We start from the raw sequence: 115,343 nt of genomic DNA on the forward strand, positions 1-115,343 counted from the left end.
TTCATTCTGCTGGTGGACAAGAAGATCTCGAACATCCGCGAACTGCTGCCGCTGCTGGAAAGCGTTGCGAAGGCCGGCAAGCCGCTGATGCTGATCGCCGAAGACATCGAGGGCGAAGCCCTGGCGACGCTGGTGGTCAACAACATGCGCGGTATTGTGAAAGTGGCCGCCGTGAAGGCGCCTGGCTTTGGGGATCGCCGCAAGGAAATGCTGCAGGACATCGCGATCCTGACCGGCGGCACCGTGATCTCCGAAGAAGTCGGTCTGACTCTCGAGAACACCACAATTGATGATCTGGGCACCGCCAAGCGGGTCAACATCACCAAGGAAGACACCACGATCATCAACGGTAACGGTGCCCAGGCGGACATCGAAGCGCGTGTTGAGCAGATCCGTAAGCAGATCGAAGACAGCAGCTCCGACTACGACAAAGAGAAGCTGCAGGAGCGCGTTGCCAAGCTGGCAGGCGGTGTGGCCGTCGTCCGGGTCGGCGCCGGTTCTGAAGTGGAAATGAAAGAGAAGAAGGCCCGTGTCGAAGACGCGCTGCACTCCACCCGTGCGGCAGTCGAAGAAGGCATTGTGGCCGGTGGCGGTGTGACGCTGCTGCGGGCTCTGAAAGGCCTGGAGTCGCTGGAAGCGGCGAATGAAGAGCAGAAGGCTGGTATCAGCATTCTGCGCCGCGCTCTGGAAGCGCCGCTGCGTCAGATCGTTCAGAACGCCGGTGGCGAGCCGTCCGTGGTTGTCGCGAATGTACGCGAAGGCAAGGACAGCTATGGCTACAACGCGTCCACCGAGCAGTACGGTGACATGATCGAGATGGGCATCCTGGACCCGGCCAAGGTCACGCGCTCCTCGCTGCAGGCCGCCGCGTCCGTGGCCAGCCTCATGATCACCACCGAAGCGATGGTGGCCGACGAGCCGGAAGAAGAAGGCGCCGGTGCCGGCGGTGGTATGCCGGACATGGGCGGCATGGGTGGAATGGGAGGCATGGGCGGCATGATGTAACGCCCGCTGTCCCTAACCGGAGCCATCGGCTCTGGTGAGCACCTGAAAAACCCGCGCTCCGGCGCGGGTTTTTTGTGGGCGGACTCGCGGATTGGCCAATCCGGCCCGCATGCGCCTCATGGTTTTCATGCAGTTGCAAGATTCGTTTGGTAGACTTCTCTGGATAACAATCAAGGACCGTCACCGTCCAGACACTCACCCGATGGAACAGACACCCCACCATGGCTGACGAGCCAGTCAAACCCTTCCTGCGCCCCGGCAAGTTGATTCTCCTGATCCTACTGGGTCTGCTGGTATACGCCGGTGCCGTCGTGGCGACCGTGCCCGCCGGGTGGGTCTGGTACTGGGCGGAAAAGCAGTTGGCGTTGCCCGAGGTTGTCCGGGTGGAAGGCGTCACCGGTCAGCTCTGGGATGGTGGTGCCCAGCTTCGCCTGATGAACCGGTCGGTACAGGTGTTCTGGCATCTGGAATCGCTGGGTACGGGGCCGGGGTGGGCGACGTTGGGCTGGCGGCTCAAGAGTCGTTCCTCGCAACTCCAGGGGGATTTCACGGTCCTCGGGGAGAACAGCGCGCAACTACAGATGACCGGGAACGTGCATGTGCCCGAGTTTCATGGGCAGATCCGCCGAAGCGGTGGTGCGATGATTAACGGCGATGTCACGATCCAGAACCTGAGGCTAAAAATGGCGCAGAACCGTGTGGTCGCCGCGAATGGTCTGGCGACATGGCCCGGAGGGCCGGTCCGCTGGCCGGTCGGCCAGCGGATGCAGAGTGCCGAGATTCCTGCGATGGAAATGCGGCTGTCCGATCAGGGTGGGACGCCTATGCTGACGCTCAACGAAGCCGGTAAGCAGGCCTCCGTTGCCGATGCCATGATTCTGTCCAACGGCAACGCGCGCATCCGGGTCTACCGGCGCATGGTGGATCTGGTCGACCAGCCCTGGTCCGGCAATCAGGGGCCGGGAGCCGTGATTTTTCAGGTCACCCAGCCATTACTGATGGGGGCCGGGTGAGCCGACTATGACGAGTCTCGTGACACGGATCAATCAGGGCCCCTTGCCACGCTGGGCCGCCAACCTTCTGTTGCTGGTTCTGGTCATTCAGTTTGCGCTCTGGCTCGCCCGGCTGACGTGGATCATGGCCTGGACACCATCGCCTCTGCCGGGGTTTGAAGCCGCAGGGGGCGAGTCGCTGGTTCAGGGGAGCGGAACGTCGCTGGCGGCCTTCCATCTGTTCGGTCGGCCGCCTGCGGGGCAACCCGTATCGGAGACGGTCAGCCAGCGGGCGCCGGAGACCAACCTCCAGCTTCGCCTGGAGGGGGTTCTGATGGCAGGAAACCGGGAGCAGTCCGGCGCCATCGTCTCCGGTGGCGGCAAACCAGCGAGTTGGTACCGGATCGGGGATACCCTGCCGGGCAATGCCGAACTGGTCGAAGTGGAACCGCGGCGAATCCTGATTCGCCGCAACGGTGAAGTGGAGGCCCTGACATTCGAGGAGCCGGAATCAAGCGGCATGGTGACTGAGGCGGAAACGCCCGACGTGGACCTGTCCTCCCCTGATGCGTTCGTGGCGGATGCGCGACAGCAATTGCAGCAGGAGGGCGCGGCGGCACTTGCCCGATTCGGCTTGCGCCCGGTATCGTCAGGAGCCGCGAGTGGTTACGTCTTTGACGGCTCCAACCCCATGCTGTCATCGCTCAACCTGCAGGAAGGCGATGTTGTGACGGCCATCAATGGTCACCGACTGGGCGATCCGGCGCAGGACGCTGAGTTGCTGGAGCAGTGGAAGAATGCGGGGCAGATCACGGTACAGGTACAGCGTGATGGCTCCCAGTTCACGGTGAACTACGCACTGCCGAACTAGAATGGATAACAATGTGAACCTGCGGTCCCCGAACGGGCCGCCCAAACGGGAAACAGAGACGGAATGAAGACTTTCAGCGCCGCACGGATTCGGGTGTTCCTCCTGCTGCTGTTGCTACCGGTGATGGCAGTGGCGCAGGAACAGACCTGGAAACTGAACCTCAAGGACGCGGACATCCGGGCATTTGTGACCCAGGTGGCGGACATTACCGGATACAGTTTCGTGGTGGACCCCCGTGTGAAGGGGAAGGTCACGGTTCTTTCGTCGGCACCCATGAACAAGGAAGAGATCTACGATCTGTTCCTGTCGGTGCTGCAAGTGCATGGTTTTACCGCCATTTCGGGCGAGGAAGTCATCAAGATCGTTCAGCAGGTGGACGCCAAACAATCCGCCGAGTCTCTGGATCGCTTCCAGAAGATCCCCTCCGAACAGCTCATTACCCGTGTCATTCCGGTTGAAAATGGCAATGCGCTGGAACTGGTGCCCATCCTTCGGCCGCTGGTGGCGAAGTATGGGCATCTCGCTGGCGTGGCCGCGGCCAATGCGCTGATCGTCAGCGACCACTCCTCGAACATTCGTCGGATCGAGGAAATTGTCCGCCGTCTGGACAAACCCGCCAATCTGGAAGTGGAAGTCATCCAGCTTGATGAGGCCTGGGTGGGGGACATGGTCAAGCTCCTGAAGGAGCTGGCGCCGGCCCAGCTCGGGCAGCAGGGCGGTGGCTCCGGCCAGTCCGGCAAGCAGTTCAGTGTGACGGCGGACGAGCGTAGTAACCGGCTGATCATCCGGGGCGATGATGCCTTCCGCACGAAAATCCGCGGCTTGATTGAGCAACTGGATCAGCCCTCCGCCAGCGGCGGAACGACGAAGGTCATTCGCCTGAACCACGCCAAAGCGAAAGATCTGGCAGAGCTGGTGAAAGGGGTCATGGGGCAGGTGGTCAAGGAGAATCAGCAGAGCCAGGGCGGCGGTTCGGCCGGCGGCTCCCAACAGAATCAGGGCTTTGCCGTGTTTGCGGACGAGGGCACAAACTCACTCGTTGTTCGCGGCGAACCATCCGTGATGCAGGAAGTCGATGCCATTGTCTCCTCATTGGACGTGCGTCGCGCTCAGGTCATGATTGAGGCGGCCATTGTGGAAGTCAGTGATGAAGTGGGACGGGATCTGGGCGTCCAACTGGCTGCCGGCGACCAGTCGGGTGAGTCGGTGCCCATCTTTGGAACCAATTTCAGTAACGTCGGACGAAGCATCGCCGACGTCATTGGCGCCATCGCCACCGACGAGCTGATCTCACCGGCGAGTGGGGGGATCTCGATCGGCGCCGGTCGGGAGGACAGCAATGGCGTGACCTGGGGGGTTCTGTTGCAGGCGCTCTCGACGTCCACTTCGGCGAATCTGCTGTCCACACCAAGCATCATCACACTCGATAATCAGGAATCGGAAATCGTGGTGGGCCAGAACGTGCCGTTCGTCACCGGCCAGACCACCAATACCAGCGCGGGGCTGAACAACCCGTTCCAGACCATCGAGCGCAAGGACGTTGGTCTGACGCTCAAGGTCACGCCGTCGATCAACAAAGACGAGCTGGTGCGGCTGAAAGTGGAGCAGACCACCGAGTCCATTGCCGACAGCATCGACTCAGCCTCAGACATTGTGACCAACAAGCGTGAGATCAAGACGACGGTACTGGCCGATGACGGTGAGACCATCGCCCTCGGTGGGTTGATTCGCGAAGACTACACCTTACAGGAGAGCAAGGTGCCGCTGCTTGGCGACATTCCGCTTCTGGGTGAGCTGTTCTCTTCTGAGTCCCGACGCAAGATCAAGCGTAATCTGCTGGTGTTCCTCCGGCCGACGATCTTGCTGGAAAAAGGCGACTCCGTCGCCGCAACACAGCGCAAGTACGACAGCCTCTGGGACGTGAACCTGACCGGTGAGCGCGAAGAGGGCGAGTCGACCGAACAGCCGGACATCAACACCCTGTTCGAGAGCAATGAGTTGCGTCGGGGATCCGAAGACTAGGTTGGCCACGGAAACCACGGAAAGCGCCCTTCGGGCGCGAAAGCACAGAGTGTTGGAAAGCCGGAGCCGGACTCATGCAGAGGGGGCGTCAAAGGATTGATCGCGGTGGACTGAATGGTCAGCCCGTTGTTTTTCTGTGTTCTTCCGTGGTTTCCGTGGCGAACCCATTTCCACTCCGTCTACCCCTCATCAATCCGCACGGGCAGCGGCGGCATCGGGCAGTCCAGCTGATCCGCCACCAGCCGGATGAGTTCATATTCGCGCTGTTCCACCCGGTCATCCCGGAGAACGCAGTGCTGGCAGGCGTCCAGTACCGGGGGCTTGAGCAGGGGCGACAATCCCCGGAGGGCCTTGAGTGCTGCCATGAGCTGTTTCAGTGTCACCCGCTCCTGAAGGGGAGGCAGGTCCTTCCCCGTTCCAAATCCGGCCATTGCCTCGGTGTAACAGGCCCGCGCTTCGTCCATCGTGGGGGTGGCGGCCCGGGCGATCAGGCTTAGTAAGACCGCCAGACGGTCCTGTACGGCCGCATACCGGCGAAAACGCACGGGAGCCTCCCGCTGTCCGGCCTCCGTCAAATGGCGCTGTATGAAGCTGACAAGTGCCAGCTCGAATAACGACACCCGGCCATCGTCCCGAATCAGGGTGTGCAGCTGTTGCGTCAGAGCGGCCCGCTCCTCCGGGTCCAGGCGTCGAAGCGCGGGCATGGCCATTTCCAGCAGCGGAAAGCGAATGGCCGGGCCGAGCGCGTCCAGAACCGAGAGAAACGCGTGGACCTGATCCGGATCTGGCTTCAGCGAAGGCGCATCGGGGGTGAGGTCGTCGAGCGCTGGTCGGGGGGTGTCAGGTGGTTTCTCGCCCTGGACTGCCAGGGCATGACAGAGCTGGACCGCGCCCGTGCGCGTACGCGCCAGGGTTCGGACATTGTCGGGCAGACGCCGGAGCAGGTCCTTGGCATAGCGCCCGTTGGCGGGGGAAACGGCCCCGGCGCTGTCGGACAGGCGCGTTTGGCTGATGAACGCGGCGGACCCACCCTGAACAGGCGCCGTGACAGCCGCAAAGAAGCCCCCGCCGGCTTCGGGGGAGTCGATTTCGGCCGCCGTTTCGGGTTTGAGCTGGTCCCGCTCCCGGTTGCGAAGGCGCGCCGGAAGGGCGGGGTCAATGGCGCGAATCCGTTCCTCCAATGGCGGGTGAGAGGCGAGCCAGCCGGCCAGACGCATCCGGACGGTTTCGGTAAAGCACATGTGGTTCACGTCGCTGCCGTGGTGGCTGGCCTGGAAATAGCCGGAGTGCTGGCCGATGCGGTGCAGGGCACGCCCCAGCGCTTCGGGGTTTCGGGTGAACTGCACCGATGAGGCGTCTGCGAGCGATTCCCGTTGTCTCGAGATGGCCGACTGGATCAGGCGACCGAAGAATAGCCCGATGTAGCCAATGGCCATCAGGGCAAGGCCGGCAGCCAGGTGGATGCCACGATTGCTATGTCGTGAGCGGCTGTAGGAGGATCGGTACGTGCTGCCCGTCAGGAGAAACTGACCGATCTGTCCAATCATGAGAATCCCCGCCAGCAGCGCGATGAGCCGGACGTTGATGCCCATGTCCCCGTTCAGGATATGGCTGAACTCGTGCCCCACGACCCCCTGAAGCTCGTCCCGCGAAAGATGGGTGAGCGCCCCGTGGGTAACAACCATCACTGCCTCTGATGGGACTTGGCCGGCAACGAAGGCGTTGATGCCGGGTTCATTGTCCATGATGTACAGGTCCGGTACCGGCACGCCACTGGCGATCGACATTTCCTCAACGATGTTTCGCAGGCGCTGTTCGTCGCTATCCTGGCCGGATGGATCCAGCAGCCGGGCACCGACCATTCGGGCGACCCGGTCACCTCCTCCCGATAGATCGACCCACCGGACCATCGAGCCGGTTGCAATCACACCGACCACGGCACCAGACGTCAGCAGCCCCTGTTCGCTGAGCAGCCAGGCACCGAAATGGGGGATCGGGGTGAGCTGGCGTGTGAGCAAATAACCGACCAGGTCGACTGCCAGAGTGATCAGCAAAACAGCGGACAGGAACAACAGCACGAGAACGGCCGTGTTCCGACGGGCCAGCGTCTGGCGTTCGAAAAAACTCTGTCGTGCCATGGGCGGTCAGGCTCTCAGAAGCTGACGTTGGGCGCCTGACGGGCTTCCGGGTTTTCCAGCTGAAGCTGTTCCGAGGCGCGAAAGGCGAACAGGCCGGCGAGGATGTTGTGCGGAAACTTTTCACGGTAGGTGTTGTAGTGCATGACCTCGTCATTGAACGCCTGGCGGGCGAAGGCGACCCGGTTTTCTGTGCTCGAAAGGTCTTCCATGAGTTGCTGGATCGTCTCGTTGGCTTTCAGGTCCGGGTAATCCTCGGCAACGGCGTACAGGCCACCAAGCGCTTTTGTCAGCATGTTTTCGGCAGAGGACAGCTTTTTAATGCGTTGGCCATCGGTCGGGTCACTGGCGGCGTCCTGCTGCGCCGCCACAGCACCGTTTCGCGCCTGCATGACCTCTTCCAGAGTGTTGCGCTCATGACTCAGGTACGCCTTGGCCGCTTCCACTAGATTGGGAATCAGGTCATGCCGGCGTTGAAGCTGGACATCGATCTGGGCAAAGCCGTTACGGAACCGGTTTCTCAGCGCCACCAGACGGTTGTAGACCATAATGGGATAGCCGACGATGACGGCGATTACGATCAGTCCGATTAGCGTGTTGCCCATGGTTGGTTCCGTCCTTCTCAGGTGTCGTTGGTCGGGTTGACGCTGGCAGAGGCTACGGCTTTATGGTGGAAGCTGGCGTAGAAGCGTACGAAGTCATCGGCCGGCAGTGGCTTGGCAAAGTAGTACCCCTGTGCCATCTGACATCCCCGGCTATGAAGATAAAACTCCTGTTCCTCGGTTTCCACCCCTTCGGCGATGACGTCCAGGTTGAGGCTGCGCCCCAGATCAATGATGGTATTGGCAATGCGCGTGTCGTCGTCGTTGATAAGCAGGTCCTGGACGAACTGCTTGTCGATCTTCAGGTGCTGGACGGGCAGTCGCTTGAGGTAGGTCAGTGACGAGTAGCCGGTGCCGAAGTCGTCCACTGCCACGTTGACGCCTTCGCGCTTGAGTTGATTCAGCTTCTCGACGGCGCTGTCGAGATTTTCCATGAAGCTGGTCTCCGTGACCTCCAGCTCGAGTCGTCCCGGTGGAATGTCATAGGCCTTCAGGACGTTGAGGATGGTCTCCACGATGTCTCCCTGGCGAAGCTGAACGGCTGACAGGTTGATCGCAATGTGCAGAGGCATCTCCGCCGCCGCCCATTCGGCCGCCTGTCGGCATGCTTCCTCCAGTACCCAGCGCCCGATTTCCACGATGGAGCCATTGAGTTCCGCCAGCGGAATAAACCGATCCGGTGGGACCATGCCAAGGGTCGGATGGGTCCATCGCAGCAGTGCCTCGGCGCCGACGATCCGGCGTGAGCCAAGATTGATCTGCGGCTGGTAGACCAGGTGGAGCTGATTGTCCGGCAGTGCCCGCATCAGGTCCTTCTCCAGTCGCTTCCGCTCACGGATTTCTTCGTCCACCTGGGCCACGTAGAACTGGTAGTGATTGCGACCCGCCGTCTTGGCGAGTGTCATCGTCTGTTCGGCCCGCTGCAGGAGCTGTTCAGTATGCTCGGCATCGTCCGGGTAGAGTGCGATGCCAACTGTTGCGGACACGCCCACTTCCATGTCACCGAGGCGCACCGGACGGGAGATCTGGTAGAGCAGCCAGTCGCAGGTGGACGCACACTGGTAGCCGTCGCGCAGGTTCTGTTCCACAACGACAAACTGGTCGCTGCCCAGCCGGGCCGCCAGTACTGGTCCATGGGCGCTGTCCTGGGAGATCCGCTCCGCGAGCACCTGGAGTAGTCCATCGCCGATGTGGTAGCCATACTGCTCGTTGATGGATTTGAAATCATCAATGCCGCAGCAGTAGATGGCCACGTGCTGCCCCGCGCGGCGGTGTTCGTGAATGGCATTGCGTAGCATGCCCATCAGCATTTCGCGGTTGGGTAGCCCGGTCAGTTTGTCGTAGCGGGACAGCCGGTTGATGCGCTCTTTCGCTTCGGCATGCCGCTCCTGACTTTCGGTGATGGAAGTCAGCAGGTTGTTTGTGGCGTTGACCCAGACGCCCAGTTCGTCATCCCGATGGCCCTGAGGCTTGTCCAGAAGGTGGTCGCCGGGCGCTTCGGGGTCCACATCGGAGACTGAACGGATGATGCGCAGCAGCGGCCGGGTGAGGAGCAGGTGGAAAACCAGAAACAGCACCAGCGCGAGCACCAGAGCCCGGGCAAGCCCGGTCAGCAACGTCAGTGTGGCTCGTTCGAGCCAGTCCCTGGCGGCGTAGGCGGTATCGTAGTGAATGTTCAGGTATCCGTATATCGTGCGGTCACCACCGGCGCGCTGGAGGGGGATGCGGTACTCGCGTTGGGCCTCGAAGATCGGGTCCGTGATGGACCGGTAGGACGAGGGGCGCAGTTCGCCGCTTTTTTCGGCGAGAACGGTGCCGTCGGGATGTTCGATGCTGGCGCCGTGCATGGCGCGTTGCTCGAATAACCCCTCAATGACCTGGCGGCCCAAGTCATCGTCAATGCTGTAGATCGCCTGTGTGGCCGCGTCCCGGACCAGGGCCAGCGTCTGCTTTGCCTGCTGGTCGAGCCCGTCAGACACGCGCCGGGCATCCACCACGATCTGGCCCGCACTCAGCGCGATACCGCTGAGCAACGCGATGGCCAGAACCCAGCGCAGTATTCGATAGCCGAGTCGGCGTTTGGGGTTGAAACGTTGATTCATTATCCCGCTTTACTATCGCACGCCCGTTTTTTCGACCCGGGGCCTATTCTAGACATTTTTTTGTCAGGTCTGCCCTTCTTGATAGACCCTAGCGGTGCCGACGTCCAGTGGTCGAGTGTCCCGCCTGGGGAGTCATTTGTCCAAAAAAAACGCCCGTCGCGGATGACGGGCGTTCCATTCCGGCCCATCAGGGACCGGCTGGCGACGAGGGCGTTTCGGTGAACGACCCGGTTGCCGCTTACTCTGAGAAGTTCTGGTTCACGAAATCCCAGTTCACCAGCTTCCAGAATGCCGCGAAATAATCCGGCCGTGAGTTCCGGTAATCGATGTAATAGGCGTGCTCCCACACATCGACCGTCATTAGCGGTTTGTCGTCAGTGGTCAGCGGTGTCTGGGCATCGTCCGTGTTCACGATGTCGACGCTGCCGTCGGTCTTCTTGACAAGCCAGGTCCAGCCAGAACCGAAGTTGCCGGCCGCCAGGCCGTTGAACTTCTCCTTGAAGTCCTCGAATGAGCCAAAGGCCTTGTTGATCGCTTCCGCGATCGGGCCCGTCGGCTCGCCGCCGCCGTTCGGGCTCATGCAGTTCCAGTAGAATGTGTGGTTCCAAACCTGGGCGGCGTTGTTGAACAGCGGGCCTTTGTCAGCGCTGCGGATGATTTCGACGAGGGACTTGTTCTCGTTCTCGGTCCCTTCAACCATGCCATTCAGCTTGGTGACGTAGGTGTTGTGGTGCTTGCCGTAATGGTATTCCAGCGTTTCCTTGGAGATGTGCGGTTCCAGGGCGTCTTTTGCGTAGGGCAGTTCCGGAAGTTCAAATGCCATGGATTGAGTCTCCCTCATCATTACTTTGATTGTGACGAAGCGGGTCAGGGGCCGACAGCCACGCCGACCCTCGCTCCGAGGCTTATGAGCTTAACACCTTGATCTGGTTGATACCACAAGCCCTGCTAACAAAGGGGCTCAGCCGCCTCAGCGGCGCCGGGTCAGCGAGCAGTGGAAATCCGGTGAGCCAGGAAGGAAACTGGCCGTGTTGCGCACGCGCCACACCAGCTCTTCGTAACTGTCCGCCTCCACGTTGATGTGCCCGAGCTTACGGCCGGGGCGGGCCTGCTTGTCGTACAAGTGGAGGTGGGTGTAAGGCAATCTGAGGAGGTCCGTGGCATCGCCGTGCTGACCAATAATATTGACCATGCAGTGCACACCGCGGGCGCTGGTGTCCCCCAGTGGCAGCCCCGAGACCGCGCGGATGTGGTTCTCGAACTGGCTTGTGGTGGCGCCGTTCATGGACCAGTGCCCCGAATTGTGAACGCGGGGTGCCATCTCGTTGGCCACGAGCCCTTGCTCGGTCTCGAACATTTCCAGCGCCAGCACGCCCACGTAGCCCAGCTCATTCATCAGTAGCCGGATGTAGCGTTCGGCGTCCTCGTGAACCGTCTTCGAGAGTTGCGGGGCCGGGGCAATGGAGTAGCGGAGAATGCCTTCGCTGTGGACATTCTCGGCCATCGGGTAAAACGCCAGCTCGCCGTCCTCACCGCGCGCCGCAATGATTGACAGCTCACGTCGGAAGGGCACGAACGATTCCACGATCAGCCGTGGATGGCCAATGCCGTCCCAGGCCTCCTCGGCCTCGTCCGGGTCGTGGAGAACGGCCTGCCCCTTGCCGTCGTACCCCTCGGTGGTGGACTTCACCACCACCGGACAGCCGAGCGCTTCGGCCGCCTCGTGGAGCTGTGTGGGGGTTTCCGCGATGCGCCACTGAGGAGTGGGAATACCCAGTTCCCCGAACAGCGACTTTTCGTATTCCCGGTTCTGGCACACCGCCAGTGCCCTGGGAAGGGGATGCACCGGTTTGTGCTGTGCCATGGTCTCGGCAACAGACACTGGGAGGTGTTCGAACTCGTAGGTGACCCGGTCAACGCGCGACAGGAAATCATCCAGATACTCGTTCCCGGGATCGATCATGACTTCGCCCAGCCCGGCGCTCGGATTCCCGGACATGTCATAGAAGACAAACTGATGGGCGAGGGGGTATCCGTCCAGTGCCAGCATCCGGCCCAGCTGGCCGGCTCCGAGTACTCCAATTCGCATCTGGGGTGCTCCCGTGCGTTAGTCCTGGTGGTCTTGGGGGTCCGGGTTGTTGAGCACATCCTGGGTCTGCTGCGCCCGAAAACGGGCCACGGCGTCGGCCACGCTGCGGTCTGTCAGTGCCAGAATCTGACTGGCCAGCAGGCCCGCGTTCTTGGCGCCGGCCTTGCCGATCGCGAGGGTGCCAACGGCCACGCCGCCGGGCATCTGGGCAATCGACAGCAGCGAGTCCAGGCCATTGAGTGTGCGGGACTGGACGGGCACGCCGAGCACCGGTAGGGCGGTCTGGGAGGCGACCATGCCTGGCAGGTGGGCAGCGCCCCCGGCCCCGGCAATGATCACTTTCAGGCCCCGGTCGGCCGCCTGCCTGGCATAATCAAACAGAAGATCGGGCGTGCGATGGGCGGAGACAACGCGGGTCTCGTAGGCGACACCGAGGGCGTCCAGCATGGTCGCCGCGTGCTCCATTGTCGGCCAGTCCGACTTTGAACCCATGATGAGGCCAACTTGTGGTTCCATAATCCGGATCCCGGTCGTTAAAAAGAAAGCCGACCATTTTATGGCTGGCGTCGTGTCGCTGCAACCGTCTTGGTCTTGAGGGTCGCCTTTTGGCGCGCCGGCGTCGACACGATATGATCGTCATCCAACCAGTACAGAGCAGTCAGGGGCTTATGGAACCAATTCGACCGGAGCACGATGAACTCAGGGCAGAGCGACGGCCTGAAGAGCCGGCACCGAAAAAGCGCCGCAAAGTGAAGCAGTCATCGCCGAAAGGCGGTGGCGGTGGCCGTGACGGCGTCTCTACCGGCGTGCTCAGTGTTCTGCTGATCATCGTCACCACAGCGGCCGGCGTTGGCTGGTATCACCTCACGGGACGTCTTCAGGCGCTGGAGTCGGAGGTGACGGAAGCCGACCAGTGGGTCCGGCAGAGTAAGCTGGCCCTGGCCCGTTTTGAAGGGCAACTGAGTGAGACCGGGGAAAACCTGCAACAGAAGGGCTCGTCCCTGAGCGATCGGATCGCCCGTCTTGAGGAGCGGGCCGATACGGCGGACAGCGAGATCCGCAAGCTCTGGGGGGTGGCCTACGACCGGAACCGGGAGGCGATCAAGGCGCTTGAGGCGAACCTGGGTGAGGCGGAGGAAGGGCTGTCGTCGGTCCGTGATGCGCTCGCGGGGCTCAGGGAAGACGGGCAAGCCCGGTCAGGCCGTTTGGATGCCCAGTCGGACCAGTTGGCGGCCATTGAGCAGGATGCCGGTAAGCTGTCGAACGCCGTCAGCGATCTGGAGGCGCGGCTTCCGGAGTTGGAGAAAACGGTGACCGATCGGATCGATGGGCTGCGTCAGGAAGCCCGGCTTGCGCGGCAGGAGCTGTCGGCGCGAGTGGACCGGGTGGCTTCCAACGCCAGTGACAGCGGTGAACTGGCTTCTGTCCGGCAGCGCCTTGGCGAGGTTGAGGAAGCCATTGACGCCATCGACGCCGCCCGGGCTCAGCTTAACTCCCGCCTGATCCGGATCCAGAATGAGCTGGATAGCCTCAAAAGCGGTGCCTGAATGTTACGGATTGTGTCCAACACTTGAGCCAGCTCTCAGAATGGTCGGCCATGCGGTTGGTAGCATCGGGACAGATCATTCCATCCAGAGGGCGAATCACCATGGCAGGGTTCTTTGTCCGCCTGACAGGCGGGCTGCTGTCGTTGATGCTGGCGACTGGCTGCACGGTATACCAATCCATTGGCAAAAGTACCGGGTCGTTCCTGCACCCGGTTTCCGGCCACGATTTTGTGCACATTCAGGACAGCGACTGGAACAGTCAGGACAATGCACTGATCTATTTCTACCGGACGCATTCGCGATGGGCATCGGAGGAAATCGAAGCCCCCAGCGTTTATGTGGACGACCACCACTATTTCAATCTCCGCAACAACAGTTTTACCTGGCTGGAGGTGGCGCCGGGCGAGCGTCACATCGAAATCCGCCGCCCGTTGCTGGGGCTGGAGGGGCTGAACGACTTTTCGCTCAGCAAGATTGCAGACGCCATGCTCCCCGTGGAAGCCGGCGAAATCTACTATCTGCGTTACAAGGAACTTGAGCCACCGGAAGACAACCCGGACTTCCTGCCCGAGGACCACCCTTTGTCCTCTGGCACCCTTCAGCTTGTGACCCGTGATTACGCGATGACGGCGAACGAAATCGTCTCCACCCAGTTTCTCAATAGCGACCTGCTCGCTCCGAATCACGCGGCGACTTCCATCGTTGAAGCGACGGAGGCGGCGTCGTTCGAGCGTCGCATGACCGAACTTGAGAAAAAGCGGCGAGAGCAGATCGCCGATATGAAGAAAAGCGGACGCTATCAGGCGGCGCCCTGGTACTGGCCGTTTGGTGGCGGGCCGACGGAAACCCCGCCGGCTGAAAAGCAGATGGAGGTGCTCCAGGAAGAGCGTCAGGCCCGTTTGGCGAAGCGTGAGGAGGAAGAAGACGGCTGGTGGATTTTCTGAGGCACTGAGGCGTGCCTGCTGCTGCGTGAAGCTTGTCACATAATGGACATCTCTTCGTCTATAATCGATGGACGTGGGTTGTTGTTGGAACCGTCCGGGCCAGTGGTGCGTCCGAAGGAGCAAACCGCCCAGTTGGGTGACGGATTCAACAGGGTTGACCCACCGGAGCCGTGGGCCGCCAGACAGCAACGGGAGAGACCGCCATGTCATGGAAACAGACCATCCACGTCTATTGGACCCGAGCCGCGGAGCGGCTGGACCGGATCAATCGTGCGTTGGCCAATCAGTCGGTGCCCAACGAACGGCGCGACCGGGTTGGCGCGCTGGCTCTTCGCCATAAGGCGACTGCGGCTGGCCAGAAGCTACGATCCATGTAACGCCCTGCGACCTCCTGAGCCGGCCATCACTCTGGTTCTGACCGCTCTCTCTGCGACGAATCGATTGTGTCCCGCCGGTCGTGTTGGCAGGCTTGCTGACGAACCTCTCAAAAAACCGCCCAATGGGTTTGACAAGGCCGCGCAAATGCTTAAAATGCGCGTCTCATCTGGACAGCAGCCGCTGGTCAGATGGTGATCGGAACCGGCTCCGCCGGGTCCCATGTGGGTGGTTAGCTCAGCTGGGAGAGCATCGGCCTTACAAGCCGAGGGTCAGTGGTTCGATCCCACTACCACCCACCATTTAAAGCGCTGGAGCGGTAGTTCAGCTGGTTAGAATGCCGGCCTGTCACGCCGGAGGTCGCGGGTTCGAGTCCCGTCCGCTCCGCCATCTTATGGGTGGTTAGCTCAGCTGGGAGAGCATCGGCCTTACAAGCCGAGGGTCGGAGGTTCGAACCCTCCACCACCCACCAGATTCAGAAAAACCCGCTGAAGGTTGCCTTCAGCGGGTTTTTTTTTGTCGCAACGGCATCGGACAGGCCCGCGCCCGACGGTTGACGCCGGTCCCGCGGGGAGGGCGGTTGCCCCGCCATAGCAGGGCAACCCGGTTGAGGCGGTTACTTGCCAATCAGCGACTGACCGCAGACGCGCACAACGTTGCCGGTCACGCCGGAAGACTGCGGGTTGCAGTACCAGGCGATCGTTTCCGCCACGTCGACCGGCAGGCCACCCTGTGAGAGGCTGTTCATGCGCCGGCCCGCTTCGCGGATCGTCAGCGGCATGGCCGCGGTCATCTGGGTCTCAATGAAGCCGGGTGCCACTGCGTTGATGGTGATGCCGTTTTTCAGTGACCGACTCATGTGCTCGACGTAGCCGATGACGCCACTCTTGGAGGCGGCGTAGTTGGTCTGCCCGAAGTTGCCCGCAATGCCGGCAATGGACGAGACGCAGACGATCCGCCCGTTGTCTTTGATGAGCTTGCGCTCGAGCAGCTCTTCATCGATCCGCTCCTCGGCGGTGAGATTCACGGCGATCGCCATGTCCCAGAAATGCTCCGGCATGTTGCCCAGTGTCTTGTCCCGGGTCACACCCGCGTTGTGGACGATGAAATCCAGCCCGTTGCCCAGATCCTCGATGTACTCGGCAATCAGTTTCGGAGCGTTCTCCTCCGTGATATCACAGGCTAGTGGCTTGCCGCCAATGCGCTTGGCAACGGTTTCCAGATCGGTCATCGCCGGTGGAATATCCAGCACAATCACAGTGGCGCCATCTCGGGCGAAGGTTTCGGCGATGGCGGCGCCAATGCCCCGGGACGCGCCGGTGACCAGAGCCGTCTTGCCGGCCAGCGGTGTCGCCGGGTTGGTTTTGTCTGCATCCGCGTCGGACTTGCCAATCCGGACGACCTGTCCGGAGACATAGGCCGAGCGGGGCGACAGGAAGAAGCGCACAGAGGACTCGATCCGTTCCTCGGCGTTTGGAGCAATCCAGATCAGATTTGCTGTGGCGCCTTTTTTGCCCACTTCCTTGCCGATGCTGCGGGTGAAGCCTTCCAGCGCCTGCTGTGACGCCGCATTGGCGGCCTTGCGGCAGGTCTTCGGGTCCTGGCCGATGATCAGCACCCGGCTGTTGGGGCCCAGTTTGCGGATGACCGGGTGGAAGAAGTCATACAGCGCCCGTAGTTCCGCCGTGTCCCGGATGCCGCTGGCGTCGAACACCAGGGCCGAGAACGTGTGTTCGATGTCCGAGCTGAGATCGAGGCCACGGCTCTTGGCACCGACCTTGGCAGAGTCGGCCAGCGTGTCCGGGCCCGCTGCGTGGAAGACGTTGGCCGGGCTGGTGCGCAGGATGTTGGTAACGGTCTCGATGGCACGTGGGTTTGCGGCGGCGCCGACCAGAACCTGGCCTTCGATGAACGGCTGGTCACTGCGCTCCCAGCGCTTGAGGTTGACCGGCGTCGGCAGGCCTAGTGACTGGGCGACGGACTTGCCCGCCGGTGTGTTGACGATCTTGAGGTATTGGTCGGCCATACGAAGGTTTCCTTGTTCAAGTGAGCTGTCAGCGAAAACGTGGGGATCGTATTCGGGATCCCTCCAAAGGCGTAAAGATGTGCCCATCTTAGGCAAACGATGTGGTTTTGGATTGACTCAACACCCTTGGCGGTTTGTCATGATTGCCAATGAGCCAGAATGGTAGAGCGCTAGACTCCACGGCAACTTCCGAAAAAACGAATTCGGACCCCCTCAGACACTCCAGGAGAGACAGGATAACGCGATGGCTGCGACAAACAATTCCACACGGAAAAAGACACGGAGCACGGCTGCCAAAACCCGACGGGTGGCGATCATCGGTGGTAACCGGGTGCCGTTTGCCCGCTCCAATACCGCGTACAGCAAGCTCAGTAACCAGGAACTGCTGACCGCCGCATTGCGGGGTCTGGTCGATCGCTACAATCTGCAGGGGCAGCGCCTGGGCGAAGTTGCCGCCGGCGCCGTCATCAAGCATTCACGGGACTTCAACCTGACGCGCGAATCCGTGCTCAGTTCCGGTCTGGCGCCGGAAACGCCGGCCTATGACATTCAACAGGCCTGCGGGACCGGTCTGGAAGCGACCATCCTCGTGGCGAACAAAATCGCCCTGGGGCAGATTGACGCGGGGATTGCCGGCGGTACCGACACGACGTCTGATGCGCCAATTGGCGTCGGCGAGGGGCTGCGGGAGATTCTGCTGGACCTGAACCGCGCCAAGACCAACAAGGAGCGTCTGAAGATTGTTGGGCGGTTCCGCCCGAGCCATCTGGTTCCTGAAATTCCGGAAAACGGCGAGCCGCGCACGGGCATGTCCATGGGCGAGCACTGCCAGATCACCGCTCACGAGTGGAATATCCCGCGAGAGGAACAGGACCAGCTGGCCTACGACAGTCACCAGAAACTGGCGAAGGCCTATGACGAGGGCTTCTTCGACGATCTGATGACGCCGCTGTCGGGCCTGGAAAAGGACAACGTTCTGCGTCCGGACACTAAGATGGAAAAACTCGCCTCGCTCAAGCCCGCCTTTGATCGTGAGAACGGCACCATGACCGCCGCCAACAGCACGGCGCTGACAGACGGCGCCTCCTGTGTGCTGCTGACCAGCGAGGAGTACGCGAAAGAACACGACCTGGACGTGCAGGCTTACCTGAGTTTCACCGAGGTGGCCGCCGTTGATTTCGTGGACAAGAAGGAAGGGCTGCTGATGGCGCCGGCTTACGCGGTGCCGCGTCTGCTGGACCGGGCGGGTCTGAGCCTGCAGGATTTCGACATCTACGAAATCCACGAGGCGTTCGCCGCCCAGGTGCTCTCCACGCTCAAGGCCTGGGAAGATGCCGACTACTGCCGGAAGCGCCTGGGGCTGGACAAGCCGCTCGGCGCCATCGACCGCAGCAAGCTCAATCCGAAGGGCAGCAGCCTGGCCACCGGCCACCCATTCGCCGCGACGGGTGCGCGGATCGTTGCCACCATGGCCAAGCAACTGGCCGAGAAGGGGAGCGGCCGTGGTCTTGTGTCCATCTGTGCCGCGGGTGGTCAGGGTGTGACCGCGATCATCGAGCGCTGATCGCTAGTTCACACCAGAACGGGAGCCCGGTCACGGGTTCCCGTTTTTTTGTGTTATAGGGCGTCCCGCCAGCGTTTGACCGCGACCTGGTGCTTGACGGCTTCGAGGATTTCGTTGATCACGTCAATCAGTTGTTGCTGCGCCTCGGGGGCGGGTCTCTGGCCTGAGGTGTCCTGGAGGAAGGTGGCGACAATGTCCTCTATGAAGTCGTGATTTCGCGAGGATGCCAGGTCGTCCAGAATCTGGTGAATGACGTGAGCGACAATATCACCCACCGCATCATCCAGGGTCTGACTGATCTGGTTCCCCAGCACCGGGACGAGGCGCAGCCGGCGGAGTTCGACGTTCTGGGCAAGGGCTTCGTCGACGCAGCCTTCCAGATAGTGCCGCAGCGCCCCCCGATTTGGCAGGTAGCCGGTCTGGGCGGCCTGTGCGACCCGATCCGACAGCCAGTTGGTCACCAGATCACGGCGGGGCAGAAGAATCTCGTTCTGGACCTTGTGGAACAGCGGTGAGCCCTCGTTAATCTCCTCCTGCGCCCCGGAGAGGACCTTGATGACAATGCGGTCCGTCAACTCTTCAAGAAACGCCTCGTAGTAGAACTGCAGGAACTGGAAGAGCCGGGTCGAGGTGATGTCGATGATGTTGTACTTCTGCAGCCGGTAGATGATGGAGATCACCCGCAGCACCCGGAGGAAACGGTAGCCGCCGGCCGGGATGCAGCCGAGCAGGTCATACCAGTGGAGAAAGGGGTAGAAGTACCAGCGTGCGTACGCCTTTGTTGCCACCGCGTATATCCAGCGAACGGTGAACTCGGTCAGGAATATGCCGACGAAAATCAGATCGTAGAAGAAGAAATTTCGGTGAATCGGCCGATAGGCCTCCGCCATGGTCGTGACATGGGTCAGGAGCAGGTCACGGATGGCATCGATCGCATACAGCCCATCCAGGATGATCCAGGTCAGGTTGATGATCAGCAGGCCCAGCATCAGGAAATCCACCACGAACCAGATCAGTTGATGACTCTTGCGGAGGTTTTCCCGATTAATGGTGAACATGTGGCCTCGTTGGCTGGAGCGAGTGGGTAGGTTGGGCCGACGCAGGAAGCCCAACAACCGTTGGTGATTGGCTTCGATCCGAATTGTTGGGCTTCCTGCGTCTACAGTCTCGCGTTAATCCGGCAAGGCTGGCTGACAGCCCGATTTCCCGCGCAGTCTAGCCGATCACCGGCCTGAAAACGAAGGCCGGTCATCAACACGCCTACTTCAGCTCCTTTGAACTTTTGCCAAGCAGCCGCCGGGCAATGATCAGCAACTGGATCTGCTGGGTCCCCTCGAAGATATCGAGAATCTTCGAATCCCGGGCCCATTTCTCGAGCAGCTCGGTCTCCCCGTAGCCCAGCCCGCTGCACAGTTCAACGCAGCGCAGCGTGACTTCGTTCCCGACGCGGCCCGCCTTGGCTTTGGCCATGGAGGCGGCCACTGAGTTGGGCTGGCCATTGTCGGCCATCCAGGCCGCGCGGATGGTGAGCAGCCGGGCAGCTTCCCATTCGGCTTCCAGGCGCTGCAGCTCCCTTTGGGCGGCGCTCTGGTTCCAGGGCTGGCTGGCGTAGGTCAACGGCTCGCCCGCCTGCTCGAGCAATTCCCGTGTGCGGTCCAGGGCGGCTTTGGCGATGCCGACGGCCATCCCGGCGACCACCGGGCGCGTGTTGTCGAACGTCTGCATGGCGCCGGCGAACCCTTTGTCCACGCTGATTTCGGGGTCGCCCAGCAGGTTGGCGGCCGGTACCCGGCAGTTGTCGAAGCGGATGGCAGCGGTGTCGGACGAGCGGATACCCAGCTTTTTCTCCAGGCGCTCAACCGTCATTCCCGGAGTCCCTTTTTCCACCACGAACGACTTGATGGCGGAGCGTCCGAGGGAACGGTCCAGGGAAGCCCAGACCACCACCGCGTCGGCGCGTTCACCGGCGGTGACGTAGATTTTCTCGCCGTTGATGATGTAGTCGTCGCCGTCCTTCTCGGCGGTGGTCCGGATGGCGGCGCTGTCCGAACCGGCGCCCGGTTCCGTAATGGCCATTGCGGCCCAGGTGTCCCCGAGGCGTTCCAGCTGTTCGTCATTGGCAACCGCGGCAATGGCTGAGTTGCCCAGACCCTGGCGGGGGATCGACAGGGCCAGGCCCACATCCCCCCAGCACAATTCGGTCAGCCCGAGCACGGTCTTCATGTTGGTGCCGTTGCGGTTGCCGTCACCATTGCCGCCATCCGCCCGGGCAAGGCGACCCGCGCCGGCGCCGCCGTCCTCGGCGCCATCGTTCATGCCGTCCATGATGGAGGCGAACATGTCCAGCTCCTTCGGCTGGGTGTGTTCCGCCCGGTCATACTTTCTCGAAATGGGGCGGAAGACTTCCGAGGCCACCTGCTGTGCCTGATGGACGAGGGGGCCAAACTTGCGTGGAATCTCAAGATGCATCGTCTGTTCTCCTGTCAGGCGTGAGCGCCGCCGAATTGCGTGGCGATGGAGCGAAGGTCGCGATACCAGCGCTCGACCGGGTGCTCCTTGACGAAGCCGTGGCCACCGAGAAGCTGAACGCCATTGGTGCCGATCTCCATGGCCTTGTCATTGCAGAGCAGCCGTGCGAGCCGGGCTTCGCGGGAGAAAGGGCCGCCCGCTTCGGCCCGGCTGGCCGCCCGCCAGGTCATCAGGCGCATGCTGTCGGTTTCTATCGCCATGTTGGCAATCATGAAGGCGACGGACTGCCGGTGGCTGATGGGCTCGCCGAAGGCTTCCCGTTCATTGCAGTAGGGAATGACGTAATCCTGCACCGCGCGCGCTGTGCCAACGGCCAGGCCGCAGCGCAGGATGCTGGCATAGTCCAGAAAGGCGTCGAAATCGAAGTCGTCGTCGCCCAGCAGCGCATCGGACGGCACCTGCACCTGTTTCAGCCGCAGCCGCGCGGTCTGGGCGGCTCGCAGCCCCATGGCCGGATCGTCCTGATAACTAAGCCCCTCAGTACCACGGGGCACCAGGAACAGTCGCGGCTTACCGTCGTCGAGTCGTGCAGAGACCAGGAACAGGTCGCTGGACGCGGCCATGATGACGCCAGTTTTCTCACCGGTCAGCACATAACCGTCGCCCTGTCGGCGGGCTGTCGTCGCCGGCTTCGCCGGATCGAACAGTGGCTGTGCTTCGTCCAGGGCAATCGTGGCCATCGGTGGCTCGTCGTCACAGAAGGCGGGAAGATAGGTGGATTGCTGCTCGGCGCTGCCCCAGCGGGTGATTGACTGAGCAACACTGAATGGCGCCAGTAGGGCGGCGGCAATGGCCAGATCGCCGCGCGCAAGCTCTTCGGCCACCAGCGCGCTGGTCACCGGCGACCGGGTTTCGGCCACACCCCCGAATTCGGCGGGAACGGCATACAGGGTCAGGCCCAGTTCCATCGCCTGCGTGCGGATGGACTCGGGCAACTGCCCCTTCTCGTCCGCGTCGCCAGCGGCGGGCCGGATGACGTCGTCGGCGAACCCCGCCAGGGTGTCGACGATCATGCGCTGGTCATCATCCAGCGTCAGATCGAACAGGTCAGGCGGGCGTTTCGCGGGCAGGCGTTGACGGGGCAGTACATTGCGGGCGCGTTTGAACTGTTTCCCGGCCACGGACAGCGTGCGGAATCCGGTGCGAGTGCCACTGTAGGCAAGCCACTCGACGGACCGACGGATACCGAGGCGGTCCAGCCAGCTGCTGCCGGCAAGCCGGTTCATGGAGTTCAGTGCCAGGCCGATAGGGTCGCGGGTCATGGCGTCTCCTTATTCGGGTTGTTGTTGGGTGTCCCGTTCGGGGCATTCGTTGGGCTATTGAACGCATCGATTGCCGCGTGGCGTTGGGACACAACTCAGCATGTTCCGGTCGGCGTGACAGGCCATTGGCGATAGTGGCGGGGTGACGGGGCAATCGGGTCAAGAACGGGGTTGGCGGGGCGATTGAAAAATCAGGACAGCACCCTAATAATAGCGCACAGCTGTTCGGTGAAAATGATTGATGTTTCAGCTGTTCCGGGTCAATCCATCAAAACGGAGGTGTCGTGTCGACGCAAGCTCAAACGAATGATTATCCCGTCATCGAGGAGCTGATCAACTGGCTGACCCACGGTATTGCCGCCCTGTGCAGCGTGGCCGGCATGGTAGTGCTGATCGTCCTGGCGAGCCAGGAGGCCAATCCCTGGAAGATCGTCAGTTTCAGCATCTATGGCACGTCCATGACCCTGCTGTTCCTGGCCTCCACGCTTTACCACGCGGCACGCAAGCCGCGGGCGCGCCGTCTGTTCAAAATGTTCGATCATTGTGCGATCTTTCTGCTGATCGCCGGAACCTACACACCGTTCCTGTTGGTGAACCTGCGTGGTGCCGTGGGCTGGACGCTGTTCGGTATCATCTGGACGCTGGCCCTCGGTGGCATTCTCCTGAAGTTGATTTACGGGCACCGTCACAAGGCCCTGCAGGTCACCGTCTATCTGCTGATGGGGTGGCTGATTGTCTTCGCCTCGGCAGAGCTGGCCGCGTCGGTGAACAGCACGGGACTGTGGCTGGTAGTGGCCGGCGGCATCACCTATACGCTGGGGGTCGTCTTCTACGTGACCCATGCGATACCGTTCAACCATGCCATCTGGCACCTGTTTGTGATTGGCGGGGCCGCCTGTCATTTCTTCGCCGTCTTCTTTGGTGTGCTGGCCTGACCCTGGCGTGCTGAGTCAGGCATGATCCGGGGATGGTTGAATCCGTCAGCCTGCCTGGGCGTCCGCGGCATCGATCGGTACGGACGCTGTCGTTTCCAGATGGATCAGAATCGGACGGACCAGTTTGCCCGCCAACGTGTTACCGCCCCGAACCCAAACAGGACGTTTCCCGTTGAGCCGGACGGCCATCATGGTCTGTATCGGGTTGCTTTGCGGGCTACTGGCGGTGTCGGCCATGGCAGCCGGGCAGGTTCGCGTGAAGGTTAACGGTGATCACCCGGCGCTGGAACGCAATGCCAACACCTACCTGGGCGAGGTCACTGGCCGATCCGCTGACAATCTACGGCGCTACGCCAGTCACGCCGCGGATGAGGTGGCGCGAGCAGTGCGTGCGCTCGGGTACTACCAGCCTGATATCTCCTGGCGGGTCGAGAGCAACGGCCTGGCTCAACTGATCCTGACGGTCGACCCCGGCCCGACGGTGATCATCCAGGAAAGCCGCGTTGAGATCCGAGGGCCGGCATCGTCGGACCCGGGGTGGCCCGCCATCGATACCAGCGCCATTGGCGAAGGTCAGACACTGCATCACGGTGACTACAATCAGGTTCGGGATTCGATCCGCTCCCAGGGGCGCCGACTTGGGTACTTTGACGGTCAATTGACCGAGCACCGCATGATCGTGAACCCGGAGGCCGGCACCGCCCGGTTGACGCTAATCTATGAGAGCGGGCCGCGGTATCGGTTTGGGACCGTGTCGTTCCAGGGCGGTCACGAGTTCGACGATGACCTGCTGTCCGGCTATGTCCCGTTCAAGCGGGGTGACCCGTACGACGCCGATGTGGTCGCCGATCTCAACAGCCACCTGTCGAACAGTGGCTATTTTTCACGTGTGATCGTTGATCCCCGCCCGCAGATCTCCGCAGACCAGTCTGTGCCGGTGGTGGTGAACCTGCGGGCTCGCGATCCCCGGTCGGTGTCGGCGGGGGTGGGCTTCTCAACAGACGTTGGCCCGCGCTTCCGGGGTGACTGGACGGAACACTGGATCAACCAGTGGGGTCACAAACGCGGTGTCGAGACTGAGATTTCCCAGCCCCGGCAGAGTCTCAGTACCTGGTATGAGCTGCCGCTGGATCCGCCGATGACCGACTCCATCCGGCTCAATGCGGGCTATCAGCGCGAGGACATTGAGGATGTCGCCTCCGATCGCCTGGTGCTGGGGCAGCAGTGGCAGCATGAGCTGTCGTCCGGCTGGCAGCAGGTCCTTTCACTGAAATGGCAGGGCGAGCGCTATCGGATTGGTCAGCGCCGGGAGAATCGGAGCACTCTGCTGCTGCCCGGGATCAGCTATTCGAAACTGAATGCGGATAATCCCATCGATCCGTCCCGGGGCTTTCGCCTGGTGCTGGATGTCGCCGGGTCGCATCGCGCTGTCCTGTCGGATGCGGACATTCTGCATGTGCGTGGGCTGGCGCGTGGGCTGATCACGCTGGCGGACAGGCATCGGTTTCTGGCTCGGGTTGAGGCCGGCGCCGTCGCGACGAATGATTTCGAAGACGTGCCGCCTTCGTTGCGTTTCTTCGCCGGCGGTGACCAGAGCGTTCGCGGTTACGGCTACGAGACGCTGGCTCCGGAAGGCGCTGATGGCGAGACCGAAGGCGGGCGGTACCTTCTGGCCACAAGCGTGGAGTATCAATACGAGTTCAGCCCGGCCTGGCGGGTGGCGACCTTTTACGACGAGGGCAACGCGGTGAACTCACTGAATGATCGACTGGCCAGCGGTTATGGCGTGGGTCTGCGCTGGGTCAGTCCGGTTGGGCCGATCCGGCTGGATGTGGCCCGCGGCCTGGATCCGTCACTGGGCGGTGGGTGGCGTCTGCATTTCTCGATGGGGCCGGAGCTGTGATGCGCCTCGTATTGAAAGGCCTGATCGCGCTGTTGCTGGCTCTGATGGTCGGGATCGCCGCGCTGGTACTGACCCTGCGCTCTGACGCGGGCACGCGCTGGGTGCTGGAGCAGATTCCCGGCCTGACGATCACGGCGGGCGAGGGCACGTTGCTGGGCCGATGGCAGGCCGAGGTACTGGCCTGGCATGGCTTTGGTGTTCGGGCCCATGTCGAGACGCCACTCCTGGACTGGTCGCCTTCTTGCCTGTTTACGGCCGAGCTGTGTGTGGAGGAACTCAGTCTGTCCCGGGCCGATGTCCGGGTCGATAACGGCCAGTCGTCATCGGACACCGCGCCGCTGACCCCGCCGAACATTGAGCTGCCCATTGCCGTGACGATCCGGCAGGTCGATCTGGGGCCGGTGTCGGTGAATGATACCGTTCTCTGGGATCAACTGCGTCTGATTGCCTCCGCCGGGGGCAGTCAGATGCATGTGTCATCACTGAACGCCCGACGTGGGCATCTGACGGTCGATGGGGCGCTGCGAGTCACCACCAGAAGCGACTGGCCGGTGGATGGCGATCTCTCGATTGAGCTGCCCGAACCGGACGGGACCGAAGACTGGCGACTCAACGTGACAGTGGCTGGCAGCGTCCGGGACCTGCGACTGGAAGGAACCAGCCGTGGGTACCTCTCTGCCGCGTTTTCCGGTGAGCTGGCGCCGCTTGAACCCACGCTGCCGGTACGGCTGTCGCTGAGCGAGGCGCGGCTGCAGGCCCTGCCATCATTACCCGACACGCTCACCCTGACGCAGGGGAGCGCGAATCTTGAGGGCAACCTGGAGAGTGGGTACAACACCCGGGCGGCGCTGGTGTTGCCGTCCACAACCGGCGACATGCCGGCCCGTGTCACGGGAACACTGATGACCACGGGCGTCCGTGGGATGTCGCTGCGACTTCAGACCGATCAGCCCGACCGGGAAGCCCGTGTGACCGGCTCACTGAACTGGGCGGAGGGTTTCATGGCGCAGGGGGAGCTGGCGATGGGGCGGTTCCCGTGGTTTGGGTTGCTTCCGGACATCGGCGCGCCCCCGGTCACCGTGACGTCGCTTCATGGCCCGTTTGAGTACAAGGGTGGGGGCTATCAGGCGGAGCTCACCGGTCGGGCGGAAAGCCCTGCCGGCCCGCTTGGTTTCGAACTGAACGGTGCCGGGGATGATCAGCAGGTGACGCTCTCGACGCTGAGCCTGACGGCGCGGGACGGAACCCTCTCCGGGCAGGGGCAGATCGGTTTCGCCGACACGTTGTCCTGGCAGGGGGATTTGAGGCTTTCGGCGTTCAACCCGGCGTTCTGGCGGCCGTCCCTGTCGTCGGAGCTCAGCGGACGGGTCCACACTGAGGGGCAAATGGCCGCTACCGGCCCCAAAGGCACGGCTCGTTGGCAGCTGGAGGGCCAGTGGCGCCAGAATCCGGCAACGTTGAATGGCGAGCTCGCGGTCTCGAATGGTCTTATTCGTGTTCCGTCTCTGGAGGCACGCATTGGTGACAATCGGCTGACGGGTTCCGGTGAGTGGCAGACGCAGCTACAGGCGGAGTTTGACGGCCAGCTGCGGGCGTTGAATCAGATCTGGCCGGGGCTGGAAGGTCAGTTCCGCGCATCGGGTCGCCTGGGGGGCACACTGACTGAGCCCGGTGGCGATGTGTCGTTTCAGGGCGAGGCGCTGTCCTGGCAGGACAGGCACCTTGGTTCCCTGTCCGGGCAGGCCCGGGCCGAGGCCGGGCGCGACGTGGCAATCACGGTTGAGGCCCGGGAGATCCGTGCTGCCGGCCAGGTCGTGGATCGGGTCCGGGCCCGCCTGACGGGAGACCCCGACCGGCATCGCCTTGTGGTTACGCTTGAGCGCCCGGATATGCGATCACGTGTCACGCTGGCCGGCGGGGTAGAAGGCCGTGGCTGGCAGGGGCAGATGGCGTCAGGTCGTGTCTCGGTGGCTGAACAGGACTGGCGTCTGGCCTCGCCAGCCGCCCTTCGCTATCGCGAGGACGGCACGTTAACCCTCGGGGCCCACTGCTGGCGGTGGGAGAACAGCTCCCTGTGTGCCGGGTCACAGCAGTTGCTGCCGTCGCCGGTTCTCAACTATGCCCTGAACCGATTTCCGGCCCGCGCCCTGGCGCCCTGGCTGCCGGAAGCGGTGAGGTGGCGGACAACCATCAATGGTGACATGGCTCTGGATCTGTCCGGCGCCGGTCCGAACGGCCGATTGTCTCTCAACGCCGGTCCGGGCGACATCGGGTTGCTGCACGAAGGAGACTGGCAACGGGTGGACTACGACCGCCTCAGTGCCGATGTGTTACTCAGGCCGGAAGCGGCGGATGTGGATCTGCGACTGGCCGGTTCGGACCTGGGCGAGCTGTCCGTCCATTTTTCCGTCGCGCCGAATGAACCCGGACGGCCGGTCGACGGCCGCTACCGGGTTAAAGCGCTCAATATGGCACCTCTGGGCCCACTTGTGGGATTGACGGAAGCGTCGGGACGGGTGAATGGTGCTGGTCAGCTTTCCGGCCCGCTTATGAACCCGGTGGTGGGAGGGGCCCTTCATCTGAGTGACGGACAGGTGGCCCACCCGCAGTTGCCGATCCCGATTGAGGACCTGTTTGTCAGCCTCCGTTTCAAGGGCCGCCAGGCCGACCTGTCCGGGCGTTGGAGCAGCAGTGAGCGTAGCGAAGCCCGGTTGGACGGTGAGGTGGACTGGCGTGATGAGCAATCCCGACTCCGGCTGACGCTGACAGGCGACCGGCTGCCCTTCCAGTACGAGCCCTGGGCGCGGGTGGAACTGTCACCGGATCTGACCCTGCGACTGGTAGGCCGTCAACTGTCGGTCTCCGGGCGCGTCGATGTACCGCGTGGTTCCATTACGGTCCGTCAGTTGCCGGAGCAGGCCGTGTCGGTGTCGGATGACGAGGTCATTGAAGGTCGGGAACAGGCTTCGTCGTCGCTGACGGGCGTGTCGATGGATGTCACGGTGAATGTCGGCTCTGACCGTGTGGACTTCAACGGGTTTGACGTGATCGGTCTGCTTGAGGGGCAGATCCAGATCGGCGACAACCTGGACGCCAACGGCACCCTGAGCCTTGTCGATGGGCACTATGAGGCGTATGGGCAGGATCTCACGTTGCGCCGGGCGCGGCTGGTTTTCGTCGGATCGCTGACCCGCCCGTACGTGGACATTGAGGCGATCCGGACCGTCGACACCGTCGTCGCCGGCCTGCGACTGTCCGGCCCGGTGACGCAACCGACCACCACGATCTTCTCCGAACCCCCCATGTCCCAGTCCGAGGCGCTGGCCTACCTGATCCTCGGTCGTCCCCTGAACAGTCGGGGCGACCAGACCCGGGTCAGTCAGGCCGCACTGTCACTGGGCCTTGCGCAGACGGCGGGCGTCACCCGCAATATCGGGGAGAAAGTGGGTATTGAGGATCTGACACTCGAAACCGAGGGCAAGGGGGACGAAGCCAGCGTCGTTGCCAGCGGACGAATCACCGACGACCTCTCCGTGCGCTACGGCATGCGCATGTTCGAGCCGGTCACCGTCATGGCGCTGCGCTATGATCTGGGCGAGTATTTCTATCTGGAGGCAGCCAGCGGCATCGCCGCATCGCTCGACCTGTTCTATACGCGGGATTTCTGACCTCAAACCAACAGAGATGAGGTGCCACAGAAACACACGGAAAGCACGGACAAAAGAGCGGCATCGAGTCTCATTCCAGTGCACTCTGGTCGGGAGTTCACTCACGTCCGACATTCTTCTTTTTTGCGCTCACAGGGCGCTTTCCGTGTCCGTCCGTGTTTTTCCGTGGCAAATCCTGCCTTGTCAGTTCTGCTAGAAAGTCGGCCCTTCCGCGTGCCCGAGCCGTTTGAGTTTGCGTTCCCGCACCGTTTCCACAAAGCGCTCGAAGATGCGCCGGTGGCGTGAGTGATACAGCAGGTACTCCGGGTGCCACTGGACGCCCAGAATCCACTGCCGGTCAGTGCTTTCAATCGCCTGGACGAAGAAATCATGGTCCAGCGCGGTGACCTTCAGGTCGTCGCCCAGACGGCTGATGGTCTGGCTATGAATGCGGTTCGCACCCAGCACCTGCGTTTCCAGAATGCGGGCCAGGCGGGTGTCCCGGACCACCCGGACGGTCTGGAGTGGTAGTAACAGCGGACGATGCCGGGTGTGACGGCGCAGGGGCGTGATGTCCTGATACAGGGTGCCATTCCGGAAGACGTTGATCAGTTGCGCACCCCGACAGATACCGAGTACCGGCATGCTGTAATGCCGGGCCTGGAGGAGCAGGTGCCAGTCCGTGTCGTCGCGGATGATGTCGTAGCGGGCCCGGACGAGGGGTTTTTGGGAGTAACGACCGGGGTGAACGTGCGTCCCGCCGGACAGCACAAGGCCATCCAGCACGCCCACATCAATGTGAGCGCCCGGTCGGATATAGACCGTGTTCGCGCCAGCCAGCGCGAGCGCAATCCGGATCAGGCGCTGGGCCGGGCGCTGACGTGTCGGGCCACTGACGCCGATGGTCAGGCCGGGTTTTGGATCAGCCATTCGTGACAGCGCTCTTTCCAACTGGTCGCCAGATTACGGAAACGGATTTTCCGGCTGTCCCGGAACTCCTCGGTGAGGGCGGTCAGCCGACGGGCATCGCAGGCCAGATTATCCAGCACGACCCAGTCATTCCACACCCTGGAGAAGTGCCACTCCGGGTTGTCGATGTCGCAGTCCGGCAGCCGGTAGTGCAGTGTGGGGCGAGCCTTGATTCGAGCGTCCTGAACGTGGCGGGTCACCTTGTCCCGGTCCAGGTATGCGAACAGAGGTAGCAGATCCAGTGCCCGGTTTCTCGTTGGGTTGTACCAGAGGTAATCCTCCATCAGTCGGTCGAGGTCCGGCGCGTAATCTTCGCTCATCAGCAGGTCGATGTAGTCGTGGTGCCAGGGCTCGATGTATGGCGTGAACTTGCGGCTGATGTCGAGCTGATGACGGGACTTCAGCCAGTCATAGAGCAGCGCGAACGCCCGCAGGTAGTTGACCAGGGTATCCGCGTCCGTTGACGGTAGCTCCGGATTCAGTTGCAGGCCGAACGCATAGATCAGTGCCTCGCGGCTGCCCAGCGCTCCGGATGCCCGTAGTCCATCGCACAACGACTCAACCATGTCCAGCTTCGAGAAGGGCAGGGGCGGGCTGATCAGTTCCAGCGGGACAATGCGTTCAGCGGCGTAATCGATCAGATCCATGGCGTGGCCACCCAGTTCCTGGATGGATTCGGGTAAGCGGTCGTCCTGAAGGTCCAGATCCTTGATCGGGTCTGAATCCAACTCGACCGTGAACGTGCCGAGTGATGTCTCGACTTGGCTGACATACCGTCCGGTTGCATGGGCGCTGCCGCCAAGCAACTCAGCGGCCCGTTTGACCAGCACCTCATAGTCCAGGCCGGACAGTTCGATCTCGACGCCGACGCGCCGTTCCTCTCCGTCACGCGTGTTGGTGGCCGAGGGCTGACGGCAGCGGTGGTCTCTGTTCACGCCGTTCACGGAAGCTCCTTGCGTTGTCTGGCTCGCGGTACTCAGGCTACCGCACTTTGACAGAGATTGAGTGGTTTCTCGATGACCGGATTGACGGAGCGCGGAACGGGCCGGTCACGGTTTGTTACGATGGAACAAAATCTCCGGTTTGCCCCATGAAGGAGGACAACGCATGGAAGAGCAAAGCATCCGGGCCCTGGTATCCGGTCGGGTTCAGGGCGTTTTCTTTCGGGCCAGTACGCGGGAGCAGGCGCGACGCAACGGCCTCACCGGCTACGCCAGGAATTTGCCGGATGGGCGTGTTGAGGTCGTTGCCCAGGGTCACCGCGAAGGCGTGGACGAGCTGGTGTCGTGGCTTCACAAAGGCCCGGCTGCCGCCCGCGTCGACCAGGTGGATGTGGAGGCGATCGAGGCGCAGGCGTTCGACCAGTTTGACACGCGGTGATCACCTGCCGGCCCGATGGGGCAGGGGTCGCCGGCCAGACTACTGTATGGCTTTACAGTGGATAAAAGACTGTATATAGTCAGTGCTACTGTATAAAAAGACAGGTAGCACGCAATGAAGCTCACGCCCAGACAGTCTGAAGTTCTGGCCATTATCCGCCAGCACGTCGAAGACACCGGCTACCCGCCGACCCGTGCCGAAATCGCCCATCAACTGGGATTCCGTTCGGCCAATGCGGCGGAGGAGCACCTCAAGGCACTGGCCCGCAAGGGCGCTATCGAAATGGTGCCGGGGGCCAGTCGCGGCATTCGTCTGCCGGAAGCCGAGGCAGACCCGGGGCTGCCGATTGTCGGTCAGGTGGCGGCGGGCAACCCGATTCTGGCGGAAGAGCACATCGACGATTACTGCACGCTTCAACCCGAATTCTTCTCGCCATCCGCTGATTATCTGCTTCGGGTCCGCGGCATGAGTATGCGGGACATTGGCATTCTTGATGGCGACCTGCTCGCGGTGCACGGCACCCAGGACATTCACAACGGCCAGATTGTCGTAGCGCGAGTGGGTGAGGAAGTGACTGTCAAACGATTCCGGCGGCAGGACACCACGACAGTCCTGCTGCTCCCCGAGAACGATGAATTTGAACCCATTGAAGTGGACCTGACGGACCAGGAACTTGTCATCGAGGGATTGGGAGTGGGTGTGATCCGGCGCTCGGATCTGCACTGAAACGACACCACGGCGATTGGCACCTTATCCGGAGGCAGTCATGGAACAGCTCAGTCTGGAACACGCAATGAACGCCACGCCAGCGAGGCCGGAGTGGGGCAGCAGTGATCGCCTGGCCCCGATAACGCCCGCGCACGACACCGTATCGGGCGGGCGCGGCGTTCGGTCGCTGCGGCGCGCTCAGACACCGTCGGAGTCCTCGGCGGACATCGGCAATGTGACGGAGATCATCATGCCGGCGGGGCAGGTGGAAAACATGCAGTTGCTGTTGCCCATGCTGACACAGCTGAACCAGGAGCGGCGCTGGCTGGCCTGGATCGATCCACCCCAGGCGATGATCACCCGTTGGCAGCAGACTCATGGCATCGTGGCGAGTGAAATCCTGGTGCTGCACTCTTCTGAGCAGCATGATGCGCTGTCATTGGCGGAGAAAGCGTTAGAGGCAGGCACCTGCCATGCCGTCGTTATGTGGACGGAGGGAAGTGCGGGAGAATCCGCCTTTCAGCGGCTACAGACGGCATCTGTGGTAGGGGACAGTCACGGTGTCATTCTGCGGCGTCGGTAACTTACGAAGGCCTTTCTGGACGAAGGGCGCGCCCCTGTCATGCGCGCCCTGCCGGCCAGTGGCTACGATCAGTGCAGTGTCCGGGGCTGGTCGGGCGCGCTGTCTGTATCGGCGTCGCCGTCCTCAATATCGAACCCTTCAGTCACCTGACCAACCGCCTGAATGCCGGCTGTGATCATGGCCTTGGCGACGGTCAGCTCCTGATCTTCCATCATTTCCCGCGCTTCTCCGGAGAATGAAATCCGCACCAGCGGCGCTTCCTCGTCTTCAGAGCGGCGCAGCGCGTAATCGCCATCGGGCAGTTCAACGATTTCCAGAACGGATGTGGACATAGTGTACGACTCCAGAGCCTGATTGCATGGGCTCATGATGGATTGGGTGCGTAATGTTGGGGATGTGGATGCCATAATCCAACCCCCCTTTGGTGATCGACCGCGGCCTGTCACCATTCAGCATGGCGTTCAACCAGGGTTTCCAGATACGACAGCATGGCCTCGGCCGTGTCCTTGAGTGCCGTGACGGAACGGTCGGGTTCGGACGCGGCGGACACCGCGATCATGTTCTCCCGGTCGGCTAAGGGCCGACGTCTCGCGATGGGTCTCTGGTCCCGCACGGACAGTTGACCTATATGGTGCCACCAGGAGCCGACGTCGGCTTCCAGGCGTGCCAGTTCCTCCGTCTCCGGACTGGGTTGCTGAAGGCATTCGGCCAGTTCAGCGGCGCTCTGCGGTTGCTGATCCGGTTTCTGATAGAAGTCGGCAATCAGTGTGAGCAGCCCGCGCTGCGCATCTCGCAGGAGTGCAACAGCGCCCTGAAGGCCAGCTTCCTGGCGGACGGTGACGTCCTGCTCGTCGGCCATGTCGATCAGGGCGCTGGCTAGCGTCACCTTTTGCCGTACGAATGAGGGCCATTCAGACGCCATAGACGGCTCGTTCCTGTTTCCAAGTGATGCCACATGATACCAGAATTGAGGGTAGACTGGTGTGGGCCGTCAAAGAGACGCGAGAGCCCAAGGCGGCCAGGAACGAATCGTAGGCAGAGGCCCTGCAGCGGAGGAGACGCCCGTGAGCAACGAAGTCAACGACCTCAGGAACCTGATAGAGCGCTTTGAAACGGCCCGGGCGCAGGGCGATAAGGAGGCGCTGGATGCCCTGAATGACGAGGTGCGCCCCTGTGTGAATGCGGCCATGACAGCTGTCCGGGAGGGGCGGCTCGATGCGGCTCCGGTCCGGGATGCCACTGAACGCCTGCAGTCGCTGGCTGGGGCCATTGCGGTCGACGCGGAGGCGGAACGGGACGCGGTCGCTCAGGAGTTGAAGGGGGTTCGTCGGAACCAGAGTGCGGTGAAAGCCTATGGGACGGTTGAGCGTAAATGACTCGTGAAATCATGTGTCATAAAATTGACTCTCACCCGGTTAAGGGCTTAAATACGCGTCAGAAATTGGACTCGCCCGTGGACCATCCGGAGACAGCGACTGAATGGCTCGTGACAACAACAATATCCTGGTGATCAGCCAGGACGGGGAGCGCGCTCGTGACCTGACCACCATTCTGGAATTCCTTGGTGAGGAGTGCGAAACCGCCAATGGCAACACCGTCCCGGATGCTGACCGACTCTCGGAGATCGCGGCAGTGATCCTCAACGGCGCCGATGACGGACTCGAGAACCGTCTGCAGTCACTGTACGAGGCGGATCGCGGCATGCCCGTGTTGATTCTGGGCGATCCTGAGTTATCCGGCCTGGATGAGGATGTGACGAATCGGGTGATTGCCCGGATGGACTGGCCGCTCAACTACACCAAGTTTGTCGATTCGCTCTATCGGGCCCAGGTATTCCGGGACCAGTACACCCGCTCACGCGAACGGGGGCAGCAGCGGGGCGTTCAGCTGTTTCGCAGTCTGGTGGGGACAAGTCGCACGGTTCAGCATGTCCGGGAGCTGATGAGCCAGGTGGCGGACAAGGAAGTGAGTGTGCTGATTACCGGCGAGTCTGGAACGGGGAAGGAGGTGGTGGCCCGTAACCTCCACTACCATTCACCACGGCGCGAGAAACCGTTCGTACCGGTCAACTGCGGCGCCATCCCCGGCGAATTGCTGGAAAGCGAGCTGTTTGGGCACGAAAAGGGCGCGTTTACCGGTGCGATCACTGCGCGCCAGGGCCGGTTTGAGTTGGCCGAGGGTGGCACGCTGTTCCTGGATGAAATCGGTGACATGCCGCTCAATATGCAGGTCAAGATTCTCCGCGTGCTGCAGGAGAAGACCTTCGAGCGTGTCGGCAGTAATCGGACTCATAGTGCCGACGTGCGGGTGATCGCGGCCACGCACAAAAACCTGGAAGATATGATTGATGCTGGCGACTTCCGGGAGGATCTTTACTACCGCCTTAACGTGTTCCCCATCGAAATGCCGGCCCTGCGGGATCGGGTGGAAGATATCCCTCTGCTGATCAACGAGTTGATTGCTCGAATGGAGAAGGAGAAACGCGGCTCCATTCGACTCAACTCGGCAGCGATTATGAGCCTCTGCCGCCATGACTGGCCGGGCAATGTCCGGGAACTGGCCAACCTGGTGGAGCGCCTGGCCATCATGCACCCCTACGGTGTGGTGGGCGTGCAGGAGCTACCCAAGAAATTCCGCTACGTGGATGACCTGGACGAAAACCGCCCGACCGACGATGTGGGGATGCCGGTCGAGGGCGCCGGGTTGGTGGGGTTGGATTCACCGGCATTGCTGCCAGTCAATGGCATTGACCTCAAGGACTACCTTGGCAACCTTGAACGGCAGCTTATCCAGCAGGCTTTGGATGAAGCCGGAGGCGTCGTGGCCCGGGCGGCTGACAAGCTCCGGATTCGCCGGACCACGCTGGTCGAGAAAGTCCGTAAATACGGCCTGCGCGACGACTCTGCCGAAACGGCGCGTTAGAAAGTCGCACCGCTGCGACCGCCCCACTGCGGTCTCTTTTGAGCGTTCATTGTCGTTACATAGAACCATTATGCGCCTCTAATGACCGTCAAAATGGCCTCGCAGTGGGACGATCTCGCCTGGCACGATGTCGACCGCGCACACGCCTGGCGGTGACTCCGCGGTCCGAGCGCCTGCTCTGAGCGGGCGTCAGTTTTTCGTTTTCGATTCGGGATGCCCTCTTTCTGGACCGACGGGTTTTTGTCGTCGCCTCTCTCTTTTGTTTTCTAGTTATCTGATTAATATCATAAAAATGACCCTGGCACGGTAATCGCTAGCTCTTGGCCAAACGTTGTCCCAAGGAGCGCTGCCGCATCGGTGGCGTGCTGTCAGAGGTCAGACAATGAGTCAGTTACAGATACCGGATGACACGGCCCAGCAGGTCCGGGATGCCAATGCGGCGGCGGATGAGAACCAGAAGGTGACGTCCCTGTTTCCCGAAACCGGTTCGGACGAGGCGGTGGATACGGCGCTGGATCTGTTCAATCGCATGTCCCGCCAGATTACCGACTCCTACCGGACGCTCGAATCCCGGGTGAATCAACTGTCCGGAGAGCTGAGTGCGGAATCCGTGCAGCGCCAGCGGGAGCTGGAGGAGAAAGAGCGTCTGGCCGACCGTCTGACGACGCTTCTGGATGCCCTGCCGGCCGGTGTCGTGGTGCTGGACAATCGCGGTATTGTCGGCCAGTGCAACCCGGCCGCTGTGGCGTTGCTGGGGGAGCCACTGGAAGGTGAGCGCTGGCTGGACATCATCCACCGTTGTTTCGCGCCCCGGCAGGACGACGGCCATGAAGTGTCTTTGAAAGACGGTCGCCGGGTCAGCATTGAAATTCGCTCAATGGAAAACGAGCCGGGGCAGTTGATCCTGCTGACCGACCTGACCGAAACACGTCAGCTTCAGGCGCAACTCTCCCATGCCCAGCGTCTGACTGCGATGGGCAAAATGGTGGCGTCCCTCGCTCATCAGATCCGTACGCCACTGTCTGCGGCCATTCTCTATGGCGGCCACCTTTCCCGTCCCGATCTTGACGAAGCCATGCGCGAACGTTGCGCGGATCGTCTGATGTCCCGTCTGACTCACCTCGAACAACAGGTTCGGGACATGCTGATTTTTGCTCGGGGAGAAACCCGGCTGGCTGAGCGTCTGTCGACGGACGAGCTGCATGCGGCACTGCAGTCGGCGGCGGAGAGCCTCCGGCCGCGCGAGCGTCAGGCTATTGATTGGTCCGAGCCGGGCGGTCAGGGCATGGTGGCCTGTAACCGGGACGCACTGGTGGGAGCCTGTATGAATCTAATCTCGAACAGTTTTGAGGCGGGCGCTCAACAGGTGGCCGTCGGTGTTTTCGCGGATGAGGATGGGATGCGGGTGACGGTCTCGGATGACGGGCCCGGATTTTCCGAATCCGATAAGGAGCAGATTCAGGAGGCCTTCTACACCACCAAGTCCCACGGCACGGGGCTCGGGCTGGCCGTTGTGCAGGCGGTGGTCAAGGCGCATAACGGCTGGTTTGATCTGACGTCCCCCGGGGATAGGGGGGCCCGGGCCCGGCTGACACTTCCTCTGGCCGGCGGCGATGATCGCTCCGGCGAGACCGCAAACCTGTAACCGGAGGCGGCAATGGCCAAGGCGACTGTACTGATCGTTGAGGACGACCTGGAGCTGCGCGAGGCGCTGGTCACCACGCTCGAGCTGGATCGTTTCAGGGTGCGTGAGGCGGATTCCGCCGAACAGGCGCTGGAGCGCCTGGCCGAAGGGCCCGTCGATATGGTGGTGAGCGACGTCAACATGCCGGGCAAATCCGGCCATGAACTGCTGGCGGACGTCCAGCGGCTGTATCCTGGCCTGCCGGTGATGCTGATTACGGCGTACGGACAGATCAGTCAAGCGGTTGAGGCCATGCAGGCCGGGGCGATCGATTACCTGGTCAAGCCCTTCGAGCCAGGCACATTGGTGGAGACTGTCTCGCGGGTCGTCGGTGGTGAGGGGCGCTCGTCCTCGAGTGAGCCGGTCGCAGAAGATCCCGCCAGCCAGCGCCTGTTCCAGCTTGCGCGGAAAGTGGCAGCCAGCGAGTCGACCGTCATGATTTCGGGGGAGAGCGGTACGGGTAAGGAAGTCCTCGCCCGTTTCATTCACGACCATTCATCACGGGCGGGTGCGCCGTTCGTTGCGATCAACTGCGCAGCCATTCCCGAGAACATGCTGGAAGCGATTCTGTTCGGTCATGAGAAAGGCGCGTTTACGGGGGCCCACGCCTCCTCGCCCGGTAAGTTCGAGCAGGCCAACGGCGGTACGATTCTACTGGACGAGATATCAGAAATGGATCCCGGTCTGCAGTCCAAGCTTCTGCGCGTCCTTCAGGAGCGGGAAGTCGAGCGCGTCGGCGGTCGCAAACCGATTCAGCTGGATGTGCGGGTACTGGCGACCACCAACCGTAATCTGGCGGAGTACGTTCAGGAAGGGCAGTTCCGTGAAGACCTGTTCTATCGGTTGAGTGTCTTCCCGATGGAGTGGCAGCCGCTGCGGAACCGACCGCGGGATATCCTGCCGTTGGCCCGTCACCTGTTGAAACAGCACGGGCGCAAGATGAAATGCACGGGCGTCCGGTTTGCCCGGGACGCCGAGCAGGCCCTGATGAATCATCCCTGGCCGGGGAACGTGCGTGAGCTGGATAACGCCATCCAGCGGGCCCTGGTGCTGCACCAGGGGCAGACGATTGTCGCGGACGACCTGTGCCTGGACATGACCATGGCGGGCCAGACCCTGACCGCGTCGGTGGCCACGACGGCTGCGCCCCCGGAGACCGACAGTCCGGAAGCGGAGGCTGCGCAACCCACCGCATCACCAGAGGAGTCCGCCGGTGCCGGACTCGGGGACGACCTGCGTCAGCGTGAGTTCCGGATCATTATCGATACGCTTCGTCAGGAGCGGGGCCGGCGCAATCGTGCGGCTGAAAAACTCGGTATCAGCCCCCGCACGTTGCGTTACAAGCTGGCCCAAATGCGTGACGCCGGCGTGGATCTGGATTCGGAACTGGCTATGGCCTGAGCCTCTGACGGTTTCAAGTCCCTTGTTCCACGAGAAGCCTCGACTTCGGCACCTGCGGGTGCCGTTTTTTTGCGCCGGTTTTCAGCATCATAGCCTGCCATTGTTGATGCCGCTAACCATAGAAAGGGGGTTGCAGAGCCAACGTAGCCGACCATTTATGTTCGGAGCGGCCTGCAAGGCCGCCGATCACATGCGCCTGGACGGGTGTTTTGGGAGCCTCGCGGCTCCTCCGAACAGAAATGGCCGGCGACGATACAGACGGCGAGGCCGTTCACACGACCCTCTGATTGGCCGCTTCGCCCACTCCCGTCAAAAACCCGACGCGCGACATGGGGTAGGCTCGAATGTGAGCTATAACTGTCTGTTTAATCGATTAATTTAATGTCTGGCCCGGGTTTTGCTGACTTGCTGGCAGTACGAATCAACGCGGGCGCCGGCCCGCCACGGGAGAGCCAGATCATGGTGGAACGAGCCGACATCAACAGCGTGCTTTCCGAAATCCGGTCCATGCGCAGCCAGATGATGCAGAACCAGCAGGTTGAGCAGGCGCAGAATCTCAAGGGCCAGATGGATCGGGTCAGCGAGACTGGTAAGACCGAAAAGACGCCGGGTTTTGGTGACATGCTTCACCAGGCCGTCAACAATGTGAATGAATTGCAGCAGCAGTCCGGCGACCTTAAGACAGCCTACCAGCAGGGCGATCCGAACGTGGACATCACTCGGGTCATGGTGGCTTCCCAGAAGGCCTCCGTTTCCTTTGACGCCCTGATGCAGGTCCGCAACCGCGTCGTCCAGGCGTACGAAGACGTCAAGAACATGCCGATTTGATAGCGGAGCAACCCCATGGCCAGTGTTCCGGCTCAAGCAGCCACTGATAACACCGCAGACGAGTCTGGTAATGAGGGCGGTCTGGAGCAGCGCAGCAACCTGCTGTTTGGCTTTAACCGCCTGTCTCTGTTGCGTCAGATTGGCCTGATGGTCGGCCTGGCGGCCAGCGTCGCGCTGGGCGTCGCCGTTGTGCTGTGGGCCCAGGAACCGAATTACCAGCCGGTGATTGGGGACCTGTCGAGTTACAACCCCCAGCAGGTCACACAGATCCTTGACCAGGCCAATATTCCCTACAAGATGGAGCCGCGCAGCGGGGCACTACTCGTCTCCCAGCAGCATGTCTACGACGCGCGCCTGAAGCTGGCCTCCGCAGGCGTCACCGATTCCAAGACGGTGGGGTACGAGATCCTTGACCGGGATCAGGGCCTGGGAACCTCCCAGTTTATGGAAAGCATCACCTACCGTCGTGGTCTGGAGGGGGAACTGGCGCGCACCATGGCCAGCCTGAGCAACGTGACCGGTGCCCGTGTCCATCTGGCGATTCCCGAGCAGTCTGTGTTTGTGCGCGACCGCCGCGATCCCTCGGCCTCTGTCTTCCTGGATGTCCTTGGCGGACAGCGCGTTTCGAGTGAGCAGGTGTCCTCGATCGTCAACCTGGTTGCCGGAAGCGTACCGGAAATGAACCGTGAAAACGTCACGGTGGTAGACCAGAGCGGCAATCTGCTCAGTGATCGTGGCGGCGATTCGGAAGGTCAGCAGATGGAGGACCAGTATGCCTATGGACAGCGTGTCGAGGAGAAGCTGACCAAGCGAGTGGCCAGCATTGTCGGGCCGATCGTGGGCGATGGACGCTATCGGGCGGAAGTCTCCGCAGACCTGGATTTTTCCTCGGTGGAACGGGCGGAAGAATTGTACAACCCGGAACAGCAGGCCGTGCGGAGTGAGAGCAGCCAGACGACGCGACAAGTGGATGGCGCCGGCCCGGCCGGCGTCCCCGGCGCATTGTCGAACCAGCCGCCGGCTGAGACGGAAGTGCCAGAGCAGGCGGGCGGTAATCCGCAGGGGCAACAGAATCAGGGCAATGAGGATGGCGAGCAGACCCCGTCCGAGCCGATGACCGTTCGGGAGCAGTCCACCCGGAACTACGAGCTGGACAGGACCGTCAGCTATGTCCGTCAGGAGCAGGGCAAGGTGGAGCGCCTGACGGTCGCGGTGGCGGTCGATGACCGAAAGGTGGTCGACCCGCAGACGGGAGAGGTCAGCTACGAGCCCTGGACCGAAGCCCAGCTCCAGCGGCTGGCAACGCTGGTACGGGACGCGGTCGGATACTCCGCCGCGCGTGGCGACAGCGTCACCGTCATGAATACCGCGTTTGCGCCGACCGAAGAGGTACAGTTTGAGCAGCCGGCGTTCTGGGAACAGCCCTGGTTCTGGGATCTGATGAAGCAGGTTCTGGCCGGATTGGTGATCCTGATCCTGGTGCTGGGCCTGTTGCGCCCGACGCTTAAAAGTCTCTCCGGGGAAGGTCGCCGCGGTCGCGAAGGGGATGAACTGGACGGCGGTTATGGCGGCGCGCTGGAGTCGGCCGGTGGTGATGATGCGCTGAGTCAGGCGATGGAAAGCAGCGACGACCTGCTTTTGCCGGGAGCCACTGACGGTTATGATAAACAATTGAATGCCCTGAAAGGGCTGATTGCTGAAGATCCGGCCCGAGTGGCTCAGGTTATGCGTCAGTGGGTGAACGTGGATGAGTGACGACAACGAACAGCAAGGCGGCTCAAAACAGCAACGCAAGCTGAGCCGTGTCGAGCAGGCTGCGGTACTGCTGATGTCGCTGGGCGAAGCCGACGCGGCCCAGATTCTCAAGCACATGGGGCCCAAGGAGGTTCAGCGGGTTGGCGTTGCGATGTCGAACATGACCGACGTCAGCAAAGGCGAGGTGCAGAGTTCGCTCGATGAGTTCGTGGATGCGGTGGGGACTCAGACCGGACTTGGCGTTGGCAATGACGACTATATCCGTGGCGTTCTGACGCAAGCACTTGGGGACGATAAGGCATCCAGCCTGATCGACCGGATTATCGTCGGAGGCAACACGACAGGCCTGGATACCCTCAAGTGGATGGAGCCACGTGCCGTGGCTGACATGATTCGGCATGAGCACCCCCAGATCCAGGCCATCGTCGTGTCCTACCTTGATCCGGACCAATCCGCAGAGATTCTGAATGTGCTGGACGACAAGGTTCGGCTGGATGTTGTCATGCGGGTGGCATCACTGGAAAGTATCCAGCCCCAGGCGTTGCAGGAGCTGAATGACATCCTCGAGAAGCAGTTCTCAGGGGGGGCCGGCACCCAGACCAGTCGCATCGGGGGCGTCAAGCGCGCTGCCGACATCATGAACTTCATGGATCGTGGCGTGGAGGGCAGTCTGATGGATTCGATCAAGGATCAGAACCCCGATCTGGCCACAACCATCGAGGATCTGATGTTCGTTTTCGACAACCTCAAGGACGTGGATGATCGTGGCATCCAGTCGTTGCTGCGTGAAGTTTCCTCGGACGTGCTGGTGGTGGCTCTGAAAGGCGCGGACGAAGAGGTCAAGGACAAGATTTTCCGCAACATGTCGAAGCGCGCGGGCGAGCTGCTGGCGGACGACCTGGAAGCCAAAGGGCCGGTTAAAGTCAGCGAGGTGGAATCGGCTCAGAAAGACATCATCACCATAGCCCGCCGCATGGCGGAAGCCGGTGAGATTACTCTGGGTGGCGCTGGCGAAGAAATGATGTGATGGGATTCAAACGCGACCGGGATCGTATACCCGCTGATCAACTGACCGCTTACGAGCGCTGGGAGTTGCCGCTGCTTGATGAGAACGGCAACGAGGTTCCGTATTCGCGCGAGGAAGATCGCAGCGTCAAGCCGCTGACGGCGGCTGACATGGAGGCGATCCGGCAGGAAGCGCGAGAGGATGGCTTTCGGGAGGGCCGGGAGGCCGGTTATCAGCAAGGGTTTGATGAGGGAAAGCAGGCAGGGCGCGAGGCGGGCCACGCTGAAGGATTCCAGACGGGGCAGGAGGAAGGTCGCTCTCAGGCACAGGAACAGACCCATCAGGAAGTCAGTGAGCGTCTAACCCGGCTGGAACAGGTGATGGAGGCGTTGGTCGATCCGATCCGGCGCCATGAGGATGAGGTGGAAACGGCGCTGTTCAACGTGGCGACAGTGCTGGCCCGGGCCGTGGTATTCCGGGAGTTGCAGATGGATTCGAGCCAGATCCGGGCCGTGGTGCGAGACGCGCTTGAGAGCCTGCCTTCCACTCGCGACAATGTCCGCATCGCCGTACACCCGGACGACGTCGCCTGGACCCGTGAGGTTGCCGAACGGTTTGAGATGGACAGCCGGGTGATTGAAGACGATCAGATTCTCCCCGGCGGTTGCCGTGTGCAGACCCGCCACAGCCTGGTGGATTTCACGATCGAGAAACGCTTCCAGAAAGCCGTCCAGCGAATGCTGGATCAGCAGCTCACCAGTGAGGAGCCCGGGGACGGTGCAGAGCTGGATGCGATGATGGACGACCTGACGGATTTCCATCGCGACGTCCTGCAACAGGATGACGACACGTCCGGAGCGTCCGACGACGATGCCCCGCCGGCGCCCGACGCGGAGGAGGGCGATGATGAGCAGCAGCCTGGCTGACCGCCTGAACCGCCTGCCGGAGTCTCTGCCCGATTCGCTCGAACCGGAACTTTCCGGTCGTCTGACCCGCATGGTTGGCCTCACGCTGGAGTGCGTCGGGTGCCCGATGGTGGTTGGCGACCGGTGCCAGATCGAAACCGAGGGAGAGATCCGGATTGAGGCTGAAGTGGTGGGCTTCGAGGACGACCGTGTTTACCTGATGCCCTTGACGGCGGTGGATCACCTGCGACCCGGCGCCCGCGTCGTGCCGCTGTCATCCGCCAGCCGAGTGCCCGTCGGCCCGGAACTGCTCGGGCGTGTGGTCAACGGCTCCGGCGAGCCGCTCGATGGTCGCGGTCCGCTGGGTGCCAGCGCCCAGGCCGGACTGACTGCAGACATCATCAACCCGCTGAATCGGGCTCCCATCCGTCAGTCCCTTGATACCGGCATCCGTGCCATCAATGCCCTGATGACGGTGGGGCAGGGCCAGCGTCTCGGCCTGTTTGCCGGCAGTGGTGTGGGTAAGAGTGTGCTATTGGGCATGATGACCCGCTTCACGAACGCGGACATCACCATCGTGGGGCTCATCGGCGAGCGGGGGCGTGAGGTTCAGGAGTTTATCGAAGACATTCTTGGCGAGGAAGGCCTGGCCCGCTCCGTCGTCGTCGCGGCGCCAGCCGACGATTCGCCGCTCATGCGTCTGCGTGCCGCCATGCTCACCACGCGGATCGCCGAGTACTTCCGGGATCAGGGCAAGCGCGTGCTGCTGCTGATGGATTCCCTGACGCGCTACGCCCAGGCCCAGCGGGAAATCGCGCTGGCCGTAGGGGAGCCGCCCGCCACCAAGGGTTATCCACCGTCCGTTTTTGCCAAGCTGCCGCAGCTGGTGGAGCGGACCGGCAATGGTCGCCCTGGCGGCGGGTCCATTACGGCGTTCTACACGGTGCTCACTGAGGGCGATGATCAGCAGGATCCGATTGCTGATGCCGCCCGCGCCATTCTCGATGGCCACTTCGTGCTCTCCCGGGCGCTGGCTGAGGAAGGTCAGTACCCGGCGATTGATGTCGAAGCGTCGGTCAGCCGGGTCATGCCCCAGGTAACCGATCCCGACCATCTGCGGCGGGCGCAGGCATTCAAGCAGGTGTACTCCCGTTACCAGCAGGCTCGGGACCTGATTAGCGTGGGCGCTTACGTCAAAGGATCGGACCCGGAGACGGACTACGCGATCGAGCGCATTGAGGCGATGAAGGCCTTCCTGCGCCAGGGGCTGGACACCAGCGCGCCGCTGGCGGACAGCATTCGCGAGCTGCACGAGGTGCTGCCCGATCGGGGCGGTGATCGCACATGACACCCCGATCGGAACGCCTCCAGGTCGTGCTCAACCTCGAAAAGCGTCGTGAGGACCGGGCGCTGGAGGTGCTCGGTCGGGCACGTCAGAATCTCGACGGTCAGCAGCGACAACTTGACGAACTGCGCCATTACCTGAGCGATTACCAGCAACAGGTCCGCCAGAGCCAGCAGGGCGCCGTCTCTGTGGCCCGGCTCCAGGGCTGGCAGGCCTTTATCGGTCAGCTCGAGACGGCCATCGCCGGCCAGCAGCAGTCGGTGGACGAAGCCACCCGCCAGTTCGAAAAAGCGCGTGATCAGTGGCGTCAGGCCTATGAACGCCGCAAGGGCATGGCCCGTCACATCGAAGCCTGTCGGGCCGAGGAGGCGCGGGCGGACGATCTGCGCGAGCAGAAGCAGGCCGATGAGGCCGCCAGTCGCTTACACGCCAGACGCCGCCTGAGCTGAGGGCATTGGCCACCGGTTTGCGCGACCGGAGTCGGTATGGCGCGGGTCTTTAGGCTATCCTTTCCCGTATCCCGACGAATTCAGTTGGCACGGAGATCGATTCATGGCCATCCAGACACAGCTCAGCGATGACGGACAGACACTGACCATCCGTATCGACGGGCGGTTTGATTTCAGCACCCACCAGAGCTTTCGGGATGCCTATGAGAAGGGGGATCAGGATGTTCGCGAGTATGTGATTGATATGTCCGGCACCCGTTACCTGGACAGTTCCGCCCTGGGTATGCTGCTTCTGCTCCGGGACTATGCGGGAGGGGAGGACAGCCGCGTGCGGATCCGCAACTGCAACAGCGACGTTAAGCGGATCCTTACCATCTCCAACTTCGAGCAGCTCTTTACCATCGAGTGACCATGGCCGAGCACGATGCGGGACCCGATCCGGTGAGGCAGAACCCGACGACGACGCGTCTGCGGATACTAGTGGCCGAGGATAACGACACCGATCGAATGATCCTCCAGAAGCTGGTCCGGCGTCTGGGCCATGACGTCATCACCGCCCGGGATGGTATGGAGGCGGTTGAGCGCTATCAGGCCGAGCGGCCTGAGATGGTGTTGCTGGACGTGTTGATGCCGGCGCTGGACGGCAATGAGGCGGCCCGTCAGATCAAGAAACTGGCCGGGGAAACGCTGGTGCCGGTCATTTTTCTGACGTCTCTGAGTGACCCCGAGGAACTGGCCCGCTGCCTGGCTTCCGGCGGAGATGATTTTCTGTCCAAGCCCTATAACCGGGTCATCATCGAGGCCAAGATCCGCGCTTTCGAGCGCATGCGGCAGATGCATCAGACGCTGACGGTCCAGCGTGACCTGATCCGTGCGCGGAACGAGCAGCTGATCTCCGAACAGCAGGTCGCACGTCGGGTCTTTGACAATGTGGCTCATCGGGGCTGTCTCGGTGCGCGCAGCATCCGCTATCACTGCTCACCATTGTCTGTGTTCAACGGCGATATCCTCTTCGCCTGTCCCCGCCCGGCCGGAGGCGTCAATCTGCTGATCGGTGACTTTACCGGTCATGGCCTGCCTGCTGCGATCGGTGCCATGCCGGTGGCGGAGATTTTCTATGGGATGACCGGCAAGGGCTTCAGCGCCGGGGATATCCTGAGGGAAATCAACCAGAAACTGACGGCCATCCTGACCACGGACCTGTTCTGTTGTGCGGCTTTTGTGGAGGCGGAATCCTGGCCCGGGCGTGTCCGGATCTGGAACGGCGGGTTGCCGGATGGGTATCTGATTCGCCGGGATGGCCGCCGTATGACCCTGCCATCCGAACACCTGCCGCTGGGCGTGGTCAGTCCCGAGCGTTTCTGCGCGGACATGACCGCTTACGACGCGAAAGAGGGGGACACCGTCGTCTTTGCCACCGATGGGGTCATGGAGGCGTCGACTGCCCAGGGCGAGGCGTTTGGGGAGCAGAGGTTGATGGCGGCGCTGGATGACACGACTGATGACACGGCGCCGTTTGACCGGGTCATTGAGGCGCTCAGGGCGTTCATGGGCGGGCGTGAGTGGGCCGATGACCTGACCATCGTCAGTCTCGACCTGATGCGCCCGGACGACACCATTGACTATGCGCCGCTCGCTGCGAGCTCCGGGCTTCCCGGCCCCCCCGAGTGGGATTGCCAGTACACGCTGACCGGGGAGTCTCTTCGCCAGTTCAATCCCCTGCCGCTACTGCTGCACATCTGCCTGGAAGTGCCAGGTCTCCAGGCGCACAGTGGTGACATCTACATCATTCTGTCGGAGCTGTACACGAACGCTCTTGAGCATGGCATCCTGACACTGCCGTCGGATTGGAAGCGCTCGGCGTCTGGCTTTGGACAGTACTACGCGGAACGGGAAAAGCGCCTGCGGACGCTCAGTGGCGGCGAGATCGCGTTTCGCCTGCATCATCGGCGTCTGGGCGCCGGTGGCGAGCTGGTGATTGAGTGTCAGGATTCCGGCGATGGGTTTGCGGCGCCGGCGGAGCTGTCTCTGGATCAGACCGAGTACGCGGGCCGTGGACTGGCCCTCATACACCGCCTCTGCCAGCGTCTTGAACATATTGGCAAGGGGAACCATGTGGCGGCGATCTACCGCTGGCCCCCGGATCAGGGAGCGCAACATGACCGAAACACCGCATCTGGACACTGAGGCTCTGGCGGAGCTGCAGGAGGTGATGGAAGACGAGTTCGATGTTCTCATACAGACCTTTCTGTCCGACTCCGAAGGCCGCATCCAGGCCCTCTGGCAGGCCCTGGAGAGTTCGGATGAAGAGAGCTTCCGTAAATCGGCCCATAGCTTCAAAGGCAGTTGCATCAATATCGGTGCCCCGCGTCTCGGTGAACATTGTTTTTATGCCGAGCAGGCTGCCCGGGCAGGGCGTCTGCAGGACGCCGGGGACAGCCTTAGGGCGATTGAGTCCGAATTTGAAGCGGTGACCGACGCTCTCAACGAGCTGCTTCAGCGCTGACCCGCCTTTTTTCTGGCACCGATCTTGCCTCAGTCACAGGGAACGGTTCGTGAACCCCATTGCGGCAAGAGGTTGCCATGCCCAACATTCTACCGACCGTGGCCAATGCCACGCCCTCAAAGGAATCCACCGGCCCGGCGCCGCGCTCAGAAGGCGGACCCGAGGACAGCCAGGATCGCTTCAGTGATGTGTCCCGGCGCGAGCAGGCGCAGATGAATAAGACGGGTGAACGACAGTCGGCGGATCGAGACTCGAGTGGCAGGCAGGAAGCTGCCGGCGACGATGACCGGGAAAGCAAATCCGATCAGCGCACCGATCGAGCCGGAGGCCGGCTCGAGAAGGCGGGCGAGGCCGTATTAACAAAGGGAGAAAGCGGCAAACCGGCGCTAACGGCCAAGGAGTTGGAGCAACTCCTGGACCAGGCCGAATCCGGTGATATGCCGTTTTCATTCGTCAGTCTGGGGGGCAGCCTGACGACGAGTCCGGACAAGGCGGGCTCGCTGGACCTGACTATTCAGGGGGTGTCTTTGGGGAGTGCCCAGGGCCAAGGCCTTACAGGCGGACAGGGCCAGGATGGGACCCTGCGCCTGATGCAGGTCATGGGGTTTTCCCGCGATGGCACGGGCAGCACGGGAATGGAGCGGTTGGCGTCACTGTTCAGTGGGGTGAGCGGCGGCAGTGAGTCGGCCAAGGCACTGGATTTCTCCGCCGAGCTGTCCTCTCGGCTGCCGGGGCAGATGGAGCTGTCTGGCATGAATCGCAGTCAGTCGTTGGCAGGCCAGAGTCGTATGGCCGAAGGCATGGCGCCCCTGAAGAACTATGCCACCAGTGTTGAGCTGCCGGTCCAGCATGCCGAGTGGGGGGAAAAGGTGGCGGGCAAGCTGGCCTGGCTGACGTCTCAGCGGATGTCGGCCGCCGAGATCCACGTCGTACCGCCGGATATGGGGCCGATTGATGTCCGTGTTCAGGTTCAGAATGACCAGGCTAACGTCACCGTCCACGCAACGAACACCGCCGTTCGGGATCAATTGGAACTCAATAGTCATCGGTTGCGCGACATGCTGCAGGAAAACGGCCTGAATCTGGACAAGTTCGAGGTCTCAGCCGATGCGTCGGGAGAGCAAGCGAATGCAGGCCCCGGTGATGACAGTCCTGGCGGCGGACCGTCGGCCGACGGTCTCTCGGGACCGGATGGTGAGGCCATTGTTGAGGGCGGTGTGACAGGCGGTAGTGAGCTGGATATTGCATGGCGTGGCCAGGTCGATCTGTACGCCTGATGAACGGCCCCGGTTTCAGTGGTTTATGTCTGACCGGTCAGGCGCTAAACTGCCGTCGTAAAGGCATTCCACCTTCCTGCCTGAGGGCAGGGAGTCATCTATGACGGGGCGCTCAATCAATGGCAGAGAACAACGGGGAACAAGCTGCAGAGGGCGGCAAGAAAAAGGGCAAGCTGAAGCTGATCATCGGCTTGGTGGTGTTGCTGGCGCTGGCGATCGGACTCTCGGTGATGGGCACACTGTGGTTTCTCGGTGGCAGCAGCGATAGTGGTTCGGAGGCGGAAAATGGCGAATCACAGGAGCCCGCCCATCAGCCGAGTCACTATTCGTCGCTTGAAGAGCCGTTTATCGTATCCCTCTCCAGTGGTCAGGGGCAGCGTTACATGCAGGTGTTCGTGGCCCTGCAGAGTCGCGATCAGTCCGCGCTGGATGCCGCTAAAACCCACCAGCCGGTTATCCGGAGTCGGCTGCGGACGCTGTTCGCCAACCAGGCGTTTGACGCCATGCAGACCCCGGATGGGGTGAGCCAGTTGTTGACTGAGTCGACCGCGGCCGTGAACGAGGTGCTGAAGCAGGAGGGCGCACCCGCGATTGATCGGGTGTTGTTCACCAATTTTGTTGTTCAGTAGGCAGGTGACGGCCACGGGACGTTACCCACCACTATGAGCCAGGAACTGAGGTATGCAGGACTTACTGTCACAGGACGAAATTGATGCCCTCCTGCATGGCGTTGACGATGGCGATGTAGAGACCGAGGACGACGAAGGCAGCGAAGAGGGTGTCAAGTCGTACGATCTATCGAGTCAGGACCGGATTGTCCGCGGTCGCATGCCGACGCTCGAGATGATCAACGAGCGATTTGCGCGCTACACCCGTATCAGTTTGTTCAACCTCCTGCGTCGCACCGCAGATGTCTCCACCGGTGGCATCCAGATCATGAAGTTCGGCGAGTACATCCATACCCTGTTCGTGCCGACGAGTCTCAACCTGGTAAAAATGCGGCCGCTTCGCGGGACGGGGCTGTTCGTGCTGGACGCCAAGCTGGTTTTCAAGCTGGTCGACAACTTCTTCGGAGGCGAAGGCCGTCACGCCAAGATCGAGGGGAGGGAGTTCACGCCGACCGAAACCCGCATTGTCCAGAAGATGCTGGAAATGGTGTTCCAGGACATGAGAGAGGCCTGGAACGCCGTGCTCAAGGTCGATTTCGAGTATATGAGCTCGGAAGTGAATCCCGCCATGGCGAACATCGTCAGCCCCAGCGAGGTTGTCGTCGTCAGTACCTTTCATATCGAAGTGGATGGTGGGGGCGGGGAGCTGCATCTGGCACTCCCCTACAGCATGATCGAGCCGATCCGGGACATTCTCGACGCCGGTGTTCAGAGTGATATCGATGAGGTGGATGAGCGCTGGGTCCACGCCCTCCAGGAAGACATCAAGGAAGTCAGTGTGCCGGTCAATGCCACCGTCTGTCACCGGACAATGTCGCTGCGGGACATTGCAGATTTTCAGGCGGGGGATGTGATTCCTGTGGAGTTGCCGGATGAGATGACGGTAACCGCAAATGGCGTCCCCATCTACTATGCCAACATGGGGACTCGCGACGGCAACCTGGCATTGCGCATTACAGGCAAGTACGAGAAGCCCCAGGTCAAGAAACAACTGAAGGTGAACAAAGATGGCTGAAGAAGACGACCGCAACGAAGGCCAGGAACCGACCGAGGACGAGAAGCTGGCGGCCGAATGGGAAGCAGCCATGTCCGAATCCGGTGATGACGATGCCGAACAAGAGAGCGAGGCGGGTGGCGCAGAGCGTGACGACGAGTGGGCGGCTGCCATGGCCGAGGCCGGCGAGGAAGGCAACGAGGAAGGCAAAGACGCCGAAGCGCAGAATGAGCAGTCGGACGTCCGGTCGGCACCGATGGAAGAGTTCGGCGAAGACGATGGCATTCGGGAAGTCGGTGAAGGGCCATCGCCTGACCTCGACGTGATCCTGGATATCCCGGTCACCATTTCCATGGAGGTTGGCAATACCCAGGTGCCGATTCGCAACCTGCTTCAGCTCAACCAGGGCTCCGTGATTGAACTCGATCGTCTGGCTGGCGAACCGCTGGATGTTCTGGTCAACGGGACGCTCATTGCTCACGGCGAAGTGGTCATGGTCAACGAGAAGTTCGGCATTCGTCTCACCGACGTGATCAGTCCCGGGGAGCGTATCAAGCGGTTGTCCAAGTGATGGGCAGCCGTCTGATCAGCCCGTGGCTGCTGCTTGTCGTCGGTCTGCTGGCGCCGCTTGTCCGGGCACAGGAGAGCGCCGGGAGCGAGCGGGCCAGCTACGGACCGGACAGTCTGGTGTCCCTGCTGACGCTGGGCGCGTCGCTGGTGGCCGTGATTGCCGTGATCATCGGCTGTGCCTGGCTGATCCGGCGGATGAACGGCATGACGGGCGTTAACCACCACGCCATGAAAGTAGTGAGCGTGCTGGCCGTGGGATCGCGCGAGCGGATCGCGCTTGTGGAAGTTGGTGGCACCCAGATTCTGGTGGGCATCACTCCGTCGGCCATCCGGACACTGCATGTGTTCGATGAACCGGTGGTCGAATCGCGTTCGATGGCCGACAGCGATTTCGCACGCCGCCTGCAGTCCATGATTGGCCGTGGCTGGTCCAGGTCCGGTCGAGGCGATCACGACGGAGGAGAGCACTGATGTCCCGGGTTCTCGCGTTGCTGGGCCGCCTGCTTCCTTTGCTGAGTCTTGCCCTGGTTGCACTGCCCGTGCAAGCGGATCTGCCCGGCATCCCTGCGGTGGAGGTGACACCCGGGGAAGAAGAGGGCGCGCAGGAGTACTCGGTGACCCTGCAGATCCTGGCGCTGATGACGGCGCTGACGTTCCTGCCCGCCATGCTCATGATGATGACGTCGTTCACCCGCATCATCGTGGTCTTCGCCATTCTGCGTCAGGCGCTGGGCCTCCAGTCCACCCCCTCCAATCAGATCCTGATCGGGCTGGCGCTGTTTCTGACGATATTCATCATGGGACCGGTGTTTGAGAAAGCCAACGAGCAGGCATTGCAGCCGTACCTGAATGAGGAATTCGGCGCTCTCGAGGCGGTGCAGCAGGCCAGCCAGCCATTCCGCGAATTCATGCTGGCGCAGACACGCGAGAGCGATCTCGGCCTGTTCACGCGGATTGCCGATGTTGAATACGACCGGCCTGAGGACGTCTCTTTCTGGGTGCTCATGCCGGCCTTTGTCACGAGCGAGCTCAAGACAGCGTTCCAGATCGGGTTCATTATCTTCATTCCATTCCTGATCATCGATATGGTCGTCGCCAGCGTTCTGATGGCCATGGGTATGATGATGCTGTCACCCATCATCATTTCGCTGCCGTTCAAGATCATGCTGTTTGTGCTGGTGGATGGCTGGGCGCTGATCATGGGCACTCTGGCTGCCAGCTATGGTATATAGGAGGCATCATGACGCCTGACGTGGTCATCGACATCATGCGCGAGGCGCTCTGGCTGATCGTGTTGCTCTGCGTGATCATCATTGGTCCGGGCCTGCTGGTGGGGCTGGTGGTCAGCACTTTCCAGGCCGCCACACAGATCAACGAACAGACGCTGAGTTTCCTGCCGCGGCTGTTGATGACCCTGCTGGTGCTGATTTTTGCCGGCCCCTGGATGCTCACCCTGCTGCTTGATCACGCCGAAACCCTGATCATGAGCATCCCGAACCTGATCAACTAGCCATGGAACCCATCGCCTTCAGCACTGACGTGATTGGACAGTGGGTGGGTCAGCATCTGTGGCCGCTGTTCCGTATCGGCAGTTTCATGATGGCGATTCCCTTCATTGGTACCAATCTTGTGCCGGCCCGGGTGCGGCTTGGTCTGGCGCTCCTGATGACCTTTCTGGTCGCGCCGCTGATCGGCGATGTGCCGCGTGTGGATGCACTGTCGGCCGACGCCGTGGTGATCACGCTCCAGCAGGTGCTGATTGGCGCTGGTCTTGGGTTTGCGCTGACGGCCCTGTTCCAGCTCTTCGTGATTGGCGGGCAAATGATCGCCATGCAGATGGGGCTGGGGTTCGCCTCTGCCGTTGACCCCTCGAATGGTGTCAGCGTGCCGGTACTGTCGCAGATCTATTCCATCACAGTGACCCTGCTGTTCCTGGCCATGAATGGCCACCTTGTGGCATTTGAGATCATCGTCGAGAGCTTCAACATGCTCCCCATTGGCACGACAGGCCTGGCCTCGGAGACCTACTGGCAGCTGGCCCACCGCATCAGCTGGATGTTCGTGTCGGCGATGCTGCTGGCATTGCCCGCCGTATCTGCCGTGTTCATCGTCAACATCTCATTTGGTGTCATGACGAGGGCCGCGCCGCAGATGAACATCTTCTCACTGGGTTTCCCGATTGGCCTGATTTTTGGACTGTTTGCCATCTGGGTGCTGCACGCCAATTTTCTGCCGCACTTTGAGGACTACACCCGGCAGACCTTCGCGTTCATGCGCGATATGCTGGCGGCCGCGCCCTGACGCGTCGATAGTGGGTGGGATATGGCCGAAGAGAACGAAGACAGTCAGGAGAAAACCGAAGACCCGACCCCGAGGCGGCTTGAGAAGGCGCGTGAAGAGGGGCAAACGGCACGTTCCCGGGAACTGGCGACGATGTCCGTGCTCCTGGCCGGGGCCGTTGGCCTGCTGACGCTCGGGGCCGGAATCGGCCAGACCCTGGCGGGCATCATGCGCCACAGTTTCGATATGGAAAGGGCCGTCATCTTCGACACCACACAGATGACTCAGCGCCTGATGGACGCGGCGGATTCGGCGGTTTGGGGGCTGTTGCCATTCATGGTGTTGCTGTTTGTGGCGGCCATCGCCGGATCGATCGGCATTGGAGGCGTCCTGATTAGCGGCAAGGCCGTGGCGCCAAAGCTCAACCGGATGGACCCGATCAAGGGGCTGGGGCGCATGTTTTCCCTGAAGTCCCTGGTGGAGCTGGTCAAGGCCATTGCTAAAGTCGCGCTGGTGATGCTCATCGCCATTCTCATCCTCGATCTGCGCACTGAAGATCTTCTGCGTATCAGCAGTGAGCCGCCCGGTCCGGCCATCGTCCATGTGGGCTGGACGCTGGGATGGAGCTTCTTCCTGCTGGCCTGCGCGACGATCATCATCGCCGCCATCGACGTGCCCTTCCAGATCTACGACCACCAGAAAAAACTGCGCATGACCAAGCAGGAGGTGAAGGACGAGTTCAAGGACACCGAGGGGAAGCCGGAGGTGAAGAGCCGCATCCGGCAGCTCCAGCGCGAGATGTCCCAGCGCCGGATGATGGAAGACGTCCCCGGTGCCGATGTGGTGATCACCAACCCGAGCCACTACGCTGTGGCGTTAAAATACGACGACGCCTCTATGGAGGCTCCGTTGGTGGTCGCCAAGGGCGCCGACCAGGTGGCCTTCCGCATCATGGATGTGGCCCGGGAAAATGAGGTTGATATCCTCCGGACGCCACCGCTGACCCGGGCCGTCTACCACAATTCGGAAGTGGGCAGCGAAATTCCTGCCGGTCTGTACGTCGCCATCGCACAGGTTTTGGCTTACCTCTACCAGTTGCGCCGCTTCCGCAAGGGGCAGGGCCCCCGCCCGGGCATGCCCGATTTCCCGATTCCACGGGACATGAAGCGGGACAGCTGATCAGTATAGAGCAATTCCTGTTACGCTGGGGCATCCCTAAAACGTCCTCATTGACGACACTGAAGGTTATCTGCCTCTTGAGTTACGGTATTCGATTCGACAACACCTACGTTCATCTTCCCGACACACTGTTCGCGCGGCACGAGCCTGAGCCGGTCAGTGAGCCCCGACTTGTCCTGTTTAACCGGGCGCTGGCGGACGAGCTGGGGCTGGACGCCGAGGCGCTGGCAGGCGATCAGGGCGCGCTTCTTTTCAGCGGTAACGAGCTGGCCGAGGGAGCGCAGCCGCTGGCCCAGGCCTACGCGGGGCATCAGTTTGGCCACCCCAACATGCTGGGTGATGGCCGCGCCATACTACTGGGCGAGCAGTTGACACCCGACGACCGGCGCCTGGATCTCCAGCTAAAGGGCTCCGGGCGGACGCCGTTTTCCCGGGGCGGTGACGGTCGCGCCGCGCTGGGCCCGATGTTGCGGGAATACATCATCAGTGAGGCGTTGCACGGGCTCGGTATTCCGACAACCCGCAGCCTCGCGGTCGTCACGACCGGCGACCCTGTGTATCGCGAGCGTGTGCTGCCGGGTGCCATCCTGACACGGGTGGCGGCGTCACATCTGCGAGTGGGAACCTTTCAGTATGCGGCCAGCCAGCGCGACCCGGACCTGGTGCAGACACTGGTGGATTACACCATTGACCGTCATTACCCGGCGTTGAAGAGGGCGGAGAATCCGGCGCTGGCGCTGCTCGAAGCGGTCTCCGAGCGACAGATGGATCTGGTGGTGGCCTGGATGCGGGTCGGCTTCATCCATGGTGTGCTCAATACCGACAATATCACGCTCTCCGGCGAGTCCATCGACTATGGCCCCTGTGCGTTCATGGACGCCTATGATCAACTCACTGTCTTCAGTTCGGTCGATGTCCAGGGGCGGTACGCGTATGGCAACCAGCCGAGAATCACCCAATGGAACCTGGCGCGATTCGCCGAGACCCTGATCCCGATGATTGACGATGATCCGGACACGGCCGTTGGCAAGGCGGAAAAGGTGATCCACGCCTTTCCGGACCGGTACGAGGAGAAGTGGCTGACGATGATGCGGCGCAAACTGGGCCTGTTTGGAGAAGAGACCGAGGATGCGGCGCTGGTTCAGGATCTGTTGTCGTGGATGGCCCGGCAGGGAGCGGATTACACCAATACCTTCCGCGACCTGATCCGGGAAGCGGCGCCGGACGACGCGATCTATCAGGACCGGGGTTTCCGGGAATGGCACGAGCGATGGCAGGCCCGCCTGTCCCGGAACAAAAAGCCGCTGGCGTCGTCCTTCTGTTTGATGCGACACAACAATCCGGCGGTCATCCCACGCAACCATCGGGTTGAGCAGGCGCTGGAGGCGGCCACCCGGGAAGGCGATCTGGGCCCGGCGCAATCGTTGCTGGCGGCATTGGCAACGCCTTACGAGGATGACGGAACCCTTGCGGACTACCAGCAACCACCCGCACCGGAAGAGGCCGTGACACAGACCTTCTGCGGCACCTGACGGCCGTCAGGTCCGGGCTTCCACAATGCGCACCATGGGATTCCCGCGGCTGCGGGGGATCGGCAGCTGCTCATAGAAGTTCCTGGGGTCATGGACGGTAACGTCCGGGAAGCCGCAGTTGAGGAACCAGTTGCGGGCCGGTTCGTCGCCGGTGAAATGAAAGCTGACATCCGCTTGGGTTATACGGCCAAGTGCCCCCCCGAGAACCCTGAGCCCCCGGCCAATCACCGGTTTGCGGGACTGCAGGTAGCTTTCCGACAGGTAGGTTGATCCCGGTCGTTCGGACAGAACCGCCGCCAGGCGTTTCCAGAACGGGGTGATCTGCGCGAGGGTGAAGTAGCTGGTCAGCCCCTCGGTGACCACGACCACCGGTCCGCCGTCCGGGAACAACTCCCCGATGACCGTTTCGAGCGACTGGGGACCCTCGTTTGCGAGAATATCCAGTGGCACCACCTGATGCCGGGGGCCAAGGTGGCCGGTGGCGGCCAGGTAGCCCGCCTTGCGGGAGGCCATATCGGGCAGGTCGGATTCGACCATGTGCAGGTTGGGAAACTGACGTCGAAGCCGGATTCCGCGTGGCGACAGCCCGCAGGCGACCTCAAGGACATTCGGTGCTTCCTGCTCACGAACGGCCGCGGCGATCAGAGCATCGATGATGCGATGGCGCTGCAGCAGAAAAGTCCGCAGGCTGCCACCGGCCACCGCCCGGCTGGCCGCCTCAAAGGGCGTCATCAGACGATACAGGAGGCGTCCCTCGGTTGGCGTGAGTCCGGCCTCGGAAAGACCATGACGCTCCCAGACCGCGCCGGTGTACAGAGCCGTGAAGCTGATACCTGAACTGTCATGGTCTGTCATGGATTACTCCCCGTGCCTCTCTTCAGGCTGTCTTCAATGTAGCCGATGTCTCCGACATCGGAGTCGCCCGAGAGGGCGACCGATCTCCGCCCTCAACCATGGGGGCTGGGAATCGGCTGGCCAATCGAACACCGAAAACCGTTTTACTGCTGGCCCCAAGCCTCCTCGCGCCCGGGGAGAACCAGGTTCAGGCCAATCGCCACCAGACCACACAGGGCAATGCCCTCAACGTTGCCCAGTGCCATGCCGCCGATGCCGAACACCAGGGTGACGCCGACCACCACCAGGTTCCGGGATTCTGACAGATCGACCTGATGCCGGATGAGGGTATTCAGGCCAACCACCGCGATGGAACCGAACAGCAGGCACAGGATGCCACCCATGACCGGGACCGGAATGGTCTGAAGGGCCGCACCGAACTTACCGACGAATGCCAGGATGATGGCCGTACCGGCGGCCCAGAGCATGATGCGCGGGTTGAAGTTGCGAGTCAGCATGACGGCGCCGGTCACTTCCGAATAGGTGGTGTTTGGCGGGCCACCCATCAGCGCCGCTGTACTGGTAGCGACCCCGTCACCGAGCAGGGTGCGTTGAAGGCCGGGTTTCTGGATGTAGTTCCGCCCGGTGACGCCGCCGATGGCGATGACATCACCAATGTGTTCGATTGCCGGCGCGATGGCGACGGGCACCATGAACAGAATGGCGGACCAGCTGAAGCTGGGCGCCGTGAACGCCGGAACCGAGAACCAGGCTGCGTCCGCAATCGGTGTGGTATCGACAACGCCGGCAAACGCCGACAGCACGTAGCCGGTCAGAACGCCGAACAGAATCGGGATCAGGCGGATCATGCCGCGCCCGAGAACAGAGAGCGCAATCGTCACGGCCAGCGAGGTCATGGCGATCCAGATGGCCGTGTCGTAGGGCACCAGTTGCTCGCTGCCATCGCCCGCTTTCCCCATGGCCATATTGACGGCGACCGGCGCCAGGCTCAGACCGATCACCATGATGACCGGGGCGACGACCACCGGAGGCAACAGTCGGTTGATGAAACCAGTTCCCCGTGCCTTCACCAGTGCGCTCAGTAACATGTAGAGCACACCGGCCGCCATCAGACCGCCCATGGTTTCGGCAAGGCCGAACTTGGACTTGGCGGCGATCACCGGCGCGATGAATGCGAACGATGAGGCCAGGAAAATGGGCATCTGGTTGCCCGTGATCAGATGGAAAAGCAGGGTGCCGATGCCCGCGGTGAAGAGCGCAACACTTGGATCAAGGCCGGTGATCAGCGGCATCAGCACCAGTGCGCCAAAAGCCACCAACAGCATCTGGGAGCCGGCGACGGCGTCCCGGAGAACGGATGACTGGGACGATGGCATACTCAGTTGTCCTTCTGCTTGGTTCCGAAGATCTTATCTCCCGCATCACCCAGGCCGGGCAGGATGTAGCCCTTCTCGTTGAGGCGATCGTCGATGGAGGCGGTATAGATGGACACGTCCGGATGCGCTGCCAGAACACGCTCAATTCCTTCGGGGGCGGCCACCAGAGTCAGCGCCCGGATCTCCGTGCTGCCCGCCTTCTTGAGCAAGTCGATCGTGGAGATCATGGAGCCGCCGGTGGCGAGCATGGGATCGACGATCATGGCCATACGCTGATCGAGCTCGCCCACCAGCTTCTCAAGGTAGGTCGACGCTTCCAGCGTGTCCTCATCCCGGACCTGGCCGACGACACTGACGCGCGCCACGGGCATCAGGTCCAGTACGCCTTCGAGCATCCCCAGACCGGCCCGCAGAATCGGCACGATGGTCACTTTCTTGCCCGTCACGCTCTCGACCTCGACCGGCCCGGCCCAGCCCTCAATGGTCTGCGGCTCTAACGTGAAGTCTTTGGTGGCCTCATAGGTCAGCAGGGTGGTGATCTCCTGCGCCAGCTCCCGGAAATTTTTGGTGCTGATGTCCGACCGGCGCATCAACCCCAGCTTGTGACGGATCAGTGGATGTCGTACCTCGTGCGCGCCCATGATTCACCTGTTTTGCCTGATGGAAACGGCGCCAAGGATACCGGTTTTCGGCGGAGGCCGCACGGGGCCCGCTTTCCGCGTTTTCCGACGGTGTCGAAGCTGGTATGGAACTTGCGCGAGACCTCCCCGGATGCAGCACGCTGTCAAAAAACCGGCAGCGTCAGGGCCAAAATCCGCTTCTTCGGAGTCAGAATTCGTGGTCGACCGCGCCGCCGTTCTCGGAAACGTCAAATCACTGACAAGCGCCAATCTGGGGATTCCTGTCCTCCTGATGGCTCTGCTGGGCATGATGATCCTGCCCATGCCGGTGTTCCTTCTGGACGTTCTGTTCACGTTCAATATCACGCTGTCGATGGTCGTCCTGCTGGTCTGTATCTACTCGCTCCGCCCGGTAGAGTTCGCGGCCTTCCCGACCGTGTTGCTGGTTGCAACGCTGTTGCGCCTGGCCCTGAACGTGGCCTCAACGCGCATCGTGTTGCTCAATGGTCATGAGGGTGGCGACGCGGCCGGGAAAGTCATCGAGTCTTTCGGGGAAGTGTTGATCGGTGGCAACTATGCGGTTGGTCTGGTGGTGTTCGCGATACTGCTCATCATCAACTTCATGGTGGTCACCAAAGGGGCTGGTCGAGTCTCCGAGGTCAGTGCCCGATTCACGCTGGACGCCATGCCCGGCAAGCAGATGGCGATTGATGCGGACCTGAATGCCGGCCTGATCAATCAGGAAGAGGCCAAGGTGCGCCGTGCCGAGATCGCTCAGGAGGCGGACTTCTACGGTTCCATGGATGGTGCCAGCAAGTTCGTGAAAGGGGATGCCATCGCCGGTTTGCTGATCCTGGCCATCAATCTGGTTGGCGGCATCGCGATCGGTATGCTCCAGCATGCTCTGGATTTCTCTCAGGCCACCCAGAACTATGCGCTGTTGACCATTGGTGACGGTCTGGTGGCGCAGATTCCATCTCTGTTGCTGTCCACCTCCGCTGCCATCATGGTGACGCGGGTCACTTCCAGCGGTGATATGGGGCAGGAGATCATTGCCCAGATGTTCACCGCGCCCCGGGCGCTGGCGATTGCGGCGGCGATTCTCATCATCCTCGGCCTGATTCCGGGGATGCCTCACATCGCCTTTCTCGGGCTGGGCAGTATCGCTGGCGCCGGTGCCTGGTATGTCTGGCGCCACCAGCGTCAGGTGGAGGAAGACGGCAGCCTGATCCCGGCCCGTGACAGCGGGGCGCCCCGGACACGACCGACCGAGGGTGGGGAACCGTCACCGGGCGGTCCGGATGCGCTCCCCGGGCCGTCCGAAACCAGGGAGCTGGGCTGGGATGATGTGTCGACGGTCGATATCGTCGGCCTGGAGGTGGGCTACCGGTTGATTCCGCTGGTGGACAAATCCCAGGGCGGGCAACTGCTGAGCCGCATCAAGGGTGTGCGCAAGAAGCTCTCCCAGGATCTGGGTTTCCTGATGCCATCGGTGCACATCCGTGACAACCTCGATCTGATGCCCAACGTCTATCGCATCACTCTGATGGGCGTGACCATCGCTGAGGCGGAAATCCACCCGGACCGGGAGCTGGCGATCGACCCCGGGCAGGTCTTCGGGAAGGTGGAAGGCATTGAAGGAAAAGATCCGGCCTTCGGTCTGGAAGCCGTCTGGATTGAGCCGGAGAAGAAGGATCAGGCCCAGACGCTCGGCTATACCGTGGTGGATGCCAGCACAGTGGTGGCGACCCATCTGAACCAGATCCTTCAGCAGCACGCCCACGAGCTTCTGGGACACGAGGAGGTCCAGAAGTGGCTGGAGCAGCTCGAGAAACTGTCTCCAAAGCTGGCTGAAGAGTTGGTGCCCAGCACCGTGTCCATCAGCGTGCTGCTGAAGGTCCTGCAGAACCTGCTCAAAGAGGAAGTGCCAATTCGCGACATGCGTTCCATCGCCGAAGCGGTGATGAACCATCAGCCCCAGACCCAGGATCCACAGGCACTGACCACGGCGGCCCGTCAGGCACTGCGGCGGATGATCATCCAGAGTATCTGCGGCAACGAAACCGAGATTCCGGTTATTACGCTCGACCCGGAACTGGAACAGATGTTGCTGAAGTCCATGCAGCAGAGTCAACAAAACGGCGCCCAGGAAGACATTGGGCTGGTTCTTGAGCCCAATATGGTGGAAAAGCTGCAACGGTCGCTACAGGACGCGGCACAGCGTCAGGAGATGATGGGCAAGGCGGCCATCCTGCTGGTGTCCGGGGTGTTGCGGCCGGTGATGGCCCGTTTCGTCAGCTATGGCGTTGAGCGACTGCACGTCCTGTCCTATCAGGAAGTGCCTGAAAACAAACAGATCACGATTGTGTCATCGGTGGGGCAGTAATCCCACGGACCACAGAGCGGTGTCGGCCCGGCCGGCATACCGGAGGTGAGGCAAGATGAAAGTACGACGTTTTTTTGCACCGACCATGGCGGAAGCCCTGAAAATGGTCAGCGCCGAGATGGGAGACGATGCCGTCATCCTTTCGAACCAGCGGGTTGAGGGCGGTGTGGAAATTGTGACCGCTCTCAACTACGACGAAAATCTGGCGCGTGAGCAGGTTTCGACGGACCCGTCCGGAGAGGCGCCGAGCAGTGGTCGCGTGGCGGAGATGCAGGCGGAACACCATCGCCGTCTCGAGGCAGAACTGGACCGGTCACGGGAGCGCATCCGCGAAATTCGTGAGCGCCGGGCGGTCGCGGGTTCCCGGGCCGGTCATCACCTCGATGTGCCTCTTGATGATGGGGCTGAGCCCGAGACCGAACCGGACCCACAGAGCGGTTCGGATGTGACGCAGTCAGCGCTTGACGAGATGCGGGCTGAAATTCACTCGCTGCGCGATATGGTACGCCAGGGGGCGACACCGGCCAGTCGCATGGACGGGGCCAGTGAGCAGCGCCTGGCGGAGCGCCTCCAGGAGTACGGTCTGTCGCCGGAGCTGGCGACCGAGCTGGGCCGACGCCACGGGGGCGGTCGGCTCGACGCTGGCTGGAAGGAAGCCCTGCGGGAGCTGGCCCGGAGCGTTGAAGCCCCGGCCCGGGAAGCGGTTGATACCGGCGGTATTCTGGCGCTGGTCGGACCGACCGGCTCCGGGAAGACCACCACCATCGGTAAGATGGCAGCCCGGCACGTGCTGCGCTATGGCGCCGACAGCATTGCATTGGTCACCACCGACCGTTACCGGGTGGCGGCCCACGAGCACCTGTTTGTGTTCGGACGCATCCTCAATGTGCCGGTTCGTGTGGTTGACGAAACGCACACTCTCGACCAGATTCTGGATGAGCTGTCCGACCGTCGCCTGGTTCTGATCGACACGGCGGGCCTCGCCCCGTCGGATCGCGGTTACCAGGAGCAGCTCGAGGAGCTGGCCAATAGCCGGCACCCGGTTCAGCCGCACCTCGTGGTGGCGGCAACCAGCCAGCCGCGGATCATGAAATCCACCTGGCATTGCTATAAGATGGCGAGGCCAGCCGGATGCGTCCTGACCAAGCTGGATGAGGCGCTGACGCTGGGTGAAGTGCTTGGGTTCGCGATGGAAACGCGTCTGCCTGTGGTCTACTACACCGATGGGCAGAAAATTCCCGAGGACATCCACCACGCCCAGCCCGGACCGCTGGTGAAGCTGGGTGTCGAGCGCCTGCGGGAGGTTCGCAACGCCGAGTCGGTGGCGGCGGGCTGAACAGACGAAACACGATGAAATAATACGGTCGCGGGAGATAGGACCCGGCATGAGTAAAGCACGTCCGGTACAGGTGATTGCCGTCTCCGGCGGCAAAGGCGGCGTTGGCAAAAGCAACATCGCCGTTAACCTTGGTGTGGCCCTGTCTGAGAAGGGTCGTCGCGTTGTCGTCCTGGATGCGGATTTGGGGCTGGCGAACATTGACGTTCTGCTGGGCATTACCGCTCAGCGGAATCTTCAGGATGTTCTTTCGGGGGACTGCGAGCTTCGTGATGTGCTGGTCGATGGGCCGGGCGGTATTCGCATTGTGCCAGCGTCCTCCGGTACCCAGCGCATGACGCAGCTCTCTACCATGGAGCATGCCGGTCTGATCAATGCCTTCAGTGAGCTGGGGGACGACATCGATGTGTTGATCGTCGACACCGCAGCCGGCATTTCCGAATCGGTCGTCAGCTTCCTGCGAGCCTCTCAGGAGATACTGCTGGTGGTCTGTGACGAACCCACCTCCATCACGGACGCCTATGCGTTGATCAAGCTCATGAATCGGGACTACGGTATTGACCGGTTCCGCATCCTTGCCAACCAGGTCCGCAGTGATCAGGAAGGGCGTCACCTGTTCGGGAAATTGGCCCGGGTGACTGAGCGATTTCTCGACGTTGCGCTACAATATGTTGGGATCGTTCCCTTTGACGAGGCGGTCCGAAAGGCGGTCCAGCGTCAGCGGGCTGTTCTGGATGCCTACCCGCGGGCGAAGGCGTCCAACGCCTTCCGCTCACTGGCCGAGCAGGTGGATCAGTGGCCATTGCCATCGTCACCGCGGGGGCACCTGGAATTCTTCGTCGAGCGCCTTGTCGAAGCCTGAACCTCCCGTGCCCCGGTCGTCGGGGCCTGTCTGGAGGCTTTATCCGCGAATCAGTCAGAGGTAGTCCGGATTCATGACGTTGGCCAAGGGGCTCGGTGCCTATCACCAGACCAGTGAGCAGTCCCCCCAGCAACTGGTGGAGCAGCATGCGCCGCTGGTCAAGAAGATCGCGTTGCACCTTCAGGCGCGATTGCCCGATTCTGTTCAGCTGGATGATCTGATTCAGGCCGGCATGATCGGTCTGCTTGAGGCCGCCGGCAAGTTTGAATCGGGTAAGGGTGCGTCGTTCGAAACCTATGCCGGAATCCGCATTCGCGGGGCCATCGTTGATGAAATCCGCCGTGGTGACTGGGTGCCCCGTTCCGTCCACCGCAATGCCCGTCGTATATCCCAGGCCATCAAGACCATTGAAGACCGGACCGGGCGTGCCGCACAGGACAGTGAGGTCGCCGAAGAGCTGGACATGACGCCGTCGGAGTACAGCGCCTGTCTGGCCGACGCCAACAGTGGTCGGCTTTTCAGTCTTGATGAACTCAATGATTCCGGTGACGTGCCGATAGACATGGAAACGGCCAGTGATGATCCCTACCGGGAATTATCGTCCGACAGCTTCCGGCGTCAGTTGGCGACGGAGATCGAGGCGCTTCCCGAACGGGAGAAGCTGGTGCTGAGCCTTTATTACCAGGAAGAGCTGAACCTGAGGGAGATTGGCGCCGTGATCGGCGTCGGTGAGAGTCGGGTCAGTCAGATACACAGCCAGGCGGCCATGCGTCTCCGTGCTCGTCTGGTTGACTGGTGAACGTGCGGGAGCAGTCGGTGGAAACGCTCTGTGATTTGTTGTGAATGGGTAACAGAGCCTTTACATCGTCATACCCGTCCCGACAATACTCGGTCAGTGTGGTCGGTCCGAGAGCGACTGATCGAATGGCGCCCGGCGGGAGTCGCCATGATGGCGGGAAATCGCCTGCTAGACTGATTGAGGTCATGAATTGATCCAGTGACCGGCGACTGTGCCGGGCTGATACATTCCGGGCTGTAAATACTGGAGGTCCCATTGGACAAGAACATGAAAATTCTCATCGTGGACGATTTCTCCACGATGCGACGAATCATCAAGAATCTGCTTCGTGATCTCGGCTTCACGAACACTGACGAAGCCGATGATGGCAAGACAGCCCTGCCGATGCTCAAGGGCGGTGGCTATGATTTTCTGGTTACGGACTGGAACATGCCGGGTATGTCCGGCCTGGAACTGCTCAACGAGGTTCGGGCGGACGATAATCTGAAGACCCTGCCGGTTCTGATGGTGACGGCTGAGGCGAAGCGCGACCAGATCGTGGCGGCTGCCCAGGCCGGTGTGAATGGTTACGTTGTCAAACCATTTACCGCCGCTGTCCTGAAGGAAAAGATCGAAAAGATATTCGAGCGAATCGATTCATAACGGATTGAGAGCCAGGCATGGGTAACGGGAATCACGAAAAGGGGCAACTGGACCCGGAGTTCGAGGCGCAGCTCAAGTCGCAGGCCGAGGAACTCAAACAGCAGGTCGATGCCGGTGATTATGCGGCGGCCATGCGATCGATCAATGACCTGAACGACGTTCGGGACCAGAGCCTCTACCGAGAGGTAGGCCGGCTGACCCGGAGTCTGCACGAGGCTATCCGGAACTTTCAGATCGACCCCCAGAATGCGGAGCAACGCGAGGCCCTCTCCAAGATGACGGACGCCTCCGACCGGCTCTCCTATGTGGTTGAGATGACGGACAGCGCGGCGAACCGGACGATGGACCTGGTCGAGGAGGCCATGCCCAAGACCAACGCGCTCAAGGAGGAAGCCGGGCACTTGTTGTCGGAGTGGCAGCGTTTCCGTCGGCGGGAGATGAGTGCCGATGAGTTCCGAGAACTGTCACGCCGGGTGGAGCACTTCTTTGCGTCAGTCTCCACCGAGAGCGAAACGATCTATGGAAGCCTGTCTGAGATTCTGCTCGCTCAGGACTTTCAGGACCTTACCGGGCAGGTTATCCAGAAAGTGACTACGCTGGTGAAGGAGGTGGAGGAACACCTGCTGCACCTGGTGGTGATGGCCAGTCATGTCGATCAGATGACCGGCACGGATCACCAACTGGACGATAGCGAGAAAACTCCGGACAAGAAGGCTTCCGGCAAAGGGGAGGGACCCCAGCTCAACGCGGAAGAACGCGAAGACGTCGTATCCGGGCAGGACGATGTGGACGATCTGCTGTCCAGCCTTGGGTTTTAACGTTGTTAAGGGTGCTCCATGGCATTAGACGCTGACGAAGAAATCCTGCAGGACTTCCTGGTCGAGGCGGGTGAAATACTCGAAACCCTCTCCGAAGAGCTTGTCGAGCTGGAGAATCGTCCCGATGACGATGATCTGCTCAACGCCATCTTCCGGGGATTCCATACCGTCAAGGGTGGTGCTGGGTTTCTTCAGCTTGAACCGTTGGTGACCTGCTGTCATTCGGCTGAGAACGTGTTCGATACCCTGCGCAATCACAAGCGGGGGGTCGACTCGGACCTGATGGACGTGGTGCTTGAAGCGCTGGACAACGTCAACAGCATGTTTGAGGAAGTCCGCAACCGGGAAGAGCCTACCCCGGCAGAACCACGCCTGATCGAGGCACTGGACAAACTGGCGGAGCCGGAGGGCGAGGTGGCGTCCGGTGAGCCGGACGACACGCCGAAGGCCTCGGGCGGGGAAGAAGAGTCAACGGCCAGCGGTGCCGAGCCGACCGAGGGGGATATTACGGATGACGAGTTCGAGCAGCTTCTGGATGCCGTTGGAGACGACCAGCCGAAGGAGAATGGGGCTGGCGCTGGCGCGGAAAGCGCTCCCGGCAAGTCCGGAGCGGAGGCCGGCGGCGACGATGAAATCAGTGAGGATGAATTCGAGGCCCTGCTGGACGACCTCCACGGCAAGGGCCAGTTTCAGGGGAAGCCGGAGGACGACCCTGGCGCACCGGATCACAAAAGCGATCAACCGAAAGACGACTCCGGTTCCGGCGACGATCTGATTACCGACGACGAATTTGAGTCGCTGCTGGACGATCTGCACGGCAAGGGCAAGGGGCCTTCGGTTGAAGGCGACGAACCGAGTAATAAGCCCGCCCCGAAAGACAAGGCCCCCCCGAAAGAGGAACCGGCCGCGGCGTCCAAACCGTCGCCCAAACCAGAAAAAACCCCGGAGGAGGCACCGAAGCCCGCCGCCGGCGGTGGCCAGGGGGGTAAGGACGGTGGTGGTGCCAAGGGCAATGGTGGCGGACAGAAAGATCCCGCGCCGCCCACCGAAACCACGGTCCGCGTCGATACCCGGCGCCTGGACGACATCATGAATATGGTCGGTGAGTTGGTCCTTGTTCGTAATCGTTTGCAGCGCCTGGGGGGTGAAATCGAGAACGGCGAGATGCACAAAGCCGTGTCGAACCTCGATGTGGTCACCTCTGATCTTCAGTCCGCTGTTATGCAGACCCGCATGCAGCCGATCAAGAAGGTGTTCGGGCGCTTTCCCCGCGTCGTCCGAGACCTGGCGAGAAACCTCAAGAAAGAGATCAACCTCGTCATGCACGGCGAGGACACGGATCTCGACAAGAACCTCGTCGAGGCATTGTCGGACCCGCTGGTCCACCTGGTGCGTAATTCGGTCGACCACGGCGTGGAACCACCGGATGAGCGCGAGAAAGCCGGCAAGCCGCGCACGGGGCGCGTAACGCTCTCCGCCGAGCAGGAAGGGGACCATATTGTCCTGATGATCGAGGACGACGGCGGCGGCATGGACCCGGAAAAGTTGCGTCAGCGTGCCGTCGAGAAAGGGGTCTACGATCAGGATGCGGCGGATCGGCTGACGGAATCCGAGTGCTACAACCTGATCTTTGCGCCAGGCTTCTCGACCAAGGAGCAGATTTCGGATGTGTCTGGCCGCGGCGTCGGTATGGATGTGGTCAAGACCAAGATTGGTCAGCTCAATGGCACCATTAACGTGGAGTCCGAACTGGGCAAGGGCTCCCGGATCGTCATCAAGGTGCCGCTCACGCTGGCCATTATGCCAACGCTCATGATCATGCTGGATCAGCAGTCGTTCGCATTGCCGCTGGTGAACGTTGTGGAGATTTTCCACCTGGACCTGACCAAGAAGAATATTGTTGACGGTCGCGAGTGCATCGTTGTCCGGGACAAGGTGTTTCCACTGTTCCACATCAAGCAGTGGCTGGTTCCGGGGGCCCAGACCGATACCGAACCGGAATCGGCCCATGTGGTCATCGTCGCCATGGGGACCAAGCGGGTCGGATTTGTTGTGGACCAGTTGATTGGTCAGGAAGAGGTGGTCATCAAACCACTGGGCCGGATGCTGCATGGCACGCCCGGCATGGCCGGGGCCACCATCACCGGTGATGGTCGAATCGCCCTGATCCTCGATGTACCCAGCTTGTTGCAATATTACGGATGAGGGAAGCGGCTGGCGATGGTTCGCCATGGCGCACCGCAACCATTCAGATAGGGGAGCATGAATGACGGTTTCCGTCCTGGTCGTCGACGACTCGGGTTTTTTCCGCAAGCGACTGACCGAAATCCTGAACGCCTCTGGAAAAATAAAGGTCGTCGGCGCGGCCAACAACGGACGGGAAGCGATCGAACTGGTTGAGCGATTCAATCCGGACGTGGTGACGATGGACTATGAGATGCCGGTCATGGATGGCATCTCCGCGGTGCGTGAAATCATGCGCCGATCGCCCCGGCCGGTGCTGATGTTTTCCTCGCTCACCTATGAAGGAGCGCGCGTGACGCTGGATGCGCTGGAAGCAGGCGCTGTCGATTTCCTCCCCAAGAATTTCGAGGAAATTGCGCGTAGCAGCAGTGAATTGCAGCGAATTCTCAAAGAGCGCATCCTTGATGTGGCGGGCAGTCGCCCCGGCACCCAACCGCCACCGTCGTCCCCGTCGCCGGCTTCCAAGCCGGTCGGGAAGACCGACAGCGAACCGGCGCCTGCGCGTCGCCAGCCTCAGCGACCAGCCGCTCGCCAGCCTGCGAAGCCCGCGGCGCGGCCCGCGCCAAGTCGGCCCCAAGCGCCTCGCCAGCCGGTGGGTCGTAAGACACCCGCCCGTCAGTACAGTGTGGTGGGAATTGGCACTTCCACCGGTGGTCCGATCGCGCTTCAGCGAGTCCTCAGTGCCCTGCCCGCGCGTTTCCCGGCACCGTTGGTGCTGGTCCAGCACATGCCGGCGAGTTTCACGCCCGCCTTCGCCGAGCGCCTCAATAAGCTGTGCAAGATCGAGGTCCGACAGGCGGAGGATGGCGATGAGCTGAAACCCGGGCTGGCATTGCTGGCCCCTGGCGGCAAGCAGATGTTGGTGGAGAACCGGGGGCAGTATGGTCGGGTCAAGATTCTGCCTGGAGACGGACGCGTCAACTACCGCCCTTGCGTGGACGTCACGTTCGGATCGTTGGCAAAAAGCTTTCCTGGCAAGACTCTGGGGCTGATTCTGACCGGCATGGGGGCGGATGGAAAGGATGGTTGCCGGTTGATGAAGCAGTCAGGCAGTGTCGTATGGTCCCAGGACGAGGCCTCGTCCGTGATCTACGGTATGCCGATGGCCGTGGCAAATGCGGACCTGACGGACGAAGTGCTCTCGCTGGATGACATCGGGCCACGGCTGATCGAAGGAGTCCGTTGATGGACCTTCTCAGTCTGCTGGGCATCATACTGGCCTTTGCGGCCATTCTGGGCGGCAATGTTCTGGAGGGCGGTGCTCTTGGTTCGCTGTTCAATGCCCCGGCCGGATTGATCGTGATTGGCGGTACGCTGGCCGCGACGTTACTCCAGACGTCATGGCCGGTGATTGTCCGGGCCTGTCGACTGTCGCGCTGGGTGTTTGTCCCGCCTTTCATCGGGCTCGATGATGGCATTGACAAGGTCATTGGGTGGAGTGTTAAGGCCCGCAAGCAGGGCCTGCTGGGACTGGAGCATCTGGCTGAGCGTGAACCGGAGCGATTCGCCCGCAAAGGACTTCAGCTGCTGGTGGACGGCGCCGAGACCGAGACGATCCGCAGCATCATGGAAGTGGAGTTGGAATCGCGGGAGCAGCGAGATCTGGAGGCGGCAAGCGTGTATGAGGCCATGGGCGGCTACTCACCGACGATCGGCATCATCGGTGCCGTGATGGGCCTGATCCAGGTGATGACCAACCTGGAGGACCCCAGTACTCTGGGCGCCGGTATTGCGACCGCGTTTGTGGCCACCATCTACGGCGTGGCGCTTGCCAACCTGCTGTTTTTCCCCGTAGCGAGCAAGCTCCGGTCCATCGTGGCCCGCCGAACGCGGTATCAGGACATGATGATTGAGGGGCTGATTGCGATTGCCGAAGGCGAGAACCCCCGGTCCATCGAGATGCGCCTGAGGGGCTTCCAATAAGGGGAGGGCACCATGCGGCGACGGCGCCAACAGCCCGATAGCCCGCTCAACCGGGAGCGCTGGCTGATTTCCTATGCTGATTTTATCACCCTGCTGTTTGGCTTTTTCGTGGTGATGTATTCCGTCTCGTCTGTGAATCAGGGCAAATACAAGGTGCTTTCGGAAACATTGACCGGCGTTTTCAACGCGCCGCAGCGTTCCGTCAGGCCGGTCCCCGTTGGCGATTCTCCGGCCGTCCGGCCACCGGCCAGTGAGCAGGTCATCCAGCCACCGGTCAATCAGGCGCCCGAAGCCGCTCAGGGCGAAGGAAGTGGTTCTGATGCGAGTCAGTCGCTCAAATCCATGGCGGGGCATTTGCAGGCAGAATTTCAGAGCCTTATCCGCCAGGGCGTCGTCAGTGTGGAAACCAACGAGCAGTGGATTGAGCTGAGCCTCCGAAATAGCCTCTTGTTTGGATCCGGGACCGCAGAGCCGCACTACGATGCGTTTCCGGTCGCCGAAAAAATTGCCGGTATTGTCGATGGGTACAACAATGCTGTCCGGGTCGAGGGGTTCACCGACAACCGTCCGATCCAGACCGCTTCCTATCCCACCAACTGGGAATTGTCAGCGGCACGGGCGGCTGCCATCGTCCGGTTGTTGGCGCAGAATGGGGTAGACCCTCAGCGGATGGCGGCTGTGGGCTACGGCGCCCACCAACCGGTGGCTCGCAACGACACCCCGGAAGGCCGGAGCCGGAACCGCCGGGTGGTGATCCTGATATCCCGTGGGTCGAGCGTCCGCGCCGCTGGCCGCTAGGAGTCTGCGCGGTAGAAATCGTGCCAGGCGAGATCGTCCCACTGCGAGGCCATTTTGACGGTCATTTGAGGCGCATAGTGGTTCTATGTAACGAAAATGAGCGCTCAAAAGGGACCGCAGTGGGGCGGTCGCAGCGGTGCGACTTTCTACCGCGCAGACTCCTAGGGAAGTGCTGACTAATTCCCTGAACTTGGCATGGTTTCTGTATCTTTTGCGCACAGGTCTGAAATCCTGGCAAGAATCTGCCGGTAATTGGTTGCCGAGGGAGACGAAACAGCGTGCGAATCTGGTCCGTTGCCAATCAGAAAGGGGGCGTGGGGAAAACCACAACCGTCGTGGCCCTGGGTGGCCTTCTGGCCGCTCGCGGCAAGCGGGTGCTTGTGGTGGATCTGGACCCGCATGGTTCTCTGACGAGCTGGTTCGGTTACGATCCGGATCGGCTTTCTCACAGTCTGTTTGATCTGTTTCAGGACAACGGCTCCGTTCCCGAAGGACTGCCGGCCCAGCTTGTGACCGATACCAGCTGTGAGGGACTCTCGCTTTTGCCGGCCAGCTCTGCACTGGCGACGCTTGAGCGTAAAATGGTGGGCGTGGAGGGGATGGGGTTGATCCTGTCCCGGGCACTGACCCAGCTCTGGGATGACTTTGATTTCGTTCTGCTGGACAACACACCCTCGCTGGGCGTGCTGATGGTCAACGCGCTGGCCGCTTCGCAAAGGCTGATTGTGCCGGTTCAGACGGAATTCCTGGCGATGAAGGGACTGGAGCGGATGCTGAACACTCTGAGGATGATCATGCGGTCACGTTCAAACCCGCTGCCGTTCACGATCGTACCAACGCTGTACGATCGGCGGACACAGGCGTCCGTACAGAGCCTGAATGCGCTACGAAAAGCGTATCCGGATGAACTCTGGCGGTTTGCGGTACCGATTGATACCCGTTTCCGGGATGCGTCGCAGGCCGGCCAGGTGCCATCCACTTATTCGCCGGAGTCCCAGGGAACGCGGGCGTATGGCCGGTTGCTTGACGACCTGCTGGCGATGACCGTTTGACGGTCCGCCAGCGAGCGTCAGAATCATGACGGTGTTTTGTGCCCATGACACAGCGTGACTCCAAAACCATCTATGCCGATCCGACGTTGGCTCTGACGGACTACCTGGACGACCTGCTGCATACCGCAACCGAGCGGCAGGCCGACCCGGCGCCCGACGTGGCACCATCGCCTCCTGATCCTGATCCTGAGCCTGATCCTGAGCCTGATCAGCGTGCGGCGCTCCGTGAGGCGCGCCGCGAGAGATTGCGACAGTTTGCCGAGAGCGAGCGTCGTCGACGGCTGGCGGAAAGCGGTGCCAGCGAGTCCGAGCCCGCGGTCGCCCCTCTGACCCGGTCAGAGCCACCCGCAGTTGTCTCCGAGCCTGTTGTTTCAACGCCTGTCGAAAGCGCCAGTGAACCGCAGCCTGCTACCGACCGCGGGCCGGAGGACTGGACGGACCGTCCCGATTGGGCTGCTGACCCATTCGAATGTCTGATCTTTCGGGTTGCGGGGCTCCAGCTCGCCGTGCCGCTGGTTCTGCTGGGGGCGGTGCATCGCATGGATAGCGAACTGCGCAAGCCGCCGGGACGACCGGACTGGTTCATGGGGCTGCTGCCGTCGGGCGGAATGAACCTGCGCGTTGCCGACACGGCGGAATGGGTCATGAGCGGTCGGGTTCCCAAGGGAGCCCGTGACGGGTATCAGTTTGTCATCCGGCTGGATGACAGTGAGTGGGGGCTGGCGTGTGACGAGGTGGCGCAGTCCTTCCGTCTCGACCCGGATGACGTAAAATGGCGCTCCGGTCGCAGTCGTCGTCCCTGGCTTGCGGGGACCGTGGTGCGTCACATGTGCGCGCTGCTGGACGTCCGCACCATGGCCCGATTGCTGGCGCAGGCTGAGCGGGACCACCGACTCGAAATCGGCTGATCCGCTGGCACGCAATGTGCTCTGTTCTATAGTAGGGGGCACGGTCGTTGATTTTTTGACAGAGGACGGTGTCCTGACAGGCGCCGCCGGAGGAGAGAGCAATATGGCATCCCCAAGCGCACACCAGGCCCAGAGCGATGACGATCAGGTGCTGCAGTACGTCACGTTCAGGCTGGAAGATGAGACCTACGGCATTGATGTCATGCAGATCCAGGAGGTTCTGCGTTACAACGAGATCGCGCCGGTGCCGGGCGCGCCCGATTATGTGCTGGGTATCATCAACCTGCGCGGCAATGTCGTGACAGTGATCGATACCCGTCGCCGTTTTGGGCTGCCGGACGCGGAGATCACCGATGCGACGCGCATTGTGGTGATGGAGTCGTCCCAGCAGGTGATGGGCATTCTGGTCGACTCGGTGGCCGAGGTGGTCTACCTGAAGGCCAGCGAGATTGAAACCGCTCCCAACGTAGGGAACGAGGAAAGTGCCAAGTTCATCCAGGGCGTGTGTAACAAGAACGGCGAACTGATCATACTCGTGGATTTTGACAAGATGCTGGCTGATCACGAGTGGGCCGAGATCGCGTCACTGTGACCGCGTGATCGAGCCCTCAAGGGCGGCTGGCCGGAGGACTGACTGATGACAGACTGGATGATGCTTGCCCCCTGGGCGCTGACGATGACAACGCTTGCCTTGCTGTGCGGACATGCCATTGTCACTCGGCGCCGCCTCAACGCCATGGAAGCCCGTTTTCGGGATCGTCTGGAGACACTCGGGCGAGAGCTGCATGCCACCAGCAGTGGCAGTCTTGGCGTGGGCAACCGGGTGGTTCGATGCGAGCGTGAGCTGCACGAGTTGCACACCACCGTTGAGGAAATGCGCCAGAATGATCCCCTGCGGGTTTCCTACGATGAGGCCTCGCGGCTTGTCGATCTGGGCGCGGACGTCGACGACCTCATGAACACCTGCGGCATTTCCCGGCCCGAGGCCGAACTTGTCGCCGCATTGAAGCGTCGCCAGGCCGCTTAATCGTCCGGGTTTCCCCGGCCGGCATCGTGCGGGGTTTTGCCCTGCAGGTAGAAGGCGAACGACAGAATCTCGGCGATCACCCGGTACAGCATTTCCGGGATCTCCTCATCCAGATCCAGTCGCGCCAGAATCCCTGCCAGTTCGGGGTTCTCGTACAATGGAACCCCGTTTTCCTCAGCAATCCGGATGATCTCCCGGGCGATATCGTCGGTCCCGGTTGCGGCCACCGTCGGTGCCCGCTCGCCGTCATACGTCAGTGCAACGGCCGCGTCCTGATAGTGGGGGTCATCGGTCATGCGCGTGTATCCACCAATCGTTGCTCGAGCTGGGTCCGGACGCCGGCAGGCTGCCCCCGGCGACATTCCAGTTCCGTCACTTCCAATCCAAGATCGGCCAGGCGCCGGGTGAGATCCGGAAGCGTCTCCCGGGCATCGTGCAGGGTCTTCGTCCGGTCCGCCCAGATCCGACCGGACAGTTGCTGTTGCTGAAGCGCCAGCTCAAACGTCACTGTGCCCGCCTCGGCCAGGTCCACCGAGAGGGTCAGCCGCCATTGCGCCACCTGTCGGTGCTCGCCGTCTGACGCGCCCTCGTCTTCCTTGCCGTGTTTCTCAAGCCGCATCTGTGCGAACCGGGTCTGCTCGGACGCATCGACCCATGGCAGCTCCATAAGCAGCGTGGGCGTACCCGGCGTGCCAGGTGCATCGGCCGCCGCCGGGGCGGCTCCCAGGGTCTGACTGTGAAGCTGATTGACGTTGATCCGGTTGAGCATGCCCGACAGCATCCGGAGCATCTGCGCGGTCGACGCGTTGTCACGTCCGGGTTGGGCGGTATTGGTGTCGGTTCCGGTCGTCAGCGGCGGCGGGAACTGAAGCGGCGCTTTCATGAGGTCCGGGCTGGTCAGGGGGGTATACCGGTTAAATGCCTGGGTCGGTTCGCCGCGGGACTGCAATAGAGACGTAATGACACGGCTGAGGGCCAGTTTCAGGTCCGGCGCGCCTGCAGGGTCTTTTGCGCCCCGCGCGAGATGGCTTTCAGTGAACAGGCCGCTATCGCGGATCCAGCTCCGCACCCGGTCGATTGCGTCGGTCGTCGAACGCTGGTTGGAATCCAGTTGAGTGCTTCGCGGCAGTTGCTGGAACAATTGCTCAATACTCTGCCGGGCGCCGTCACTGAGCCCCTGGGGCATAGTGGCCGGTTGAGCGGTCGTTTGAAGCGCCTGACGCAGAGCGCTCATCCCGGTATCCAGTCGATGCTGCCAGGGGAGGTGTTGGGCGAGCTGTCGGGCAATGCGCGCCTCGCGCGTCTGGGTCGGGGCGAGCTGTTCGGTCAGGCGCAGCTCGTTGCCAGCACGGGCCACGCGCACCCATTGGCCCGGCTGCAGGCTCGTGTCGCTGTTCACCGGCAGGGTCTGGCCACGCAGAGCCAGCAGCGTCTGGGCCGGGCGAGCACCGGACTGCTCCAGAACCTGAACGACCCGGGCGATGGTGGATTGGCCCTGACTCAGTCGCAGCTGGTCCAGCAGGCGTGCCGCCGTTGCGCTGGTCTCGCCCGCTGTCGACGCGCCTGGGGAGGCTCCCCGCGCCGGCGTCGTTGACGGGGTGTTGGCCGTTGGCACATGACCTGTATTCACTGATTTCATCGCTGATCCGCTGCTCCCGGGAGTCATTGCGGAAAAGATCCGGTATAATTCGCCCGCCGAATTCATTGTCAGACAGGCTGCGTGCCGGTGGCGACTCAATGCCGCGCCATCTCAGGGGTTATCATGTCACATCCGCTGTTACAGGTCAGTGGGCTTGCCTGCGAACGGGGCGACCGCTTGCTGTTTGCCGACCTGTCCCTGTCCGTGGCGCCGGGCACGCTGCTGCGGGTGGAAGGGCCCAATGGGGCCGGGAAAACCACCCTGTTGCGCATCCTGTCCGGGCTGCACGATTTCTATGACGGCGATGTCCGATGGTGTGGTGAGCCCGTTCGGCGTGTTCGCGATCATTTTCTGCGCAACCTGCTTTACCTTGGGCACCGTCCCGGGATCAAACCACGGCTGACGCCGATGGAGAACCTTCGGAGCCTTGTCAGCGGCGCCAATGTGGGAGACGAGCGACTGGAATGGGCGCTGGATGAAGTCGGGTTGCTGCCGTTTGCCCATACCCTCTGCGATCGGCTGTCGGCCGGGCAGCAGCGGCGCGTTGCACTGGCGCGGCTGTACCTGTCCGATCATGCCCTGTGGATTCTCGATGAGGCCTTTACGGCCATCGATCGTGACGGGGTGGCGGCTCTGGAATCGTTACTGGCGGCGCGCGCCCGTGCGGGCGGGGCGATTATTCTCACGACTCACCATCCACTGGCCCTGGCCGATGTGACAACGCTGACCCTGACGGGCGCCGAACAGGAGCTGGCATCATGACCGCGATGGCTCCCAGGCCCCGTTTCATCGCCGCCGACACGCCGCTGCCACTGGGGCGCGCGATGGTCGCGATCTTCGCGCGAGACGTGCGGGCGGGTCTGCGACAGCGTCAGGACCTGCTCAACCCGGTGGTGTTTTTCGTCATGGTCGTGGCGCTGTTCCCACTGGGCGTGAGTCCGGAGTCCGGCTTTCTGAGACAGGCCGGTCCCGGCATCCTCTGGGTAGCCGCCTTGTTGTCCACGCTGCTGTCGCTGGATCACCTGTTCCGGCATGACCACGATCAGGGCGTACTTGACCAGATGCTGCTGCAACCCCAGCCACTGTATCTACTCGTATTGGCAAAGGTGTCGGCGCACTGGATGCTGACGGGGCTACCGCTGGTGCTGATAAGCCCCCTTCTGGGCCTGATGCTGCAACTGGAGGGGAACTCTCTCTGGGCACTCTGTCTAACGCTGCTGCTGGGTACGCCCGTTCTCAGTTTCATCGGTGCGATTGGCGCGGCGTTGACGCTGGGGTTGCGTTCAGCGGGGGTTCTCTTGTCCCTGCTTGTGATTCCACTGTACATTCCGGTCCTGATTTTCGGGACCGGTACCGTCATGAGCCTCTCTGAGGGGCTGCCGGTCAGTGGTCATTTCGCGCTTCTGGGGGCCATGCTGGTGCTGGCGGTATTGCTGGCTCCCCTGGCCGTGGCAGGGGCGCTGAGAATCAGCGTCTCGAACGGGTAATCGGGAGCCTTTGAGGATGTGGCGTGTGTTTCACAAGCTGGGATCGCCGAAGTGGTTTTTCGGCATCGCCAGTCGTCTGATGCCCTGGTTGCTGGCTGCGGGTCTGTGCCTGCTTCTGGCGGGCCTGGTCTGGGGGCTGTTGTTCGCGCCTGCGGATTTCCGGCAGGGGGACTCCTACCGGATCATTTTCATTCATGTCCCGACGGCCATGCTGGCTCAGTCGGTGTACATCATGATGGCGGTGGCTGGCGTGGTGACGCTCGTCTGGCGTATGAAGCTGGCCGATGTCTTCGTCCGGTCGGTGGCGCCCGTTGGCCTGGCGCTGACGTTCCTGGCGCTGTTCACTGGCGCGGTCTGGGGCAAGCCAACATGGGGCACTTGGTGGGTCTGGGATGCCCGGCTGACCTCGATGCTCGTGCTGTTGTTCCTGTACGCCGGCGCGGTCGCACTGGCCAAGGCCATCGAGGATGAGAAACTGGCGGCCCGCGCGGTGGCCATCCTGGTCGTGGTGGGGGTCATCAATATCCCCATCATCAAGTATTCGGTGGAGTGGTGGAACACGCTTCACCAGCCGGCCACGTTCAAGCTGACGGAAAAGCCGACGATGCCGGCGGAGATGTGGATGCCCCTGCTGCTGTCCGTGCTGGGCCTCTATCTGTTGTTTGGATGGCTGGCCTGCCTGCGGATGCAGACGGCCATCCTTCTGCGCGAGCGTCGGACCCGCTGGGTCCGCGAGTGGATCGAACCGGTAACGAGGTAGCCGACGTATGGCCTTTGAATCCATAAACGCATTGCTGGCGATGGGAGGGCATGGGCCCTACGTCTGGACGAGTTACGGAGCGTTCCTGCTTGTCCTGTCCGCGCTGGTGATCTGGTCCGTGTGGCAGCGTCGGTTGGTGATTGAGCAGGCGCGCTGGCATCAGCGGGTTGCCCGTGTTCAGCAGCAGAAGGCCGCAGGCCGACAGGAGTTTTCGAACTGATGCACCCTCAGCGTAAGCGTCGCCTGACGATCATTCTGGTCCTGGTTGCCGGCCTCGGTGTCGCCGTTGCCCTGGTGACTTATGCGTTCCGCCAGAACATCAATCTGTTTTATGACCCCAGCCAGATTGCAGCGGGCGAAGCCCCTGTGGATGTGCGCATCCGTGCCGGCGGCATGGTGGAAGAGGGCAGTGTTGAACGGGACCCGGACAGCCTGGACGTGGCGTTTCGCGTGACCGATTTCGATCAGTCCGTCACGGTCCGCTACACCGGCATTTTGCCGGACCTGTTTGCCGAGGGGCAGGGCGTGGTGGCCATGGGCCGTGTCAACGAAGACGGCGTTCTGGTGGCGGACCAGGTGCTGGCCAAGCACGATGAAGAGTACATGCCACCGGAGGTGGCCGATTCCCTCAAGCAATCGAAGTCCGGTGACGCGTCCATGTAGGCGCTCCGGAGCGTCGTCTGGAGTATCCAATGGTTCCTGAGTTTGGACATTTCGCGCTGATTCTTGCCCTGGCTTTGGCGGTGCTGCTCTCGAGTGTGCCGCTCGCCGGAGCCCTGACGGGCCGCTCGGCGCTGCAGGGGTTTGCGCGCCCACTGGCGACGGGGCAGTTTGTGTTCATCGCCATTGCGTTCATGGCACTGACCCGAGCGTTTCTGCTTGATGACTTCTCGGTGGCGTACGTCGCCAATAACAGCAACAGCCTCTTGCCCTGGTATTACAAGTTCAGTGCGGTCTGGGGCGGTCACGAGGGGTCGCTTCTGCTCTGGATTCTGGTTCTTTCGGGCTGGACGCTGGCGGTGGCGATATTCAGCCGGCGGCTGCCAGCGGACCTGCTGGCCCAGGTGCTGTCGGTCATGGGGATGGTGAATGTCGGGTTCCTGCTGTTCATCCTGCTCACGTCGAACCCTTTTGAGCGACTGCTGCCGAATGTGCCGGCGGACGGAACGGACCTGAATCCTTTGCTTCAGGACGTTGGGCTGATCATCCATCCGCCGATGCTGTACATGGGGTATGTGGGGTTCTCGGTGGCGTTTGCGTTTGCCATTGCCGCCTTGATGCGGGGCCGACTGGACTCGGCCTGGGCTCGCTGGACCCGGCCCTGGACGACGGTGGCTTGGTGTTTTCTCTCACTCGGGATTGCGTTGGGAAGCTGGTGGGCCTACTACGAGCTCGGCTGGGGTGGCTGGTGGTTTTGGGATCCGGTCGAGAATGCTTCGTTCCTGCCCTGGCTGGCCGGCACCGCGCTCATGCATTCGCTGGCGGTGACCGAAAAGCGTGGCGTCTTCAAGAGCTGGACGGTTCTTCTCGCCATCCTGACGTTCTCTCTGAGCCTTCTCGGAACCTTCCTGGTCCGTTCCGGGGTACTGACGTCGGTGCATGCCTTCGCCTCGGATCCGACCCGGGGCCAGTTCATCCTGGCGCTACTGGGCATTACGATCGTTGCCTCACTGACCCTGTATGGATTCCGGGCGCCGGCCGTCCACACTCGCGTCCGCTATGGTGCGCTGTCGCGGGAAGTTTTCCTGCTGATGAACAACGTCTTGCTGATGGCCGCGATGCTTGTGGTTCTGGTGGGTACACTGTATCCGCTGGTTCTGGACTATCTTGGCGGTGGCACGTTGTCGGTGGGCGAACCGTACTTCAACCTGACGTTCAGCCCGCTGGCTGTGGCGGTGGCGTTGATGCTGGGAGCGGGCGTCTTTTCGCGCTGGAAGCGGACCGATGGCGGCTGGCTCGGACGACAGTTGCTATGGCCTGCCGCCGTGAGCCTGTTGATCGCCGTTATCGTGCCGCTCTGGCTGGGTGGGTTTGAGCCCTGGGCCTTCGTGGGCTGCTTTGCCGCGTCGTGGGTACTGGTGGCGACCGTCCGGGATATCTGGGGCAAATCGGCCTCCCGGCATGGTCGCATGCACGGCCTGCGCCGGTTGACCCGCAGCTACTACGGCATGGTGTTTGGCCATCTGGGGATGGCGGTCGTCATGGCCGGCGCGACGGTGGTCAGCAATTACGGCGTCGAGCGCGATGTCCGTATGACACCGGGCGACCAGGCGCGGATCGGCGATCTCACGTTCCGGTTTGAGTCAATCGGAGACCGGGAAGGGCCGAACTACACCGCCCAACAGGGCGTCTTTGAGGTGCGTGAGGAGGGACGCCTGGTCACGACGCTGTATCCCGAGAAGCGAATTTATAACGTTCAGCGTAGTGTCATGACGGAAGCGGGCATCGACGCCGGACTGTTCCGGGATCTGTTCGTTGCGCTGGGTGAGCCTGTCAACGGTGCCAGCGCCTGGGCCGTTCGGATCCAGCACAAGCCGCTGGTGCGCTGGCTCTGGCTGGGGGCGATTTTCATGGCGTTCGGTGGTGGGCTGGCCATCAGCGACAAGCGGTACCGGTTGCGACGTCGTGAGCGCAAAGAGACTGATCGTCAGAACGCCTCTGGCGTTGGCGAGCCGGCGGCCGAAGGAGGTCCGGGCTGATGCGACGCCTGTATCTGTTCATCCCGCTGGCGCTGGCTGTCGCTCTGGGGGTGGTGCTGGCCTCTGGAATTGGTCGTGACACGAGCAGCCTTGATTCGGCATTGATCGGCGAGCCCGTGCCCGCCTTTGAACTGGCGACCCTGTCGGACCCGGACGGTGCCCGCACGCCGGACGTGTTTCGTGGCCAGACACAGTTGCTCAACGTCTGGGGCACCTGGTGTCCCTCCTGTCGGGTCGAACATCCAGAGTTGATGCGTTTGGCCGACGAAAAGGGCATTCCGATCGTTGGACTGAACTACAAGGACAACCGGGATGCGGCACTGAAATGGCTGGAAGAGCGTGGCGATCCGTACTCGGTGACGCTGTTTGACCCGCAGGGCGCATTTGGATTTGATCTTGGCGTCTACGGCGCGCCGGAGACGTACATCATTGATGCCGAGGGTATCGTCCGGTATCGCCATGTGGGTGTGGTGAACGAACAGGTCTGGCGCGAGACTCTGGCGCCGGTGTTTGAGCAATACCGGCAGGAGGGGTGATGCGGGCATTCTGCCTATTGGCGCTGTTATTGGTGACCCTGAACGCCGCGGCGACCAGCGCGACATACCAGTTCGAATCCGAGGCGGACCGGGAGCGGTTCCGGACGTTGACCAGCGAGCTGCGCTGTCCCAAGTGCCAGAACCAGGCGATCGCCGACTCGAACGCGCCCATTGCCAGTGATATGCGCGAGCAGGTTCACCGCATGGTGGTCGAGGGTCGCTCAAACGACGCGATCATGGAAGCGATGGTTTCCCGCTTCGGTGAGTTCGTTCGCTACCGCCCGCAGGTGGAGCCCCGAACGTGGCTGCTCTGGCTGACACCTCTCATTGCCGTTGGCGTCGGCCTGATTGTGATCGGCGTGCTGCTGATTCGATCGAGTCGGCGTTCCCCGGAATCCTCGGTCCTGTCGGAAGAGGATCGACAGCGCGCTGATGCGCTGCTCAACGGATCGCCCCGCGATGACTGACGGTGACAGGCCGACGCCCTCGCCAGCGGCGACGTCGACACGTTTTATTGAGACGGATACTGAATGACCACTGAATTCTGGATTGGACTGACCGCAATGATCGGCCTGGCGCTGGTGTTCGTGCTCGCGCCTGTGATGTTCTACAAACGCCCCACTCAGGACGGAACCTCGACGCGGGAGCAGAATCTGGCGGCGTATCGCAGCCGGTTGATGGAACTGGATGAGGATTACCACGCAGGCCGGATCGATGGCGCAACCTGGCAGCAGATGAAGGACGAGCTGGCCGGGTCGCTCCTTGATGATGTGGGCGAGAACGCAGCGCCCCGCCATGATGCGGGTCGACGCCCGGCAGTAGTCGTTGGGTTGGTGGCTCTGATTCTCATCCCGGCGGTGTCGATCGGGCTGTACCAGGACTGGGGCGCACTGTCGGACCTGGAGCAGTACCGCACCATGCAGGCGATGGATGATAGTGGCGGCAATCGGGTTCAGCGAATGACCGATCTGGCCGGCCAACTGCGCGATCGACTCACGGACAGCCCGGACAATCCGCGGGGCTGGGCCATGCTGGGCCGGACCTATATGACGCTGGAACGATACCAGGACGCCGCCTGGGCGTTCCGTCAGTTGGCCGGGCATGTTCAGGACGGGACCGAGCGGGCGGCGACCGCCTGGGGGCTGGCGGCGCAGGCGGAGTATTTCGTGAGCCGGGGAACCCTGAGCGATCGCGTTCAAAGCGCCATCAAAAAGGCCCGGGAACGCAACCCCGATGAAGTGAATGCGCTGGGTGTCCTGGGCGTTCATGCCTTCAGTCAGGAAGCCTACCGCGAGGCGCTGGGGTATTGGGAGCGGATTCTTGAGGTGGCGCCGGATCATCCTCGGGTCGCCTCGATCCGCGACGGCGTGGCGGAAGCGTACCGACGGCTTGGGGAGCCGGTCCCGGAATCGGTCCGCTCGGCGATGGCCGACGACGGCGGCGCGTTCGTGACCGTGCGGGTCTCTCTGGCCGACCGTCTCCAGGGTGAAGTGCCTCCGGAGACAGCACTGTTCGTCTTTGCAAAAGCGGCCGGCGGGGCCCCCATGCCACTGGCGGCCGCACGGTTGAAGGCGTCCCAGTTGCCGACGACCATCCGTCTGGACGACAGCATGGCGATGACGGAGTCGCGAAGCCTCTCGGATGCCGACCGGGTGATGGTGACCGCCCGGTTGTCACGCAGTGGCGAGGTTCAACCGCAGTCCGGCGACTGGCAGGGGCAGCTGTTGCAGCCGGTGACACTCTCCGACTATCAGGGCCAGCCGCTGGCGTTGACCATCGATCGGGTCATTCCCTGATCAGAGGTTTCCCAGCCGTTGTGGGTAAAGCGGGGGCAGACTGTCGTCACTGTCCTCCTGTGAGGGCGCCGTCTCCCTGAGACGGCGCAGGGCATCCACCAGAGGCTCCGGAGACCAGCCCGCATCAACCCGCTCGCTGTACAGATGCTCCTGTAGCTGACGGATGGCATGCTCAAGGCTTGGGTCGTCGTGCACGGCCAGCAGGTCGCTTACCGAGTGCAGGTCGTCACGACCAAAGCGCACACAGGCCCAGGCGGGTAGTAGCTGTAGAGTATTCCCATCGCCCCGTCGGGCGTGTGCCAGCAGTTCCCGGAATAGGGCCCGCTCGTCATCGGGGCGTGCCGGGCGCGCCTCCGGCCCGGTATGATCGCGGTTGCGCCACCACCATAATGCCAGTGTCATGCACCAGAGCGCGCCGAGAACCAGGGCGATCCAGAACCAGACGCTTCCCGATTCACGGTTGCCCGGCTCGCTGGCCGGTGGCTCGGAGCTGGGCTGTTCCGTGGATGGCGCGGGGTCTCCTCCGCTGTCGCCCCTTGTCGGAGCGGTCGCTGCCGCCTGATCGTCCGCCGCTTTGATCGTGATGGTGCGGGCCGGGATCACGGCTTCCCGCTGGCGGTCATTGACGGTATCCCACCATGGAATGCGGATCTCCGGAATGCGGACGGTGCCGGGCTCGACGGCGACCAGCGTGGTTTTTTCGGTGCGGCTCGAGGTCACCGTGCGGTCGTTGACATCGGCGGTCGTATCCGGCTGTTCCGGGTAGCTGCGAAGCGCCTCGGGGTAGGACGGCTCAATCGGTGGCAGTGCTGAACCCAGTAGCCCCAGCGCGTCAATTGTCACCGTTCGCTCGATATTGTCGCCGACCTGGACCGTCTGACGGGCATTGTCCCATTGTTGTGAGATTTCCAGGCTGGTTGCCGGTAGCCACACCCGACCGCTGAACCCATCCGGTTTGCCGGAGACGGGTACGGTCACTTTGTCCGCCCGCTCTCTCAGGAACTGCAGTCCCTGATCCGCGTTGCGAACCCGGCCCCGGAAGCGGATGTCACTGAGAGTGATCGCGTCGGTGGTCTGGGGGTAGATGACATAGCGACGCTCCACCACCCGATAGCGCTCACCGTGGCGGACGCGCTCATACTCGCGTTGCTTGCCCATTTTCTCCATGAGCACGTTGGCGAGTTCCGGTTCGCTGAGTTCGCCGCGGATGAGATTGCCGCGATAATAGAGGCGGAGAGTCACCACCAGCTGTTCCTGAACATACACGGCATCCTTGTCGGTCGTCACTTCCAGAATCGCGCTGGGCGCCTCCCCCTGCTGCGGTGGCGCATTGCCGGACTGCACGGTGATGCTCAGGGGATCGGACTGGGCATCCTTGAAGGGGAGGGCCGGGATGGAGAGAGTGCCGGTGCGCTTGGGGGCGAGCTGATAGGTCCACGTGATGGTCGCCTCACTCTCGCCATTAACGGTGCGCAGGCTGTACTTCTGGTGGCGGTCCATGATCTCGAAGTTATCCTGTAGCGCGGTAATATCCGGCTCCGGGAGATCCATGTCGGACAGATTCAGAAGCTGGCTGATGTCCATGGAGAAGGGCATGGTGCCGGTCAGCGTCAGCTTCAGGGTTTCGTTCTCGTACAGGGTATCGCGATCCACCCGGGCTTCCAGGGACGCGCCATCGGCGAGGGCCGGCAGGCACAACAACAGCCAGGCAAGGCCCAGCCAGGCGGTGAGGCGTCCTGTGTTGCTTACCATGGCGTGTCTCCCTTGCTGTCGCGTGGTGTGCTGCGTTCGCGGTACTGATACAGGAACTTCCGTCGCATCAGCCCCGACGGGTCATCGGGAATGCGCCGCAGCCACTGTTCCTCACTCTGGCTCAGGGGCCGTTCGCTGGTCTCCCCGGGTCGTGGCGCCGCGTTGCCCTGTCCTCCTCCGGGGTTCTGCTGATCGCGCCTTGCCTTGCTGGAAGGCGCCTGTTGCGATTGGTCATCAGCCTGGCCCGGCGTGGTCGATGACTCTGACGGGTTGCCCTGACGTCCCTGCTGGTTCTGTCCGGACTGACCGTTCTGGTCTCTTTGCTGATCACCCTGTTGATTCTGCCCGGACTGCCCGTCCTGACTGCCCGTCCGGGACTCCTGTTGACGGTTCCGCTTCTGTTGCCCATTTCCGGACTGTTGTTTCTGTTGTTGTCGTTTCTTGAGCGCCTCCCGCACGATATCCCGGTTGTGGGCTGCATCGGTATGGTTGGGGTTACGCTCCAGCGCCGTCCGGTAGGCGTCCAATGCTGCCTTGAGGCGCCCCTGTCGCGCCAGGGCATTGCCGAGGTTGTAGGCCGCATCCGCCGAGTCGCTTTGCGAAAACGCCTCGGCCGAGGACTTGAAATCACCACTGCGATAGAGTGCACTGCCACGCCACTGCGGGTCTGTGAGCTGATTGGCAGCGCGGGCCGGATCGGACTCGATCATCTGTTCAGCGCGCTGATCCTCGCGTTGCCAGAGCCCGTCCCAGTCCAGCGCCTGGCCGGTCCGGGGCATTACGGGCACCAGCACGATCACCAGTGCGAGCACGAGGCCGCGGCGCCAGGCGAGCAGGGCAAGAATGCCCAGCGGCCAGAGTAGCCAGTAGCCGTCGTCCTGCCAGCGATCGATCGAGCGACCCCGGTCGGTCTCCTGCCAGTCCCCGTCGCTGTCACCGCCGAGAGCCAACCGCTTGATGTCCTCACTATTCAGCGCCAGGCGGGCCGATTTCCCGCCGGTCGCCCGGGCGACGCGGGCGAGGGCGTCCGGGTCCGCACGGCTGATCACCACATTCCCCTGGTCCCGGATGAAACCACGGTCCTTGAGTGGAATCGGGCTCCCCTCCCGGGTGCCGACCGTGAGCGTGCTCAGATCGTAAGGAGTGCCTTCCAGGATGCCGGGGATGCGTTGTTGATCCGCCTCCCTCAGATTGTCCGCCATCAGAAGAATGCGGCCCTCGGCCGGCGCCCCGCGTTCCATCAGGGCGAGGGCACGTTTCACGCCCAGATCGGCCCGATTGCCACTGGCGGGCATCATGGTGGGGTCGAGTACGTCAATCAGCGTCTCGATGGTCTGGCGGTCGTCGGTCAGGGGGGTGACCACATGAGCATCGCCGGCATAGACGACCAGGCCCGTGAGGCTGCCCTGGCGGGCGGAAAGGATGTCCCGGATCTTACGCTTGGCCCGCGTCAGACGATCCGGTTCTTCGTCGGTCGCCAGCATGGACAGCGACAGGTCCAGCACGATGACGAGGCTGTCCTGGCTGGTTTTCAGCGGCGTCGGCGCCTGTCGCCAGCTCGGGCCGGCGAGAGCAACGGCGGTCAGTACGACCAGAGTGGCGGCCAGCACACCCGTGCCGCGACGGTGCAACCCGGCAGCGTCTGCTTCGCCGTCGTCTGTCAGTGCCCGAAGCAGTGGCGATGGAATCAGGGCGGACCACCCATGCTGCCCCTGCCGGCCGTAGCGCACCCACAGCGGTACCAGCGGCAGCACCAGCAGGAGGAGCAGCCATAGTGGTCGCAGGAAGTGCAGGTCAGCCATGGGCAGCCTCCTGTGAGCGTTTTCGGGAGACAGCGGCGGCCTGCAGCACCAGGAAAAGGACCAGCGCGCCACCGACCGGCCAGACGTACAGGTCGTCCACTGGTCGGTAGTGCTGTCCGTCCAGTTCGACCGGTTCAAGCTGGTCGATTGTGTCGTAGATGGACTGCAGTTCGCCGGTGTTCCGGGCCCGGAAGTAGCGTCCGCCGGTTTTTCCGGCAATGGACTGAAGCAGTGCCTCGTCGAGGTCGCGGGATGGATTGACGGTGCGCGACCCGAGGATGCCTTGTTGGGTCATGCGTTCGGCACCGATCCCCACCGTATAGATCCGGACTCCGGCGGAGGCGGCGATGTCGGCCGCCTTTTCCGGTTCGACTTCACCCGCAGTGTTGGCGCCGTCGGTCAGCAGCACCATCACGCGCTGCTCCTGGGGCCGGTTGCGCAGGCGTTTGACGCCCAGCCCGATGGCATCGCCAATGGCGGTCGCCCGTCCCGCCATGCCCAGCCTGGCCTCATTCAGCAGCGTCCGGATGGTGTCGTGGTCGAACGACAATGGCGCCTGGACATAGGGACGACTGCCGAACAGAACCAGTCCGAGGCGATCCCCTTCGCGGTTGAGGATGAAGTCATCCAGGACGTCCTTGACGGCCTGCAGCCGGTTGACCGACCGACCATTCAGGGTCATGTCCATCTCCTCCATGCTCGGAGAAATGTCGACGGTCAGCAGCAGGTCCCGGCCGGTCACCGGTTGCTGGATCAGCTCGTCAACGTATTGGGGGCGCGCCAGACCCAGAACCAACAGCGTCCAGATCAGCCAAAGCAGCAGTTGCTGCCAGGCCGGTGTGGGCTGCCCGTGTCGGCTCACGCCGGGCAGGTTCTGGAGCCAGTGAGCCGTTGGCAGCGCTGGAGCGCTGATGGTAGCGGGTTTCCGGCGTCGCCATACCATCATTAACAGTGGCACCAGGATCAGGGGAAGCACCCAGGGATAGGCAAACGTCAGCATCAGGCTCTCCGCAACCACGTATCGGCCAGTGCAGCGGCTCGCGAGGGGGTAATGTCCGGTGCCGGGTGCCAGGCCGCCTGGACCAGTGCGCGGACCTCCACGTCGGACAGCTGTGGCACGGTCTGGCGCAGTAATTCAACCCAGTCGTCGCCGCTCAGTGCGTCAGGGTGCAGTGACGGATCACGCGAACGGGCCGCCCGTTTGAGCAGTGCGTTGAGTTCGGCGAACCAGCGGTTGTCGGCTTCTGCACAGGCGCGAAGCGCATCAAGCTCGCGACGGGCCTGCCGGCGCCAGCGTCCCCGGGCAATCCAGCGTTGCACCAGCCAGGTCAGGGCGACAAGCGCCACGACCACAATCACAGCCAGTATCCACCAGCCCGGCGCAGGCGGCCAGAAGCCGCCTGGCTCCGGCATGTGGATGTCACGAAGGCCGGCGAGTGGATCGGTTGCTGTGCTCACGGTCCTGATGGCTCTGTCTGGTGGTTCATGATCGTCCCCGAAACCCGAGACGCCGGATGATATCAGTCGGATCGTCGCCGGTCTGACCCTGAATCACCGGCACAGCAGCACGTCCGAAGCAGCGTTCAATGGCCTCGTCATGGTCACGTACCTGCTGTTCAAACGCCTCCCGGAACGCCGGATTGGCACTGTCGAACCAGATGGGGCCGTCGGGGCCGCTGACGGCATAGCGTCCCGGAGGCGGCAATGTCCGTTCAAAGCGGTCAACGATTCGCACCGCCGTGACGTCATTATGTCGCGCCAGCCGGGTGATGTGGCCAGGCGTGGCATCGCTGAGGCCCATGAAATCGCTGATGATCACGATGCGGCTGCCGGTGTGGGCAATGCGTTCGGTTTCGGTCAGCGCATCGTCCAGCCGGGAATTGCCACTTGCCAGCGTCTGTACAGGCTCGGCCTCCCGATGCACCAGGCTGTCGAGAAGATGGAGGACCGAGCGCCGCCGGCGTGCTGGACGCAGGACATCGATGCGTTGGCTGGTAAAGACAACGCCCCCCACCTGGTCCCCGGCAAACAGGCCCAGCCAGGCCAGCAGGCTGGCACACTGCGCCACCCGGACCCGTTTGAAAGCGCCTTCGCTGGCGAAGTAGAGCGAGTCGCCCTGGTCACAGATCAGCAGTAGCGGGCGTTCGCGCTCCTCCTCGTAGAGCTTCGTGTGCGGTTCCTGTCGCCGGGCGGTGACGCGCCAATCGATGTTGCGGATGTCGTCACCCGGCTGGTACTGACGCACTTCGGCGAACGCCATGCCGCGTCCACGCTGGGCTGAGCGCTTGAGCCCCGCCTGCCGGCTGTCCCGGGCCCTGGAGGAGGGCAGACGCAATGCCCGGGCGTCGGCCTGAAGCCGGATCAGGTCCGGGAGTGTGATCTGGGTCAGGGGATGGGCGCTGTCCGTCATGACGATCAGGCGGGCACCGGAACCCGGTCGATCAGCCGCTGAATGAGCTGGTCGGGCGTAATCCCTTCGGCTTCGGCTTCGAACGTGGGTAGAACTCGATGGCGCAGCACATCGAAGGCCACCGCCCGCACGTCGTCCGGACTGACGAAGTCCCTACCATCGAGCCAGGCCTGGGCACGGGCACAGCGATCCAGCGAAATCGTGCCGCGAGGACTGGCGCCGTATGCGATCCAGCGTGTCAGGTCCGGATCGATCTCGCCGGGATGTCGCGTTGCCAGGATCAGGGCAACCAGGTAATCCTCAACGGCATCGGCCATGTAAAGCCCGGCGACCTCCTGGCGGGCCTGGAAAATACTTTCGGGCGTAATTACCAGCTCCGTGCCCGGTTCGCCCTGACGGTAGTCCTCACGGGCCAGGCGAAGAATGTCCCGCTCCGCGGTGGCATCCGGATAGTCGATCTGGACATGGAACAGGAAGCGGTCGAGTTGGGCTTCCGGCAGCGGATACGTGCCTTCCTGTTCGATGGGGTTCTGCGTGGCCATGACGAGAAACAGGGGGTCCAGCGGGAAGGTTTTCAGACCCACGCTGACCTGGCGTTCACCCATGGCCTCGAGCAGCGCCGACTGAACCTTGGCCGGGGCTCGGTTGACCTCATCCGCCAGTACCAGGTTGTGGAAGATCGGCCCTTTCTGAAATTCAAAGTGACCCGTCTCCGCGCGATAGATCTCGCTGCCGGTCACGTCGGAGGGGAGCAGATCCGGGGTGAACTGGATGCGGTGGAAGTCACCGTCGATGTGCTCGGAAAGCGCTTTAATGGCCTTCGTTTTGGCCAGACCCGGGGCACCCTCCACGAGCAAGTGGCCGTCAGCCAGCAGTGCCATCAGCAGTCGGTCCACCAGTCGTTCCTGTCCAATAATACGTTTGGAGAGTTGGTCGCGGAGCGCCTGGAATTTAGCCTGATGTGACATGGGGATCCCGTCGTGGTGAGTGAATCTGTTTGAGGTTCCTTAACCTTCCGGCAAAAATCAAGGGATTGACTATGCTTTACTCAGTCGGATGTGATCTGTGCCCCGCATTATCGGGGACGGTTTCGGGACCGGCTTTGGCGACCTGAGTTTATTACCATTCATTCACCCGGGAAGGGGGCGCTCATGAACGCAGTGACCGTGTCCAGCAAGGAACAGTTTTACGAGGAGCTGGCCAAGGCATTCGCCGAAAAACTGGATAAGAAACAGGCCGATCGCATTGGTCGGTTCGCCGAGCAGCATTTTTCTCACGTGCCCCTGGACGAGTTGGTCTCGCGACGATTCTCAGACACCTATGGTTCGGTCCTTGCGGCCTGGCAGTTTCTCCAGAAACGCCCGGATGACGAGATTCCAGTGTCGGTTTTCAATCCCGAGCTGGAAAGTGACGGCTGGCAGTCCACCCACTCGGTCATTTTTATCCTGCATCCGAACATCCCGTTTCTGATTGACTCCATTCGCATCGCGATTAACCAGAGAGAAATTGGCACTCATACGCTGTACCACTCCATTCTCCAGGTGGAGCGGGACGCCAGCGGCAACCTCAAACGCGTGCTCGACCGAGACAGCAAAGGCAAGAATACGCAGTTTGAGGCCATGATCGTGCTGGAGATCGATCGCCACAGCGACCCGAAGGAACTGGCAAGTATTGAAGATGAGCTGCAGGAGGTGCTGCACGAAGTTCGGATCGCCGTTAGCGATTTCAGCACCATGAAGGATCGGGCGGCATCGATTCTTGAGGAACTGGACCACTCCAAGGCCAAGATTGCTCAGGATGACATCGCCGAGGCGCGCGACTTTCTGAAGTGGTTGATGGACGACCACTTCACCTTCCTCGGGTACGACGAGTACGACTTCGTGAAGACCCGGGGGGGTGTGACCGTGCGCCAGGTACCTGAATCCGAGCTGGGGATTTTACGGGTCAACAACGAGCGCCCTCACAAGGTAAAGCTGAACGATCTGCCTCAGCGCACCCGCACGGAAATGACCCGCACCGATGATCTGTTCATTTTTGCCAAGTCCGCCCAGCGGTCACGGGTGCACCGCCCGGCCTATCCCGACTATATCGCGGTGAAAAAATTCAATGCCAAAGGGGAGGTCACGGGTGAGCGGCGTTTTCTTGGCCTCTACACCTCCCGCGTTTACCAGCAGCGCCCGGACGAAATTCCACTGCTGCGACGAAAAGTGGCCAGTGTCATCGACCGCACCGGTTTCCTTCAGGATGATTATTCGGGTAAAGAGCTGGATCAGATCCTGGTGGTCTATCCCCGGGATGAGCTGTTTCAGATTGAGACAGACGAGCTTTACCAGGTCGCGCTGGATATTCTCTATATCCAGGAACGCCGAATGATCCGGCTGTTCATGCGGGAGGATGTGTACGGACAATTCGTCACCTGTCTCGCCTTTTTCCCCCGGGACGTCTACAACACCGAGCTCCGGCTGCGTGTGGAGGCTGTGCTTCGCGACCGGCTCGAAGCGGAGGACATCGAGTTCGTGACGCACTTTTCGGAGTCCGTGCTGGCTCGGGTCCAGTTCACGATCCGGGTGCCCCAAGTGGAGAATCGACAGCTCCCGGTGTCGGAAATCCAGGACAAAGTGATTGCGCTCGCCCAGTCCTGGCGTGACGGGCTCGCCGAAGCATTGCATGAGGCGCATGGCGAAGAGCGCAGCAATGAGTTGCTTCGGCTCTATCAGCACTCGTTTCCTGGCAGTTACCGGGATATGTTCTCCCCGCGCCGGGCGGCCATCGACCTGGACCACATTATCGACGTTACCGACAACGGCGGCCTGGGCATGAGCTTCTACCGGGCCCTGGAGGAAGACGAGCAGACCGTTCATTTCAAGCTCTTCGCGCCGGATGAACAGCTCCCGTTGTCGGACGTGATGCCGATCTTCGACAACCTGGGTTTCCGGGTCATCGGTGAGCATCCCTTTGAGGTGGTGAACCGTCACAACCGGACGGTCTGGATCCATGATTTCTCACTGCAGGCGGCCCATGGGGAGAAGGTTGACATTCACCGCATCCGGCCAATTTTCGAGGAGCTGTTCAGTCGAGTCTGGTTCGGCCAGGCGGAGAACGACAGCTTCAACCGACTGGTTCTGACGTCGTACCTGACGTGGCGGGAAATTGCTCTTCTGCGCTCCTACGCCCGCTATATGCAGCAGATCCGGATCACCAACAGCCAACGGTTTATCTCCAACACGCTGGTGCATCATGTGGATCTGGCCCGCATGCTGCTGGAGTTCTTTGATGTGCGTTTCAACCCGGAGCGCAACCAGAGTCGCACCAAGAGTGAGGCGGCCCAGCAGAAGATAGAGATTGAGTTCAACGCCGGACTGGATGAGGTATCCAATCTCAGCGAGGACCGGGTGCTGCGGCTTTACCTTGACCTCATGAAAGCATCGCAGCGGACCAACTTCTTCCAGAGTGATGATGCCGGGCACGACAAGTCCTACATCAGCTTCAAGCTGCTCCCCAACCAGATCCCGGACATGCCACTGCCGTTGCCGATGTTTGAGATTTTCGTGTACTCGCCGCACGTCGAGGGCGTTCACCTGCGCGGTGGCAAGGTCGCCCGGGGCGGTCTGCGCTGGTCCGATCGGTTCGAAGACTATCGGACTGAGATTCTGGGGCTGGTCAAGGCGCAGCAGGTGAAGAACGCCGTGATTGTACCGGTCGGAGCCAAGGGCGGTTTCGTCGCGAAGAACCTTCCGGAAGACGGTGGTGATCGCGACGCGTTCCAGAAAGCAGGCGTTGAGGCCTACAAGACCTTTATCCGGGGGCTTCTGGACATCACCGACAACCTGGTCGAGGAAGCCATTCAGCCGCCTCGTCAGGTAGTGCGTCACGATGACGACGACCACTACCTGGTTGTGGCGGCGGACAAAGGCACCGCCACCTTCTCCGATATCGCCAATGGCCTGGCCTCGGAATACGGCTTCTGGCTGGGTGATGCGTTTGCCTCCGGCGGCAGCCGCGGGTACGACCACAAAAAAATGGGCATTACGGCCAAGGGCGCCTGGGTGTCCGTGGAGCGCCATTTCAGGGAGCTGGGAATCAATCCCCAGCAGGACGATTTCTCCGTCATCGGTATCGGCGACATGGGCGGCGACGTGTTTGGCAACGGCCTGTTGCAGTCCCCGCATGCCCGCCTGATCGCCGCGTTTAATCACATGCACATCTTCGTGGACCCGGACCCGGATCCGGCCCGCAGCTTCAAGGAGCGCAAACGGCTGTTCGAGATGCCGCGCTCGGCGTGGACCGACTATGATTCTGAGCTGATCTCCAAGGGCGGTGGCGTCTTCGAGCGCAGTGCCAAATCGATTCCGGTCAGCGAGGAAATGAAGAAGCTGTTCCGCATCAAGTCCGACCGGGTGCCGCCGAATATGCTCATCAACCACATCCTCAAGGCGAAAGCGGACCTGTTGTGGTTTGGCGGTATCGGCACCTACGTGAAGGGCAAGCAGGAGACGCACAGTGATGTGGGGGACAAGGCCAATGATGGCATCCGGGTCAATGGCAACGAGTTGCGCTGCCGGGTTGTCGGTGAGGGCGGTAACCTCGGCATGACCCAGCTTGGGCGCATCGATTTCGCGCTCAACGGCGGCCGGCTGAACACGGACTTCATTGATAACTCTGGTGGCGTTGATTGTTCCGACCACGAGGTCAACATGAAAATCCTGCTCAACCGGGTGGTTGAAGCCGGGGATCTGACCGAGAAGCAGCGCAACGTCATGCTGGAGAAAATGACGGATGATGTGTCCGCCCTGGTGCTGAAGAACAACTACCGTCAGGCCCAGGCCATCAGCATTGCGAACATGGAGGCCATAACCCGCCTCGAAGAATACCGGCGGCTTATGGGAAGCATGGAGTCGGCCGGTAAGCTGAACCGGGAGCTGGAATTCCTGCCAGATGAAGAAACCCTGGCTGAGCGCAAGGTCAACCGGCAGGGGCTGACCCGTCCAGAGCTGTCAGTCCTGATTTCCTACGTCAAGGGCGATCTCAAGCAACAGCTCATTGACAGTGAGCTCCCCGATGAGCCCGGGCTGGCCTCGGAAATGGACAAGGTGTTCCCGGAGGCGCTCACCAAGGGCTTCGGCAAGGAATTGGGCGAACATCAGCTTCGCCGCGAAATCATTGCCACTCAGGTGGCGAACGACATGATCAACCACATGGGTATCACGTTTGTCGAGCGTCTTGCCCAGTCCACTGGATCGACACCGCCGGCCATCGCCCTGGCCTGGATTATTGCACGGGAGGTGTATGGTCTGGATGACTGGTGGAACCGGATTGAGGCGCTCGACGACATCGTCCCGGCCAATCTGCAGATGACGGTGATGAGTGAGCTGATCCGTTTGATCCGTCGCTCTGTGCGCTGGCTGCTGCGCAATCGCCGCAGCGAGCTGAACATCCACTCGCACATGGAACGCTTCTCGACAGCCATTGGCGAGATCATGCGCAACCTGCCGGATTACCTGGGGGACCAGTCCCGGCAGGAGTGGCAGAAGCACTATGATGATTTGGTTAGTAAGGATGTGCCGGAGGATCTCGCAAGAGTCGCTTCCGGAACGGGTCATCTCTATTCCGCGCTTGGCATCATTGAGGCGCATGAGAGCACTGGCATTCCGTTGAAGGAAGTGGCCCATCTGTACTACCTGCTGGGTGAGAAGCTGGAACTGAACTGGTTTGCCGGGGCGGTGGCTGATCTGCAACCGAACTCGCATTGGGAGGCCCTGGCTCGAGAGAGCTTCCGTGAGGACCTGGACTGGCAGCAGCGTGCCCTGACGACCGGTGTGCTTCAGCTGGCACAGAGCAGTGGTGTGGACCCCATCGCCGCTGTGGACGAATGGATGACGGGTCATCAGGCGCTGATCAATCGCTGGCACTCGATGCTGACAGAGTTGCGTGGCACTCGGGAACCGGAATACGCGATGTTTTCGGTTGCACTTCGGGAATTGCTGGATCTGGCCCAATCAACGATTCACAGTCCGCTTGAGGTCAATTGACCGCCATTTGCGCCTGGAAGGGGAATGCCGTTAAATGGCGGCCTGTCCGTGCACTATTCCGGGTTGTCGGGAGTGCCGGTGTCTGGCATCTGGTTTCGGGAAACCATGCGAATTCTAAACGAACTGTTCAAGCGAAACCGGGAGTGGGCGGAGCGAATCAAGGCCGAGGACCCCGGTTTTTTCGAACGCCTCTCTGCCCAGCAGACACCGGATTACCTCTGGATCGGATGTGCGGACAGCCGGGTGCCGGCAAATCAGATCGTGGACCTGATGCCAGGGGAAGTCTTTGTTCACCGCAATATCGCGAATGTGGTAGTCCACACGGACATCAATTGTCTGTCGGTTCTGCAGTTCGCCGTGGATGTGCTCAAGGTGAAGCACATCATGGTCGTGGGCCACTATGGCTGTGGCGGTGTCAAAGCGGCGTATGACGACAGCGCACCTGGACTGATCAGTCACTGGCTGCGTCACATTCAGGATGTGCGCGACCAGCATCAGCCGCTGCTCGATTCTCTTGACTCCGAGCAGGACCGGATTGATCGACTCTGCGAACTGAATGTGCTCGAGCAGGTCCGCCACGTGAGCCAGACCGAGACCCTTCGTAACGCCTGGCGGCGCGGGCAGCCTGTCTCCATTCACGGGTGGATCTACGACCTGCAGGATGGCCGCCTTCGGGACACCGGGCTGTGCATTACTGACGAAGAAGAGCGCGCTCCGCTTTACAGAGAAAGCCTCAACGCACTTTCGAAACGACCGGTCCGGGACACTAGTGTCTCCTCTGGTTGATTCGCTGACTTACTGAGCCTCTGAAAGGTCTGAGAGCAAGGCGCGATGGCGACGGTTTGGTGGTTCCAAATCGAGTCATCGCAACGCGGCTATCAGACCTTTCAGGGGCTCCCGAAGGGCGCGCCGCTGACGGCTCTGGAGCGACGTTGTCAGCCCTTGACGGGGAGTGACCCCGCGTGCGGACTGACGCCTTGCCCAGAACCGTCAGAGGCACGTAGTAAATCAGCGAATCAACCAGACGAGACACTAGTCCGGAGTAATCCGTCAACGCCCTCCGGGCGAGGTCACACGGCCCCGCCTCACCAAATCCATACCCGCCTGTTTTTCGGACATTTGTCCCGAAATGACTCCGTTTTGGCCTGATGTGATAAGAGTCACGGCACTTGCCCTGCTGACGCCGTAGTGTTGTCGCTGACGCCAGCGCGTAACAAAAAATAACAATCAGCGCGTCGGACAAGAACAAAAACATCAGAACAAAAACAATAAGAGACGGCGTCACCGGGACAAACCATTGATTGGTTGATCAGGGCTCGTGATAACCGGGGCCGGTCCACTGTTGGACCGGCCGCTCAATGGACAGCAGAGACACTAATTACAATGACGATCAGACACTGCCTCAGGCCGGTGATGGCGGCCCTGTACGGGTATGCCCTGGTGCCGGCGGCTTTGGCGGATCTCGACCCCCTCTCCGACCAGGCAATGGGCGAGGTTCGGGGTCAGGCGATGGTGGCCATGGACGTCACGGGCACCGAAGCGGCTCGTCGTACCCGCGTCACGCTTGGGCTCGACGCCGAGGTCCAGACCAATGTGGACTCCGTGGCGCTCGGTGATACTGGCGATGGCTCAGATGTCGCCGTCGAGCACCTGTCGTTGGGTCATATCTCGACGGACGCATCGACTGTCCAGTTGGATGGCCAGACCTATGCTGTTAACGAGATCGTCCCGTTCGTGGGTAAAGACCCTTATTTCGAAGTGGCCGAGCAGAGCGGGGAGGTTGTGGGCTTCCGGGTTGGGTTCAACCAGGCCCGGGGCACGCTTTCCGGCGATCTCAATCAGTTCAGCGGGCAGCTGGGACTGGATCTGGTGGATGACTCCGGGACCGTCGTGCCGGCGACCCTGTTTGATGGCCAGACCAATGCCACCAACCATCGCGCCACCCATGTCGGTATTGATGAGGCGGGTACGGATTGCAGCGCCGGTACGCAATGCGCGCCTCTGACCAACCTGAAGACCCTCGATGTTGGCGACGCCAATGGTGATGGCACGGTCGGGTTTGCCACCGACTTCTTCATCGGCTTTCAGGAGCAGGCGTTGGACTGGCAAACTCCGGAGGGAACCGTATCGGCTCAGCCCGGGGTTCACCTGAATCTGCCGACGGCCATGCAGCTGGATTTGCAGACCCTGCAGGATGGCGTCCCAAGGGCGCGAACCGAGTACATCGACCGGGGGCAGGGACTGTTCTGAGACACAGCGGACGCGACCGGCCGGGCGCGTTTGTTACACTGCCTGTTTTCTTGATGCGACGGGATGACAGGCTGTGACCACCACGTTCTACTGGCACGACTACGAGACGTTCGGCGCCGATCCGGTCCATGACCGGCCGGCTCAGTTTGCCGGTGTCCGCACGGACGCCGACCTCAATATCATCGAAGACCCGATGGTTCTCTACTGCCAGCCCACGGAAGACTACCTGCCCGATCCGGGCGCCTGCCTGATCACCGGTATCACGCCGCAGACCGCTCGCTCGGAGGGGGTACCCGAAGCGGAGTTCATCAGCCGGATTCATGAAGCATTCAGCCAGCCGGGCACCTGCGTCGTGGGCTACAACAGCCTTCGATTCGATGATGAGGTGACGCGCCACACGCTGTACCGGAACCTGCGGGATCCCTACGCCCGCGAATGGCAGAATGGCAACTCACGTTGGGACATTATCGACATGGTGCGCCTGACGCACGCCCTGCGTCCCGAGGGCATCAACTGGCCCACCCATGTGGATGGCACACCCAGCTTCCGGCTCGAAGAGCTGACCGAGGCCAATAACATCGCCCATGGGTCCGCCCACGATGCGATGTCGGATGTGGAAGCCACGATCGCGCTGGCAAAGCTGATCCGGGACCGGCAGCCGAAGCTGTACGAGTATGTGCTGTCGCACCGTGACAAGCACTCCGCCCGCGCCATGCTGGATCTGTCGACCTTCAAGCCGGTTCTGCACGTGTCGTCCATGTATTCGGCCGCCATGGGGTGCTGCGCACTTGTCGCGCCCGTGGCGCAGCATCCGGTCAACCGCAACGCTGTCATTGTCTACGACCTGCGCCATGACCCAACCGAGTTGGTGAACGCCGATGTCGGGACGATCCGTGAGCGGCTGTTTACGCGCAATGAGGACATGCCGGAGGGGCAGACCCGGTTCCCGCTGAAGACGGTGCATCTGAACAAATGTCCGGTCCTGGTGCCGGCAGCCATGCTGAAAACGCTCTCGGACGAGCGACAGCAGGCGTTGGCCCTCAATGGCGATGAGCTTCGCGACCATCTTCAGGTCCTGCGTCAGGCACCGGGGCTGTCCGAGACACTCGCCGAGGTGTATCAGCCGACGGACACGCCCGCCGACGATCCGGGTGATCCGGACGAGCAGCTTTACAGTGGCGGTTTCATTCCGCCCGGGGATCGGCGCAAGCTGGACGAGCTGCTGCGCCAGCCACCGGAATTTCTGGGGGAGGAAGCGCCGGATTTTGAGGATTCCCGTCTGCCGGAAATGCTATTCCGGTACCGGGCCCGCAATTACCCCCAGAGCCTGACGCCGGAGGAGCAGGAACGCTGGGAGCAGTTCCGTCAGGTCCGCCTCATGAAGCCGGGGCGCGGTTGGCGCTCACTGGAAGGGTACATGAGCGATCTGCAGCAACGTCTGCAGTCTGGCGATCTCAGTCAGCGTGACCGCAACCTGCTGGACGATCTGTACCTGTATGGCGAGTCGCTGATTCCCTACGTCTGACCGTCGTCGGGTGCGCTGTTGGCGGCAGTGGCATTGGCCACACGGTTTTCCTGCTCGGCAACAAAGTGGAGCGACATTTCAAAACTCTGCCGTGTGAATGCGAGGACCTGCTCGAACCCCTCGTCCGAAAGGGTCCGAGCGTCATCGCGACCACGCAGAATGTTGATGAACTGCCGCTCACGCTCAAACTGCAGCGGGATCCGGCCAACGCCCCAGTCGTTTAGCAGTCGCCAGACTTCCGGGTTGTAGGTGCGCGTATAACGCAGAATGAAAGGGATGGGATCGTTTCGGGCGAGCAGGGCGGCCAGCCGGAGAATAAGCTCGAAGGAGAGCGTGGCCGTTCCGTTCTCCACCGCTTCCAGCAGGCTCTTGTCGGACATGTCCAGCGCGTCGCTCATTTCACTGAGCGTCAGTCCCGCCACCTCACGGATATCCCGGAGAGACTCCCCCGCAGCGACCATGCGCTTGAGCTGGTCCTGGGACCTCATCAGGGCCCGGCCGACCTTGATGGACGTGCCGGTGGTGCGCTGTGCAAATCGGAAGGCTGACCCCGTCAGATCGGTGAGTCTGTCCACCAGAGAGTCGCCGCTCTCCCGCCCCGCCTCGTTGTCAGTGTCTGACAGGAGGGTGCCGTCCCCAAGCTGCTCCGCCTGATCCATGGACTGCATGGTATGCAGTGCGTCCATCAGCAGGCTTTCAAGCGCCCGCGCCTGCTCACGATCGTGTTCGTCGGCGGCCATACGCCCGGATCTCCTTGTGCGTTATGGGCTGGTCTTGGCGGCGACGGCGTCGGGATTCACGATGGATGCCATCTGGCGATCCATCTCCAGCATATCGGCCATGATATTGCCGCTCTCACGGATGATGAAATCCATCTCCGTGTCTTTATCCGGAGCGGCGGCTTCCTGCTCCCGGTGGTCTTGGACGGCTTCCCAGCTGTCGAACGGTTCCTGCCCCTTGAGCTGACGACGGGCATTGGCGATCTCCAGCTGACGGGACTCCAGCGATTGCTGGTAGGAACGGCGTTCGTCGGTCTGCAGGCTCACGTAGTTGCGCTCGCGTTTTTGCTTGAGCAGTTTGATTTCCTTCTGCAGCAGTTGAAACTCGGGCGTGGTCTCAAAGCGCTCGTCGTGCCGCTTGCGAAGCTCGCCGATCATACCGCTGAAATCGTAGTACCGGTTGTGGGGAACGGCTTCGATCTGATCCCAGGGGAGGGCGCCGTCGAGGGCGTCTTCCCCAATCTCTGTCTTGTCGATACGCGTGGGAATGGTAATGTCCGGAATCACGCCACGGTGTTGAGTCGAGCCACCGGAGACCCGGTAGAACTTCGACTGGGTGATCTTGAGTTGCCCATGATTGAGCGGTCGAACCGCCTGTACCGTGCCTTTACCGAATGTCTGGGAGCCGACGACCAGGCCCCGCCCATAGTCCTGGATGGCGCCTGCGAAGATCTCGGAGGCGGATGCGCTCATGCGGTTAACCAACACGACCAGTGGTCCGTCGTAGGCAACCGACGGATCCTGATCCCGCAGGACTTTCACCTCGTCTTCGGCATTCCGGACCTGAACCGTCGGGCCCTGTTCGATGAACAGACCCACCAGATCGTTGGCCTCCTGAAGGGCGCCACCGCCGTTGTCACGCAGATCGATGACAAGGCCGTCCAGCGGTTGATCCTGCTGCATCTCCTCGAGCAGCTTGCGTACGTCGCGTGTGGTGCTCTTGTAGTTCGGGTCGCCAGCCTGCATGGCCTTGAAATCGGCATAGAACGTCGGGATATCCACTACGCCGACGCGATGAGTGCTGTCGCCACGGTCGAGCTGGAGGACGTTGCTCTGGGCCGACTGTTCTTCCAGCTTCACTTTGTCGCGGGTGATTGCGATTGTCCGGGTGATGGTTTCGTCCGCTGCGCTTGCCGGAATTACCTGCAGGCGCACTGTTGACCCGCGGGGACCGCGGATCTGGTCCACCACATCGCCGAGACGCCAGCTGATGACGTTATCGATTCCCTCGTCCTCCTGGCCGACGCCGACAATCCGGTCGCCTGGCTGCAGTTGCCCCTGTTTGTCAGCGGGCCCCCCCGGAACCAGTCGCACGACTTCGGTGTACTCGTTCTCGGATTTGAGGACGGCGCCAATCCCCTCCAGAGACAGGCTCATGTTGATGTTGAAGTTCTCGGAAGTCCGCGGGGAGAAGTAGGAGGTATGCGGGTCCCAAAGGCCCGCAAAGGCATTCATGTAGGACTGGAACGCATCCTCACTGCGGGCCTGCTTGGCCCTTGAGAGCTGGTTTTCGTAGCGCTGGATCAGCGACTCGGCGATGTCACTGTCGTCCTTGCCGTTCAGGCGCTGGGCCAGAACGGCATTCTTTACACGCTTGCGCCAGATGGCATCGAGGGCCTCCCGGTCCGCCGCCCAGCTTTGTTCGGAGCGGTCGAGGATCAGGCGCTCGTCCTGATCAAACGACAGGTCATCCAAGCCACCCCGGACAAGGGACAGGGCATAGCTGAGCCGCTCCACCAGGCGTTGTTGGAACTGGTTATAGATGTCAAAGGCCGGTTCGAGCTGACCGGTCTTCAGCGCCGCATCCATATTGCCGCGCCATTGCTCGAAGCGGTCGATGTCTTTCTGCAGGAAATACAGACGCTGACCGTCCAGTTGTTCCAGGTACGCATCCAGCATATCGCCGGACATGCTGTCGTCGATGGACAGGTCCTTGAAGTGGGTGAACTGCAACTGACGGGCGATCAGGATGTTGGCACGGGCCTGCTCGATTGTGGGCTGAACCGACTGGTAGTCCGATGACGCCGCGCCGGATTCGGCTTCCTGTCCAATGGCGAGGTCTGTTGAAAGCAGGGGCGTAAAGGCCAGCAGCACCCCTGCCAGTGCCGCAAAGAACCAACCCGTTACCGGGGAACTCGTGCGGGGGTCGGTGGCGTTGGATCGTTGTGTCATTCGTCCTAACCGCTCTGTCAGTGGTATGGATGGATACGGGATGGTTCGCCGGGCGGACCATGGCATCCTGCGTGCCTTTCCCTGCACACAGGGCCATTTCATTGTAGGCAAGGGCGTCGGGGATGACTACCAGCCCGTTCGGCGGGGAAGGTGACAATCTGTCCATGCAGTCGACAGGTCAGTAGGCCCGAACCGGAGCGCCGGTTCGGGCACAAGGCCGGTTACCGGAAGGATTCTCCGGACTCGGCTTTTTCAAGAAGCAATTTGGGCGGCTCGAAGCGGTCCCCAAACCGGGCTGCCAGTTCCCGGGCCCGCTCGGCGAACGCCCGCACCCCGTATTGGTTGATGAACTGGATTGCGCCACCGGTCCAGGGCGCGAAGCCGATGCCGAAAATGCTGCCGATGTTGGCGTCCTCGACGGTTCGCAGAACGCCCTCTTCCAGGCATCGCACGGTCTCGATGGCCTGGATGAACAGGATGCGGTCCTTGAGTGTCTGCAGATCGACGCTGTCGGCTTTGTCCGCATCGGTAAAGTGCTCGACAAGACCGGGCCAGAGGTACTTCTTGCCGGACTCCGGATACTCATAGAATCCGGCACCCGCCGCTTTGCCTTTACGGCCATGGGTGTCGACCATGGCGTCGGCGACGGCTTCGGCCGGATGTGGCTGCCAGGTGCCGCCAGCGGCTTCCAGATCCTTGCGGCTCTGATCGCGGATGTGTTGCATCAGCGTCAGGCTCACTTCGTCGCAGATTGCCAGTGGTCCGACCGGCATACCGGCCAGCAACCCGGCGTTCTCGACACTGGACGGGTGAATCCCCTCACCGAGCATGGCGACGCCCTCGTTGACGAAGGTGCCGAACACGCGGGAGGTGAAGAACCCACGACTGTCGTTGACCACGATCGGGATCTTGCCAATCTGCTGAACGTAGTCGAAGGCCTGAGCGAGCGTCTCATTTGATGTCTTCTGGCCAACGATAATCTCCACCAGTTGCATCTTGTCGACCGGTGAGAAGAAGTGCAGGCCGATAAAACGCTCCGGCCGCTCAGACGCCTGGGCGAGCTGGGTGATGGGAATGGTCGAGGTGTTGGAGGCGAAGACGCCGGACGCATCCATGGCGGCCTCGGCTTCCTTTGTCACCGTTGCTTTCAGGTCGCTGTCTTCGAAGACCGCTTCAATCACCAGGTCGCATCCGGCCAGATCGCTGGCCTCGGCCGTTGGGGTGATGCGGTCAAGCACCGCCTGCTTGTCATCCTCCGACATGCGACCACGGCTGACCTTCTTGGCGAGGACCTTCTCGGAATAGCCTTTCCCTTTCTCGGCATTCTCGGCAGAGACGTCTTTCAGAACCACATCCACGCCGCGGTTTGCGGTGGAGTGGGCAATGCCAGCCCCCATCATTCCGGCGCCAAGGATGCCCACCTTTTTAAAGCGAGCCTGATCGACGCCTTGGGGGCGACTCTCACCGGCCTTGATCGCGTTGAGCTGGAACCAGAAGGTACCGGTCATGTTCTTGGCGACCGGACCGACCACCAGCTCGGTGAAATACCGGGTCTCGATCTTCTCAGCGTTGTCGAAGTCCACCTGGGCGCCTTCGACGACCGCGGACATGATGGCTTCCGGGGCCGGGTAACAGCCCTTGGTCTTCTGCTTGAGCATGGCCGGTGCAATGGTCAGCCGCTGGGCGACGGTCGGGTTCTGTGGGCCACCGCCGGGTATCTTGAAGCCTTTCCGGTCCCAGGGCTGTTGGCATTCGGGGTGCGCGTCAATGAAGGCCCGGGCCTTGGCCATCAGTGCGTCCCGGTCTTCGGCCAGTTCGTCAATGATGCCGGCCTTGATGGCTTTTGACGGTGACACCTTCTTGCCTTCCGTCAGGTAGGGCAGGCTGTTCTCCAGGCCGATCATGCGCGGCAGGCGCTGTGTGCCGCCACCGCCGGGCAGCAGGCCAAGGGTGACCTCCGGCAGGCCGAGCTGGATGCGCTCATCGTCCAGCGCGATGCGGTGGTGGCAGGCCAGGCAAAGCTCCAGGCCGCCGCCGAGGGCCGTGCCGTTGATTGCGGCCACAACAGGCTTGCCGCAGGTTTCAATGGCGCGCATCTGCCCTTTGAGGTCGGCGATCATGCGCTCGAAGTCTTCGGCCTGGTCGCGTGTGACCTTGTAGAGCTCGTTGAGATCACCTCCGGCAAAAAACGTCTTTTTGCCAGAGGTGAGGATGATGCCCCGGATTCTCTCCAGATCCTTTTCCAGCCGGGCTGCTGTTTCGGTCAGCGCGGCCCGGAAGTCGGCGTTCATCGTGTTGGCGGACTGACCGGGCATGTCGATGGTCAGTGTGAGAATGTTCTGGTCGTCGATGTCGTAATGAATCGCACTCATGGTAAAAAGTCCTTTGAAGTCCCGGCTTAGCAACGTTCGATGATGGTGGCGATACCCATGCCGCCACCCACGCACAGGGTGGCCAGGCCGTAGCGCTGGTCACGGCGCTCCAGCTCATCGAGCAGGGTGCCGAGAATCATGGCCCCTGTGGCACCGAGCGGGTGCCCCATGGCAATAGCGCCGCCGTTGACGTTGATCTTCTCGTCAGGAACGGACAGCTCCCGCTGGAACCGCATCACGACCGAGGCAAACGCCTCGTTGACCTCAAACAGGTCAATGTCCTCGGCGGTCAGACCGGCTTTTTCAAGCGCCTTTCGACTGGCCGGTGCCGGGCCGGTGAGCATGATGGTCGGATCGGTGCTGGTGACCGCGGTGGAAATGATCCGGGCCCGCGGGGTCAGGCCCATGGCGCGGCCTTTCTCCTCGCTGCCAATCAGCAGGGCAGTGGCACCATCCACCATGCCGGATGAATTGCCGGCGTGGTGCACGTGCTCGATCTTTTCAACGTGGTGGTACTTTTCGCGGGCCACCCCGTCGAAGCCCATTTCACCGATTTGCTGGAAAGAGGGCTTGAGCTGGCTCAGCGACTCCAGTGACGTACTGCCCCGGACATGCTCGTCACGGTCCAGGATGGTCACGCCGTTCTGGTCGGTCACCGGAATAATGGACCGCTTGAAGTAGCCGTTCTCCCAGGCGTTGGCCGCCTTCTTCTGGGACTGGACGGCGAAGTTGTCCACGTCCTCCCGGCTGAGTCCTTCCAGGGTGGCGATCAGGTCGGCGCCAATGCCCTGTGGCATGAAGCCGGTATGCAGGTTGGTGGCCGGATCGGTCGCCCATGCGCCTCCGTCAGAGCCCATTGGCACGCGGGACATGGACTCCACGCCGCCCGCGACGACCAGGTCTTCCCAGCCGGAGCGGACTTTCATGGCGGCCAGGTTGACCGCCTCCAGGCCGGAGGCGCAGAAGCGATTAAGCGTGACGCCAGCGACCACATCGTCCCAGTCGGCGGCCAGGGCGGCGGTTTTGGCGATGTCGGCACCCTGGTCACCGATTGCGGTCACACAGCCCATCACGATGTCGTCCACCTGTTTGGTGTCCAGCTCATTGCGGTTTTCCAACGCCTTGAGCACGGTCGTCAACAGGCTGATGGGTTTGACGCTGTGCAGCGAACCGTCCTTTTTGCCGCGCCCCCGTGGGGTGCGCACGGCGTCGAAAATGTAGGCGTCTGTGGTCATCGAGGAACCTCTTGTCTGTTGCGAACGCGCCGTGGATGCGGCGCGGCGATGGCTGAAACCGTGTCACGATAGCGCCCGGTGCCCGGCCCGGTAATGGCGAGGCTCGCCAACTGAATTGACTAAACAGCTCATCGAACTGTGGGGCTGGCCTGACAGATCGGTTATCAGGACCTAGGATGACAGTATCGCGGACAGATGGGGAGCAGTCATGTCTTTGCGGGATGGTATTGATAATTTCTACGAGCGACTGGTAGCGGACGAGGTGGATCGACAGCGTGAGCCCGGCGACGAGCCGGACTTTCTTGAGGATGTGATGTGCGTGTCCCTCAACGCCCTGCCGCCGCGCTACTACCGTCACAGCATCGATATGATGTTCTATCTGTCGGCCATGGAGATGGCAGAGATGGAAGAGCGGGTTTCACGGGCTGTGACCGACGCTTTTGCGTACGTTCGCGGTCACACCCGGTCCGATTAGGCGACAGAATCAGGTGGCCCAGTAGTCGAGCGCGGCCATCAGTCTCTGCTGCAGTTCGGTGGCTGGCGTCTCATCCGCAGCACACCAGCAGGCGATCAGTCGTTCCAGCTCCTGCTCCTCGTTGGTCTGCTCGGAGCTGCCACTCATACCAGCCGCCAGGCGTTCGACCTGTTGCGCCATTCGGATGTTCTGATCGTGTTCGGGCGAGGGTGCCCCGGTGGCGATTTCCAGTCGCACTGCGATGATTGTCGGCTCCGGTATCGGGTCGGGCAATGCGACGTCCGGCGACTGTTCATCCCGCGTGCCTTCTTGGATCTCACGCTTCCAGCGCGCGACCAGCCCCGACCGGTGACTCTTGTCGAGTTGCCGTTGCACCATCTCGCGCTCCGCGTCCACTTCGGAGCGCAGCATGCTGGGTGTCGATTTCGGGACCGTAGCCGACCGGAGGCGTTTGGCCAGATCCCGCAAGGCCGATTCTTCAGGGTCGTTGTTCCGCGTTTGACGGCTTTCCGCTAGCAGGGTTTCAAGCGTGTTGATGGCGTCCCGGTCACGGCTGGCTTGCTCGGCCTTGGCTTCTTCACGACGGGCGAAAATCGCATCGCAGGCGGCCCGAAAGGCCTTCCAGAGACGGCGGTCTTCCCGGTGCCGGGTAATGCCGATCTGTTCCCACTCCCTCTGAAGCGCCTTGGCGCCGGCCATGGCGTCGCCGAGCGGCTCATGCCCGATCAGCGCTTCGGCACGGCTGACGATGTCCGCTTTGGCCGCTTCGTTGCGCGCCCGCTCTTCATCAAGCGGTTTGCCGATTGTTTTCAGAAGCCGGTCGAAGCGTTTCTGGACCGGGCGATTGGCCCGGAAATCGACGGGCCACGCATCGCGCCATTCCTGACGGGCGACCCGGTGAATCCGTTCGACGGATTTCCAGTCGACCTGATCCCAGTCCGCCTCGTCAATAAAGGTGGCAAGTTGATCACAGATGGCTTCACGGGTCCGGACATTCGTCATTTTAAGTTCGGACTTGGCGGCGAAGTAATCCTGGCACGGCGCGAAGGCCCGATCCGCTGCCTCCTTGAAGCGGTGCCAAAGGGCCTGGTTGGACGAGCCGCCCAGTGCACGCCACTCCTGCTGCAGCTCCTGGATGCGCGTCGCCTTGGCTTCGGGCTCCATATGCTGCTCGGCCAGATACTCCATGGCGTCGCATAGTTCTTCCTGCTTGGGACGGGTGGCAAACCCCTGCCAGTCCCGGAGCTCCTGAACCTGTCGGCCCAGTCGGGTCAGTCGGGCCTGACGGCTGGCGCCATGGTGGTGGTCGAGGCTGTCAAAAAGCTGCTTGGCCTTGCGGTGGAGCTGTCGGGATTCCCGGAGAAGATTGTCCTCCAAAGCCCGTTCCAGCTGTTCCAGGGCATCGTCCAGGGCTCGCTGCTGGGCTTTCTGGTCAGAGGCGGCAGCCTGGCGGGCCAGCCTGGCTTCCCCAAGGCGTTCACGAGCCTGGTGAAGCAGGCTGGGTTCCGGGAAATCCGACGGCCAGTCAATGGTCGTCAGTTGCTGGCGGAGCTGGTCACTGTCGGGCGTTTCGGCCTCTGTCAGTTCACGCAGTGTCGGTTCCGACTGTTCCAGGCGCTGGCGCGCTGCGATGTACCCTCGCAGTCCCAGCATCAGAGATTGGTAGTCCTTCTGCTCGGCACGATCCACCTCAGTATCGCGGGTGGCCTCCAGCCAGCGGTTCTCCTGGGTTTTCTGCAAGGCGTCGAGGGAGGACAGCGATGCAGCCTGGTTCGGATCACTGGACTGCAGCTCGTCCATGGTTTCCCGGAGCAGTTGGAGTGTGGCGTTGCGTTCCGCCTTTTTACCTTCCGCTTCCTGACCCTGACGGGCTTCCTCCTCCAGGGATTTCTGGCGCTGGTAACAAGCATCCAATGCGTTCAGGAAGCGGGTTTCCTGATCCACTGAGGCCTGCTCACGGCAGTTCTGCCACTCCTGTCGCAGCTTCTCCAGTTGAGGGCCGTAGAGTGTCGTGTCCTGGGTATCGGCGTGGGCCTTGGCCTGTCGGATCAGCTCGTCAATAGTCGCCTGTGTCCGGGCCTGGCGCTCCTGTTCGCTGCGCAGTGCCTGGAGCTTGCGTTTGGCAAGCTGGTAGACCCCTTTGTCCCGACCCTTGGCGGCCTTCTGGATGGCCTGCAGGTCGCTCTCCGACTCCACGCGTTCGGTGGCGGCGCGACGCAGAGCAGCGGTTTGTCCTTCGGTGGCATAGCGACGCAGTTCCGCCGAGTCAGCTTCGGCGACAATGCTCTCGGGACCCTCCTCACCACTGGCGAGAAGCTGGCGCAGCAGATCCCTCTCTTCGGGGTGATCCAGCTTTCGTTCGGTGTCGAGGACACTCTGACGGTCCCGGCTGGCCAGATCGTTGATGCGCTGGGTAATGACGCCACGCAGATTCGCGGGCGCCTGTCGGTAGACATCAATGAGCATGGCCGGGTCTGGTAGCCGGGCGATGGCAGCCTGTCGTTCTTCATTGGAGTCGGCGTCGGTTGCCAGGTGTTTCAGGGCTCTCAGGTCACTGTCGCGTGTTGGGTCGAGTCGTTCGATGACTGCCCCGGCTGAATCGCCCTTGTTTCTCCGGGATTTGAAGAACTGCTTGATCAATGCCGCCATGATGCACCTCTGTACCATGAGTTGACCGGCCATTGTGTGGCCGGAATCGGCCGGCCCTCTGAGGGCTGCGCCGAGTGGGACACCCGTTGCTTGGGGTGGAAACGACGGCCGCCCGGAGCGATGTCGGCGGGCGACCAGAGAGGGTTCCCAGTCTAAATCGTCTGGCGGATTGTGCATAATGGCATTTTCAGTGGGCTGACAGGAGGCGTGATGGCTGGGATCAGTGACAGCGGCGATGGCGAGGATGTTGAGCACCGGTTGCGATCGACGGCGCTCAAAATGCTGGCCCGGCGCGAGCACAGCCGGCAGGAGATGTTTTTCAAGCTGATCCGCCGGCGTTTTCCCGAAGCGGTGATTGACTCGGTGCTGACCGACTTCGAGGCGCAGGGGTGGCTTGATGACGCGCGGTTCGCAGAAGTGTATGCCCGCCAGAGACGGGAACTGAATTACGGCCCGCTGCGCATTGAAAGTGAGTTGCAGCAGCGAGGCATTGGTTTTGTTCCGGAGGAACTGAAGGCGATGTCGGATGGGGACTGGGTCGCCCATGCCCTGGATGCCCGGAAGCGACGCTTTGGAGTCGGTGCGCAGGCGCTGGAGTGGGACAGTAAGGTTCGCCAGGCCCGGTTTCTGGCACAGCGGGGCTTTACAGGCGAGCAGGCAGAACGGGCCCTTGCGGTAACGGCAGAAGGCGCCGAGTAAGCCCTGAGGCTGCCCGGGAGTTACAGTGTCGGGGGCGCCTCGCCCAGCATCCTGTTGAGGCGCGGGGGACCGGGCCGGTTGTCCGCGGATTGGGGGTCCCCGGAGCCGTCGAGTGAGGGCAGCGGGGGGATCACCGGCTGGTTCCGGTGCGTCGACTCATCATCATTGGGGCGCAACCAACGCAGGACATCGTAGTAGCGACGGATGTTCTGGACGTAAACGACCGGTTCATACCCGCGCGCATAGCCGTGCTCTGTTTTGGTGTACCACTGTTTTTCAGCCAGCCTTGGCAGGTACTCCTTGACGTCCGCCCAGCGGTGAGGGTCATCGCCGCCACGCTGTGTCAGTTTCCGGGCGTCTTCGAGGTGGCCCATGCCGACGTTATAGGCGGCGAGGGCGAACCAGGTCCGGTCCGGTTCCGGGATATCCTCAGGGATACGACGCCGCATAGTCCGGAAGTACTGAGCGCCACCATCAATGCTCTGCTCGGCGTTGCGCCGATTGTCGATGCCAACATACCGGGCCGTCGATCGCGTCAGCATCATTAGCCCGCGAACCCCGGTGGGCGAGACGGCGTTGGGGCGCCAGTGGGATTCCTGGTAGCCGATGGCGGCGAGCAGCCGCCAGTCGAGGTCATAGTGATCCGCGGTGCTTCTGAAAATGGCCTGATAGCGCGGCAGCCGGTTGCGAACGTGGTAGAGAAAGGTTCGCGCGCCAACGTAGTCGAGTCGATCAAGGTGGCCGAAGAAACGTTCGCGCAGATGGGCCAGCGTGCCGTCTGACTGCAGGTCGCGCATCATCTGGTCGGCCAGCTTGCGTAGTGAGCCATCCTGCTGGCGTGGAAGGAGCCAGGCGACCGGTCTCGGTTCGGTCAGGGCGACCCCTTTCTTGACATCGGGAAAGTACACGTGATTGAGCGCCAGGTCTGTCGAGTCCACGACGGCGACGCCCACTTCGCCGGTATTGACCCGTTTCAGAATCTCGACGGTGGTGAGCTTCGGGTGCGGAATCCAGCGTATGTTGTCCTGGGTTTGCCGGAGCTCTTTCAGCGGCTCGATGTGATTGGAATTCTCAACGGTGTGCACGACCCGACCGCTAAGCGCCTCCGGCGCCCGCACCGGTTTCACATCCCGGTTGTACACGACGGTGGAGGTGAGTGTCAGTGACGTCGTTACGGTCTGAAATCGATCTTTTCGCTCGGGTCCGGGTGCAAACCCTCCCATGCCGATGTGGGCATAGCTGTTGTCCAGCACGGACACAATCTTGTCGTAGTCGTCGACCACACGCAGGCGAAGTTCCACGCCCAGCCGCTTGGCCAGCCGCTGGACGAGCTCGTATTCGAATCCTGTCGCTCCATGAGGGCCCTCAAAGTAGACCGAGGGCGAGCGTCGGGTGATGACGTGAAGGACGCCCTCCTGGCGAATTTCAGTCACGGTGGATGGCCGTGAGCAGCCTGTGAGCAGAACCACGGTGCCAACGAGCAGGCCGATGAGGCTCACAACCAGCCCGCGAGCCGGTTGGGTATCGGCGAGGTGGGTCGGGAGTGAAGCGGGGACCGGTATTGCTTCCCGTTGCTTGGGTGACAAGGGGACTGCTTCAGACAAACTACGGAATCTCCCTTCAATCAGACGTGAGAACCCTGGCCATCCGAAACCGCCACCCGACTGATTGACTCCCGGGCAGAGGCGAGTCAATGGTCGGCGAGACGGATGGTCACCGGACTCCGATGCCTTGCTCTATATGGATGGTCGCCCAAGGAGTCAGAGGGGTCAATTGGCCGAATCGGGGGATCACGCCCGCTCGTCGGCCATAAGCGTGGATTTCGTCCGCCCAAATCTGTATCCAAGGGGCGCTTTCCAGTATCATTGCGCCCGATTCCGGGGCCGGTGAAAGCGGCCCACATCAGTCATCCCCTGATCACTACAGGATCGTTTCGTCATGCTGGAACTTCGCGGTGCGCCCGCCCTGTCTACCTTCCGTGCCGGGAAACTCCTGGAACAGCTCCAGTCCGCCGTGCCGTCGGTGTCCGGTCTTGATGCTGAGTTCATGCACTTTGTTGATGTTGCGGACGCGTTGTCGGAACGCGACCAGTCAGTGCTTGATCGTCTGCTGACCTATGGGCCCAGCGGGCAGGTCGCATCGACGGATGGTGTCCTGTTTCTTGTTGTGCCGCGCCCGGGCACGATTTCGCCATGGTCGAGCAAGGCGACGGACATTGCCCGGATCTGTGGCCTCAAGGGCATTCGCCGGATTGAACGCGGAGTGGCGTATCACGTTCGGGCGGGGAACAAGCTCAGGCCGGAGGAACGCGAGGCGATTGCCGCGCTCCTGCATGATCGCATGACAGAGCGGGTGTTCCACGAGACCGGCGGCGCGGAACTGTTGTTCAATCAGGACGAGCCACGCCCGCTGGATCGGGTACCGCTGCGCTCCGGTGGCCGTCAGGCGCTGGTGTCTGCCAACGACGCCCTGGGGCTGGCGCTTGCTGACGATGAGATTGACTACCTGCTCGAGGCCTTCCGGAAGCTGGATCGGGACCCGACCGACGTGGAGCTGATGATGTTCGCCCAGGCGAACTCCGAGCACTGTCGTCACAAGATCTTCAATGCCTCCTGGGACATCGATGGAGAAGCTCAGGAAAAATCGTTGTTTGCGATGATCCGCAATACGCACGAGATGAGTCAGGAAGGGGTGTTGTCTGCCTACCGGGACAATGCGTCCGTCATTCGTGGTTCGCACGCCGGGCGTTTCTTTCCGGACCCGGAAACCGGCGTTTACCAGTATCACCCGGAAGACATCCACATCCTCATGAAGGTGGAGACGCACAACCATCCCACCGCCATCTCGCCCTATGCCGGGTCGGCGACCGGCTCAGGCGGTGAGATTCGGGATGAAGGCGCGACGGGGACCGGCGGCAAGCCCAAAGCCGGCCTGACGGGGTTTACCGTGTCCAACCTCAACCTGCCCGGTGACCCGCAGCCCTGGGAAAGCGCCTATGGGCAGCCGGAGCGGATTGCCACGCCGCTGGACATCATGATCGACGCGCCGGTGGGCGGGGCCTCGTTCAACAATGAATTCGGGCGCCCAAACCTGGCCGGTTACTTCCGCTCCTTCGAGCAGACGGTTCCGGGAGCCGGCGGGGATGAGGTTCGGGGCTATCATAAACCGATCATGATCGCGGGCGGTCTGGGGAATATCCGGGCCGATCACGTGGAGAAGTCCGAGATCCCAACCGGTGCCCGGCTGATCGTTCTGGGCGGACCGGCCATGCTCATCGGTCTGGGTGGCGGTGCGGCGTCCTCCATGGACTCCGGAAGCAGCCATGAGAACCTGGACTTCGCATCGGTCCAGCGGGACAACCCGGAGATGGAGCGTCGGTGCCAGGAAGTCATCGACCGGTGTTGGCAGATGGGCGAGGCGAACCCCATCGCGTTTATCCATGATGTGGGGGCGGGCGGTCTGTCCAATGCCATGCCGGAGCTGGTCAAGGACGGTGGTCGGGGCGGACGCTTTGAGCTGCGTGATATCCCCAGCGATGAGCCCGGCATGTCGCCGCTCGAAATCTGGTGCAATGAGTCCCAGGAGCGCTATGTGCTGGCGGTTGGGGAAGACGATATGGCGCGGTTTGACGAGCTGTGCCGCCGCGAGCGCTGCCCGTACGCCGTGGTTGGACAGGCGACGGACGAGTCCAGTCTGGAGCTGACCGATTCCTACTTTGATGACCGGCCAGTCGATCTGCCCATGGACGTGCTGTTTGGCAAGCCGCCGAAGATGCACCGCAGTGTTCAGCGCCAGTCTTTTGCCAAGTCTGTCTTCGACTCGAGCCGGGTCGATCTCGATGAGGCCGCGCGGCGGGTGATGCGGCTGCCCTCAGTGGGAAGTAAGAGCTTTCTGATCACCATCGGTGATCGCACGATTACCGGGCTCGTCGCCCGGGACCAGATGGTCGGCCCCTGGCAGGTGCCGGTCAGTGATGTGGCCGTGACCGCGTCGAGTTTTGATGCGTACACCGGCGAGGCCATGGCGATGGGTGAACGGACGCCGGTGGCAACCATCAATGCGCCGGCCTCGGGCCGCATGGCAGTGGGTGAGGCGATCACCAATCTGGCGGCATCGGCGATCGGTCAACTCTCGGACATTCGCCTCTCGGCCAACTGGATGGCGGCCGCGGGTCATCCGGGCGAGGATGAGAACCTGTATGAGACCGTCAGGGCGGTCGGGATGGAACTGTGTCCGGCGCTGGGTATTGCGATCCCGGTCGGCAAGGATTCCATGTCGATGAAGACTGTCTGGGAGGATGAGCGCGATGAGCAGAAGAGTGTGACATCGCCGCTGTCGCTGATTGTCAGCGGCTTTGCGCCGGTCAGTGACGTTCGTCGCACCCTGACCCCGGAGATCCGATCGGACAAGGGTGAGACGGACCTCATTCTGATCGATCTGGCCGCGGGGCAGAACCGGCTTGGTGGCTCGGCACTGGCTCAGGTGTACGGCCAGGTGGGGGCGGTCGCGCCTGACCTGGATGACCCCGAGGATCTCAAGGCCTTTTTTGCCGTGATTCAGGGGCTGAATCGGGACGGCAAGCTGTTGGCTTACCACGACCGTTCCGACGGTGGTCTCTACACCACGCTGGCGGAAATGGCATTTGCCGGTCACACCGGCCTGACCGTGCGCCTCGACGGCCTGGCGGAGTCATCAGATCACTTTGCGCGGGAACTCTTTAACGAAGAGCTCGGCGCGGTCATCCAGGTCCGCCGGGAGGACACGCCGTTTGTCCTGCAGCAATTCAATGGAGCCGGACTGGGTGAGCACACCTCCGTCATCGGCGCGCCGAACACCGAGGATCAGTTGCGATTCCTGTTCGACGATCAGCCGGTTCTGGAAGCGCCCCGTGCGGAAATGCAACGACTCTGGTCGGAAACCAGCTTCCGGATCCAGTCGGAGCGTGACAACGCCAACTGTGCCCAGCAGGAGTACGACAATCTGCTCAACACCGACGACCCGGGGCTCAACACCCATCTGACATTCGATCCGGCTGAGGATGTTGCTGCACCGGCCGTGCACACCGGTCGTCGCCCACCGGTTGCCGTCCTGCGAGAGCAGGGCGTCAACGGCCAGTCCGAGATGGCGGCGGCGTTTGATCGTGCCGGTTTTGAGGCGATCGACGTGCATATGAGTGATCTGCTGTCTGGTGTCCGTACCCTGGACGATTTTCCGGCACTGGTGGCCTGCGGCGGTTTCTCATACGGTGACGTACTGGGCGCGGGGGAAGGCTGGGCAAAATCCATCCTGTTTAACGGGCGCGTCCGGGACCAGTTCAGCCGCTTCTTCGATCGCGACGAAACGCTGGCTCTGGGGGTCTGCAATGGCTGCCAGATGCTGTCGAACCTGCGAGAACTCATTCCGGGGACGGATCATTGGCCCCGCTTTGTGAGGAACGAGTCGGAGCAGTTCGAGGCGCGCCTCGCTCTGGTGGAAGTGCAGGAGTCGCCTTCCGTGGTGCTGGATGGTATGGCCGGCTCCCGGCTGCCGATCGCGGTGGCCCATGGTGAAGGACGTGTGGAATTTGCGTCGCCGCAACAGGCCGCCTCGCTTGAAGATCAGAATCTGATTGGCCTTCGCTACGTGGATCATGCAGGTCGGACGACTGAGCGCTACCCCTTCAACCCCAACGGCTCTCAGGCCGGCATGACGGGCCTGTGCAATGCCGACGGGCGGGTCACCATCATGATGCCGCACCCGGAGCGTGTGTTCCGAACGGTGCAGCACTCCTGGCATCCCGACGCCTGGGGTGAGGATGCGCCCTGGTTGCGGTTGTTCCGCAATGCGCGCCGAGCATTGGACTGAATGGCGCGTTGAGCTGACAATACCTCCGATACGTCGGAGGTATTTTTTTGTCTTTGGGGTGGCTGGTAACGGCCGATGTTACGCCTCGTGACAGGCGTAACGGCTGCAAGGTGATTCGGCAAACAACCGGCGTAACATCGCTGGGTAAAGCGCCTAAAAACCGTCTGATTGGTGTTGAAATAAGGGGATTCAGGCCTTGACTTTGATGTCTTATGCACATCCGGGGGTTCTGGTCGAGCGGTTTTTAAACAAATGCCGATTTCATAGTTATAAACCTGAATCAAATTTTTAAGTCATTGAAATGAAAGAGTTTTTGTCTTGCGGTGATTTTGTCGCCAATTTGAGGGGTGGGCCCTAGTGACAGGGGCTGAGAGCCTGTTCCCAAAAACTATCCCCAGAGTTATCCACAGATTCTGTGAGTAACTCCTTTCAGTCCGGTGATGACGGCTCTCAACGCTGCGTTAGAGCTTAAGTCAGCACCCAGTCAAAGACAGGAGGAGAGCTATGTACAAGCTGTGTTACTTCGTTCCCGAGTCCCATCTGGAGTCATCCAAGCAAGCCATCTTCGAATCGGGGGCAGGGCGTATCGGGGATTACGACTGCTGTGCCTGGCAGTGTCCTGGCGAGGGGCAGTTTCGCCCGCTCGATGGGAGTGATCCCTATCTGGGGCAGCAGGGAGAGATTGAAAAAGTGCGGGAGTACAAGGTGGAACTGGTGTGCCGTGACGAGCTGATTCACGACGCCATCGCTGCATTGAAACGGGGGCATCCCTATGAGGAGCCGGCGTATGAGGTGTTTCAGCTCGCGATGTCCAGCTGAAAAAACTGCCGTCCGGGGGTTATTGCCCGAGACGGCGCTGAATGTCGGTTACCCGGACCGGGAATGCTTCTTTCTTGCTGTCTTCAATGAAATGGCTCAGGGATTCCTGGACGGTCGGAAATGCCATTTCGTCCCAGGGTAGGTCATCGGGGGCGAACAGGCGAACCTCCAGGGACTCCTCCCCGGCTCCGAATTCGCCATCGAGCAGGCTGGCGCGGAAGAACATGTGGACCTGATCAATGTGCGTCACATGCATGATGGTGTACAGACCTTCAATCCGGACGCCAGCCAGAGCTTCCTCGAGCGTTTCCCTTCGGGCGGCCTCGACCGTTGTCTCCCCGTTCTCCATAAACCCCGCGGGCAGCGTCCAGTAGCCATGCCGGGGCTGGATCGCTCGCCGGCACATCAGAATCCGGCCCTCCCAGACCGGAATGGTCCCGGCGACGATGCGTGGGTTTTGATAGTGAATCCGGTCGC

General features: G+C 61.8%; 100 protein-coding genes and 3 tRNA genes (2 of these 103 running past the window's edge). 71 read left to right on the top strand and 32 right to left on the bottom strand.

Annotated elements, in window-relative coordinates:
• The 4 genes from groL to gspD all read left to right on the top strand — a co-directional run.
• A protein-coding gene (gene groL / locus C8D92_RS02095; RefSeq protein WP_095611259.1) for a chaperonin GroEL crosses the window boundary here: on the top strand, window positions 1–1,005 show its 3' portion. Its footprint begins 654 nt before the window's first position; only the last 1,005 of its 1,659 coding nucleotides appear in the window; its start codon lies beyond the left edge, outside the window; the stop codon is at window positions 1,003–1,005.
• Between the two features lie 221 nt (window positions 1,006–1,226).
• A complete protein-coding gene (locus C8D92_RS02100; protein ID WP_095611258.1) occupies window positions 1,227–2,018 on the top strand; it encodes a hypothetical protein in 792 nt (263 codons plus the stop codon).
• Between the two features lie 7 nt (window positions 2,019–2,025).
• Complete coding sequence (locus tag C8D92_RS02105) at window positions 2,026–2,868, top strand: type II secretion system protein N (protein ID WP_095611257.1); 843 nt, start codon at window positions 2,026–2,028, stop codon at window positions 2,866–2,868.
• Between the two features lie 63 nt (window positions 2,869–2,931).
• The gene (gene gspD, locus C8D92_RS02110) at window positions 2,932–4,890 is read left to right on the top strand and encodes a type II secretion system secretin GspD (RefSeq protein ID WP_116918292.1); all 1,959 of its coding nucleotides are present in this window, start codon (window positions 2,932–2,934) and stop codon (window positions 4,888–4,890) included.
• 179 nt (window positions 4,891–5,069) lie between these two features.
• On the opposite strand, the gene C8D92_RS02115 is transcribed toward gspD, so the two are convergent.
• From C8D92_RS02115 to purE, 6 genes are all read right to left on the bottom strand, one after another.
• Complete coding sequence (locus tag C8D92_RS02115) at window positions 5,070–7,028, bottom strand: M48 family metallopeptidase (protein ID WP_116918293.1); 1,959 nt, start codon at window positions 7,026–7,028, stop codon at window positions 5,070–5,072.
• Between the two features lie 14 nt (window positions 7,029–7,042).
• Entirely contained in the window at window positions 7,043–7,630 is a 588-nt protein-coding gene (locus C8D92_RS02120) for a LemA family protein (RefSeq protein ID WP_095611254.1), read from the bottom strand.
• Between the two features lie 17 nt (window positions 7,631–7,647).
• Window positions 7,648–9,729, bottom strand: coding sequence for a putative bifunctional diguanylate cyclase/phosphodiesterase (locus C8D92_RS02125; RefSeq protein ID WP_116918294.1), 2,082 nt, complete (start codon window positions 9,727–9,729; stop codon window positions 7,648–7,650).
• A 238-nt stretch (window positions 9,730–9,967) separates the two neighbouring features.
• Window positions 9,968–10,552 carry a superoxide dismutase gene (locus C8D92_RS02130; RefSeq protein ID WP_095611252.1) on the bottom strand — a complete coding sequence of 195 codons (585 nt, stop codon included), beginning with the start codon at window positions 10,550–10,552 and terminating at the stop codon, window positions 9,968–9,970.
• Window positions 10,553–10,699: 147 nt separating this feature from the next.
• Window positions 10,700–11,818: a 5-(carboxyamino)imidazole ribonucleotide synthase gene (locus C8D92_RS02135; RefSeq protein WP_095611251.1), complete on the bottom strand. Its 1,119-nt coding sequence runs from the start codon at window positions 11,816–11,818 to the stop codon at window positions 10,700–10,702.
• A gap of 18 nt (window positions 11,819–11,836) precedes the next feature.
• The gene (gene purE / locus C8D92_RS02140; RefSeq protein ID WP_095611250.1) at window positions 11,837–12,334 is read right to left on the bottom strand and encodes a 5-(carboxyamino)imidazole ribonucleotide mutase; all 498 of its coding nucleotides are present in this window, start codon (window positions 12,332–12,334) and stop codon (window positions 11,837–11,839) included.
• A gap of 152 nt (window positions 12,335–12,486) precedes the next feature.
• On the opposite strand from purE, the gene C8D92_RS02145 reads away from it, so the two are divergent.
• The 6 genes from C8D92_RS02145 (at window position 12,487) to C8D92_RS02165 (ending at window position 15,156) form a co-directional block, all read left to right on the top strand.
• Window positions 12,487–13,365, top strand: coding sequence for a hypothetical protein (locus tag C8D92_RS02145; RefSeq protein ID WP_116918295.1), 879 nt, complete (start codon window positions 12,487–12,489; stop codon window positions 13,363–13,365).
• A 101-nt stretch (window positions 13,366–13,466) separates the two neighbouring features.
• Complete coding sequence (locus C8D92_RS02150; RefSeq protein WP_116918296.1) at window positions 13,467–14,309, top strand: DUF2846 domain-containing protein; 843 nt, start codon at window positions 13,467–13,469, stop codon at window positions 14,307–14,309.
• Between the two features lie 203 nt (window positions 14,310–14,512).
• On the top strand, window positions 14,513–14,686 hold the full coding sequence (locus C8D92_RS15630) for a hypothetical protein (RefSeq protein ID WP_158222358.1): 174 nt from the start codon (window positions 14,513–14,515) through the stop codon (window positions 14,684–14,686).
• 224 nt (window positions 14,687–14,910) lie between these two features.
• Window positions 14,911–14,986 (top strand) — tRNA-Val (locus C8D92_RS02155).
• An 11-nt stretch (window positions 14,987–14,997) separates the two neighbouring features.
• Window positions 14,998–15,074 (top strand) — tRNA-Asp (locus tag C8D92_RS02160).
• Between the two features lie 6 nt (window positions 15,075–15,080).
• A tRNA-Val gene (locus C8D92_RS02165) sits at window positions 15,081–15,156 on the top strand.
• Window positions 15,157–15,300: 144 nt separating this feature from the next.
• Here the strand turns inward: C8D92_RS02165 and C8D92_RS02170 are convergent.
• The gene (locus tag C8D92_RS02170) at window positions 15,301–16,710 is read right to left on the bottom strand and encodes a 3-oxoacyl-ACP reductase (RefSeq protein WP_095611247.1); all 1,410 of its coding nucleotides are present in this window, start codon (window positions 16,708–16,710) and stop codon (window positions 15,301–15,303) included.
• Between the two features lie 244 nt (window positions 16,711–16,954).
• Here C8D92_RS02170 and C8D92_RS02175 point away from each other — a divergent pair, with 244 nt between their 5' ends.
• On the top strand, window positions 16,955–18,274 hold the full coding sequence (locus tag C8D92_RS02175; protein WP_095611246.1) for an acetyl-CoA C-acetyltransferase: 1,320 nt from the start codon (window positions 16,955–16,957) through the stop codon (window positions 18,272–18,274).
• 53 nt (window positions 18,275–18,327) lie between these two features.
• On the opposite strand, the gene C8D92_RS02180 is transcribed toward C8D92_RS02175, so the two are convergent.
• From C8D92_RS02180 to C8D92_RS02190, 3 genes are all read right to left on the bottom strand, one after another.
• Window positions 18,328–19,332, bottom strand: a complete 1,005-nt coding sequence (locus C8D92_RS02180) for a hypothetical protein (RefSeq protein WP_095611245.1) — start codon at window positions 19,330–19,332, stop codon at window positions 18,328–18,330.
• 202 nt (window positions 19,333–19,534) lie between these two features.
• Entirely contained in the window at window positions 19,535–20,743 is a 1,209-nt protein-coding gene (locus C8D92_RS02185) for an acyl-CoA dehydrogenase family protein (RefSeq protein ID WP_095611244.1), read from the bottom strand.
• A 14-nt stretch (window positions 20,744–20,757) separates the two neighbouring features.
• Window positions 20,758–22,065, bottom strand: coding sequence for an acyl-CoA dehydrogenase family protein (locus tag C8D92_RS02190; protein WP_095611243.1), 1,308 nt, complete (start codon window positions 22,063–22,065; stop codon window positions 20,758–20,760).
• 284 nt (window positions 22,066–22,349) lie between these two features.
• Between C8D92_RS02190 and trhA the strand changes: the two genes are divergently transcribed.
• The 3 genes from trhA (at window position 22,350) to C8D92_RS02205 (ending at window position 28,571) form a co-directional block, all read left to right on the top strand.
• Window positions 22,350–23,000, top strand: coding sequence for a PAQR family membrane homeostasis protein TrhA (gene trhA / locus C8D92_RS02195; RefSeq protein ID WP_095611242.1), 651 nt, complete (start codon window positions 22,350–22,352; stop codon window positions 22,998–23,000).
• A 172-nt stretch (window positions 23,001–23,172) separates the two neighbouring features.
• Window positions 23,173–24,903, top strand: coding sequence for an autotransporter assembly complex protein TamA (locus tag C8D92_RS02200; protein ID WP_322852820.1), 1,731 nt, complete (start codon window positions 23,173–23,175; stop codon window positions 24,901–24,903).
• A complete protein-coding gene (locus C8D92_RS02205; RefSeq protein ID WP_095611241.1) occupies window positions 24,903–28,571 on the top strand; it encodes a translocation/assembly module TamB domain-containing protein in 3,669 nt (1,222 codons plus the stop codon). Before C8D92_RS02200 ends, C8D92_RS02205 begins: the two co-directional genes overlap by 1 nt.
• 192 nt (window positions 28,572–28,763) lie before the next feature.
• Here C8D92_RS02205 and C8D92_RS02210 read toward each other — a convergent pair whose 3' ends face one another.
• Window positions 28,764–29,480, bottom strand: coding sequence for a gamma-glutamyl-gamma-aminobutyrate hydrolase family protein (locus C8D92_RS02210; protein ID WP_095611240.1), 717 nt, complete (start codon window positions 29,478–29,480; stop codon window positions 28,764–28,766).
• Window positions 29,456–30,454: an amidoligase family protein gene (locus C8D92_RS02215; protein ID WP_116918344.1), complete on the bottom strand. Its 999-nt coding sequence runs from the start codon at window positions 30,452–30,454 to the stop codon at window positions 29,456–29,458. Before C8D92_RS02215 ends, C8D92_RS02210 begins: the two co-directional genes overlap by 25 nt.
• A 172-nt stretch (window positions 30,455–30,626) precedes the next feature.
• On the opposite strand from C8D92_RS02215, the gene C8D92_RS02220 reads away from it, so the two are divergent.
• The 3 genes from C8D92_RS02220 to C8D92_RS02230 all read left to right on the top strand — a co-directional run bounded on the left by C8D92_RS02220 (window position 30,627) and on the right by C8D92_RS02230 (window position 32,190).
• Complete coding sequence (locus C8D92_RS02220; protein WP_095611239.1) at window positions 30,627–30,899, top strand: acylphosphatase; 273 nt, start codon at window positions 30,627–30,629, stop codon at window positions 30,897–30,899.
• Window positions 30,900–31,013: 114 nt separating this feature from the next.
• Entirely contained in the window at window positions 31,014–31,625 is a 612-nt protein-coding gene (gene lexA, locus C8D92_RS02225) for a transcriptional repressor LexA (RefSeq protein WP_095611238.1), read from the top strand.
• A 40-nt stretch (window positions 31,626–31,665) separates the two neighbouring features.
• Entirely contained in the window at window positions 31,666–32,190 is a 525-nt protein-coding gene (locus tag C8D92_RS02230) for a cell division inhibitor SulA (protein ID WP_228151174.1), read from the top strand.
• 68 nt (window positions 32,191–32,258) lie between these two features.
• On the opposite strand, the gene C8D92_RS02235 is transcribed toward C8D92_RS02230, so the two are convergent.
• Both C8D92_RS02235 and C8D92_RS02240 read right to left on the bottom strand, forming a co-directional pair.
• On the bottom strand, window positions 32,259–32,522 hold the full coding sequence (locus tag C8D92_RS02235; RefSeq protein WP_095611237.1) for a hypothetical protein: 264 nt from the start codon (window positions 32,520–32,522) through the stop codon (window positions 32,259–32,261).
• A gap of 110 nt (window positions 32,523–32,632) precedes the next feature.
• Window positions 32,633–33,112 (bottom strand): DUF6586 family protein, encoded by a 480-nt coding sequence (locus C8D92_RS02240; protein WP_095611236.1) that lies wholly within the window; start codon window positions 33,110–33,112, stop codon window positions 32,633–32,635.
• 142 nt (window positions 33,113–33,254) lie between these two features.
• Between C8D92_RS02240 and C8D92_RS02245 the strand changes: the two genes are divergently transcribed.
• The 23 genes from C8D92_RS02245 to C8D92_RS02355 all read left to right on the top strand — a co-directional run bounded on the left by C8D92_RS02245 (window position 33,255) and on the right by C8D92_RS02355 (window position 55,491).
• Window positions 33,255–33,566, top strand: a complete 312-nt coding sequence (locus C8D92_RS02245; RefSeq protein ID WP_095611235.1) for a hypothetical protein — start codon at window positions 33,255–33,257, stop codon at window positions 33,564–33,566.
• Between the two features lie 103 nt (window positions 33,567–33,669).
• Complete coding sequence (locus C8D92_RS02250; RefSeq protein WP_095611234.1) at window positions 33,670–35,112, top strand: sigma-54 dependent transcriptional regulator; 1,443 nt, start codon at window positions 33,670–33,672, stop codon at window positions 35,110–35,112.
• Window positions 35,113–35,494: 382 nt separating this feature from the next.
• The gene (locus tag C8D92_RS02255) at window positions 35,495–36,757 is read left to right on the top strand and encodes a sensor histidine kinase (protein ID WP_095609620.1); all 1,263 of its coding nucleotides are present in this window, start codon (window positions 35,495–35,497) and stop codon (window positions 36,755–36,757) included.
• A gap of 12 nt (window positions 36,758–36,769) precedes the next feature.
• Window positions 36,770–38,197, top strand: coding sequence for a sigma-54-dependent transcriptional regulator (locus C8D92_RS02260; protein ID WP_116918297.1), 1,428 nt, complete (start codon window positions 36,770–36,772; stop codon window positions 38,195–38,197).
• 459 nt (window positions 38,198–38,656) lie between these two features.
• Window positions 38,657–39,025 carry a flagellar hook-basal body complex protein FliE gene (gene fliE, locus C8D92_RS02265; RefSeq protein WP_095609618.1) on the top strand — a complete coding sequence of 123 codons (369 nt, stop codon included), beginning with the start codon at window positions 38,657–38,659 and terminating at the stop codon, window positions 39,023–39,025.
• A gap of 15 nt (window positions 39,026–39,040) precedes the next feature.
• Entirely contained in the window at window positions 39,041–40,780 is a 1,740-nt protein-coding gene (gene fliF, locus C8D92_RS02270) for a flagellar basal-body MS-ring/collar protein FliF (RefSeq protein WP_116918298.1), read from the top strand.
• Window positions 40,773–41,807 (top strand): flagellar motor switch protein FliG, encoded by a 1,035-nt coding sequence (fliG, locus tag C8D92_RS02275; RefSeq protein WP_095609616.1) that lies wholly within the window; start codon window positions 40,773–40,775, stop codon window positions 41,805–41,807. Before fliF ends, fliG begins: the two co-directional genes overlap by 8 nt.
• Window positions 41,807–42,712, top strand: a complete 906-nt coding sequence (locus C8D92_RS02280; RefSeq protein WP_116918299.1) for a flagellar assembly protein FliH — start codon at window positions 41,807–41,809, stop codon at window positions 42,710–42,712. Before fliG ends, C8D92_RS02280 begins: the two co-directional genes overlap by 1 nt.
• Entirely contained in the window at window positions 42,693–44,039 is a 1,347-nt protein-coding gene (gene fliI, locus C8D92_RS02285; RefSeq protein ID WP_095609614.1) for a flagellar protein export ATPase FliI, read from the top strand. Before C8D92_RS02280 ends, fliI begins: the two co-directional genes overlap by 20 nt.
• A complete protein-coding gene (fliJ, locus tag C8D92_RS02290; protein ID WP_095609613.1) occupies window positions 44,036–44,485 on the top strand; it encodes a flagellar export protein FliJ in 450 nt (149 codons plus the stop codon). The genes fliI and fliJ overlap by 4 nt, the downstream gene beginning before the upstream one ends.
• Window positions 44,486–44,588: 103 nt before the next feature.
• Complete coding sequence (locus C8D92_RS02295) at window positions 44,589–44,894, top strand: STAS domain-containing protein (protein ID WP_095609612.1); 306 nt, start codon at window positions 44,589–44,591, stop codon at window positions 44,892–44,894.
• 2 nt (window positions 44,895–44,896) lie between these two features.
• The gene (locus C8D92_RS02300; RefSeq protein ID WP_116918300.1) at window positions 44,897–46,672 is read left to right on the top strand and encodes an ATP-binding SpoIIE family protein phosphatase; all 1,776 of its coding nucleotides are present in this window, start codon (window positions 44,897–44,899) and stop codon (window positions 46,670–46,672) included.
• Window positions 46,644–46,991 (top strand): Hpt domain-containing protein, encoded by a 348-nt coding sequence (locus C8D92_RS02305; protein WP_116918301.1) that lies wholly within the window; start codon window positions 46,644–46,646, stop codon window positions 46,989–46,991. Before C8D92_RS02300 ends, C8D92_RS02305 begins: the two co-directional genes overlap by 29 nt.
• Window positions 46,992–47,068: 77 nt before the next feature.
• Window positions 47,069–48,268 (top strand): flagellar hook-length control protein FliK, encoded by a 1,200-nt coding sequence (locus C8D92_RS02310; RefSeq protein ID WP_116918302.1) that lies wholly within the window; start codon window positions 47,069–47,071, stop codon window positions 48,266–48,268.
• Window positions 48,269–48,387: 119 nt separating this feature from the next.
• Window positions 48,388–48,897: a flagellar basal body-associated FliL family protein gene (locus C8D92_RS02315; protein WP_116918303.1), complete on the top strand. Its 510-nt coding sequence runs from the start codon at window positions 48,388–48,390 to the stop codon at window positions 48,895–48,897.
• Between the two features lie 52 nt (window positions 48,898–48,949).
• Window positions 48,950–49,951 carry a flagellar motor switch protein FliM gene (fliM, locus tag C8D92_RS02320; protein ID WP_095609607.1) on the top strand — a complete coding sequence of 334 codons (1,002 nt, stop codon included), beginning with the start codon at window positions 48,950–48,952 and terminating at the stop codon, window positions 49,949–49,951.
• Complete coding sequence (fliN, locus tag C8D92_RS02325) at window positions 49,944–50,501, top strand: flagellar motor switch protein FliN (protein ID WP_116918304.1); 558 nt, start codon at window positions 49,944–49,946, stop codon at window positions 50,499–50,501. Before fliM ends, fliN begins: the two co-directional genes overlap by 8 nt.
• A complete protein-coding gene (gene fliO / locus C8D92_RS02330; protein WP_095609605.1) occupies window positions 50,501–50,971 on the top strand; it encodes a flagellar biosynthetic protein FliO in 471 nt (156 codons plus the stop codon). Before fliN ends, fliO begins: the two co-directional genes overlap by 1 nt.
• Window positions 50,971–51,732, top strand: a complete 762-nt coding sequence (fliP, locus tag C8D92_RS02335) for a flagellar type III secretion system pore protein FliP (protein ID WP_116918305.1) — start codon at window positions 50,971–50,973, stop codon at window positions 51,730–51,732. The genes fliO and fliP overlap by 1 nt, the downstream gene beginning before the upstream one ends.
• A gap of 8 nt (window positions 51,733–51,740) precedes the next feature.
• Window positions 51,741–52,010 carry a flagellar biosynthesis protein FliQ gene (gene fliQ, locus C8D92_RS02340; RefSeq protein ID WP_116918306.1) on the top strand — a complete coding sequence of 90 codons (270 nt, stop codon included), beginning with the start codon at window positions 51,741–51,743 and terminating at the stop codon, window positions 52,008–52,010.
• Between the two features lie 2 nt (window positions 52,011–52,012).
• Window positions 52,013–52,801 (top strand): flagellar biosynthetic protein FliR, encoded by a 789-nt coding sequence (gene fliR, locus C8D92_RS02345; protein ID WP_095609602.1) that lies wholly within the window; start codon window positions 52,013–52,015, stop codon window positions 52,799–52,801.
• A 21-nt stretch (window positions 52,802–52,822) separates the two neighbouring features.
• Window positions 52,823–53,959, top strand: coding sequence for a flagellar biosynthesis protein FlhB (gene flhB, locus C8D92_RS02350; protein WP_116918307.1), 1,137 nt, complete (start codon window positions 52,823–52,825; stop codon window positions 53,957–53,959).
• 77 nt (window positions 53,960–54,036) lie between these two features.
• Window positions 54,037–55,491 (top strand): protein adenylyltransferase SelO, encoded by a 1,455-nt coding sequence (locus tag C8D92_RS02355; RefSeq protein ID WP_116918308.1) that lies wholly within the window; start codon window positions 54,037–54,039, stop codon window positions 55,489–55,491.
• A 6-nt stretch (window positions 55,492–55,497) separates the two neighbouring features.
• On the opposite strand, the gene C8D92_RS02360 is transcribed toward C8D92_RS02355, so the two are convergent.
• The 3 genes from C8D92_RS02360 to upp form a co-directional block, all read right to left on the bottom strand.
• Entirely contained in the window at window positions 55,498–56,346 is an 849-nt protein-coding gene (locus C8D92_RS02360) for a class I SAM-dependent methyltransferase (RefSeq protein WP_116918309.1), read from the bottom strand.
• A 143-nt stretch (window positions 56,347–56,489) separates the two neighbouring features.
• Complete coding sequence (locus C8D92_RS02365; protein WP_095609598.1) at window positions 56,490–57,722, bottom strand: uracil-xanthine permease family protein; 1,233 nt, start codon at window positions 57,720–57,722, stop codon at window positions 56,490–56,492.
• 2 nt (window positions 57,723–57,724) lie between these two features.
• Window positions 57,725–58,363 carry a uracil phosphoribosyltransferase gene (upp, locus tag C8D92_RS02370; protein ID WP_095609597.1) on the bottom strand — a complete coding sequence of 213 codons (639 nt, stop codon included), beginning with the start codon at window positions 58,361–58,363 and terminating at the stop codon, window positions 57,725–57,727.
• A gap of 196 nt (window positions 58,364–58,559) precedes the next feature.
• Here upp and flhA point away from each other — a divergent pair, with 196 nt between their 5' ends.
• From flhA to C8D92_RS02440, 14 genes are all read left to right on the top strand, one after another.
• The gene (gene flhA, locus C8D92_RS02375; RefSeq protein WP_228151077.1) at window positions 58,560–60,728 is read left to right on the top strand and encodes a flagellar biosynthesis protein FlhA; all 2,169 of its coding nucleotides are present in this window, start codon (window positions 58,560–58,562) and stop codon (window positions 60,726–60,728) included.
• Window positions 60,729–60,783: 55 nt separating this feature from the next.
• Window positions 60,784–62,064: a flagellar biosynthesis GTPase FlhF gene (gene flhF, locus C8D92_RS02380; RefSeq protein WP_116918310.1), complete on the top strand. Its 1,281-nt coding sequence runs from the start codon at window positions 60,784–60,786 to the stop codon at window positions 62,062–62,064.
• Window positions 62,065–62,113: 49 nt separating this feature from the next.
• Window positions 62,114–62,926, top strand: a complete 813-nt coding sequence (locus C8D92_RS02385; protein WP_095609594.1) for a MinD/ParA family protein — start codon at window positions 62,114–62,116, stop codon at window positions 62,924–62,926.
• Window positions 62,927–62,999: 73 nt separating this feature from the next.
• The gene (locus C8D92_RS02390; RefSeq protein WP_116918311.1) at window positions 63,000–63,725 is read left to right on the top strand and encodes an RNA polymerase sigma factor FliA; all 726 of its coding nucleotides are present in this window, start codon (window positions 63,000–63,002) and stop codon (window positions 63,723–63,725) included.
• Between the two features lie 255 nt (window positions 63,726–63,980).
• Window positions 63,981–64,367 carry a chemotaxis response regulator CheY gene (gene cheY, locus C8D92_RS02395; protein ID WP_095609592.1) on the top strand — a complete coding sequence of 129 codons (387 nt, stop codon included), beginning with the start codon at window positions 63,981–63,983 and terminating at the stop codon, window positions 64,365–64,367.
• 17 nt (window positions 64,368–64,384) lie between these two features.
• Window positions 64,385–65,185 (top strand): protein phosphatase CheZ, encoded by an 801-nt coding sequence (locus tag C8D92_RS02400; protein ID WP_095609591.1) that lies wholly within the window; start codon window positions 64,385–64,387, stop codon window positions 65,183–65,185.
• 18 nt (window positions 65,186–65,203) lie between these two features.
• A complete protein-coding gene (locus tag C8D92_RS02405) occupies window positions 65,204–67,390 on the top strand; it encodes a chemotaxis protein CheA (protein ID WP_095609590.1) in 2,187 nt (728 codons plus the stop codon).
• Between the two features lie 61 nt (window positions 67,391–67,451).
• Complete coding sequence (locus C8D92_RS02410; protein ID WP_095609589.1) at window positions 67,452–68,615, top strand: protein-glutamate methylesterase/protein-glutamine glutaminase; 1,164 nt, start codon at window positions 67,452–67,454, stop codon at window positions 68,613–68,615.
• Window positions 68,615–69,352 (top strand): flagellar motor protein, encoded by a 738-nt coding sequence (locus tag C8D92_RS02415; protein WP_095609588.1) that lies wholly within the window; start codon window positions 68,615–68,617, stop codon window positions 69,350–69,352. The genes C8D92_RS02410 and C8D92_RS02415 overlap by 1 nt, the downstream gene beginning before the upstream one ends.
• Before the next feature lie 12 nt (window positions 69,353–69,364).
• On the top strand, window positions 69,365–70,150 hold the full coding sequence (motD, locus tag C8D92_RS02420; protein WP_095609587.1) for a flagellar motor protein MotD: 786 nt from the start codon (window positions 69,365–69,367) through the stop codon (window positions 70,148–70,150).
• A gap of 278 nt (window positions 70,151–70,428) precedes the next feature.
• Window positions 70,429–71,202, top strand: a complete 774-nt coding sequence (locus C8D92_RS02425) for a ParA family protein (RefSeq protein WP_116918312.1) — start codon at window positions 70,429–70,431, stop codon at window positions 71,200–71,202.
• A gap of 44 nt (window positions 71,203–71,246) precedes the next feature.
• Complete coding sequence (locus C8D92_RS02430; protein ID WP_116918313.1) at window positions 71,247–72,110, top strand: chemotaxis protein CheW; 864 nt, start codon at window positions 71,247–71,249, stop codon at window positions 72,108–72,110.
• 103 nt (window positions 72,111–72,213) lie between these two features.
• Window positions 72,214–72,702: a chemotaxis protein CheW gene (locus C8D92_RS02435; RefSeq protein WP_095610514.1), complete on the top strand. Its 489-nt coding sequence runs from the start codon at window positions 72,214–72,216 to the stop codon at window positions 72,700–72,702.
• Window positions 72,703–72,747: 45 nt separating this feature from the next.
• Entirely contained in the window at window positions 72,748–73,137 is a 390-nt protein-coding gene (locus C8D92_RS02440) for a DUF2802 domain-containing protein (RefSeq protein ID WP_095610515.1), read from the top strand.
• Here the strand turns inward: C8D92_RS02440 and C8D92_RS02445 are convergent.
• Complete coding sequence (locus C8D92_RS02445; protein ID WP_116918314.1) at window positions 73,134–73,433, bottom strand: EscU/YscU/HrcU family type III secretion system export apparatus switch protein; 300 nt, start codon at window positions 73,431–73,433, stop codon at window positions 73,134–73,136. The two genes, C8D92_RS02440 and C8D92_RS02445, sit on opposite strands and share 4 nt — an antisense overlap.
• A complete protein-coding gene (fliK, locus tag C8D92_RS02450) occupies window positions 73,430–74,776 on the bottom strand; it encodes a flagellar hook-length control protein FliK (RefSeq protein ID WP_165819217.1) in 1,347 nt (448 codons plus the stop codon). Before fliK ends, C8D92_RS02445 begins: the two co-directional genes overlap by 4 nt.
• Before the next feature lie 123 nt (window positions 74,777–74,899).
• On the opposite strand from fliK, the gene ccmA reads away from it, so the two are divergent.
• From ccmA to ccmI, 9 genes are all read left to right on the top strand, one after another.
• Entirely contained in the window at window positions 74,900–75,538 is a 639-nt protein-coding gene (gene ccmA, locus C8D92_RS02455) for a cytochrome c biogenesis heme-transporting ATPase CcmA (RefSeq protein ID WP_116918316.1), read from the top strand.
• Between the two features lie 5 nt (window positions 75,539–75,543).
• The gene (ccmB, locus tag C8D92_RS02460; protein ID WP_409456168.1) at window positions 75,544–76,263 is read left to right on the top strand and encodes a heme exporter protein CcmB; all 720 of its coding nucleotides are present in this window, start codon (window positions 75,544–75,546) and stop codon (window positions 76,261–76,263) included.
• A 16-nt stretch (window positions 76,264–76,279) separates the two neighbouring features.
• The gene (locus C8D92_RS02465; RefSeq protein ID WP_095610520.1) at window positions 76,280–77,023 is read left to right on the top strand and encodes a heme ABC transporter permease; all 744 of its coding nucleotides are present in this window, start codon (window positions 76,280–76,282) and stop codon (window positions 77,021–77,023) included.
• A gap of 7 nt (window positions 77,024–77,030) precedes the next feature.
• The gene (ccmD, locus tag C8D92_RS02470; protein WP_095610521.1) at window positions 77,031–77,243 is read left to right on the top strand and encodes a heme exporter protein CcmD; all 213 of its coding nucleotides are present in this window, start codon (window positions 77,031–77,033) and stop codon (window positions 77,241–77,243) included.
• Window positions 77,243–77,686, top strand: coding sequence for a cytochrome c maturation protein CcmE (gene ccmE, locus C8D92_RS02475; protein ID WP_095610522.1), 444 nt, complete (start codon window positions 77,243–77,245; stop codon window positions 77,684–77,686). Before ccmD ends, ccmE begins: the two co-directional genes overlap by 1 nt.
• A gap of 29 nt (window positions 77,687–77,715) precedes the next feature.
• Window positions 77,716–79,722, top strand: a complete 2,007-nt coding sequence (locus C8D92_RS02480; RefSeq protein WP_116918317.1) for a heme lyase CcmF/NrfE family subunit — start codon at window positions 77,716–77,718, stop codon at window positions 79,720–79,722.
• Window positions 79,722–80,258, top strand: coding sequence for a DsbE family thiol:disulfide interchange protein (locus C8D92_RS02485; RefSeq protein ID WP_095610524.1), 537 nt, complete (start codon window positions 79,722–79,724; stop codon window positions 80,256–80,258). Before C8D92_RS02480 ends, C8D92_RS02485 begins: the two co-directional genes overlap by 1 nt.
• Complete coding sequence (locus C8D92_RS02490; RefSeq protein ID WP_095610525.1) at window positions 80,258–80,725, top strand: cytochrome c-type biogenesis protein; 468 nt, start codon at window positions 80,258–80,260, stop codon at window positions 80,723–80,725. Before C8D92_RS02485 ends, C8D92_RS02490 begins: the two co-directional genes overlap by 1 nt.
• Before the next feature lie 63 nt (window positions 80,726–80,788).
• On the top strand, window positions 80,789–82,054 hold the full coding sequence (gene ccmI, locus C8D92_RS02495) for a c-type cytochrome biogenesis protein CcmI (protein ID WP_116918318.1): 1,266 nt from the start codon (window positions 80,789–80,791) through the stop codon (window positions 82,052–82,054).
• Here ccmI and C8D92_RS02500 read toward each other — a convergent pair whose 3' ends face one another.
• The 6 genes from C8D92_RS02500 to C8D92_RS02525 are packed head-to-tail and all read right to left on the bottom strand — an operon-like array spanning window position 82,055 to window position 88,986.
• Window positions 82,055–83,806, bottom strand: coding sequence for a BatD family protein (locus C8D92_RS02500; RefSeq protein ID WP_116918319.1), 1,752 nt, complete (start codon window positions 83,804–83,806; stop codon window positions 82,055–82,057).
• Entirely contained in the window at window positions 83,800–85,608 is a 1,809-nt protein-coding gene (locus C8D92_RS02505) for a VWA domain-containing protein (RefSeq protein ID WP_116918320.1), read from the bottom strand. The genes C8D92_RS02500 and C8D92_RS02505 overlap by 7 nt, the downstream gene beginning before the upstream one ends.
• On the bottom strand, window positions 85,601–86,608 hold the full coding sequence (locus C8D92_RS02510) for a vWA domain-containing protein (RefSeq protein WP_116918321.1): 1,008 nt from the start codon (window positions 86,606–86,608) through the stop codon (window positions 85,601–85,603). Before C8D92_RS02510 ends, C8D92_RS02505 begins: the two co-directional genes overlap by 8 nt.
• Complete coding sequence (locus C8D92_RS02515; protein ID WP_243402324.1) at window positions 86,608–87,066, bottom strand: DUF4381 domain-containing protein; 459 nt, start codon at window positions 87,064–87,066, stop codon at window positions 86,608–86,610. Before C8D92_RS02515 ends, C8D92_RS02510 begins: the two co-directional genes overlap by 1 nt.
• A gap of 25 nt (window positions 87,067–87,091) precedes the next feature.
• A complete protein-coding gene (locus C8D92_RS02520; protein ID WP_116918322.1) occupies window positions 87,092–88,018 on the bottom strand; it encodes a DUF58 domain-containing protein in 927 nt (308 codons plus the stop codon).
• Between the two features lie 5 nt (window positions 88,019–88,023).
• Complete coding sequence (locus C8D92_RS02525; protein WP_116918323.1) at window positions 88,024–88,986, bottom strand: AAA family ATPase; 963 nt, start codon at window positions 88,984–88,986, stop codon at window positions 88,024–88,026.
• A gap of 183 nt (window positions 88,987–89,169) precedes the next feature.
• Here C8D92_RS02525 and C8D92_RS02530 point away from each other — a divergent pair, with 183 nt between their 5' ends.
• The 4 genes from C8D92_RS02530 to sbcB all read left to right on the top strand — a co-directional run bounded on the left by C8D92_RS02530 (window position 89,170) and on the right by sbcB (window position 97,822).
• Entirely contained in the window at window positions 89,170–94,047 is a 4,878-nt protein-coding gene (locus C8D92_RS02530; protein ID WP_116918324.1) for an NAD-glutamate dehydrogenase, read from the top strand.
• 105 nt (window positions 94,048–94,152) lie between these two features.
• On the top strand, window positions 94,153–94,833 hold the full coding sequence (gene can / locus C8D92_RS02535) for a carbonate dehydratase (protein WP_116918346.1): 681 nt from the start codon (window positions 94,153–94,155) through the stop codon (window positions 94,831–94,833).
• A gap of 597 nt (window positions 94,834–95,430) precedes the next feature.
• A complete protein-coding gene (locus tag C8D92_RS02540; RefSeq protein ID WP_243402325.1) occupies window positions 95,431–96,297 on the top strand; it encodes a hypothetical protein in 867 nt (288 codons plus the stop codon).
• A 73-nt stretch (window positions 96,298–96,370) separates the two neighbouring features.
• Window positions 96,371–97,822 carry an exodeoxyribonuclease I gene (gene sbcB / locus C8D92_RS02545; RefSeq protein ID WP_116918325.1) on the top strand — a complete coding sequence of 484 codons (1,452 nt, stop codon included), beginning with the start codon at window positions 96,371–96,373 and terminating at the stop codon, window positions 97,820–97,822.
• On the opposite strand, the gene C8D92_RS02550 is transcribed toward sbcB, so the two are convergent.
• From C8D92_RS02550 to C8D92_RS02565, 4 genes are all read right to left on the bottom strand, one after another.
• Window positions 97,813–98,562 (bottom strand): helix-turn-helix domain-containing protein, encoded by a 750-nt coding sequence (locus C8D92_RS02550; protein WP_116918326.1) that lies wholly within the window; start codon window positions 98,560–98,562, stop codon window positions 97,813–97,815. The genes sbcB and C8D92_RS02550 overlap by 10 nt on opposite strands.
• Before the next feature lie 21 nt (window positions 98,563–98,583).
• Window positions 98,584–100,773: a carboxy terminal-processing peptidase gene (locus C8D92_RS02555; protein WP_116918327.1), complete on the bottom strand. Its 2,190-nt coding sequence runs from the start codon at window positions 100,771–100,773 to the stop codon at window positions 98,584–98,586.
• Between the two features lie 221 nt (window positions 100,774–100,994).
• Window positions 100,995–103,145 carry a 3-hydroxyacyl-CoA dehydrogenase NAD-binding domain-containing protein gene (locus tag C8D92_RS02560; protein ID WP_116918328.1) on the bottom strand — a complete coding sequence of 717 codons (2,151 nt, stop codon included), beginning with the start codon at window positions 103,143–103,145 and terminating at the stop codon, window positions 100,995–100,997.
• 26 nt (window positions 103,146–103,171) lie between these two features.
• Complete coding sequence (locus C8D92_RS02565; protein WP_095610627.1) at window positions 103,172–104,380, bottom strand: acetyl-CoA C-acetyltransferase; 1,209 nt, start codon at window positions 104,378–104,380, stop codon at window positions 103,172–103,174.
• A 208-nt stretch (window positions 104,381–104,588) separates the two neighbouring features.
• On the opposite strand from C8D92_RS02565, the gene C8D92_RS02570 reads away from it, so the two are divergent.
• Window positions 104,589–104,855, top strand: a complete 267-nt coding sequence (locus C8D92_RS02570; protein WP_095610626.1) for a late competence development ComFB family protein — start codon at window positions 104,589–104,591, stop codon at window positions 104,853–104,855.
• A 9-nt stretch (window positions 104,856–104,864) separates the two neighbouring features.
• Here the strand turns inward: C8D92_RS02570 and C8D92_RS02575 are convergent, their stop codons facing one another.
• On the bottom strand, window positions 104,865–107,504 hold the full coding sequence (locus C8D92_RS02575) for a DUF349 domain-containing protein (protein WP_165819218.1): 2,640 nt from the start codon (window positions 107,502–107,504) through the stop codon (window positions 104,865–104,867).
• A gap of 210 nt (window positions 107,505–107,714) precedes the next feature.
• Between C8D92_RS02575 and C8D92_RS02580 the strand changes: the two genes are divergently transcribed.
• Window positions 107,715–108,203 carry a regulatory protein RecX gene (locus tag C8D92_RS02580; protein WP_116918330.1) on the top strand — a complete coding sequence of 163 codons (489 nt, stop codon included), beginning with the start codon at window positions 107,715–107,717 and terminating at the stop codon, window positions 108,201–108,203.
• A 20-nt stretch (window positions 108,204–108,223) separates the two neighbouring features.
• Here C8D92_RS02580 and mltF read toward each other — a convergent pair whose 3' ends face one another.
• Window positions 108,224–109,789 carry a membrane-bound lytic murein transglycosylase MltF gene (gene mltF / locus C8D92_RS02585; RefSeq protein WP_243402326.1) on the bottom strand — a complete coding sequence of 522 codons (1,566 nt, stop codon included), beginning with the start codon at window positions 109,787–109,789 and terminating at the stop codon, window positions 108,224–108,226.
• 352 nt (window positions 109,790–110,141) lie between these two features.
• Between mltF and purL the strand changes: the two genes are divergently transcribed.
• Together purL and C8D92_RS02595 are read left to right on the top strand one after the other, a co-directional pair.
• On the top strand, window positions 110,142–114,047 hold the full coding sequence (purL, locus tag C8D92_RS02590; RefSeq protein ID WP_116918331.1) for a phosphoribosylformylglycinamidine synthase: 3,906 nt from the start codon (window positions 110,142–110,144) through the stop codon (window positions 114,045–114,047).
• 504 nt (window positions 114,048–114,551) lie between these two features.
• The gene (locus tag C8D92_RS02595; protein WP_116918332.1) at window positions 114,552–114,866 is read left to right on the top strand and encodes a YqfO family protein; all 315 of its coding nucleotides are present in this window, start codon (window positions 114,552–114,554) and stop codon (window positions 114,864–114,866) included.
• Between the two features lie 19 nt (window positions 114,867–114,885).
• Here the strand turns inward: C8D92_RS02595 and C8D92_RS02600 are convergent, their stop codons facing one another.
• On the bottom strand, window positions 114,886–115,343 hold the 3' portion of the coding sequence (locus tag C8D92_RS02600) for an NUDIX hydrolase (protein WP_095612225.1). 85 nt of this gene lie beyond the right edge of the window; only the last 458 of its 543 coding nucleotides appear in the window; the start codon falls outside the window, past its right edge; the stop codon is at window positions 114,886–114,888.

The sequence above is a fragment of the Tamilnaduibacter salinus genome, from assembly GCF_003096655.1.
Lineage (GTDB): Bacteria > Pseudomonadota > Gammaproteobacteria > Pseudomonadales > Oleiphilaceae > Tamilnaduibacter > Tamilnaduibacter salinus.

What these genes read in the sequence shown, in the direction of transcription:
- C8D92_RS02105 (WP_095611257.1), top strand. Translation starts at nt 2,026, where the DNA reads ATGACGAGTCTCGTGACACGGATCAATCAGGGCCCCTTGCCACGCTGG.
- C8D92_RS02150 (WP_116918296.1), top strand. Translation starts at nt 13,467, where the DNA reads ATGGCAGGGTTCTTTGTCCGCCTGACAGGCGGGCTGCTGTCGTTGATG.
- C8D92_RS02305 (WP_116918301.1), top strand. Translation starts at nt 46,644, where the DNA reads ATGACCGAAACACCGCATCTGGACACTGAGGCTCTGGCGGAGCTGCAG.
- C8D92_RS02440 (WP_095610515.1), top strand. Translation starts at nt 72,748, where the DNA reads ATGACAGACTGGATGATGCTTGCCCCCTGGGCGCTGACGATGACAACG.
- fliQ (WP_116918306.1), top strand. Translation starts at nt 51,741, where the DNA reads ATGACGCCTGACGTGGTCATCGACATCATGCGCGAGGCGCTCTGGCTG.
- C8D92_RS02315 (WP_116918303.1), top strand. Translation starts at nt 48,388, where the DNA reads ATGGCAGAGAACAACGGGGAACAAGCTGCAGAGGGCGGCAAGAAAAAG.
- fliE (WP_095609618.1), top strand. Translation starts at nt 38,657, where the DNA reads ATGGTGGAACGAGCCGACATCAACAGCGTGCTTTCCGAAATCCGGTCC.
- C8D92_RS02135 (WP_095611251.1), bottom strand. Translation starts at nt 11,818, where the DNA reads ATGCGAATTGGAGTACTCGGAGCCGGCCAGCTGGGCCGGATGCTGGCA.
- ccmI (WP_116918318.1), top strand. Translation starts at nt 80,789, where the DNA reads ATGACCACTGAATTCTGGATTGGACTGACCGCAATGATCGGCCTGGCG.
- C8D92_RS02400 (WP_095609591.1), top strand. Translation starts at nt 64,385, where the DNA reads ATGGGTAACGGGAATCACGAAAAGGGGCAACTGGACCCGGAGTTCGAG.
- C8D92_RS02550 (WP_116918326.1), bottom strand. Translation starts at nt 98,562, where the DNA reads ATGGCCGCCGACGAACACGATCGTGAGCAGGCGCGGGCGCTTGAAAGC.
- C8D92_RS02250 (WP_095611234.1), top strand. Translation starts at nt 33,670, where the DNA reads ATGGCTCGTGACAACAACAATATCCTGGTGATCAGCCAGGACGGGGAG.
- C8D92_RS02220 (WP_095611239.1), top strand. Translation starts at nt 30,627, where the DNA reads ATGGAAGAGCAAAGCATCCGGGCCCTGGTATCCGGTCGGGTTCAGGGC.
- C8D92_RS02570 (WP_095610626.1), top strand. Translation starts at nt 104,589, where the DNA reads ATGTCTTTGCGGGATGGTATTGATAATTTCTACGAGCGACTGGTAGCG.
- upp (WP_095609597.1), bottom strand. Translation starts at nt 58,363, where the DNA reads ATGGGCGCGCACGAGGTACGACATCCACTGATCCGTCACAAGCTGGGG.
- fliN (WP_116918304.1), top strand. Translation starts at nt 49,944, where the DNA reads ATGGCTGAAGAAGACGACCGCAACGAAGGCCAGGAACCGACCGAGGAC.
- C8D92_RS02145 (WP_116918295.1), top strand. Translation starts at nt 12,487, where the DNA reads ATGGAACCAATTCGACCGGAGCACGATGAACTCAGGGCAGAGCGACGG.
- fliM (WP_095609607.1), top strand. Translation starts at nt 48,950, where the DNA reads ATGCAGGACTTACTGTCACAGGACGAAATTGATGCCCTCCTGCATGGC.
- C8D92_RS02295 (WP_095609612.1), top strand. Translation starts at nt 44,589, where the DNA reads ATGGCCATCCAGACACAGCTCAGCGATGACGGACAGACACTGACCATC.
- fliR (WP_095609602.1), top strand. Translation starts at nt 52,013, where the DNA reads ATGGAACCCATCGCCTTCAGCACTGACGTGATTGGACAGTGGGTGGGT.
- C8D92_RS02465 (WP_095610520.1), top strand. Translation starts at nt 76,280, where the DNA reads ATGTGGCGTGTGTTTCACAAGCTGGGATCGCCGAAGTGGTTTTTCGGC.
- C8D92_RS02385 (WP_095609594.1), top strand. Translation starts at nt 62,114, where the DNA reads ATGAGTAAAGCACGTCCGGTACAGGTGATTGCCGTCTCCGGCGGCAAA.
- C8D92_RS02445 (WP_116918314.1), bottom strand. Translation starts at nt 73,433, where the DNA reads ATGACCGATGACCCCCACTATCAGGACGCGGCCGTTGCACTGACGTAT.
- C8D92_RS02210 (WP_095611240.1), bottom strand. Translation starts at nt 29,480, where the DNA reads ATGGCTGATCCAAAACCCGGCCTGACCATCGGCGTCAGTGGCCCGACA.
- flhF (WP_116918310.1), top strand. Translation starts at nt 60,784, where the DNA reads ATGAAAGTACGACGTTTTTTTGCACCGACCATGGCGGAAGCCCTGAAA.
- C8D92_RS02180 (WP_095611245.1), bottom strand. Translation starts at nt 19,332, where the DNA reads ATGTTCACCATTAATCGGGAAAACCTCCGCAAGAGTCATCAACTGATC.
- C8D92_RS02405 (WP_095609590.1), top strand. Translation starts at nt 65,204, where the DNA reads ATGGCATTAGACGCTGACGAAGAAATCCTGCAGGACTTCCTGGTCGAG.
- C8D92_RS02175 (WP_095611246.1), top strand. Translation starts at nt 16,955, where the DNA reads ATGGCTGCGACAAACAATTCCACACGGAAAAAGACACGGAGCACGGCT.
- C8D92_RS02415 (WP_095609588.1), top strand. Translation starts at nt 68,615, where the DNA reads ATGGACCTTCTCAGTCTGCTGGGCATCATACTGGCCTTTGCGGCCATT.
- C8D92_RS02230 (WP_228151174.1), top strand. Translation starts at nt 31,666, where the DNA reads ATGGAACAGCTCAGTCTGGAACACGCAATGAACGCCACGCCAGCGAGG.
- motD (WP_095609587.1), top strand. Translation starts at nt 69,365, where the DNA reads ATGCGGCGACGGCGCCAACAGCCCGATAGCCCGCTCAACCGGGAGCGC.
- C8D92_RS02100 (WP_095611258.1), top strand. Translation starts at nt 1,227, where the DNA reads ATGGCTGACGAGCCAGTCAAACCCTTCCTGCGCCCCGGCAAGTTGATT.
- purL (WP_116918331.1), top strand. Translation starts at nt 110,142, where the DNA reads ATGCTGGAACTTCGCGGTGCGCCCGCCCTGTCTACCTTCCGTGCCGGG.
- lexA (WP_095611238.1), top strand. Translation starts at nt 31,014, where the DNA reads ATGAAGCTCACGCCCAGACAGTCTGAAGTTCTGGCCATTATCCGCCAG.
- ccmE (WP_095610522.1), top strand. Translation starts at nt 77,243, where the DNA reads ATGCACCCTCAGCGTAAGCGTCGCCTGACGATCATTCTGGTCCTGGTT.
- C8D92_RS02525 (WP_116918323.1), bottom strand. Translation starts at nt 88,986, where the DNA reads ATGTCACATCAGGCTAAATTCCAGGCGCTCCGCGACCAACTCTCCAAA.
- C8D92_RS02390 (WP_116918311.1), top strand. Translation starts at nt 63,000, where the DNA reads ATGACGTTGGCCAAGGGGCTCGGTGCCTATCACCAGACCAGTGAGCAG.
- fliI (WP_095609614.1), top strand. Translation starts at nt 42,693, where the DNA reads ATGAGCAGCAGCCTGGCTGACCGCCTGAACCGCCTGCCGGAGTCTCTG.
- C8D92_RS02490 (WP_095610525.1), top strand. Translation starts at nt 80,258, where the DNA reads ATGCGGGCATTCTGCCTATTGGCGCTGTTATTGGTGACCCTGAACGCC.
- C8D92_RS02255 (WP_095609620.1), top strand. Translation starts at nt 35,495, where the DNA reads ATGAGTCAGTTACAGATACCGGATGACACGGCCCAGCAGGTCCGGGAT.
- C8D92_RS02575 (WP_165819218.1), bottom strand. Translation starts at nt 107,504, where the DNA reads ATGGCGGCATTGATCAAGCAGTTCTTCAAATCCCGGAGAAACAAGGGC.
- C8D92_RS02430 (WP_116918313.1), top strand. Translation starts at nt 71,247, where the DNA reads ATGACACAGCGTGACTCCAAAACCATCTATGCCGATCCGACGTTGGCT.
- C8D92_RS02185 (WP_095611244.1), bottom strand. Translation starts at nt 20,743, where the DNA reads ATGCATCTTGAGATTCCACGCAAGTTTGGCCCCCTCGTCCATCAGGCA.
- C8D92_RS02120 (WP_095611254.1), bottom strand. Translation starts at nt 7,630, where the DNA reads ATGGGCAACACGCTAATCGGACTGATCGTAATCGCCGTCATCGTCGGC.
- fliF (WP_116918298.1), top strand. Translation starts at nt 39,041, where the DNA reads ATGGCCAGTGTTCCGGCTCAAGCAGCCACTGATAACACCGCAGACGAG.
- C8D92_RS02125 (WP_116918294.1), bottom strand. Translation starts at nt 9,729, where the DNA reads ATGAATCAACGTTTCAACCCCAAACGCCGACTCGGCTATCGAATACTG.
- C8D92_RS02365 (WP_095609598.1), bottom strand. Translation starts at nt 57,722, where the DNA reads ATGCCATCGTCCCAGTCATCCGTTCTCCGGGACGCCGTCGCCGGCTCC.
- C8D92_RS02115 (WP_116918293.1), bottom strand. Translation starts at nt 7,028, where the DNA reads ATGGCACGACAGAGTTTTTTCGAACGCCAGACGCTGGCCCGTCGGAAC.
- C8D92_RS02595 (WP_116918332.1), top strand. Translation starts at nt 114,552, where the DNA reads ATGTACAAGCTGTGTTACTTCGTTCCCGAGTCCCATCTGGAGTCATCC.
- C8D92_RS02310 (WP_116918302.1), top strand. Translation starts at nt 47,069, where the DNA reads ATGCCCAACATTCTACCGACCGTGGCCAATGCCACGCCCTCAAAGGAA.
- C8D92_RS02205 (WP_095611241.1), top strand. Translation starts at nt 24,903, where the DNA reads ATGCGCCTCGTATTGAAAGGCCTGATCGCGCTGTTGCTGGCTCTGATG.
- C8D92_RS02530 (WP_116918324.1), top strand. Translation starts at nt 89,170, where the DNA reads ATGAACGCAGTGACCGTGTCCAGCAAGGAACAGTTTTACGAGGAGCTG.
- C8D92_RS02505 (WP_116918320.1), bottom strand. Translation starts at nt 85,608, where the DNA reads ATGGCTGACCTGCACTTCCTGCGACCACTATGGCTGCTCCTCCTGCTG.
- C8D92_RS02170 (WP_095611247.1), bottom strand. Translation starts at nt 16,710, where the DNA reads ATGGCCGACCAATACCTCAAGATCGTCAACACACCGGCGGGCAAGTCC.
- C8D92_RS02300 (WP_116918300.1), top strand. Translation starts at nt 44,897, where the DNA reads ATGGCCGAGCACGATGCGGGACCCGATCCGGTGAGGCAGAACCCGACG.
- gspD (WP_116918292.1), top strand. Translation starts at nt 2,932, where the DNA reads ATGAAGACTTTCAGCGCCGCACGGATTCGGGTGTTCCTCCTGCTGCTG.
- C8D92_RS02240 (WP_095611236.1), bottom strand. Translation starts at nt 33,112, where the DNA reads ATGGCGTCTGAATGGCCCTCATTCGTACGGCAAAAGGTGACGCTAGCC.
- C8D92_RS02410 (WP_095609589.1), top strand. Translation starts at nt 67,452, where the DNA reads ATGACGGTTTCCGTCCTGGTCGTCGACGACTCGGGTTTTTTCCGCAAG.
- can (WP_116918346.1), top strand. Translation starts at nt 94,153, where the DNA reads ATGCGAATTCTAAACGAACTGTTCAAGCGAAACCGGGAGTGGGCGGAG.
- C8D92_RS02565 (WP_095610627.1), bottom strand. Translation starts at nt 104,380, where the DNA reads ATGACCACAGACGCCTACATTTTCGACGCCGTGCGCACCCCACGGGGG.
- C8D92_RS02480 (WP_116918317.1), top strand. Translation starts at nt 77,716, where the DNA reads ATGGTTCCTGAGTTTGGACATTTCGCGCTGATTCTTGCCCTGGCTTTG.
- fliG (WP_095609616.1), top strand. Translation starts at nt 40,773, where the DNA reads ATGAGTGACGACAACGAACAGCAAGGCGGCTCAAAACAGCAACGCAAG.
- C8D92_RS02580 (WP_116918330.1), top strand. Translation starts at nt 107,715, where the DNA reads ATGGCTGGGATCAGTGACAGCGGCGATGGCGAGGATGTTGAGCACCGG.
- fliO (WP_095609605.1), top strand. Translation starts at nt 50,501, where the DNA reads ATGGGCAGCCGTCTGATCAGCCCGTGGCTGCTGCTTGTCGTCGGTCTG.
- C8D92_RS02360 (WP_116918309.1), bottom strand. Translation starts at nt 56,346, where the DNA reads ATGACAGACCATGACAGTTCAGGTATCAGCTTCACGGCTCTGTACACC.
- ccmB (WP_409456168.1), top strand. Translation starts at nt 75,544, where the DNA reads ATGGCTCCCAGGCCCCGTTTCATCGCCGCCGACACGCCGCTGCCACTG.
- C8D92_RS02540 (WP_243402325.1), top strand. Translation starts at nt 95,431, where the DNA reads ATGACGATCAGACACTGCCTCAGGCCGGTGATGGCGGCCCTGTACGGG.
- purE (WP_095611250.1), bottom strand. Translation starts at nt 12,334, where the DNA reads ATGGAACCACAAGTTGGCCTCATCATGGGTTCAAAGTCGGACTGGCCG.
- C8D92_RS02560 (WP_116918328.1), bottom strand. Translation starts at nt 103,145, where the DNA reads ATGAGTGCGATTCATTACGACATCGACGACCAGAACATTCTCACACTG.
- fliJ (WP_095609613.1), top strand. Translation starts at nt 44,036, where the DNA reads ATGACACCCCGATCGGAACGCCTCCAGGTCGTGCTCAACCTCGAAAAG.
- fliP (WP_116918305.1), top strand. Translation starts at nt 50,971, where the DNA reads ATGTCCCGGGTTCTCGCGTTGCTGGGCCGCCTGCTTCCTTTGCTGAGT.
- C8D92_RS02500 (WP_116918319.1), bottom strand. Translation starts at nt 83,806, where the DNA reads ATGGTAAGCAACACAGGACGCCTCACCGCCTGGCTGGGCCTTGCCTGG.
- C8D92_RS15630 (WP_158222358.1), top strand. Translation starts at nt 14,513, where the DNA reads ATGTCATGGAAACAGACCATCCACGTCTATTGGACCCGAGCCGCGGAG.
- C8D92_RS02260 (WP_116918297.1), top strand. Translation starts at nt 36,770, where the DNA reads ATGGCCAAGGCGACTGTACTGATCGTTGAGGACGACCTGGAGCTGCGC.
- C8D92_RS02520 (WP_116918322.1), bottom strand. Translation starts at nt 88,018, where the DNA reads ATGACGGACAGCGCCCATCCCCTGACCCAGATCACACTCCCGGACCTG.
- C8D92_RS02190 (WP_095611243.1), bottom strand. Translation starts at nt 22,065, where the DNA reads ATGACCCGCGACCCTATCGGCCTGGCACTGAACTCCATGAACCGGCTT.
- C8D92_RS02435 (WP_095610514.1), top strand. Translation starts at nt 72,214, where the DNA reads ATGGCATCCCCAAGCGCACACCAGGCCCAGAGCGATGACGATCAGGTG.
- C8D92_RS02130 (WP_095611252.1), bottom strand. Translation starts at nt 10,552, where the DNA reads ATGGCATTTGAACTTCCGGAACTGCCCTACGCAAAAGACGCCCTGGAA.
- ccmA (WP_116918316.1), top strand. Translation starts at nt 74,900, where the DNA reads ATGTCACATCCGCTGTTACAGGTCAGTGGGCTTGCCTGCGAACGGGGC.
- C8D92_RS02485 (WP_095610524.1), top strand. Translation starts at nt 79,722, where the DNA reads ATGCGACGCCTGTATCTGTTCATCCCGCTGGCGCTGGCTGTCGCTCTG.
- C8D92_RS02235 (WP_095611237.1), bottom strand. Translation starts at nt 32,522, where the DNA reads ATGTCCACATCCGTTCTGGAAATCGTTGAACTGCCCGATGGCGATTAC.
- ccmD (WP_095610521.1), top strand. Translation starts at nt 77,031, where the DNA reads ATGGCCTTTGAATCCATAAACGCATTGCTGGCGATGGGAGGGCATGGG.
- C8D92_RS02555 (WP_116918327.1), bottom strand. Translation starts at nt 100,773, where the DNA reads ATGACACAACGATCCAACGCCACCGACCCCCGCACGAGTTCCCCGGTA.
- flhB (WP_116918307.1), top strand. Translation starts at nt 52,823, where the DNA reads ATGGCCGAAGAGAACGAAGACAGTCAGGAGAAAACCGAAGACCCGACC.
- C8D92_RS02510 (WP_116918321.1), bottom strand. Translation starts at nt 86,608, where the DNA reads ATGCTGACGTTTGCCTATCCCTGGGTGCTTCCCCTGATCCTGGTGCCA.
- C8D92_RS02280 (WP_116918299.1), top strand. Translation starts at nt 41,807, where the DNA reads ATGGGATTCAAACGCGACCGGGATCGTATACCCGCTGATCAACTGACC.
- fliK (WP_165819217.1), bottom strand. Translation starts at nt 74,776, where the DNA reads ATGAAATCAGTGAATACAGGTCATGTGCCAACGGCCAACACCCCGTCA.